We start from the raw sequence: 112194 nt of genomic DNA on the forward strand, positions 1-112194 counted from the left end.
ATCTCCGACGCTCATGCCGTCGCTCCGATCAGGGCCGCGGCCAGGCCGATCAGCAGCGCGCCGGCCAGCACCGCGGCGGCGGCCCGGGGCAACGCCGCCCGGTGCAGGGTGCCCAGCCCGCCGCCGAGGGCACCGGCGGCGCGTCCGGTGCCGGTGACCGCGCCGTCCACCACCCGCTCGTCGGCGGCACGGGCCAGCCGACCCAGCGCGGTCGTCGGGCGTACGACCAGGGTGTGCTGCACGTCGTCGAGGCGGAACGCGCGGGCGAAGACCGGCCGCAGCGGACCCAGCGCGGTGGCCGGATCGGCGCTGCTGTCCCGCCGCCACCGGGACCAGGCCAGCCCGACCCCGACCAGCAGCAACGCCAGCGGCAGCAGCATCAGCGGCCCGACGTGCAGCAACCGGGGTACTCCCGACTCGCCGGGAGCACTGGACAGCAGCCGGTCGACGAACCAGGGCGCGAACCCGGCCAGCCCGAGCAGGGCCGCCGGCACGGCGAGCAGCAGCACCGGCCAGCGCAACGTGGCGGGTGGGTCGTGCGGGCGGGACGCCGGAAGGCGGTTGGCGCCGAAGAAGGTCCGCAACAGCAGCCGGGTGGCGTACCACGCGGTGATGGCCACCCCGATCAGCCCCGAGACCAACACCAGCCATCCCACCCAGGCCGGTGCCGGACCGTGTCCGAGGAGGGCGTCCTCGGCGGCGGCCAGCACGCCCTCCTTGCTCCAGAAGCCGGACAGCGGTGGTACGCCGGCCAGCGCACCGAGCCCGATCACGGTGCACCAGAAGGTCACCGGCATGTGGTGCCGCAACCCACCCATCCGGGACATCAGCGAGGTGCCGACGGCGTGGATCACCGCACCGGCGGCGAGGAACAGCAGCGCCTTGAACGCCGCGTGGGTGAGCAGGTGAAACAACGCGGCCGGTGGAGAACCGACGGCGAGTGCCCCGGTCATGTACCCGATCTGCGAAACCGTCGACCAGGCGAGCACCCGCTTGATGTCGTCCTGGGCGGTGGCGGCCAGCGCACCGAGCAGCAGGGTCACCGAGGCCATCACGCCGAGCACGACCAACGCGGTCGGAGTGGCCTCGAAGAGGGGCCACAGCCGGGTGACCGCGTACACACCGGCGGCGACCATGGTCGCGGCATGGATCAACGCGGAGATCGGGGTCGGGCCGGCCATCGCGTCGGGCAGCCAGGTGTGCAGCGGGAACTGTGCGCTCTTGCCGGCCACCCCGGCGAGCAGCAGCAGGCAGGCCGCGGTGAGCGTGGTGGTGCCGTGGTCGTGGGCGAGCACGTCGGCGATCCGGAAGCTGCCCGCCGAGACACCGAGCAACGCGATGCCGAGCAGGAAACCGACATCACCGACCCGGGTCACCAGGAACGCTTTCATCGCGGCGGCCGGTGCCTCCGGCAGCCGCCGGTCGTGGGCGATGAGCAGGTACGAACAGATGCCCATCACCTCCCAGCCGACCAGCAGCAGAATCAGGTCCCCGGAGACCACCACCAGCAGCATCGCGGCGGTGAAGAGACTGATCTGCGCGGCGTACGGCGGGTAGCGGTGGTCGGGTTCGTCGGGCGGTCCCTGCCGGAGGTAGCCGATCGAGTAGACCTGCACGGCCAGGGCGACCGCGGTGACCGCGACAGCGACCAGGGCGGCGGCACCGTCGAGACGTACCCCGAGGGTGACGGTGAGCCCGCCCAGCTCGATCCAGGTGGTCGATGCCTCGGCCGGGTCGTCGATGATGAACAGCAGGGCCACCGCCAGGGCGAGGGCACCGGTCGCGCCGGCCACACCGAGGGCTGCGGCGGCGCGGCGGGCGGTGGCCTGGCCGAGGGTCGCGCCGCGCGGCGACGGTGGCAGCAGCAGCCCGGTCAGGCCGGCGAGCAGCGGTACGGCCGGCAGCAACGCACCCAACGTCGTGGCGCTCACCGTGGTCCCTCCGGTGCGCTTGCGGTGGCCGGGCCACTCGTCGAGGCGGGCACCGGCTCCCCGGCATGTCGTTCAGCCAGCGGAATCTCGTCCACGGCGACGCTGGCCCGCATCCGGTAGAGCTGGAGGACGATCGCCAGGCCCACCCCGATCTCGGCGGCGGCCAGCACGATCACGAAGAGCGCGAAGACCTGCCCGCTGTGCGGCAGCACCGCCCGCGCCGTGGTGTCAGCCGTGATCAGGATCAGGTTCACCGCGTTGAGCATCAGCTCGACGGCCATCAGCACCAGCACCGCGTTGCGTCGCCGCAGCACGCCGTAGACGCCGAGGCCGAACAGGAGCGCGGCGGTGACGTACGGGATGACCGGCCTCACCGCGACCTCCCCGCGTCGCCGGCACCTGGGTGGTCGGTGCGGGTGGCACCGATGTCGGGGCGGGACAGCACGATGGCGCCCACCAGTGCCGACAGCAGCAGCACCGACAGCACCTCGAAGGGCAGCACCCAACTGCTGAAGACCTGCTCACCGATGCGTTCGGCGCTGCCCGCCTCGGGCAGGTCCACGGTCGTCCAGCGGTACGCGTCGACCAGCAACGCCGCCAGCCCGAGCCCTGCCCCTCCGCCGATCAACGCGGCCGGCCAGCCGGGACGGTCCAGATCGTCGGAGGCGCCGATCGGTGCGCGGGTCAGCATCACGGCGAACAGCAGCAGCACCACCACCGCGCCTACGTAGATCAGCACCTGCACCCAGGCGACCAGCTCGGCGGCGAGGACGAGGTACATGCCGGCCACCGCGCCGAGGCAGACCACCAGGTAGAGCCCCGCACGCACCAGGTGCCGGGTCGACACCACCAGCACCGCCGAGCCGACCGCCACCGCGCCGAGAGCGAGCAGCAGCGCGTCCACCCCGGTCACGCGGAGCTGCCTTCGTCGTCGGTGGCGCGCGGTGGCGCGGGTCGGCGTTCGGGGCGTACCGCCGGGGTGGTCGGGCGGACGGCGGGCGTGCCCGAGGCGGCGGCCTTGCGCGCGGCGGCGGTCTCCTCCTTGGCCGGCTCGCCGTTCGGGTCGTGGGCCGGGGGTGGCGGCACCGTGGCCATCCACTCGCCGAGGTGGTCCTTGTCGTGCAGCAGGTCCTTGATGTCGTACTCGGCGTACTCGAACTCCGGCGACCAGTAGAGCGCGTCGAAGGGGCAGACCTCGATGCAGATGCCGCAGTACATGCAGAGGGAGAAGTCGATGTCGAACCGGTCGAGCACGTTGCGCTGCCGGGCGCGGGCGGCACCCGGTACCGCCACCTCCTCCTTGTGGGAGTCGATGTAGATGCACCAGTCCGGACACTCGCGGGCGCAGAGCATGCAGACGGTGCAGTTCTCCTCCAGCAGCGCGATCACCCCGCGCGAGCGGGGCGGCAGCTCAGGGGCGACGTCCGGGTACTGCGCGGTGGTGGAGCGTTTCGTCATCGTCTTCAGCGTGACGGCGAGCCCCTTGACCAGGCCGCTGCCGGGCAGTCCGGTCGCCTCGCTTCGCTCGCGCTCGCTCATGCCGAACATCCTGCCCTGTGGCCCCGGCGCGCGCGACCACCACCCGGGGGAAGCCGGTAGTACGGTGGCTGCGGGGAGAAGCGACGCACCGGAAAGGACCCGTCAATGACCGCCGCGCTGCACGACGACTACCCGGCGCCGGGCGAGTGGACGACGGACGACCTCGACCGGCTGCCCGCCGACGGCCGCCGCCGTGAACTCCTGGACGGACAACTGATCGTGTCGCCCTCCCCCACGCGACTGCACCAATCCATTGCGCTGCTGCTCGGCGCAGCCTTGCTGGAGACCTGCCCCGCCGAATTCGACGTCACGCAGGGGGTGGCGGTGCGGATGTCCCGCACCCGGGCCTTCATCCCCGACCTGCTGGTCACCGAGTTGGACGTCGCCGCCCGCAACCCCTCGTCCTACCTGCCGCAGGAGGTCCTGCTGGTGGTGGAGATCGTCTCGGAGCGGACGCGCAGCATCGACCGGGTGCTCAAACCCGCGCTCTACGCCGAGGCGGACATTCCCTTCTTCTGGCGGATCGAGACCGAGGCGGGGATCGTGGTGCACGCCCACCGGCTCGACCCGGTGAAGCGCGTCTACGTCGAGCACGCCCGGATGAGCGACGGCATCCTGCTGGCCGACCCGTGGGAGATGGACATCCCGCTGGACCGGATCACCCCCCGGTCACGCTGACCTGTCCCGACTGTCTCGCCGAGCCGGCGGACCGGGCATCGGCAATGATGGGACGGGACGTGAGCTGGCACGGCAGAGGGCGGGACCATGACGGAAAGCAACGACGCGGACCGGACGCAGACCTCCGGAAAGTACGTCGAGCCGGGTGAGTTCAAGCGGGACCAGAACTACATCACCACCCGGATCACCGCCGACGGACGGGACGGCTATCCGGTCGAGCCGGGACGCTACCGGCTGGTGGTCAGCCGGGCATGCCCGTGGGCGAACCGACTGATCATCGTGCGCCGACTACTCGGCCTGGAGGATGCCATCTCGATGGGGGTCGCCGGCCCGACCCACGATGCGCGGAGTTGGACCTTCGATCTCGACCCGGACGGGCGGGACCCGGTGCTCGGCATCGAGCGCATCCAGGAGGCCTACTTCGCGCGCTACCCGGACTATCCCCGGGGGATCACCGTGCCGGCCATCGTCGACGTGCCCACCGGGCAGGTGGTGACCAACGACTACGCCCAGATGAGCCTGGACCTGTCCACCGAGTGGACCGCGTACCACCGCCCCGGTGCTCCGCAGTTGTATCCGGAACACCTGCGTGCCGAGATCGACGAGGTCAACGCGGTGGTCTTCGCCGACGTCAACAACGGCGTCTACCGGTGCGGCTTCGCCGGCAGTCAGGACGCGTACGAGCGGGCGTACCGGCGGCTGTTCGACCGGCTCGACTGGCTCAGTGAGCGGCTGGCCGGGCAGCGCTACCTGGTCGGCGACACGATCACCGAGGCGGACGTGCGGCTGTTCACCACGCTGGTCCGTTTCGACCCGGTGTACCACGGCCACTTCAAGTGCAACCGGCAGAAGCTGAGCGAGATGCCGGTGCTGTGGGCGTACGCCCGGGACCTGTTCACCACTCCCGGCTTCGGTGACACGGTCGACTTCGACCACATCAAGCGGCACTACTACGAGGTGCACCGGGACATCAACCCGACCGGCGTGGTGCCACTCGGCCCCGACCTGTCGAACTGGCTCACCCCCCACAACCGCGAAACCCTCCGCGGCACCCCCTTCGCCCACGGCACCCCACCCCTCCCCCTCCCCCCACTCGGTTGATCATGAGGTTGTTGTCGCGCCACGCCAGGGCCGGGCACAACAACCTCATGATCAACGCGGAGGGGTGGGGTGGGGTTAGAGGGTTAGGCGGATGGCGGCGGTTAGGACTAGTTGGGCCAGGGCGGCGGGGACCAGGACCAGCCAGCAGAGGCGTTGGAGCTGGTCGGCGCGGAGCCGGGGGTAGGACACCCGGAGCCAGATGATCACGAAGCTGACCGCGGCAACCTTCAGCAGGGTCCAGAGCCAGCCGAGCTGCTCGTCGGCGAACGGGCCCTGCCAGCCGCCGAGGAACAGCACGGTGGTGAGCGCGGCGATCACCACGATACCGACGTACTCGGCCAGCAGCAGGAACGCGAAGCGCAGACCGGTGTACTCGGTCAGGTAACCGAAGACCAGCTCCGAATCGGCGACCGGCATGTCGAAGGGCGGCCGACGGATCTCCGCCAGTCCGGCCACGAAGAAGATCACCATCGCCGGTGCCTGCCAGAGCAGCCACCACGGCTGCCACGCCTCGACGATGCCGGAGAGGCTGAGCGTCCCGGCGGCCATCGCCACCGAGGCGGCAGCCAGCACCAGCGGCAGCTCGTAGCCGAGCAGTTGTGCCGCACCGCGCAGCCCACCGAGCAGGCTGTACTTGTTGGCCGACGCCCAGGCCGACATGAGCACCGCCAACACGCCCACGCCGACCACCGCGAGCACGAAGAAGAGCCCGATGTCCAGCGGCTGCCCGACCAGGTCGTTCGGACCGAGCGGGATCACCAGCAGGACCAGCAGGTACGGCACCAGCGCCACCGCCGGCGCCAACCGGAACACCGGCCGGTCGGCCGCGCGCGGAGTCACGTCCTCCTTCTGGACGAACTTCACCCCGTCGGCGATCAACTGCGCCCAGCCGTGGAACCCGCCCGCGTACATCGGGCCGAGCCGGCCCTGCATGTGCGCCATCACCTTGTGCTCCGCCTGCCCGACCAGCAACGGCAGGACGAGGAAGGCGGCCAACACGCCACCGATCCGGATGACCAACTCCAGCCAGAGCGGCATCAGGCCGTACCTCCGTCATCCGACGCCGGACGGGCCGGACGTTCCCGGGCGGCTCGGGTCGGACGGGCCGGGGTGCCCCCGCGCGGCCCCTCCCCCACCCCACCGGCGCCGGCGGGGGTCGGCACGACCCCCCACTCGCCCGGCGCGGGTACGCCCGGCGGTCGGATCGGACGGCGTCCACCGCCGGCCTCCGACTCACCCGGTTCCTTCGCGCCCGGCCAGGGTTTCGCCACCCGTGAGGCCAGCACGAACTCCTTGCGCAGCGGATGCCCCTCGAACTCCGGTGGCAGCAGCAGCGGGCGCAGGTCGGCGTGCCCGGCGAAGTCGATGCCGAACATCTCGTAGGTTTCCCGCTCGTGCCAGGCGGCACCCGGATAGACCGCCACGACGGAGTCGACCGTCGGTGTCTCGCGGGGCACCCGGGCGCGTACCAGCACGCCGTGCCGGCGCGCGGTGGACCAGAGGTGGGCCACCATGTCGAAGCCGTCGCTCAACTCGTCGACCGCCGACAGCCAGTCGAAGTAGTCGCAGGCCAGATCGGCGTCGTCGCGGGCGGCCAGCAACGCGGCCCGCCAGGCGTGCGGGGGTACGTCGACGGTGGCCCGGGAGTGGGCCTGACCGCCGGAGACCGTCGCGGTGGCCTCGACGGGCGCGAGCAGCGCGACGAGCCGCTGGCCAACCTCTTCCGGTGTCATGCCGCTGATCCTAGGACGTGTCTCCCGGATCTCGCTGAGCCGAGACGAGGCTCCGGCGGTGAGCCGGCGTGCTGCGCACCCGGCCGCCCCACCCGGGCCGGCGTTCAGCGGTCACGCGGCCCGGTGCACGCGGGCGGGTGACTCTCCCGGGCTTCGCCCTGCCGGTCGGGCGCGGGCACCAGGATGGAGGTGTGCGCGCTGTCACCGTCATCCCGGGGGTACCCGGCTCTCTGCGGCTGCTCGACGACTACCCGGAACCGGCCCCCGAGGAGGGACCGATCCTGGTGGAGGCCCTCGCGGTGGGCGTCTGCGGCACCGACATCGAGATCATCGAGGGGCAGTACGGCGAGGCACCGCCCGACACCGACCGCCTGGTGCTCGGCCACGAGTCCCTGGGCCGGGTGCTGGAGGACCCGACCGGCACCCGGCAGCCCGGCGATCTGGTTGCCGGCATCGTCCGGCACCCCGATCCGGTGCCCTGCTCGAACTGCGCGGTCGGCGAATGGGACATGTGCCGCAACGGCCAGTTCACCGAGCACGGCATCAAGGCGCTGCCGGGCTTCGCCCGCGAGCGGTGGCGGTTGCAGCCCCGCTTCGCCGTGGGGCTCGACCCGTCGCTGATCAAGGTTGGCACGCTGCTCGAACCGACAAGTGTGATGGTCAAGGCGTGGGACCACGTCGACCGGATCGGCCTGCGGGCCGAGTGGCAGCCGCGTACGGCGTTGATCACCGGTGCCGGGCCGATCGGCCTGCTCGCCGCGCTGCTGGCCAGCCAGCGGGGCCTCTCCGTGCACGTGCTCGACCTGGCCACCGAAGGCCCGAAACCCGCGCTCGCCAGTGCGCTCGGGGCGACCTACCACTCCGGCCCGCTCGATCGTCTGGACCTGCAACCGGACGTCATCGTCGAGTGCACCGGCGCGCCGGCGGTCGTCCTGGAGGCGATGTGCAGGGCCGGTCCCAACGGGATCGTCTGCCTGGCCGGCGTCTCCACCGGCGGACGGACGATCGACTTCGACGCGGGGGCGCTGAACCGGACCCTGGTCCTGGAGAACAACGTCGTCTTCGGCTCGGTGAACGCCAACCGGCGGCACTGGGAAGGTGCCGCCGAGGCACTGTCCAAGGCCGATCCGGCCTGGCTCGCTTCGCTGATCACCCGCCGGGTGCCGCTGGCCGAGTACGGCATCGCCTATTCACCCGGCCCGCAGGACATCAAGGTGGTGCTCGAATTCGACACCTGAGCCGACTGGCCCGGGCGACCCGCCGGTACCGGTACAGGCCGACGGCCGGGCCTGTACCGGAACGGCTCGGGGAGGTCAGATGCCGGGGAGGCGGCCGTTGCGGAACAGGTCGACGAAGAGCTGGTGATCCTGCCGGGCCCGTACGCCGTAGGTGTGGGCGAAGTCGACCAGGTGCCCGACGAAGCCGGCGGGGTCCGTGTCGACGGCGGCGACGATGGCCTCCTCGGTCGAGTAGTCGACCAGGTCGTGGCTGGACTCGTCGTCGGCCACCGAGTGCATCCGGGCGACCGCCCGACCGAGGTCGGCCAGCACCCCGGCCAGTTCCTCCGGCTCGTTGACGTCCGCCCAGTCGAGGTCGGCCGCGTACGGGGAGACCTCGGCGACGAGTTGGCCGACGCCGTCGAGTTCGGTGAAGCCCACCCACGGGTCGGCGTGCGCCTGGAGGGCCCGTTGGGACTCGGCGGTGCGGTGCCCCTGGTGCCGGAAGTAGCCGCGGACCCGCTCGTCGTCGATGTACCGTGCCACCGCCGGCACCTGGGCCTGCTTCATGTAGATCAGGACGTCGTTCTCCAGCGCCTGCGTGTGCCCCTCCAACAGGAGGTTGTACGACGGCAGCCCGGCCGAGCCGATGCCCACGCCCTTGCGCAGCACCACGTCCTTGATCTGCGTGGCGAGCGGCCTGGCCTGCGCCGTCGAGACCGGCAGTGTCTCCAGGTACGCCTCGAACGCCGCGCACACCCGCGCCCGCACCTCACCGTCGACCTCGTACACCCCGTCACCGAGGGAGAACCGGCGCTCGTAGTTGTCGATGGTGGTCTGCCCGCGCAGCAGGTCGACCCGGGTGTTCAGCCGGGCCTGCTGGAGCACCCGGCGCAGCACCCCGTCGGCGTTGTCCAGGGTGATCGAGCCGATGGCGTCGTCCCCGCCGGCGGCAATGGCCCGCAGCTCGACCAGGTACGCGTCCGCGAAGCAGGTGACCAGATCGCTGATCACCCGGTCGGAGAGCGCCTTGGTGTAGCCGATCAGCGCCACGCTCGCGACGAACCGCCGCAGGTCCCAGGTGAACGGCCCGACGTAGGCCTCGTCGAAGTCGTTGACGTTGAAGACGAGCTGGCCGGAGCCGTTCATGTAGGTGCCGAAGTTCTCCGCGTGCAGGTCGCCGTGGATCCACACCCGGCTGGTCTGCGCGTCAAGGAAACGGTCGTCGGCGAAGTCGCCGCGCTGGTCGGCGTAGAAGAGGCTGGCACTGCCCCGGTAGAAGGCGAAGGGTGAGGCGGCCATCTTGCGGAACTTGCGCCGGAAGGCGGCCGGGTCGAGCGCCATCAGGGTGCCGAACTCCTCGGTCAGCACCTTGACGATGAAAGCGGAACGCTGTTCCATGACGTCGGTCATGATCCGACGTTAATCCCCGACCGCCAGTCGGCTCGCCAGGCTGGCGTCGACCGGCGCGTGGGAGCTTCAGGCGCTCGGCGGGCGTACCGGTGGGGCGGTCAGCGAGGCGGTGGAGCGAGGTACCACACCGTCGGCGGGTGGGGCGTCGACCGGCGCGGCGAGCGGGTCCGGGCGGGACACGCCGCCGATGCCGGACTGCTCGGCGGCGATCTTCTCCTGCAGGCGGAGGATGCCGTGCAGCAACGCCTCGGGCCGGGGCGGGCAGCCGGGCACGTAGACGTCGACCGGGATGAGCTGGTCAACCCCCTTGGTCACCGAGTACGAATCCCAGTAGGGACCGCCGCAGTTGGAGCAGGCACCGAACGAGATCACGTACTTCGGCTCGGGCATCTGGTCGTAGAGCCGCTTGATCGCCGGGGCCATCTTGTCGGTGACGGTGCCGGAGACCACCATCAGGTCGGCCTGCCGAGGTCCGTGCGCGAACGGGATCACGCCGAGTCGCATGAAATCGTGACGGGACATGCTGGTCGCGATGAACTCGATGGCGCAGCAGGCCAGGCCGAAGTTGAAGACCCAGAGCGAATAGCGTCGACCCCAGTTGAGCACGAACCGGATCGGCTCACCGAGCACCGCAGGCAGCTGCACGACCGCTCCCCCTCCCGTCCCCGACAGTCAACCACAGCCCCCACCGCACCTTGCTGAAAGGAAGGGCCCCCTGTTAACGCCTGGCGTTGTACAAGGGCCCCCTCCTAACATCGCGCGCCGACGGACCGCTACCAGGCCGGGCGCTGCAACAGGCTGACGAACTCGACCAGCAGCCGCTCGCGTAGCGCCGATGGCGCGGCGTCGAGCAGCGTGTTGACCGGGGCCATCCGTTCCGGCAACCCACCGCTGGGATTGAGCCCGAGGCCGGCGGCGAGGCCGGCGACCAGGTCGCCGGTGAGCGCCTCCGGCGCCAGCGTGCCGGCCAGGGCACGCAGTTCTGGCGGCAACTCCACTGGCCCCGCCGCCCGGGCGGCGGTGACCGCGTCGGCCAGGTCGGGACCGAACTCCGCTGTCCGGGGCGCCACGGCGGCGGTCACCGTGAGGTGCACGCTGGGCGGCAACCCGGCGTACGACAGCTGTGGCTGGGTGTGCCAACCCCGCGCCGCCAACTCGTCGACCAGCACGAACAGGTCCGGGCCGGCGTCGGTGGCGGTCAGGCAGACCACTGTCGACTCCGGCTCGGCTACCAGCCGCAGCCCGTCGGTGCCGCGTACCGCGTCGGCCAGCGCGCGCACCGCCTCCCAGGTCCGGCGGGTCAGCTCCAGGTAACCGTCGTCGCCGAGGTGGCGCAGGGTGGCGTACGCGGCGGCGATCGGCCCACCGGAGCGGGTCGACGAGATCACCGGGTTGATCATCGTGTACCCGGGCCAGTCGGCGTACGCGAAGTACTGCGAGGCACGCAACTGCGGATCGCGGTGCAGCAGCACCGACACGCCCTTCGGCGCGTACGCGTACTTGTGCAGGTCCACCGAGATCGAGGTGACCCCCGGCACGGCGAGATCGAACGGGGGCACCGGAGCACCGAGACGCCGCAGGTACGGCAGCGTCCAGCCACCGAAGCAGGCGTCCACGTGGCAGCGGACCCCTGCCGCGGCGGCCACCTCGGCGATCTGCTCGACCGGATCCACTACGCCGTGCGCGTACGAGGGTGCCGAGCAGGCCACCAGCACCGTCTCCGGCCGGATTGCAGCAGCCACGTCGGCGACCGCCGGCCGCAGGGTGGTCGGGTCGACCGGCACCGTGTCGAGTTCCACCCGCAGGTAGTGGGCCGCCTTGGCGAACGCGGCATGGGCGGTGGCCGGCGCCACGATCCGGGGTGCCGCGATGTCCGGCCGGGCGTCCCGAGCGGTCTTCACGGCCAGGATGAGTGACTCGGTGCCGCCGCTGGTGACGCTGCCGACGACGTCCGGAGCGCTGGTGCCCGGTCCGCCGCCGAGCAGCCGTGCCGCTGCCGCGACCAGCGCGTTCTCCATGGCCAGCAGAGACGGGAAGGCCGTCGGGTCGAGCCCGTTGACGTGGGCGCTCTCGGCGTACGCGGCGGCGGCGAGCGCGTCCAACCCGGGCACCGCCGGGTCGTAGACGTACGCGAACAGCCGCCCCCCATGGGTCGGCCGGTCCATCGCCCGCAGCTCGCGGATCTCCGCCAGCACCAGCTCCGCCGCCACGCCCTGGTTCGGCAGGTTCTCGTCGATCATGGAGTTGTGGCGCCCTTTCCGTGGGTTTCAGCGGCTTTTGTTCCTGCCACAACTGCATGATCGGCGGTGGCTGGGGGTGGGGTGGGGGTAGGGGTGGGGTGGGGGGTGGGGGTGGGTGGGGTTAGGTGGGTGGGGGTTAGGTCGTAGGGGCGGAGGAGGAGGGTGGCCAGGCCGATGAGGAGGGCGGGGAGGACCGTGAAGCCGAGCAGCACTCCGAGGCGGGCGGTGTCGGACTGGGTGGCTGCGGTACCGGTGGTGGAGGAGACGTAGCCGGTGAGGGCCAACACCAGGCCGTAGATGCCGGGGCCGAGAGCCAGTCCGAAGGTCTCGCCGGCCGTCCACACCCCGGTGAAGACGCCGGCCTGCCGACGCCCGGTACGCATGGTGTCGTACGCGATGCAGTCCGGGAGCATGGCCAGCGCGAACACCTGCTGCCCGGCGTACCCGACGCCGAGCAACGCGACCAGCAGGTAGATCACGGGGCTTGGCAGCACCGGCGCGGCGACCAGCGCCAGCCCACCGGCCGACAGGATCAACGACGCCGCCACCAGGGCGGCGAGCTTGCCCACCCGGGCACCCACCCGGGACCAGAGCGGCATCACCACCAGCGCCGGGCCGACGAAACAGACGAACAGCACGGTCGGGCCGGTCGCCGAGTCCCGCAGTACGTGGTCGGCGAAGTACTGGACTCCGGCGAGGATGGTGGCCACCCCGGCGGACTGCACCACGAAGCAGAGCAGCAGCGCCCGGAAGGGCCGGTTACGGGCCACGACGGTGAGCTGGGCGCGCAGGCTGGGCTCGCTCTCGGCGACCGCATCCTGCGGGGCGGACCGGGTGCCGAGGAAGGCACCGACGGCACCGAGCGCGATCAGAGCGGCCACGAAGACACCCATCCAACGGTGCCCGGCGACACCTCCGCCGGCCGCATCGCGTACCAGCGGCGCCACCGCACCGGCGACCAGGATGGCCAGCGCCAGCACCGCGATCCGCCAGGTCATCATCCGGGTACGTTCGGCGTAGTCGCTGGTCAGCTCGGCTGGCATCGCCACGTACGGCACCTGGAAGAAGGCGAACGCGGTCGCGGTGGCCAGGAAGGCGACGGCGACGTACGCCCCGGAGGCGGGACCGGCACCGAACGGCGCGGCGAAGATCGACCCGAACAGCACGGCCAGCGCCAGCCCACCGAAGAGCAGATACGGACGGCGAGCGCCCCACCGCGACCGGGTCCGGTCGGAGATCCGCCCGGCCACCGGGTTGGCCAGCACGTCCCAGGCCTTCGGCAGCAGCACCAGCAGGGCGGCCAGCCCGGCGGCCACTCCGAGCGTGTCGGTGAGATAGGGCAACAGCAGCAACCCCGGCACGGTGCCGAAGGCTCCCGTCGCCAGTGAGCCGAGCGCGTAGCCGGCATGCACACCGCGCGGCAGCGCGCCGGCCGCTGCCGCTGCGGCGTCCGGGCTCGTACGGGAAACGGTGGCCGGGGCCGCCGTACCGGCGCCGGGCGCGGACGGGCCGGGCGCGGACGGGCCGGGCGCGGACGGGCCGGGCGCGGACGGTGGGCCGGAGCCACCCGGCGGCGCGGTCATGGGGCCGAATGTTACTCATGTTATGGCCAGGGTCACATCCCCTGCTCGGGCCACCACGCCGCCGCCCGCATGTCCACCCCGGTGCCACGCAACGGTGTCCCCTCGGCGAGCCAACGTGCCCGCGCCTGAGCGATCAGCCTCGGCGGCAGCGCACCGGCCGCGTTCACCACCCGGTGCCACGGCGCCCCACCACCGTGGCGTGCCATGATCGCCCCGACCAGCCGCGCCGACGCCCGCCCGGAGCGCTCGGTCAACGCGTCGGCCACCGCCCCGTACGACATCACGCGGCCGGGTGGGATCCGGTCGACCAGTTCCAGCACCGCCTCGACGTACTCGTCAGGTGTCACAAGCGGCCAGACTATGGGAACGGCGGCTGGTCACGCCGCGCCGACAGCGCAGAATGGGCGGGTGCGCGACGCAGTCACGGCGGCCCGGCGGGTCGTTGTCAAGATCGGATCTTCCTCGTTGACCACCGCCAGCGGCGGTTTGGACGACGGGCAGGTCGACGCGTTGGTCGACGCCCTCAGCCTGCGGGGCACCGACGGCCGCGAGGTGGTGCTGGTCTCCTCCGGTGCCATCGCCGCCGGCCTCGCCCCGCTCGGCCTACCCCGGCGACCGCGCGACCTGGCCACCCAGCAGGCCGCCGCCAGCGTCGGCCAGGGCCTGCTGATCGGGCGGTACGCAGCCGCCTTCGCCCGGCACGGTCGCACCGTGGGCCAGGTGCTGCTCACCGTCGACGATGTGACCCGGCGGGCCCACTACCGCAACGCGTACCGCACCCTGCGCAAACTGCTCGACCTGCGGGCTGTGCCGATCGTCAACGAGAACGACACGGTCGCCACCGAGGAGATCCGCTTCGGCGACAACGACCGGTTGGCCGCGCTGGTGGCCGCGCTCGTCGACGCCGACCTGCTGGTGCTCCTCTCCGACGTCGACGCGCTCTGGACCGGCGACCCGGCCCGACCCGACTCCCGCCGCATCGCCGAAGTGCACGACGAGGCGGACCTGGTCGGTGTCGAGATCGGCGGCCGCGGCCGCGCGGGGGTCGGTACCGGCGGCATGGTGACCAAGGTCGAGGCGGCCCGGATCGCCACCGGCTTCGGCATCCCGGTGGTGCTCACCTCCGCTGCCCAAGCCGTCGCCGCGCTGGCCGGTGAGCCGGTCGGCACCTATTTCCACCCCAGCCCTCGCCGCCCTGCCGCCCGGCTGTTCTGGCTCGCCCACGCCACCGCGCCCCGGGGACGGCTGCACCTCGACCCGGGCGCGGTGGCCGCGGTGGTGGGGCGGCGCAAGTCGCTGCTGCCGGCGGGCATCACCGCCGTGGACGGCGCCTTCACCGCAGGTGACCCGGTCGACCTCGTCGACACCTCCGGCGCGCCGGTGGCCCGAGGGCTGGTCAACTATGACGCGATCGAACTGCCCGGCCTGCTCGGACGGTCGACCGCAGACCTCGCCGCGGCGCTCGGTCCGGCGTATGAACGAGAGGTCGTCCATCGCGACGACCTGGTACTGCTGTGAACCGGTTGAAGTGATTGCAAGGGGCCCTTCCTATACACGAGGCGTTAACAGGGGGCCCTTCCTTACCCGAAGGAGCATGGGATGAGCGTGAGCGAGCAGGCCCGCCGGGCGCGGGTGGCCGCCGAGGCGCTGGCTGTGGCGACGCGTACCGCCAAGGACGCCACGCTGCACGCGATGGCCGACGCGCTCGTGGCGCGTACGCCGGAGATCCTCACCGCCAACGCCGCGGACCTGGCGGCCGGGCGCGACGCCGGGCTGAGCGCGGCGGTGCTGGACCGGCTCGCCCTCGACGAGGCGCGGGTGGCCGGCATCGCCGATGCGCTGCGCCAGATGGCCGCGCTGCCCGACCCGGTGGGCGAGGTGGTCCGCGGCTCGACCCTGCCCAACGGGCTGGAACTGCGGCAGATCCGGGTGCCCTTCGGCGTGGTCGGCGTCATCTACGAGGGTCGACCCAACGTGACCGTGGACGCCGCCGGCATCTGCCTGAAGGCCGGCAACGCGGCGCTGCTGCGCGGCTCCTCGTCGGCCGCGCACTCCAACGCCGCCCTGGTCGCGGTGCTGCGCGACGCGATCGGCGAAGCCGGCCTGCCGATGGACGCGGTACAGCTGGTCGACGCCAGCACCCGCGACTCGGTCAAGGAGCTGATGCGGGCTCGGGGTCTGGTCGACGTGCTGATCCCGCGAGGTGGCGCATCGCTGATCCGCACCGTGGTCGAGGAGTCGACCGTGCCGGTCATCGAGACCGGAGTGGGCAACTGCCACGTCTACGTGGACGCCGCCGCCGACGTGTCGATGGCGGTCGCGATCACCCTGAACGCGAAGACGCAGCGGCTGTCCACCTGTAACACCGCCGAGTCGCTGCTGGTGCACGCCGACGTGGCCGATGCCTTCCTGCCGGCGGTGCTGGCCGCGTTCGCCGAGGCCGGGGTGACCGTGCACGGCGACGCGCGGGTGGCCGCGTACTCCGACGCCGTGCTCGCCGCCACCGACGAGGACTTCGGCACCGAGTACCTCGCCGCGCACATCTCGGTCGCCGTCGTCGACTCGCTCGACGCGGCGGTCGCGCACATCCGGCGGTACGGGAGCGGCCACACCGAGGCGATCGTCACCGACTCGCAGTCGGCCGCCCGGGAGTTCGTGGCTCGGGTCGACTCGGCGGCCGTGATGGTCAACGCCTCCACCCGGTTCACCGACGGTGGCGAGTTCGGCTTCGGCGCCGAGATCGGCATCTCCACCCAGAAGCTGCACGCCCGAGGCCCCATGGGTCTACCCGAGCTGACCAGCACCAAGTACGTGGTCACCGGCACCGGCCACCTCCGCTAAACCGTGCGGAAGGGCCTATGTCAGCGGCAGGCCCGGATCACCCTCAGCGTGGTGTGCACGTCGAACTGGTGCCCGTCGTCACTGTCCCACCCGCCGTCGCTGCGCTGTGTCTCGGCGAGCCTGCGCCAGGCCGCCACCAGCGTCCACTCCTGCTCGTCGACGCCCACCCGACGCAACGTCGAGGCCAGCCAGGCGGCGTCAGCCGGCGACACCTGGGGGATCCGCTCGGCGAGCACCGCCTTGATCTGTGCCGACTCGTAGAACATCTGCTGCCGGTGCAGGACCGCCGCGCTCAGCCAACCGGCGGCCAGGAAGGAGGGCCAGCTGCCGTCGGGGCGCAGGTGGGCGGCGATCGCCTGGCCGGCGGCCTGCACCACACCGGCGTACGCTCCGCCGACCCGATGGTCGAGCGGCCCGGCAGCCCGGGCGTCGAGACCGGCCACGGTGAGCCAGAACGCCGCGTTGGCGGTCAGGAAGAGCCGTGCCTCCGGATCACCCGGACGGGCCCACTCCGGGGCGCTGCCCGCCAGCGCTTCGTCCTCCTCCCAGCAGCCGTCGCGTTGTTGGCCGGCGGCGAGCCAGTCCAACGCGCGACGGGCGCTGGGCCGGGCGAGCGCACCGAGGTCGTCCAGTTCGGCGAGGCGGAAACAGGTCGCGTCGACGGAGGCGATCTCGTCACCCCACGACGCCGGCCAGCCGCCGCCCAGGGTCTGGCCGACCTCGACGCTGTCGAGCACCTCCGGCGACGGCTGCGCGGCGGTACGCAGCCAGGACAAGCGGGCCCGCTCCACCGCGTCCCCGTGAGCCACCACGAATCCGATCGCGGCGTCGATGTCGACCACGGCGGCCACGCTACCGGCGCGAACCTGATCCCGCCTCAGTAGGACGGACAGGTGCGAGCGACCGACAGCAGGGTGTTAAGAAGGGGCCCCTCCTCTACCGGAGGCGTTAAGAAGGGGCCCCTCCTTACATGTCAGTACTCGGGGAGGGACGGGTCGATCTGCTTGATCCAGGAGAGCACCCCGCCCTGGACGTGCACCGCATCGCGGAAGCCGGCCGCCTTCAGCGCGGCAAGTGCTTCGGCGGAGCGGACGCCGGACTTGCAGTGCAGCACGATCTGGCGGTCCTGCGGGAGCTTGGACAGCGCCTCACCGGAGAGGATCTCGCCCTTGGGGATCAGGGTGGCGCCGGGAATGCGGACGATCTCGTACTCGGCCGGCTCCCGGACGTCGACGAGGAAGATGTCCTTGCCGGCGTCCTGCCACTCCTTCAGTTCGGACGCGGTGATGGTCGCGTCGACCACCGCCTCCTGGGCCTCCACCGACACCGCGCCGCAGAAGTCCTCGTAGTCCTCCATCAGGTCGGTGAGCGTCGGGTTCTCGCCGCAGAGCACGCAGTTCGGGTCCTTGCGAACCTTGATCTTGCGGTAGCTCATCTCCAGGGCGTCGTAGACCATCAGCCGGCCGACCAGCGGCTCACCGATACCGGCGAGCAGCTTGATCGCCTCGTTGACCTGGATTGAGCCGATCGAGGCGCAGAGCACACCGAGCACCCCACCCTCGGCGCAGGAGGGGACCATGCCGGGCGGCGGCGGCTCCGGGTAGAGGCAGCGGTAGCAGGGGCCGTGCTCGGCCCAGAACACCGAGGCCTGACCGTCGAACCGGTAGATCGACCCCCAGACGTACGGCTTGCCGAGCAGCACGGCCGCGTCGTTGACCATGTACCGGGTGGCGAAGTTGTCCGTACCGTCGACGATCAGGTCGTACTGGGCGAAGATCTCGCGGACGTTCTCCCGGTCCAGCACGGTGTTGTGGATCTCGACGTTCACCAACGGGTTGATCTCGCGGATGCTCGCCGCGGCCGATTCGGCCTTCGACCGGCCGATGTCGGAGACGCCGTGGATGACCTGGCGCTGGAGGTTGGATTCGTCGACGGTATCGAAGTCGATGATGCCGAGCGTGCCGACCCCGGCGGCGGCCAGGTACAGCAGGGCGGGAGAACCCAGCCCACCGGCGCCGACACAGAGCACCCGGGCGTTCTTCAGCCGCTTCTGACCTTCGACCCCGACGTCGGGGATGATCAGGTGGCGCGAGTAGCGGCGGATCTCGTCAACGGACAGCTCGGCGGCGGGTTCGACGAGCGGGGGCAACGACACGGTGGACTCCCCGGAATCGATGTGGCGGGCAACCCGGCCATTGTCTCTCGCTGACGCGTCCATCGACCATGAGCAGAGACACGTCGCCCGTTATGCGGGAGCGGGAATAGCCCCGGCGGGTCCGGGTCAGCCGATCAGCTCGCCGGCGTGCCGACGCCCGTCGAGGATCGGCCAGGCGTTCGCCAGGCAGCCGTCCAGACCGTACGTCTGCTGCTGCATCACCGGTGCCGGCGCCCCCGGTGCCGGACACGCCTCATGCCCCTCCCCGAATTCGTGCCCGACCTCATGGTTGATCACGTATGCCCGGTAGACCTCCAGCGGTGCACCGTAATCCGGCACCGCCTCCAGCCAGCGTGCCAGGTTGATGATCACCTGGCCGGGAAGCCGGCACGAGGTGTAGCCCTCGGTGCTGAGTCCCCCCTCTGCGCACATCGCCTCCGAGGTGAGTGGGGTGGCCAGGTAGATGGTGAAGTCGGCCGGTTCCGCCTCGTCCACCCGCTGGACACGCAGTTCCCCCGTGCCGATCCAGCTACGGGGATCGGCGAGCACCCCGTCGACCTCGGCGGCGAAGGCGTCCGGATCCTGGCCAGCGTCTTGTTCGACGGCAACCCGGTAGCGGGCCACCGGGCCGTCCTGGCCGTGCACCGGCGAGTGGTTACCGGCCACCGTGAAGCTGCCGGCACCCACCCACGGGTACCTGCTCGGCCTGGTCCGCTCGTCACCACCTGTTCCGGAGGCGACCCGGTCACCGAAGCCCTGCCCCGGTTCGGCCTCCCGCTCAGCGGCCCGGACCAGCAGCACAGCTGTGGTGGCGGCCAGCGCCAGCACCACGACCAGGGCCACGATCACCCGGCGCGGTGGCACCGGTCCGGGGGGAGGATCTCCGCGTTCCGGTGGATGCTCCGAGCGACCGAAGTCACGCCAAAGGGGTGTGGAGGGCATGACCGTATCGTTGCACCCAATTCTGGCGCATCACCGCATTTTGCTCCGGTCGGGTGCCGCTCAGAGCGGCGGACCCGCGTACCGCCTGCCGTCCAGGTACGGCCACGGGTTCGCGACGCACCCCTTGAGGAAGAGGGTCTGCTGCATCATCACCGGAGCCGGCTCGCCACGCCCCGGGCAGCGCTCGTGCCGGTTACCCAACTCGTGGCCGACCTCGTGATTGATCACATACGTCCGGTAGAGCGCGAGCGGCACCTCGGCCTCGACGAAATGTGGCACCGACAGCCGCCACCGGTCCAGGTTGATGATCACTTTTCCTGCCGCCCGGCAGGAGGTGTACGGCCGGCCACCGACGCGGATGTCGACACCCCCGGCGGCGCACATCCGGCCCGCCGTCCCGGCCGTCGCGAGGTAGACGGTGAAGTCGTGACGCGCCGCGCCGTCGACCTGCCGCAACCGCAACCGACCGCTCTCCACCCAACTGCCCGGACCGGCCAGCGCGGTCCGCACCGCCAGGGCGAACTCGCCCGCGTCCGCGCCGGAGCCGGACTCCACGGCCACCCGGTAGCGCCGGATGCCACCAGCCGCGCCCAGCACCGGACCGGTCCGGTCGTCGTACCTGAACCGACCCGGGCCGGTCGACGGGATCGAGCCCGGCTCCTGCAGGACGGGCGCCTCGGGCGACGGGGACACGTCCACCCGCGACGGCGACGCCGCAGGGGAGGACGGGGTCACGGTCGGCGTGGGAGCCACCGGGGCGACCTCTCCGGCCGCGTCCGAGTCCATGCCGGTGCCACCGGCCACCATCGCCAGCGCGGCACCGCCGGCGGCCACCAGCACCGCCACCCGGACCAGCGACCCGGGCCCGAACCGCCAGCGTCGCCCCTTCTTCCTGGCGGACACGGTCAGGTCCACTGCTGAATCTTGGTGGGGGGAATCTGACCGGACGGCATGACGGCCAGCGGAACGAGCCGATCGACGACGGCTGCCAGGGCTGTGCACCCGGTCATCCTGCCAGGTCGGCCCGGCGGGCGGGTTCCCCCGTCTCAGCCAGCAACCCCAGCACGGCCCGGGCCACCAGGCGCGGCACCTCCAACTGGGCCACATGACCAACGTCGTCGATCATCAGAAGCCGGCTGTCCGGGATCACCCGCGCGGCCTGCGGTGCCACCCGTACGTCGACCAGCCGGTCCCGGCGTCCGCCGATGACGAGCGACGGCGCACGCACCGCTTCGGCCATCCGCCACAGCGAACCCGCCCCGGGCAGGTACGACCGCAGGAAACTGGACACCAGACCCCGGAAGGTACGCACGTACGCCGCCGCGTAGTGCTCCGCCTCGTAGCGGACGCGGATCTCCTCCAACGCCTCGCGCCGACGCTGGTCGCAGATCCGGCTGAGGTCGGCCACACACGCCTCCATCACCTGCTGCGCCATCACCTCCGGTGCCAGTTGGGCCAGCCGCCAGGCGGCCAACCGTTCGCCCCGGGGGATCGCCAGCAGTGGCAGCATCCGCCCCTGCAACGAACGGCGGAAGTCGAGGAACGGCAGGGCGGGCGACACCAGGGTCAGCGTCCGGACCAGATCCGGCCGCAGCGCCGCCACCCGTACCGAGATCGCACCGCCCAGCGAGTTGCCGAACAGGTGCACCGGTCCGCGAGCGGAGTACTCGATCCAGCGGATCACCCGCTCCGCGAAGACCGGCACCGTGTAGCGCCGGCCCGGCTCGCTCCGACCGAAGCCAGGCAGGTCGATCGCCTGGCCGTCCAGTCGGCCGGCGAGCAACCCCGCCAGATCCGTCCAGTTCTGCGACGAGCCGCCCAGACCGTGCACGTACAGCGCCGGTTCGGCGTCCGGGCTGGTGGCCGGCGTCTCCCGGACGTAGGTGACCGCCCCGTCGAGTTGCACCTCACGCCCCGGCCAGGGCGGCGGGACCGAGTGAGCGGGCAGCAGTCGTTCGGGCCAGAGGATCGCAGGCTTCACCGTTCCAGTCTGCCTGGCACGGCTCACGCCAGCAGTGCCTCCAGTCGACGATTGACCGCGGCCAGGGTCGCCCGCACCACCGCCTGCCGTGGATCGCCGGCAACCAGGGCGGAACCGGCCAACTGCTCGACCCACCCGTCGCAGACCAGCAGCACCACGACCGTGGCCACCTCGCAGTTGCCGAAGGGCACCACCGCGGCGTGCTCCACGAAGCACCGTCCACGTTCCGCCGTGGGGCCGGCGACGTGGAGCAGCTCGTCGATCGCCGCCGCCGCCGCGACGCCGCACAACCGCAGCACGAACCCGTCCACCGCGGGCCCGGTGGCGTGCCCCGCGGCGTTGTGGTCGCCCGCGACCAGCCGGACCTCGACGTTGGCGTCCAGCCCGAACGTGCTCACCTGGACGTGGTCGAGCACCACCCGGGGGCCCGGCACTCCACCGGTGTCCAGCGGTCGCGACGGCGCGGACTCGGTCGTGGTGAGTTGCCCGCCGGAGTAGGAGGCGCCGAGGGTCGCCGGGCTCCCTGCCGCACCTGGCTCGTCCACGACCGCCCGGCCCCGGTTGGCAGCCGGTGACGGCCGACGCCGTCGGGTGGTTTCCGGCACGGTCTCCGGCCGGCTCGGTGAGGCCTCCGTCCGGGTGCCGCCGGGGCGGGCGGACGGACGACGCGGCTCGGCGACCGGGCGGGTCTCACCCGCCTCGCTCCGGCTCTCCGCGGGGCGCCGGCGAACCGGCACGCCGGGAACGCTGGGCAGCCCGCGCGGCGCTGCGGCCAACCCCATCCGCTCCTGCAGAAGGCGGGCGACCTGTCGGCTCACGTCGGCCGGATCGGCCCCGTCAGCGAGGTCGAGGCGCAGGCTGTGGGCCCCAGCGGGGGTACGCCGCAGGGCGGCGTCGCGTACGCCGTCGACTCCTCGGACGGCGGCGAGGATCGCGTTGACGTCGAAGCCCTCCGGCCGGTCCCGCAGCGGGGCCGGCTCGTCGTCACGGCGGAGATGGGTGGCGATCCGGGCGAGTTCCGGGGTTTCGGCGGGCGGCTCCACAGCTGGCGGCTCCGGCACGACGGGCACGTCCGGTTCGGCGGGTACGCGCTGCGGCAACACCGCCGTGGTGCTGTCCCGCGAACGATCGCCGGCCGGCTCGGTCGGCGGGACCGGATCGGGCGCGGACCGACGCGCCGTGTAGGAGGCTGCCCCCGTCGGGACGGGCACAGCGGGGGTGCGCTCGCGGCGGCCGGGCTCACCTGCGACCTGGTCACCGGCGGTGCCCCCGGCGGGTGGCTCCACCGGGGCGGGAGCCACGGCGGGCGCGGGTGCCGGCCCGTCCGGAACCGGTCGCAGCCGGAACGGTCGGTACCCGGGAGGGTCGGAGGCCGGCCGGGCCTCCGTGACCGGTGACGTCGAGCCGGGCTCGGGCGTCTCCCGCCGGCTCGACGCACCCGGCGGTGATGCGCTGGCGCTGGGGGTGGTTGGTCGGGTGCTGGCCGGCGGGCCGCTGGTCGGGTCGACGGCACCGGACCGCGCATCGGACGGCGGGGAACTGGCCGGACGCAGCGCCCACGGCAGGCGTTCGTCGGCCGGTTGGCCGCCGGAGCGGCTACCCCATGGCGGGGAGTCCTCGTTCCGCGTACCCCAGGGCGCTCCCTCGTTGGCCGGTGCACCGCTGACCGGGGGCAACGCCCAGGACGGACGATCCTCGGCCGGAGGCACCTCGGGCGACCGTGCCCAGGACGGACGCTGGGCCGCAGCGGCGCCGGTCGGGCCATCGCTGACCGGGGGCAACGCCCAGGACGGACGCTGCTCGGTCGGGGGCAGGTCGGCCGAGCGCGCCCAGGAGGGCTGCGGGGCGGCCGGGGGTGCGCTGGCCGGTTCGACGGCGGCCGGCGGGTCTGCCGGGTCGGGCGCGGTGGGTGACTGAGCTTCCGGCCCGGGCTCGCCGTCCCTGCGAGGTTCGTACGGGCGAGGCCGCTCCGCCCGCATCGGCTCGTACGGCCGGGTCGGCTCGGCGCGTACCGGCTCGTAGGGGCGGCTGGGCTCACTGGCCCAGGGCCGGGCCGGCACGTCACGGGACCGTCGGTCGGTGGCTTCGCTCTCGTCGCGCGCCCACGGCGGCGCCCAGTCGCTGGCCGGGCCGGGCTGTGCCCAGTGGGGGCGGTCCGCCTCACCGGTGGGCTGCTCGACGGGAGACCAGCCGGCCGGCTGGTCGGCGCTTGCCGCCGCAGTGCCGTCGGCCACCGCGGGTGCCTGCTCGACGGCAGGCTCTGGTGGGAACCCGTCGTCCCACCCGTGCTGCCGGCCGCCCGTCGGGCCCTCACCGGACCGTTCGGCCGTCGGCGCGTGCAGGCCGGGTGGCATCTCGAAACCGGAGGCGGCGGTGCCGACGGGCGGCACCTGCACGGCCGGGGGTGACGAGGTCGGCAGACCCGGGCCGGGGGTGACCGGTTGCTCGCCGGACGGAACCGGGCGGGGCGCCGGTACGACGAGTCGGTCCTTGCCGGGATCCTGGCCCTGCCCACGCAGACCAGGTGGCGCGCTGACCGGAGCGTGTCGGTCGACCGGCGGCTGGTCCGCGACGGGCGTGCCGTTCACCTGGTGGCCGTTGACGTTGTTGCCGTTGACCCGGGTGGACCGGTCGGGCTCCACCTGGTCACCGACGGGCGCCGGCAGGTCGGCATGGCGTGACGAGGCCATGGCCCATCCGGACGCGGACTCGGGCCGGGGCCTGGTCGCGCCGGAGCTCGGCAGCACCTCCGGGCCCCATGACCAGTCGGCCGGTGGTGGGGCCCACCCGTTGCCGGAACGGGCCAGGTCATCGCGCTGACCCGTCCCGTCGCCGTGCTCTCCCGGGGTGGCGGCACCGGGTTGCCCTGTTTCACTCACCGCGCGCTCCTTGGTCGCCCCCGCTGAGGCTACCGTGTGGCGACAGTGGCGATAAGTTACAGCGGCGGGCCAATTCCGCGAGGGGCCGAGGGGCCCCGACCGGTTCGGGTGAAATGCCGGTCCGTACGACGACCTCGGAGGTTCCCATGACCGCTGTGGGGAACGGCGCCCAGACCGCCGGCCGACCCACGCGCCTGCCCCGTTCGGCGCGCCGCAAGCAGCTACTCGCGGCTGCTCAGGAGGTGTTCGTCGCGCAGGGCTATCACGCTGCGGCCATGGACGACATCGCCGAGCGGGCCGGAGTCTCCAAGCCGGTGCTGTACCAGCACTTCCCCGGCAAGATGGAGCTCTATCTCGCACTGCTCGACACGCACTGTGACGCGATCGTCGCCAAGGTGCACGACGCCATGGCGAGCACCACCGACAACAAGGAACGGGTCAGCGCCTCGGTGCGCGCGTACTTCGACTTCGTCGACCACGAGAGTGAAGCCTTCCGCCTGGTCTTCGAGTCGGATCTGCGCAACGAGCCGGCGGTACGGCAGCGGGTGGAGCGGGTCGCGCAGGGCTGCATCGCGGCGATCACCGACACGATCATCTCCGACACCGGGATCAGCCGGGCGCACGCCGAACTGCTCGCCTCGGGCCTGGTGGGTGCGGCCGAAACCGCCGCCCAGTTCTGGTTGGCCGGTGGCCGCCAGGTGCCAAAGGCCGAGGCCGAGGCGTTGGTCGCGGCGCTGTCCTGGCGGGGCATCGCCAGCTTCCCGCTGCAAGGTGAGTCAGCCTGAACTTCGACCTTGTGATCGGATAGCCTTCGCAGGGCGGCCATTCGCCCGATGGAGGAGGCACAGTGGAGGTCAAGATCGGGGTGCAGTACGCACCACGCGAGCTGGTCCTGGAGAGCGCACAGTCGCCGGCCGAGATCGAGCGGATCGTGACCGACGCCGTCGCCAGGGGTGAGGGCACTCTCTCCCTGACCGACGAGAAGGGGCGGCGGGTGATCGTGCCGGTCGGCAAGGTCGCCTACGTCGAGATCGCCGAGGCGTCTCCGCGGGCGGTCGGTTTCACCGTCCGCTGAGGCAGGGAAGAGACCCCGGCAGGACCGGGTGTCCGCTCAGTTGTTGAGGCCGGCGGCGGCCATCCGCGCGGTGTGCGCGGCGGTCAGCCGCCGGAACAATTCCGCGACCTCCACCTGACCACTTGCGGCAATCAGCGCGGTGAGCGCGCCGTGGTCGGCGGCGGCCACCCGTCCCGCCTGAGACAACGCCTCACCGACCAGGCGTCGGGCCCACATCGACAGCCGGTCGGCCACCCTCGGATCGGCCTCGATGGCCAGCCTGATCTCGGCGGCGGCGAACTCCGCGTACCGCGACTCGTGCAGCACGTCGAGAACCAGTTGCCGGTCCGGCTCCTCCAGCGCGACGGCGATCTCCCGGAGGAAGTCGTCGGTGATCGCGTCACCGACGTACGCCTTGGTCACCGCCTCCGCCCAGTCACGGGGCTCCGTCGAGTCGTGGTACGCCTGCAACGGGATGACATACGCCGCCATCGCGTCGTCCGGCAGCACACCGAGCGCGGTGAGCCGGTCGGCCACCCGCCGGTAGTTGACGATCTCGGCGGCGGCCATCTCGCTCAGGGCGGCCCGGCGGCGCAGGTCGGGAGCGAGCCGGGCATCGGCCGCGATCCGGTCGAAAGCGAGCAGCTCACCCAGGGCCACCAGACCCAGCAGGTCGGTGACGGCGTGGCCGGGCGGAGTGGGGTCGGACACCAGCGCAGGCTACCGCCCGGCAGCAACACCGACAGGCCTGAGCTGTGATACAGATCACATGCAAACCTTTGCGCCGACGCTCATCCCCGTGGAATCGGGACGCTGTTCAGCCCGTTCAGGTAACATGGAACAGTTGCCGTAGGTGCCAATCCCGGCCGGAGACACGCTCCGATCCGGTTGACGTCCACCCACGGCGCGCGTGCGGCCCGGTCCGCTCGGCTTTCTGCCGCCGACCGTGTGGCCCGCGTCATACCGAAAGCGCCCTGAGGACATGACGGGGCGCACCCACGAGAGGGCACCCCCAAATCCACATGAGTGAGCCGATTCAAGACCTCACCGAGGGCCAGGAACTGGCCCCGACCGCCCCGGTCCGACCGGAGGCACCGACCTTCGCCGATCTCGGCGCGCGTGCCGAGACCGTCGACGCGCTGGCCGCGGCCGGCATCACCCGCGCCTTCGCCATTCAGGAGTACGCGCTACCGATCGCGCTGCGCGGGGCCGACCTGATCGGGCAGGCCCCGACCGGCACCGGCAAGACCCTGGGCTTCGGCGTACCGCTGCTGGAGCGGGTCTTCGCACCGGACGAGGGCGGCGACGGCCTGCCACAGGCCCTGGTCGTCGTACCAACCCGAGAACTGGGCATCCAGGTCGCCAAGGACATCGCCGCGGCCAGCCGCACCCGGGGCGTACGCGTGCTGCCGATCTACGGCGGCGTCGCCTACGAGCCGCAGATCGAGGCGTTGCGCAAGGGCGTGGAGATCCTCGTCGGCACGCCGGGTCGCCTGCTGGATCTCGCCAAGCAGAAGCACCTGCGCCTGCACGGGGTACGCGCGCTGGTGCTGGACGAGGCCGACCGGATGCTCGACCTCGGCTTCCTCGACGACGTCGAGCGGATCCTGGCGATGCTGCCGGAGGACCGGCAGACCATGCTCTTCTCCGCGACCATGCCGGACCCGATCGTGACGCTGTCCCGGCGCTTCCTGCGCCACCCGATCACGATCCACGCCGGGCACACCGCCGAGACCGGCCCCTCGCCGCAGACGGAGCAGCTCGTCTACCGCACCCACTCGATGAACAAGATCGAGATCGTGGCCCGGATCCTTCAGGCCGAGAGCCGTGGCCTGACCATCATCTTCACCCGGACCAAGCGAGCCGCCGACCGGGTCGCCGAGGACCTGGACTTCCGTGGCTTCGCCGTCGCGGCGGTGCACGGCGATCTCGGTCAGGGTGCCCGTGAGCGGGCCCTGCGGGCCTTCCGGGCCGGAAAGATCGACACCCTGGTCGCCACCGACGTGGCAGCCCGAGGCATCGACGTCAGCGGCGTCACTCATGTGATCAACTACGACTGCCCGGAAGACCAGGACACCTACACCCACCGGATCGGGCGGACCGGTCGGGCCGGCGCGAGCGGTGTCGCGGTGACCTTCGTCGACTGGGACGACATGCCCCGCTGGCGGATCATCGACAAGACGCTCGGGCTGGACATGCCCGAGCCGCCGGAGACGTACCACACCTCGCCGCACCTCTACACCGACCTGCACATCGCCAAGGAGATGACCGGCACGCTGCCGACCGCCGAGCGCACCCGCGCCGGGTTGGCCGCCGAGGTCGAGGAGGACCTGGGTGGCGGCCGGCCCCGGCGGGGCGAGCCACGCGGCACCCGCCGTCGCGGCCGTGGTGAGGGTGGCCGTGGTGAGGGTGGCCGTGGTGAGGGTGGCCGTGGTGAGGGTGGCCGCGACGCCAGCCGTCGCCGGCAGGACGCTGCCGGCACCTCGTCGGACGAGGCCACCGGAAGCGACACCGAGGAAGGCACCCGTACCCCCCGACGTCGCCGGCGTCGCCGCGGCGGCGAGGCGGTGGCGGGCACCGAGGCTGGCTCGGCCGTCGACGGCACTCCCACCGAAGCGAGCACCGGTCGCAGCGAGGACACCTCGGGTGAGGCCGCCGCTCCGCGCCCGCGTCGCCGCCGACGCCGCCGTGGTGCCGGTTCCGACACCGGTACGCCGGCTGAAGCGACCACCGACTGATCTCGAACCGCCCGGGTAGTGGCGGGTTCGGTCCAGTGCCCTGGACCGATTCGCCACCACCCGGGCGGTTCGTGCTGTCCGACTCCTTTGCTCTGCTTCACCGCACGCACCGGTTCCGAGCCGGAATCCGTGCGTCGGTTGAAGCAGAGCTGCGGTGCGAGAGCGGGCATGGTGGTCGCTGCCCGCCGAACGACATACCGTCCGACCGTCCCTGGAAGATGGAGCGATGCCCGAACCACTGGATGCCGCCCTGGCCGAGGTCCGCTCGATGTTGCTCGGGCCATCGCTCACCCGGGCCGTGGCGGCCGGACGGCGACGCGGCCAGCGTCCCTCGATGGTCCGGGCCGAGCTGCGGCCCGTCGCGCTCAAGGCCGGTCAGCGGCTACAGATCTCCACCTCTGACGGGGCGCGCCCGCACACCCGGAACCTCAGCCCCGGGCCAGAGGCGGACGCGGCAGTGGCAGCGCTGCTGGCCGAGCCGTTCGGCAACTGGCACGTGGAGACCGTCGACGCCACCCTGCAACTGCGGGTCACCAAGTCGGGCGAGGCCCAGGTGCACCGCAGCGCGGCGACCCGGCCGGCCGCCCCGACGGCAGCCTCCGGGCACGACCGGGCCAAGGAGTATCTGCTCGATCCGGGCGACCCGCTCTTCACCGCGATCGGTGCTTCGGCGGCCAAGCGGCGACAGGTGGACGCGTTCCTACGGGCGTTGGCCGCCACCCTCCCCGACGGGCTGGCCGGGCAGTTGGACCGTCCGCTACGAGTGGTGGATCTGGGCTGCGGCAACGCGTACCTGACCTTTGCCGCGTACCGCTATCTGTCCCGGTCGGGCCTCGATGTCGAGCTGGTGGGCGTGGACGTACGCGATGATCAGCGCCGGCGCAACACCGAGCTGGCCGAGCGGCTCGGCTGGGCCGACCGGGTGCGTTTCGTCGCCGGCACGATCGCCGACGCGGTCGTCGAACCGGCACCCGACCTGGTGCTCGCGCTGCACGCCTGCGACACCGCCACCGACGAGGCGCTGGCCCGCGCGCTGGGCTGGCACGCCCGATGGGTGCTCGCCGCACCGTGCTGCCACCACGACGTCGCCGCGCAGCTACGTAACCGGCCCGCTCCGGCACCGTACGACCTGCTCACCCGGCAGGGCATCCTGCGGGAGCGCTACGCGGACGTCCTCACCGACGCCCTGCGGGCCGGGCTGCTGCGGTTGCACGGCTACCGGGCCGAGGTGGTCGAGTTCGTCGACTCCGCGCACACCCCGCGGAACCTGCTCATCCGGGCCCGACGAACCGGCGCCGACCCGACCGCCGCCCACCGCGCGGAGTACCGGGACCTGGTCGCCCAATGGCAGCTCACACCCCGGTTGGAGACTCTGCTCACGCAGCTGCCGCCGGCCGTGTGACGGATTCGCGTCACGCCACCAGGATCGTCTGGTCGATCAGTCAGTTGCCCAGCGCCAATCGCGTACTACTCTCGAAGAGCGCACCGTCGGGTGCCGGTCGGGAGGGAAGACCCACCGATGGGTTCGGCAGAGGTTTCGCCGCAGATGGCCTTCGCGCGTTTCGTGCGCCGTGCCATCGACGATGCCCGCGAGGAGCGTGGCTGGACCGTCACCGAGCTGGCCGCGCACACCGGCGTCGGTCGCTCGACCGTTTTCCGTTGGCTGGCCGGTGACTGGCAGGACTACCCCGAGCTGGCCAAGGTCCGGGGCTTCTGCGCAGCGCTCGATCTGCCGGTCGCGGCAGCCTTCCGTGCGCTCGGTCTGCCCGACGCGGGCTCCGGTTCGTGGCGACGCGGCGACGACGGCCCGGTGGAGGCCGACGTGCGGGTGATCCTGCAACGGTTGGCGGATCCGGCGGTACCGGCGGAGGAGAAACACCACATCCGCGACCTGCTGCGCTACCTGGCCCGACGGCCGATCCGCCGGCCTGCGGATCCTGCCGCCACACCGATGCGCCGGACGGCGGGCTGACCCGCTACGGCACGGCCACCGTGAACTCTGCCGTGCGTACCTCTCCCCCGGTCGCGAAGTCCAGGTAGAAGCGGTACCGCCCGGGCCCCGGAGTGGTGAGCCAGAACCGGATCGCCCCGTCGACCAGCTCTGCCTCCGGGTGTACGTGCAGGTAGCCCAGGTCACCCTCGCGCAGCGCGACGAGGTGACCGTACGCGCCGAGGTAGCGCTCCAGTTGCGGGCTCGCGCCGTCCGCTCCGGTGACCCGGAAGCTGACCGGCACGGTGAGGCGGGGCTGGGGAACGCCCTGGTATTCGACGGTGAATCCGTCGACCTTGCTCGTGGTCGCCGGGGTGGGCAGGTCACGGGGCGTGTAGCTGCCGGGGGCGATCAGGTCCACCCCGAGCGTCGTCGCGGTCTGCAGGCCGTTGTCGGCCAGGGCGGTGAAGTCGGCGTACGCCCGCCAGACGCCGGGCGACGGCAGTGTCAGCGGCACCGACCAGGTGCCGTCGGCCGCCATGGTCGGATGCAGATGCTGGTAACCCGAGAGGTCCCGGCGCACCACGATCACGTGCATCGGCTTGTCGTGCACGACCGCGAAGCGGGTGACCGTCCGGCGCTGCCCGTCCCGGATCTGGAATCGCAGCTCACCGGCCTTGCCGGCGGTGAACTCGGCGGTCAGCGGGGTCAGGGTGTAACCGTCGCGGCTGACCGCCAGACCGCCGGCCTCGGCCGCCGCGTCCTGGTCGGCGCCGTGCGAGTGCGCGCCGAGGCCCGGGGCATGGGTGTGGTCGGCCAGCGCGCTGTCGGCCCGGCCCGTCGCCATGGCATCACCGCCACCGTTGATCCGCCCGAGCCCGAACCCGAGCAGCACCGCCAGGACCAGCCCGCCGACCACCAGGGCCAACCGCAGCGTGGCGCGATCCGGTACGGCTGAGGCAACGCCAGGGTCCTGGCCAGCCGGAGCCGCACCGGGGCTCAGCCCCGCCGCTGGTCGCTCGGCGGTGCGCACCGACCCGAGCGCGGGCGCGTCGGATGCCTGGTCAGCCATGCGCCCACCGTACCGTCGTCAACCAGGCCATCCGTCCGACCCCACCCTCGGTGTGACCCTGGCGCGGGCCGCCACTGTGACGGTCAGTCGTTGATCGGGTGCTACGCCGCGAGAGCCAGGGCCAGCGGCAGAACGGCCGGCGCGCCGGCACGGCGGAGTTCCCGGGCTGCCATCGTCATGGTCCACCCCGAGTCGACCAGGTCGTCCACCAGCAGCACCGGACCGTCCAGATCGGCGACGGCGGTGGCGAGGTGATCGGGGACGGTGAGGGTGCCGTGCAGGGCGCGTACCCGCTGGGCGCTGTTGCCGCGTGGACCGTCGGCAGCCACCGACCCGGCAGAGATTACCTGGCCCAGCAACGGCAGTCGCCCGATGCCGGCGATCCGGTCGGCCAGCGAACCGACAAGCGACGGGCGGCTCCGGGAACTGACCGAGACCACCCCGACCGGGCGGCTCGGCCAGGGGTCGTCGCCGTGTGCCCACGCCTTGAGCACCTCGACGACGGCGGCGGTCACGTCGTCGGGCACCGGACCATCCGGCGCGCCCGGCCCGACCAGGCCGCGCAGCCGACCGCCCCAGCCGAGGTCCGACAGCCGGCCGACGGCGCGGCCCGACAGCGCCTGCTCCGCCGGGGCGATACGTCCTTTCAGGGGTACGCCGACCGACTCCAGCCCGGTGGGCCAGAGCTTCTTCGGCGCGAGCAGGACCCCGGGGCGGCCGAGGAAGGTCTGCGCGGCGGTCAGCGAGACCGTCGACACCTCGGCCGGGAACAGCGCTCCGGCGCACCTGTCACACCGACCGCAGTCGACCGCCTCCGCATCGTCGAGGCATTCCCGCAGGTAGCGCAGGCGGCAGCCGGTCGTCGACGCGTACTCGATCATGGCTTGTTGTTCGGCGGCGCGGGCGGCGGCGACGCGACGCAGCCGGGCCTCGTCGTAGCTCCAGGGTTCGCCGGTGGCGAGCCAGCCGCCCCGTACCCGGCGCACCGCGCCATCCACGTCGAGCACCTTGAGCATCATCTCCAGCCTTGCCCGGCGCAGATCCACGAGGGGTTCCAGGGCCTGCGTGGAGATCGGCCGGTCGGTGTGCAGCGCGGCCAGCACCGCGCGGACCTGTTCCTCGGGTGGAAACGCCAGCGAGGCGAAGTACCGCCAGATCGCCGCGTCCTCGACGCCGGGCAGCAGCAGCACCTCCGCGTGTTCCACGGCCCGCCCGGCCCGCCCCACCTGCTGGTAGTACGCGATCGGCGACGGTGGCGCGCCGAGGTGCACGACGAAGCCGAGATCCGGCTTGTCGAAGCCCATGCCGAGCGCACTGGTCGCCACCAAGGCTTTGATCTTGTTGTCGAGCAGGTCCTGCTCGGCGGCGCGGCGGTCGGCGTCCTCGGCCTGCCCGGTGTACGCGGCCACCGCCCAGCCGCGCGAGCGGAGGAACTCGGCGGTCTCGATCGCCGAGGCCACGGTCAGCGTGTAGACGATGCCGGAGCCGGGGAGCTGATCCAGGTGGTCGGCGAGCCACCCGAGCCGGTGCGCCGGGCTCGGCAGGTCGAGCACGCCCAGCCGCAGTGATTCCCGGTCCAGGCTGCCGCGCAGCACCAGGACGTCCGGTCGCGGGCCGGTCGCGGCGGTCGGTTCGGTACCCAGCTGCTCGGCCACGTCCCGGGTCACCCGGGCGTTGGCGGTGGCGGTCGTCGCGAGCACCGGGGTGCGGTCCGGCAGGTTACCGAGGAAGGTACGCAGCCGGCGGTAGTCCGGCCGGAAGTCGTGCCCCCAGTCCGACACGCAGTGCGCCTCGTCGACCACCAGCAGACCGGTGGTGGCGGCCAGCTTCGGCAGCACGCCGTCCCGGAAGTCCGGGTTGTTGAGCCGTTCCGGACTGATCAGCAGCACGTCCACCGCGCCGGCGTGGATCTCGGCGGTGATGTCGTCCCACTCGTCCAGGTTCGCCGAGTTGACGGTGCGGGCCCGGATTCCGGCCCGGGCCGCCGCGTCGACCTGGTTCCGCATCAGGGCCAGCAACGGCGACACGATGACCGTCGGTCCGACGGGCGCGGTCCGGTCGAGGAGCTGCGTCTCCTCACCGTCGCGCTCGCGTAGCAGCGCGGTCGCCACGAAGTACACCGCCGACTTGCCCCACCCGGTGCGCTGTACGCAGAGCACCCGCCTCCGGTCCACCACCAGCGCCTCAATGGCCCGCCACTGGTCCTCGCGGAGCCGAGCCTGCGCGCCGGCCAGCCGCCGCAGCACCGCCTCGGCCCGCTGCCGTACCGCCGTCCGTTCCTGGCTCATCCGACGTTTCTACCAGCGGCGCGGCGGCAGAGCCGACCACGGTCGGGGGTTTGCTCTACCATTCCCGTTCGATCCCGGAGAAAGAGACGAGATGACTCAGCGAACCGGCACCACTGCCACGACCCGGCATCTCGCGGTCGTGGCCGCCGCCCTTCTGGCCGCGACCCTGGTGGCCGGCTGCGACGACAAGGCCACCCCGGAGGCGGCGGCGCCACCGCCGGACCCCAAGCAGGAGCTGCTGGCGGCCGTACCGGATGAACAGGACCCGGCCTTCCGCTTCACCACCAGCGACGCCTCCGGTGACGTGTCGGGGGTGGTGGATCCGGCGAACCGCGGCATGGACATCGACACCGTGACGAAGGACAAGGACTTCACCCTGGAGATGTCCTTCCGGATGGTCGAGTCACGCACCTGGATGAAGGTGAACTTCAAGGGCGCCAAGGACATCCAGAAGCTGATGAAGCTGCCCACCAAGTGGATGGAGATGGACCCGGCGAAGATCGAGGGCCCGGACTCGCTGCCCACCTACGAGGGCACCGACCCGGGCAACGCCGACGCGATCATCCGCGCGGCCACCGACGTCCAGGCCGGTGAGCCCGGGACGTACACCGGTGTGGTGGACCTGTCCGCCACACCGGAGCTGGTCGACGTGCTGGAGGGCCTGACCGCGCTCGGCGACACCACCGGGCAGCTTCCGTTCAGCGCGGTGGTCGGCGCGGACGGCAATCTCGCCGAGCTGACGCTGGAGATCCCGGCGACCGGCAAGAAGAAGAAGGCGTCCGAGTACGTGGTCGAGTACTTCGACTTCGGCGCTGCCCCCGAGGTCGTCGCGTTCACCGGCGACCAGGCCCAGCAGGCCCCGGCCCCCGCGTACGACCTGTTCAACGGGTGACCTCGGCGGGACGACACGCCGTTGTGTCGTCCCGCCGACCTCGTGCTCAACCCTGGCGTCGGGTGCCGAGGCGCAGTGTGTCGCGGAGCAGGGACAGGCGAGGGGCGAGGCTCGCCAGGCCGCCGGGGAAGAAGTAGACGGCCAGGATGAAGATCGTGCCGAGCACGAACAGCGGTTCGGACAGTGGCCGGCTGAGGAACGCCGGCAACGCGTCCACCGCGTCGGAGGTGCCGAACGACACCAGGCGGTGATCGAGGTACATGTACAGGATGCCGCCCAGCACCGGCCCCCACCGGGTGCCCGGACCGCCGAGGACCACCATCACCAGCAGTGACAGGGTCAGTTCACTGCCGGTGATGTGCGGCGAGGCGCCGCCGACGATCAGGCAGTAGACCACCCCGCCCGCCGCCGCGAGACCACCGGCCAGGGTGAAGGCGACCAGCTTGAACCGGTACGGATCCAGCCCGAGCACGCCGATGCGACGCTCGTCGTCGCGCAGCCCGGCCAGCACCCGACCGGTCGGTGAGCCACTGACCCGGTGCACCACCAGCACCACCACCACGAGATACGCCAGCGCCAGCCAGTACAGGTTGACCGTGTTGGCGACGCCGACCAGCCCGTCCGGCAGCCCGGCGACATCCAGCGGCAGTCCTTCCTCGCCACCGGTGAGCCCACCGAAGTCCCGGGCCACCAGGATCGCCCCTACCTGCGCGAACGCCAGCGTCACCATGGCGAAGGCGATACCCACCGTACGCAGCGCCACCGCGCCGAGCAGGCCGGCCAGGATCGTGCCACCGACGATGGCCAGCGGGGCGGCCTGCCACAGCGGCAACCCGACCCGGGTGATCAGGATGTCGGTGCCGTAGACACCGGCGGCGAAGTACAGGGCGTGGCCGAAGGAGAGCATCCCGGTACGCCCGAACAGCAGGTCGTAACCGGCCGCCAGGCCGCCGAAGATCAGACACACGGCGAGCAACTGCAGGGTGCCCGGCGAGTTCAGCGCGCCCTCGAAGATGCCGGGCAGGTGCAGCGTCGAGTACGGCAGGATCAGCGCCACCGCCAGTGCGACCAGCGGCAGGAACCGGCGGAGTCGACCCCAGCGGCCCGACTCCTCGATCAACTCGCTGGGCACCGCCGCCGGGGGTGCCGGAACCTCGGGACTCTTGACCTCGGTCATGCCGTAACCGCCTTTCCGGCGATGCCCTGCGGACGCAGCAGCAGCACCACGGCCAGCAGCGCCACCACGCAGATGTCACCCAGCCCGGAGGTGCCGTAGTAGTTGACGAACTGTTGCAGCAGCCCGACCGCGACCGCCGCGTACGCGGACCCGACCACCGAGCCCATGCCGCCGATGACCACCACGATGAACGCGAAGATCAGCAGTGAGCCGCCCTGTTGGGGCGAGACCGTGCCGAAGTAGACGCTGCCCAGCGCCCCGGCCAATGCCGCTGCCGCCCCGCCGATGGCGAAGACCAGGGTGAACGCCTTGCGTACGTCGATGCCGAGCGCGGTCACCATCTCCCGGTTCTCCACCCCGGCCCGGATGATCAGGCCGTAGCGGGTCCAGCGGAGAAAGGCGAGAATCCCGCCGAGGACCAGTGTCGCGGCGACGATCAGCAGCAGCCCTCCGTTGGGCACCTGCGCGCCGAATATCGAGGTCACCTCTCGGGTCCACGCCGGGCGCGGGAACGGTCGGGCGTCCGCACCCCAGGTGGCCTGCAACAACGCCACGCCGGCGAGGGAGAGACCGACGGTGACCAGCACCTGCTCGATGGTGCGCGAGTAGAGCGGCCGGATCAGCACCAGTTCGACCAGTACCGCCATCAGCGTGCCGGCGGCCACCCCGAAGGCGACCGCGACCACGAAGCCGAGCCCGTCGGGGCCGGCACCGGGCAGGTTCCCTGCCGCCCACCAGGTGGCGTACGCGCCGACGCCGAGGAAGAGCCCGTGGGCGAAGTTGAGCACGTCGGCCAGACCGAAGACCAGGGACAGTCCGGAGGCGACCAGGAAGTAGAGGGCTGCCAGGCCGAGGCCGGTCAGTGTCAACAGAATGATCGCGTCCATCAGCTACCGTCCTCCGGGGCCGATGCGGCGGTGGCCGGGTGATCGGCGACCCGGTCGACGGCCGTCCCGGTGGGCTGGCGGTCGGCGGCCGGTCCGGCAGGCTGGTGACCCTCGGCCGAGCCGACGCCGAGCAGGGACCGGGTCAGGGCCGTCTCCAACAGCAACTCCTGAGCGTCACCGGTCCAGGCGACCCGGCCGGCGGCGAGCACCACCGCGTCGCGGGCCAACCGCCGGACCACCGCCAGGTTCTGCTCGACCAGGAGCACCGGCACGGACTCCGCGACCCGTTCCAGCACCTCGGCCACCTCGGTCACCACCTTCGGCGCCAACCCCTTGGTCGGCTCGTCGACCAGCAGCAGCCGGTTGTCGTTGAGCAGCACCCGGCCGATCGCGAGCATCTGCTGCTGCCCGCCGGAGAGCGAGCCGGCCCGCTGCCGGGAACGCCGGTCCAACTCGGGAAAGAGTGCGAACACCCGGTCGTACGCCGGGGTGCTGCCGCGCCGCTCGGCGAGCCGAAGGTTCTCCGCGACGGTGAGGCCGGCGAAGACGCACCGGTCCTCCGGCACGTAGCCGAGCCCGCCACGGACCAGGCGGTGGGTCCGCTGGGACAGCAGGCTCTGGGCGCCCATCCGGACCGTGCCGCGTACCTCGCCGTTGCGCGGGGTCAGCCCCACGGCGGCGCGCAGCGTGGTGGTCTTGCCGACCCCGTTCCGGCCGAGCAGCACGGTGACCCCGGTCGGGGCGACAGTGAACGACACGCCCTGGAGGATGTGCAGCCCGGCGATCCGGACCGACAGATCCTCCACAGTGAGTACGGGTTCGCTCACAGCGACTCCCCGAGGTATGCCTCTTGTACGGTCGGGTTGGCCATCACCGTCTCCGGTGTGTCGCACGCCAGCAGCGCGCCATGGTGCATCACGGCGATCCGGTCGGCCAGTTCGAGGATCACGTCCATGTGGTGCTCGACCATCAGCACCGCCCGGCCGCTGTCGCCGGTCAGCGAACGGATCACCTGGACCAGTTCCGGCACGTCCTCGGCGCTGACCCCGGCCATCGGCTCGTCGAGCAGCATCACCCGTGGCTCTCCGGCCAGCAGCAGCGCGATCTCCAGCTTCCGCTTCTCGCCGTGGGCGAGGGTGCCGGCCAGGGCCGTACCCCGATGGGCCAGGCCGACCCGGTCGAGCGCCGTGTCGGCGGCGGCGGCGACCTCCCGGTCTGCCGCCGCGCGCCGCCACAACTTCAGCGAACCCCCGCGGTGCGCCTGCACGGCGAGCCGGACGTTCTCCCGCACGCTCAGCGAGCCGAAAACCGAGGACGCCTGGAAGGTACGGCCGAGACCCAGCCGGGCCCGCCGGTACGGCGGCAGGTCGGAGATGTCCTGCCCGTCCAGGGTGACGTGACCTTCGGTGGCTCGGCGCAGACCGGTGATCAGGTTGAACAGTGAGGTCTTGCCGGCACCGTTGGGGCCGATCACGCCGAGGAACTCCCCGGGTGCCAGGTCCAGGTAAACGGAGTCGACGATGGCGACCTCACCGATCCGCCAGGTCAGACCGCGGGTGGCGAGCATCTCCGGTCAGCCCTTCATCGCCTGGACCGGCGGTGCGCTCTCGTCACCGGTGAGCGCCTTCTGCGGAGCCGCGGTGAAGGCGTCGCCGCTGCCGGTCAGGTTCGCCTGGTACATCGGCTGGAGCAGCGCGTGGTCCTCGGCGCGGATGGTCATGGTGCCCTTCACGCTCTCGAAGCTCCAGCCCTCCAGGGCGGTGACCATCTTCTCGACGTCGTCGCCGCCTTCGGCCGCGGCGCGGACCACCATCTGTGCGGCGGCGAACCCGTCCGGGTGGAACAGGTCGAGCGTGCCGCCGGGCACCTTCGCCTTCGCGGCCTTGGCCGCCTCGGTGTCGCTGGCGCCGTCGAAGTAGTGCGACAGGAAGGAAATCTTGGTGCCGGCAGCGCCGAAGGTGGGCCACGAGGCGCGGATGTCCAGGCCGGTGACGACCGTGGTGGAGGTGAGCACGCCCTGCTGGTCCAGGGTCTGCCACATTGCCGGGGCGGTGGTGCCGGCCCAGGCGACGAAGAGCAGGTCCGGCTTGGCGGACTTGATCTGGCTGGCGAACGGGGTGAACTCGGTCGCGCTGGCCGGCGCCCGGACGGCGCTGACGCTCGCGCCGGCTCCGCCGATGACCTCCTTGACCGCTGCCTCGTTGGCGTCGCCGAAAGCGCCGTCCTGGGCGAACACCACGACCTTCTTGCCGGTCGGGTCGCCGATGAACGACTTCGCGGTGACCACGTCCTGGTACGACTGCCGGCCCGAGCGGAACGTGTACTTGTTCGCCCCGGTCACCGCGTCGGTGGCGGCCGGTCCGGAGATGAACAGCACCTTGTTCTGCGCGGCGATCGGGGCGACCTGGAGTGCCACACCCGAGGCGGTCGAGCCAGCAATGATCTTGTTGCCCTTGCCGATCAGGTCCTTGGCCGCGGAGACCGCCTTCGCCGGATCACCCGCGTCGTCGACCTCGGTGATCTCGATCGCGCGATCGCCCACCTTGTTGGTGCCGTTGGTGGCGAAGTCCAGGCCCGCCCTGAACCCCTCGATGTACTGCTTTCCGTAACTGGCCAGCGCTCCCGACTGGGAGTAGACCAGACCAACCTTCACCGGCGCGGCGCTGTCGCCGCCGCCGTTGGCGGTGTCCTGGGGGCTGCCACAGGCCGTGGCGGCGATCGCCGCGGCCATCATCGTGGCGGCGGAGAGAACCGCCCGCCGTGTCGTCCGGACCGTCATTGCGACTCCACGTGAGGACTCAGAGGAAGGGAAACCCTATGTGTCGGCTCACGCTAGAAGTGACGTCACCCACGGGCCATGTGGCGGAAACACACAAGTAACCGGGTTGGGGTGGCCCGCTGCTACAACCTCGCCGAGCAGGCTCAGCCGAGGCAGACGTGAATCGTCGACAACTTCTCGGATGGTGCTGGGTCCGTCCGCAGCGAAGGCAGCAACACCCGAGAAGGTGCTGGGGCGAGGCCGGGAGCGGGCGGGCGTGGGGATGGCGGTTCCGGCCCGGAGCACTGGACGAAATCGGAGGATTGTCTGGTGCGTCGGTTCCTTCGTCACCCGGTGCGGCTGGTGCCGCTGGTGTTTCTGGTGGCGATCCTGATCAGCACCGGTCTGCTGATGTTGCGACCAATGACCGTCGACAACCAGCAGACCCCGTTCATGACCGCGCTCTTCACCGCCACCTCGGCCATCTCAGTAACCGGCCTGACCGTCACCGACACGCCGAACTACTGGTCCGGCCTCGGCCTGGTGCTCATCACCGTGCTCACCCAGCTGGGTGGGCTCGGCATCCTGACCGGCGCCGCGCTGGTGATCCTCACCGTGTCCCGGCGGCTCGGCCTGCACAACCGGATGCTGGTGCAGGCCGAGACCGCGGAGTACGGGCTCGGTGACGTACGCCGACTGCTGCTGCACATCGCCACCACCGTCTTCGCCTGCGAACTGGCGATGACCGTCATCGTCGCCGGGCGGCTCTGGCTGGCCTACGACGAACCGTTCTGGCAGGCCCTCTGGGAGGCGGCGTTCCACTCCATCCAGGCGTTCAACAACTCCGGATTCTCGCTCTATCGCGAAGGGCTGCTGGCCTTCGCCCGCGATGCCTGGATCGGCCTGCCACTGGCCGTCGGCGGCATCATCGGCGGTCTCGGCTTTCCGGCCCTGTTCGAGGCGGTCCGCGAATGGCGGCGGCCGACCCGGTGGGCGGTCGCCACCAAGTTGACCATCTGGGGCAGTGCCTTCCTGGTGACTTTCGGTGCGGTCGCGTTCCTGGTTGCCGAGTGGGCCAACCCGCGCACGGTCGGCGCTTACGGCGTGCCCGACAAGGTGGTCGCCACGTTCACGCAGATCGCCCTGGCCCGCACCGGCGGCTTCGAGGTGGTGCCGACCGACCTGCTCCGGGAGGAGAGCTACATCCTGCTGATGTGGCTGATGTTCATCGGCGGCGGCAGCGCCAGCACCGCCGGTGGGATCAAGGTCTCCACCTTCTTCCTGCTCGCCTTCGTCATCTGGGCGGAGGTTCGCGGCGAGCCGGACGTCACCGTCGGGAAACGGCGGATCGCCACCGCCAGCCAACGGCATGCCCTCGCCGTCGCACTGCTCAGCGTCGCGATCGTGGCCATCGGGACCACCGCGCTGATCGTGATGACCGACAAACTTCCGTTCCAAGCCGCACTCTTCGAAGTCACCTCGGCGTTCAGCACCACCGGGCTCTCGGTGGGCGTCCTGTCGTCACTGTCGGACGGCGGCCAGTTCCTGCTGACCGTGCTCATGTACGTCGGCCGGGTCGGGCCGCTCACCTTCGGCTCGGCGATCGCCCTGAACACCCGACGGCGGCTCTACCGCTACCCAGAGGAGCAACCCATTGTTGGATAGGAATCCGGACGAGGGCGGCATCGCCGTGATCGGTCTCGGCCGGTTCGGCAGCCACCTGGCCGAATCGCTCACCGCCCTCGGCCGCGAGGTGGTGGCCATCGACCGCGACCCCCGACTGGTGCAGAAGTGGTCACCCATGCTCGATCAGGTGGCACAGGCCGACTCCACCGACGAGGAGGCGCTGCGTCAGCTCGGACTGACCGACCTGCGCCGGGCGGTCGTCGCCATCGGGGCCTCCGTCGAAGCCAGCGTGCTCACCGTGCTCAGCCTGGTGGAGTTGGGCGTGGCGCAGATCTGGGCCCGGGCGACGTCGGGGCAGCACGCGAAGATCCTCTCCTCGGTCGGCGCACACCACGTGATCTTTCCGGAGGCGGAGACCGGTGTAGGGCTCGCCCACCTGATCGTCAGCCGGATGCTGGACTTCGTGGGGTTCGGTGAGGCCTTCGCGGTGGCGAGGATCCGCGTACCGCCGCCGCTGCGGGGTCGTCCGACCAGCGAGACCCAGCTGCTGGCCCGCTACGGGGTACGGGTGATCGGGGTCAAACGCCCGGGCGAGAACCGGTACCGGTACATCTCGGATGATCTCGAACTTTCCGAGGACACGATTCTCATCGTGGAGGGCACCATCGAACAGCTCCAGCGCTTCTCCACGCTGTCCTGACCGGTCAGCTCACCTTCCCGGGCCCCCGCCGGGCTTACCGGGCTGCGGCTTCCCCCCGCCCTTGCCCTTTCCCTTTCCCTTGCCGTTGTCCGGCTTCGATTTTCCGGGCTTCGCCTTCTCGGGCTTGGGCTTGTCCGGCTTGGCCCCCGTCGATTTGGCGTCACCGGAACCGGCCTTACCGGCAGTTGCCTTCACCGTCTTGGTCGGGGCCGACTTGGTGGGTGCCGGCTTGGTGGTGGGCGCGGTGCCGGCCACCCCGGACACCTGTACCCCGCACACCGCCGTGCCGACCCGGAACTCCACCGGCAGCGGGTTCGTCCCGGTGTACCGCCCGGTCAGATTCAGCTTCTCGGTGTCACCGGGTGCCAGTGCGGGTCGCTGCGGAGCGGGTTGCACCGCCACGGCCCGACCCTGTTGCCGCACCGGCACCGGCGTCGCGGCGGTCACCTTCTGCTCGCCGGGAAAGGCGAAGCTCATGGTCCAGTCGCGCAGCTCACGGTCACCGGTGTTGGTCAGGCTCAGCTCCGCGGTGAAGTCCTTGCCGGAGTCCTTGCGCAGCGCGTACGTCACCTGGCAGGGCATCTCCTGTTCACCGCCGATGCGCGCCTGGGTCGGCTGGTCGATCCCGCCGCTGGCGGGGCTGTGCGAGGTGACACCCCAGACCGCCGCCGTGATGACCATCAGCCCGGCCGCGGCCGCCACCGCTTCGAACCGGCGGCGACGGTTCAGCCTGCGACGGGTACGCGGGCCGGCCAGGGGCAGCGCGTCCGTCGCCGCGGACCAGGGCAGGATCGTGGTACCGACGTCGGCCAACGACAACGGGCCGGTGTCACCGGCGCCGACGCCCGCCGGCACGGTCGGCACCTTCCCGGCCGCCTCGGCGAGGGTCCGGGCCAGCTCGGCGGTGGTCGGCCGGTCCGCCGGCAGCTTCGCCAGACACCGGCCGACGAGGTCGGCGACGCCATCAGGCAGCCCCGGCACATCGGGCATCGGGTCCGGCTCGCGGTACATGTGCGCGCGCAGCATCTGGGTGGTGGTGTCGGCCTGCCAGGGCAGCCGGCCGGTGAGCATCCGGTACAGCAGCAGCCCGACCGCGTACACGTCGGTGGCCGGGCTGACCTGGCCGTTGTCGAGCCGTTCCGGAGCGAGGTACGCCGGGGTGCCGAGCAGGGTGCCGTCGGGCCCCTTCTCACTCTCACCGACCAGGGCGGAGATGCCGAAGTCGACCACCTTCACCCCGGTCGCGGTGAGCATCACGTTGCCGGGTGTGACGTCTCGGTGCACCACACCACGGGCGTGCGCGGTGGCCAGTGCGGAGGAGACCTCGGCCGCCACCGTCACAGCCTCCCGCCACGGCAGGCGCGCGTCGCGGGTCAACCGCGCGGTCAGCGGACCACCGTCGATCAGCTCCATCACCACGTACGGCACGGTCACGCCGACCTGCACGGACTCGCCGTAGTCGTACACATTGGTGATGTTGGGATGGCACAGCCGGGCGGCGGCCTGGGCCTCGATCCGGATCCGGTGCCGGAACGCCCGGTCGCTGGCCAGCCGGGACGCGAGGACCTTGACCGCCACCTGCCGGCCGAGCACCTCGTCGTAGCCTCGCCAGACCACCGACATGCCGCCCGCGCCGAGCTGCTCGATCAGCCGGTACCGCTCACCGAGCAGTTCCGCTCCGTTGCCAACCCCTCCACCCATGGTCGGCGTTGTTGCCCGACGTGAGGCCGCCTACACCTTTCTGGTCTGATTCGGTCACGGATGTCACCCGATCAGGCGGTCGCGAGCAGTTGGTCCACCGGGGCGTAGTCGTCGGTCAACACCAGCGCGTCGCCGACGAAGTCCGTCAGGTCACCGCCGCTGAGCAGGCTGACCGGTTCGTTGGCGTCGTCGAGGCGGGCGCGTACCGCAGCCAGCGGCAGCGGCGCGTCGGAGGCCACGATGAGGAAGTTGGCGCCCCGCTCGCCGGCCAACGCCTCAGGTGGGGCGATCAGCGCGACATGACCGAACTCGGCGGCGACGGTGGCCACCTCACTGCGGATGAAGCGCAGCGGGGGGTAGTCGATGACGTTCTGCACGTAGACCCCACCCGGCCGGGTCACCCGACGGATCTCGGCGGCCATCTCCCGGGTGGCGAGGTGCCAGGGCACCACCAGGTGCCCGAAGGCGTCGCCCACCACGAAGTCCCGGCTGTCGGTCGCCTCCGCGGCGACGAGCAGCCGAGCGTCACCCACCACCGCCCGCAGATCCGGCCCCTGGCGGATGCCGAGTCGTCGCTCCCCCAACTCGACCAACCCACCGTCGATCTCGAAGACCAGGTTGTCGGTGCCGGGTCGGGTGGCGGTGAGGTACCGCGGCACGGTGAACCCGCCGCCGCCCAGGTGCAGCGCGTCGAGCCGCTGTTGCGGCGGGGCGAGCACGTCGGCCACCGCCCCGATCCACCGGGTGTACGCGAACTCCAGGTGGGTCGGGTCAGCCAGGTCCACGTACGAGTGCTGGGCCGAGTTGAGCAGCAGGGTTCGTCCGCTGGCTCGACCCGGATCGGCCTCGACGCGAGCGCAGTGGTACGCCGTCTCGACGTCGCAGGGGTTCGGGGCGACCATGGTCAGCCCGGCCCCGGCCAGGCCGAGCACCGCCAGCGCGGCCTTGACCCGGGCCGGCCCGGGGAGGACGGCCCGGTCCTGCCGGTGCAGGTACACGCCCAACGCGATACCGACGATGCCGAGGGAGGCGGCCAGCCCGAACAGGATGACGGTGCTGGGCAGCGCGGCCACCAGCACGAAGCCGGTGACCAGGGTGGCCGTGACGGCGCCGAGCGTGCCGATGCTGGAGAGACGGCCGACGACCTGGCCGGTGCGGCGCAGGTCGGCGAGCTGAAGCTTGATCACCAGTGGGCTGACCGAGGAGAGCAGCATCGCGGGCGCGAACACGGCGACCGCGACCAGCAGCAGTACGGCGCTGGCCGCACCGCCGCGCAGCACCTCACCGGCGTACCGCACTGCCGGCAGCGTGATCGCGGTGGCGATGCCGGAGAGCACCAGCGCCGGGGCCAGCAGAGTACGCGGATTGCGCCGATCGGCCAGCCACCCGCCCGCCCACGCCCCGTACGCGATCGCCGCCAGCGCGATGCCGATGACCGAACTGGTCACCTGGAGGGTCACCCCGACGTACGGCCCGACCAGGCGCAACGCAGCGGTCTCCAGCACCAGGACGGCACCGCTGGAGTAGAAGACCAGAAACGCGGCGAGCCCGTTCGGCAGGGCCCGGGGCACCTGCGGCAGGGACGACGCGGACGTGGCCACCACGTCAGGCGATGGAGAGTTCATCGTGGCGATGGTACGCAGCGATCCGCCGCGCGTACGTCAATGCATCGAAAGATGAACGTGGTTCGTGTGATCAGCGGCCGGACTGCCGCTCCCGCCGTACGCCCGCCAGCCGGTGCCCGGGTGCCAGATCTGGCGGTACCAGATCACGTACAGCACGCCGAGCCGGTCTGCGTTGCGGACGTGCCAGGCGGCCAGGCTGTCCCCGTACGACTTGTCGCCGCCGGTGGCCGTACGGTCCTCGAAGCCGTTCGGGGCGGCGGAGAAGTCGCAGGCCCGCCCCTTGGGGTGCTCGCCCGAGCCACCGCTGCGGTAACAGGAGACGTGCCGTTTGTAGCCGGCGGCCTGGGTCTGCTTCAGCGCGTGCAGGGTGCGTGGCGTGATACAGCCCGAGGTGGTCGGGTCGTTCACCGAGCATGACTCGCCGGGCCAGGATCCGTCGGAGTTGCGGGGGGCCGGCTTCGCCGAGGTGGAACTGCCTCCGCTGAACCCGCCGCTGCTGCCCGAACTGACCGCCGCCAGCGCCGACTCGGCCTCCCGCTTCTTCTTCGCCATCACCGCCAACTGCTTGGTCTGCTCGCGCACCTCAGCGTTGATCGCGAGCTTGGCCTGCCGGGCCTGCTCCCGCGCCTCGGTCATCTCCCGGATCCGACGGCCGTCACGCTGGGCCATCATGTCGAGGTTGGCGGCCCGCTGCACGAACGCCTCCGGGGTCGCGCTGTCCAGCAGCACGGCTGCCGGGCTGAGCCGACCGACCCGGTAGGACTGCGCAGCCACCTCACCGACCAGGGCGTTCAGCTCCTCCAGCCGGCCCTCCATCTCAGACAGCTCCTTGGCCATCTGCTTCTGCCGCTTCTTGGAGCCGTCCAGCTTCCGCTTCGCCTCGATGTGCGCCTTGGCGGTGGCTTCCAGGGCGTCTCGCAGCTTCTTGCTGCCACCCTCGTTGGGCTCGGCGTACGCCGGCACGACCCCCACGCCGAGGAGCAGCGCCACCGCGGCGAGCAGGGTGATCAGCGGCCGGTGGGCGCGCCACCGGACGGGCATGGACCTGCGCACGAAAGCATCCTTTCGTCGGCCGCCGGCCCCCGAGAGTTCACTGCACGGCGACGGCCCTCGCCGGCGCCGGTCGGCGGCCTGCTGGCGGAAGGCCGCCGGTCAGGATACCGGAATCAGCCACGCCGGCCACTCTCCCGACCACCAGCCCCGCCCCTCATCGACCCCCCGCAACCCCCACGTCACCCTCCGCGTCCATTCCCCATGTCGATCATGAAGTGGCGGCCGGAAAGCGACCCCAGGCTGTCAGGTGGACAGGAGGGCGCCGTGCACCTCGGTCCAGACCTCGTCGTTGACGGCGACCAGAAGACCGTGCTCCGTGTCGGCCGGGTGGTAATCCGTACCGTCGAGCCGGCGCGCCACGCCACCCGCGGCCCGCACCAGCAGCGTGCCCGGCCCGTGATCCCAGGGCAGGGTCCGCCAGAACAAGACGAACTGCTGCCGGCCGGTGAGCACGTCGAGATACTCGCGACCGGCGCAGTGCTGCCCGGGCAGCAGCTCGCCGAGCCGCGCGCCACCCGCCTCCACCGTGCGCTGGGAGGGACCCGGCAGGAACCTCGTCATCGCGGCACCCCGCAACTCACTCATCGGCGGCGCCCCGTCGGGCAGCTTCAACGGCTGACCGTCCAGGTACGTGCCCTCGCCGATCCGGGCGGTCGCCAACGCGTCGGCCAACGGGTCGAACACCCACGCGGCCACCGGCTCACCATCCGTGAGCAAGGAGACCATCAGCGCGAACGGGCGACGGCCGGCCGCGAAGTTCGCGGTGCCGTCGACCGGATCGACCAGCCACACGTCCCCGGAGGCACGCAGGTGACGCAGCAGGTCCGGGTCGTCGGACACCGCCTCCTCGCCGACCACCACCGAACCGGGGCGCAGCCGGAGCAACCCGGCGCTGATCATCTCCTCGGCCCGGCGATCGGCGACCGTGACCAGCTCACCGGGGGCCTTCTCGCTCACGTCGGCGGCGTCGAGATGGCGGAACAACGGCAGTACGACGCGGTCGGCGGTCTCCCGCAGCAGCCCGGCGACGTCGTCGAGCAGGGTGTCAACCACGTGGCGGCAGCTTCACCACGCTGACGAAGAACTCGTCGATCTGCCGGACCACCGAGATGAACTGCTCGAAGTCGACCGGCTTGGTCACGTAGGCGTTGGCGTGCAGTTGGTAGCTGCGCAGGATGTCCTCGTCGGTCTGGGACGTGGTCAGCACCACCACCGGGATCCGGCACAGCTCCGGGTCCCGCTTTATCTCCTCCAGCACCTCCCGGCCGTCCCGCCGGGGCAGGTTCAGGTCCAGCAGGATCAGGTCCGGCAACTCCGCGTCCGCGTACCGGCCCTCCCGACGCAGGTAGGCCAGCGCCTCGGCGCCGTCGGAGACGACGTTGAGCCGGTTACGCAGCTTGTGCTCCTCGAACGCCTCCTGAGTCATCAACACGTCGCCCGGGTCGTCCTCGACCAGAAGCACCTCGATCGGACTGTTGCCGTCCGCCGGCGCGGTCATCCCACCGCCTCCTTCATGCCGCCTGTCCCACCGCCGGTCTGGGACAGGCCAGCGACGGCCGAGGGGCGCTCCGATCCGCCGCCGGCCTCGGCGCCGACGGTACCGTCACCCGCCGGGGCCTCGTCATCGGCCCGGTCCGACGCCGCGTCCGTCCTGACTTCCGCCGAATTGGCCTCGTCCGCGCCCGTATCGGATCCGTCCGCACCGGTCGCGCTCTTCGCGGCCTCGACGTCGGAGGGCAGCGCGGGCAGGGTGAAACGGATCGCCGTCCCCTCGGGCACGTCCGTGTCCACCCAGACCCGACCACCGTGGTACTCCACGATCTTCTTGACGATCGCCAACCCGATCCCGGTACCCGGATATGCGTCCTTGGCGTGCAGCCGCTGGAAGATGACGAAAATCTTGTCGGCGAACTCCGGCTCGATCCCGATGCCGTTGTCCTGGCAGGTGATCTCCCAATCTTCGCCGATCAAACGGGCCGAGACATGCACCTTCGGCGGAACATCCGCCCGACGGAACTTCACCGAGTTGCTGATCAGGTTGACCATCAGGTTGGTCAGCAGCGGTTCCTCGCCGCGGATCACCGGCATCTCATCCCAGGTCAGCTCGGCGTCGGCGTACTGCCGGGCCGGCTCGGTCTGCGCCGCCACCTCGACCATCAGGCTGTTCATGTCGACGTCGGTGAAGCCCGCGGTGATCCGCCCGATCCGGGAGAACGCCAACAGATCGTTGATCAGCCGCTGCATCCGCTGCGCGCCGTCCACCGCGAAGGCGATGTACTGGTCGGCCCGCTCGTCGAGCCGCCCGGCGTAGCGCCGCTGGAGCAGCTGGCAGAAGCTGGCCACCTTACGTAGCGGCTCCTGCAGGTCGTGCGAGGCGACGTAGGCGAACTGCTCCAGGTCACGGTTGGACCGGGTCAGCTCCTCGGCCTGCTTCTGCAACTGGGTGTTGACCCACTCGATCCGCTCCCGCGCCTCACGCACCTCGGCCAGGTCCGCGGCGATCTTCTGACGCATGGCGTCCACGTCCCCGCCGAGGCGCTGGAACTCCTGGGGGCCGGTGCCGGTGATGCGGTGCCCGTAGTCGCCGGTGGCGACCTGCCGGACCTGCCCGGCCAGACCGGTCAACGGACGGATCACCATCCGTTCCAGCGAGCTGAGCAGCACCACCCCGGCGACGAGCACCACGAGCGCCGCAATGACCAGCAGCAGCACCAGCAGGTTGCTGGTCTCGCGGACATCCGTGGCGGTTTCCTCGCGAACGTCGAGGATCCCGTTCTGGAGCACCTCCACGGCGACCCGGATCTGATCGAACTGCTGTCGGGACTGATCGGTGAGCAGTTGCCGCCCGGCGGTGGTGCCGCTGACCTCGATCGCCTGGATGACCGGCAGGGCGATCGACTGCCGCCACTGCTCGGCCCGCTCCCGCACCGCTTCGAGCTCGTCGTACAGCTGCGGGTAGGTGCCCAGCAGCCGGTTCATCGACGCAAGCAGTTCCTGCTCCCGCTGCCGGCCGGTGTCGAACTGAGTCAGGTCTTCCCGATCACCGGTCAACGCGTAGCCCCGGATCGCGGTCTCCTGGTCGACCAGGACGGCGAGCAGCTCCTGGGACTGGGCGCGCAGCGGCCCGGTCGTGTTGAGCACCGCGTCGATGTGCGCCCGGTTGCGGGTGGCGACCACCGCCTCCGCGACAGCCACCCCGATCAGCAGCAACCCGACGACCGCGACCAGCACCGCCAGCCGACCGCGCAAACTCCAGCCGGCACCCGTGGCCGTCACCGGCCACCACCCCGCGTGACCAGCAGCATCGCCACGTCGTCGGCGAACGGACCGTCGTTGAGCTGCTCGGCCCGGCCGACCAGCCAGGCCGGCAGGTCCGGCAGCGGAACCGCCCGGCTGGCCGGCTCGGCCAGCAGGCGGGTCAGGCCGGGCACGTCGAGACGTTCGTCGCCGGCACCCACCCGGCCCTCGATCAGACCATCGGTGTACATCAGCAGGGACCAGTCCTCGGTTTCGAACTTCAGGTCGAAGGCGACCGGCCGACGTGGCCGGACGCCGAGCAGCAGACCACCCGGCGCCGGCACCGGAGTCACCCGTCCACCGGCCAGCAGCACCGGTGGCGGATGGCCGGCCAGCCGCACCGTCGCCCGGTCGGCGTTGAGGTCCAGCCGGGCCGTCGCCACGGTCGCGAAGATCTCCTGAAGCCGGCGCTCGCTCATCAGCACCTGCTCCAACGCGGGGAGCACCTCGTCGTCGGGCACCCCGGCAAGGATCAGCGCCCGCCAGGCCACCCGCAGTTCGACACCGAGCGCCGCCTCGTCCACGCCGTGCCCGCAGACATCACCGATGATCAGATCCACCCGGTCGGGCCGGGTCTGCACCACGTCGTAGAAGTCCCCGCCGATCAGGGCGGCATGCCGGCCAGGCCGGTAGAAGGTGTGCACCGCGATCTGGTCGGTCGACATCAGCGGCTGGGGCAGCAGACCGCGCTCCAGCCGAGCCGACTCCGCCTGGCGCAACTCCACCTCGCGTAGCCGCCGGGCGTTCTCGTCGGCCCGCTTGCGCTCCACCGCGTAGCGCAGCGCCCGGGTCAGCAGCACCCCGTCGACCTGACCCTTGACCAGGTAGTCCTGTGCCCCCTCGGCGACCGCCACGATGCCCAGGTGCTCGTCGGTACGACCGGTGAGCACACAGACGGCCGCACTACCGGACATCTCCAGCACCTGCCGCAGGCCGTCCAGCCCCTGCGCGTCGGGCAGACCCAGGTCCAGCAGTACGCAGTCGACGTTCGCTATCCGGCGGCGGGCCTCGCTCAGGCTGGTCGCCACCAGCAGGTCGATCCCGGAGTTCGTCTCGGCCAGCAGCTCGCCGACCAGGAAGGCGTCACCCTCGTCGTCCTCGACCAGCAGGACGCGCAGCCGCTCCCCGGGGGGCAGGTTCGGATTGCCGCCCAGCCCGCCCCGCGGGTACGGCCACGACACGACTGAGGGGCCGGTCATGCCGGTCCCCCGGGTCGGCCGGGTCGCCGCCGCGATTGGCGGAAGATCGCTGGTGATGTCGGGCTCCTTCCGAGTGCCCTGCTGATCCTGTATTAGACAACGTTCGCACACAACACGACGGAGCGCCCTCGGGCGGCATGGAGGATGATGAGCCCCCCAGAACCACCCCTCGCGAGGAGTCACCCGTGGGCGCACCCCCCAGCCCCGCCGCCGACCGCGCCTTCACCCGGCCCCGGCGACGTACCCTCGCCGCTCTGGCGGCACTGGTCGCGCTCGCCGCCGTCGGTGCGAGCGCCCTGCTCGACCTGCGTCCTCCGGCCCCCCGGCCGGCCGCCGCGCCGACCGACGAGTTCAGCGCGGGACGCGCGTACCCGCATGTCACGCAGGTTGCCGGGCGGCCGCACGTCGCGGGCAGCCCGGCCAACGACGAGGTCCGCGCCTACCTGGAAAGCGTGTTGCGGGAGCTCGGCCTGGAGACCCAGGTGCAGGACACCGTCGCGGAGGAGGCCGGGCAGCTCAGCGGCGCGGCCGGTGGCGCCACCCTGGCCCGGGTTCGCAACGTGGTGGCCCGGCTGCCCGGCACCGATCCCACCGGCACGGTGTTCCTGGTCGCGCACTACGACGCGGTGCAGACCGGGCCGGGCGGCAACGACGACGCCGCCGGAGTCGCGACCATCCTGGAAGTGGCCCGCGCGCTGACGGACGGCCCGGCACCCCGCAACGACGTCGTCTTCGTCCTCACCGACGCCGAAGAGGCGTGCCTGTGCGGAGCCTCGGCGTTCGCCTCCGAACACCCGCTGGCCGCTGGCCAGGGAGTGGTGCTCAACCTGGAGGCACGGGGCCGTACCGGACCGGTGATCATGTTCGAGACGTCACCGGAGAACGCCGGCCTGATCGAGGTCTTCGGCCGGGCCGCACCGCACCCGGTGGGCACCTCGTTCGCGGTGGAGGTGTACCGCGCCCTGCCCAACGACACCGACTTCACCGCCTTTCTGGACGAAGGCTTCCTCGGGCTCAACTCGGCGTACCTCGACGGCGGCGCGACCTACCACACGCCGCTGGACACCCCCGCCTCGATGGACCGGGCCAGCCTCCAGCACCACGGTGACAACTCCCTCGGTCTCGCCCGGGAGTTCGGTCGGATCGACCTTGGTGACCTGCGTGCCGGTCACGACGCCACCTACTTTCCCGTCCCCGGCGGCCTCGCCCGGTACCCCGGCTGGTTGGTGCTGCCGTTGGCGCTGCTGGCGCTGAGCGGCGTGGTCGTGCTCGGCTGGCTGGCCCGGCGCCGGAATCGGGTCACCAATGGCCGGCTGGCCGCCGGCTTCGGTCTGGCTCTGGTGCCGCTCGTGGTGGCGCCGGTCGGTGCGCAACTGCTCTGGGCGGCGATCCTCGCCCTCCGGCCGGGCAATGCCGAACTGCTCGACCCGTATCGGCCGACCTGGTACCGGCTGGCCGTCCTGGCGCTCGCCGCCGCCGTGCTGTTCGCCTGGTACGCGTTGACCCGACGTCGGGTCGGTCCAGCCGCCCTGGCCATCGGTGGGCTCGGCTGGCTGGCGCTGCTCGGCCTGCTGCTCGCGATCCTGGCGCCCGGCGGGGCCTACCTGGCGACCCTGCCCGCCCTGGCCGGGGCGCTCGGCGGGCTGGTGGCGCTGACCACCCGCCGCGACGGCCCGATAGCGGTGATCGCGGTGACCGGCGCGGCCGCAGTCGCGGTGATTCTGCTGCTCCCCACCGTGGTGCTGCTCTTCCCGGCGTTGGGCATGGCGATGGGCGGCGTCGCGGCACTCTTCGCGGTGCTGCTCGGTCTGGCCGCGCTACCCGTGATCGACCTCCTGCACCCGGAGGCCGGCGGCCAACGGGGCATGGTGGCGCTGCGGGCCCGCCGACTCGGTGCCCTGCCGGCCGGGGCCGCCGCGCTGGCCACGATGGTCCTCGCCGGGGTCGGCGTCGCCGTCGACCGCTTCGACGCCGCGCACCCCGCACCCACCCACCTGATGTACGCCCTGGACGCCGGTACCGGCCAGGCCCGCTGGCTCAGCCGCGAGACCGAGCCGCAGCCCTGGACCGACGACTACGTGGACGGACCGACCCAGGTCGCCGACGAGTTCCCGGGCATCGGCGGCAACGAGTTGCTCGGCGGTCCAGCGCAGTCCGCCGGCCTGCCCGCGCCCCGGCTCGACATGTTGACCGACACCACCGCCGCCGGTCTGCGCACCGTGTCGCTGCGACTCACCCCGCAACGCCCCGTACGCCTGGTCACCCTGCACGTCGACACGTCCACCGCGACGGTGCGCAGTGCCCAGGTGGCGGGCCGGACGGTCCCGGTCGAGGAGCGCGACGGCCGGTGGGGCTTCGGCATCGTCTTCCACGCCCCACCGCCCGAAGGAATCGAGATCACGCTGACCGTCGAGCCGACGGCCCCGCAGCTGGCGCTGCGCGCGATGGACGCCAGCGACGGCCTCGACGCGGTCCCCGGGTTCCGTCCCCGTCCACCCGGCGTCGGCGTCGCGGGCTCACACAGCTCCGAGATGCTCGCCGTGGCCCGCACCTACCCGCTCTGAGGCGGCTACTTCCAGCGGAAGTGGACGAAGAGGCGACCGAAGTTCTTGGAGTCCTTCTCGACCCGGTGGTAGAGCTGTTTGACGTCCTTCTGGTCGAGGAAGCGCAGCACGCGCTTCTTGAGCTGACCGGAGCCCTTGCCGGGGATGATCTCGACGAGGGTGGCCTTCTTGGCCACCGCCTCGTCGATGATGCCGCGCAGGGCACGGTCGATGTCGTGGCCCTTGTTGAAGATGTCGTGCAGGTCCAGCTTCAGCTTCATGCCACGTCCACCGTCCGGTCGGCTGTCATCCGGCCCATGGTAGGCAGGCCGCCAGCCGGCCCAGGCCATCGATGAGGGCAGCCCGGCCGGGCTGCCCTCATCGGCGCGTCTCCGTGTTCAGCGGCCACCGCCGACCCGGGTTTCGACCCGGCGCAGGGCCGTCGTGTAGTCATCGTTGGACGAGTGCATGGCCGCCGCGATGCGTAGGTGACGCAACGCGTCGGCGTACCGGTTGAGCCGCTCCAGCGTCCGGCCCAGCACGTGGTGGGCGTAGTGGTCGCTGGGGTTGCGGTCGACCAACTCTCGTAGTTGCTGCTCGGCCCGGTTGAGCTGAGCCGACTGGAAGTAGGCCCGGGCCAGCAACTGCCGTACGGAGGCGTTGTCCGGCTCGGCCTCGATGATCGGTTCGAGCAGCCGGGCCGCGCTACTCGGGTCGCCCGCCTCGAAGAACAGGGTCGCCCGTCGGTACTCGGCCAGAAGATCCATGCCGCCACCCCCTCCGTGTCGCACCACTGCTCCGACGCTGGCACAACACCTGCGGTATCGCGACTGTTCCCGGCGGCTTTTCCGGCCCGACCGGTAACAAGGGCCCCTTCCTGTACACCACGCGTTGACAGGTGCCCTTCCTTACACCGTGGCGAGGTTCCAGGCGCGGACGCCGCCGACGATGCCGGCGCTGTTGGGCACCACCACGACGTCGTCACCCATCCGGACGAGCTGCTCGGGACGGATCCGCCGCGAGTTGCCCCCGCCCAGGTAGAGCCGGTCCCAGCGGAACACCGGTCGCAGGCCCTCCACCACCTGCCGGATCCGCCGGGACCAGAAGGCGTCACCCAGCCGGCGTCGCTCCGGTTCACCCACGTACGTGTCGTAGGTGGTGCCCCAGCGCACCGGTGCGTGGGACAGTTCGAGGTGCGGGGCGAGCACGCCGCCGTCGAAGAGGGCGCTGCCCAGCCCGGTGCCGAGGGTCAGCACCAGTTCGCAGCCGGTGCCGGCGACCACCCCGGCACCGTGCACCTCGGCGTCGTTGAGAACCAGCGTCGGCAGGCCGAACGCGGCGCAGAGCGCGCTGCGGGCGTCGAATCCGGACCACTCGGCGAACAACGCCGGGTCGATCCGGCTGCGGGGGCCCGCACGGGTCACGTAGTGCGGGGTGGCCACCACCACGCCGTGCCGAATCATGCCGGGCATCCCCACCGTCACCCGGTCGGCCGCCGGCAGCCGACCGCCGAGCTCCACCAGGGTGCGGACGAACAGACTCGGCGGCAGGGGATACGGCGTCGGCACCCGTATCGGCTGGGCCCGCATCGTGCCCGCGCCGTCGAGGACCGACGCCTTGATCCCGCCGCCCCCGCAGTCGATCGCCAGTGTGGTCAACACGCACGTGAGTCTGCCTCGTCCCGGGGGTCGGCCGCTCGGCGACGGGTAGGCTCCGCTGCTTGTGAGCGCCACGCTGATCGCCCGGGACCTCGCCGCCGGGCACGGGGAACGAACCCTCTTCACCGGCCTGGACCTCGTGGTCGCGCCCGGCGACGTGGTCGGCCTGGTCGGTGCCAACGGGGCCGGCAAGTCGACGCTGCTGCGTACGCTCGCCGGTCTGTTGCCGGTCGAGGCTGGCAGCGTGACGGTGAGTCCACCCGGTGCGAGCGTCGGTCACCTGCCGCAGGAGCCGGAGCGCCGGCCCGGGGAGACCGTGCGGGCGTTCCTGGCCCGCCGCACCGGGGTGACCGGAGCGCAGGCCGCCCTCGACGCGGCGACGGACGCACTGACCGCCGGCACGCCGGGCGCGGACGACGCGTACGCCGTCGCGTTGGAGAGCTGGCTCGGGCTCGGCGGCGCGGATCTGGACGAGCGGGCCGAGGAGGTGGCCGCCGAGCTGGGACTCGCCGTTGATCTCGATCAGGAGATGACCAGCCTCTCCGGTGGGCAGGCCGCCCGTGCCGGGTTGGCGTCGCTGCTGCTCAGCCGGTACGACATCTTCCTGCTCGACGAGCCGACGAACGATCTCGACCTCGCCGGCCTGGACCGGCTGGAGGACTTCGTCACCGGGCTGCGGGCCGGCACGCTGCTGGTCAGCCACGACCGGGAGTTTCTGGCCCGCACGGTGACCTCGGTGCTGGAACTGGACCTGCACCAGCAGCAGGTGAACCACTTCGGTGGCGGATACGCGGCGTACCTGGAGGAACGGGAGGTGGCCCGCCGCCAGGCGCGCGCCGACTACGAGGAGTACGCCGACACCCGGGCTGCGCTTCAGGCACGGGCGCGTACCCAGCGCTCCTGGATGGAGAAGGGGGTCCGCAACGCCCGGCGCAAGGCCACCGACAACGACAAGGTCGGCCGGAAGTTCCGGTCCGAGGCGTCCGAGAAGCAGGCGGCGAAGGCCCGGCAGACCGAACGGCTGATCGAGCGCCTGGAGGTGGTGGAGGAGCCACGCAAGGAGTGGGAGCTGCGGATGGAGATCGCCGCCGCGCCCCGCGCCGGCGCCGTCGTGGCCACTCTTCGCGAGGCCGTGGTACGCCGGGGCGACTTCATCCTCGGTCCGGTGAGTCTTCAGATCGACTGGGCGGACCGGGTGGCGGTGACGGGGGCGAACGGTTCCGGCAAGTCGACCCTGCTGGCGGCCCTGCTCGGCCGGTTGCCGCTGGACGCCGGCCAGGCCGCCCTCGGCCCGGGTGTGGTGGTCGGCGAGGTGGACCAGGCCCGGGGCCTGTTCCTCAGCGACGTACCGCTGCTGGACGCCTTCCAGGCCGCGGTGCCGGACCTGTCCCCGGCGGACGCGCGCACCCTGCTGGCCAAGTTCGGCCTGCGCGCCCAGCACGTGCTGCGACCGGCCGCGACGCTCTCCCCCGGGGAACGGACCCGGGCCGCATTGGCCCTGTTGCAGGGGCGCGGTGTCAACCTGCTGGTGTTGGACGAGCCGACGAACCACCTCGACCTGCCGGCGATCGAGCAGCTGGAGTCCGCCCTGGCCAGCTTTGCGGGCACGCTGCTGCTGGTGACCCACGACCGGCGGATGCTGGAGGCGGTACGCCTCGACCGGCGGTTCCGGGTGGACGCCGGGCGGGTCACCGAGCATTGATCTCCGGCGGGCCGGGCCGGACGACCCCGGGTCCGGTCGGGAGTACACCCGGCTGGTGCGTCGACGCGAATTCTGTGGACGTACCAACGCATATCGGTCAACTATCCGGGTAACGGGCGGGCCGGAGGTGGCCGGCATGGTCGCATTGGCACACACTCCGCCCTCCGCGGAGCGGCTGCGGGCGGTGGACGGGTTCCTCACCGAGGCGTGGACGGACCAGGTCCGCCACGACGAGCGACTGCGCCCGCTCGATGTCGAGGTCCGCTTCGACCGGGGCGTCGCCCACCTGACCGGAGAGGTCGACGAGCCGGCCCAACTACGACTGGTACGCGAGCAGGTCGGCCGGTTGGCCGGCGTCTTCGGCGTCTGGTGCCGGGTCCGGGTAGCTGGACGCGACCCGGTGGTGGTCGACCTGGGCTGCGGTGCCACCAAGCAGTGGCCGGGCAATCTCGGGCTCGACATCTTTCCCGCGCCCGGGGTGGACGCGGTCGCCGATTTGTCCGGCTCGCTGCCGCTGGCCGACGACTCGGTCGACGTGCTGTTCGCGGTACACATCCTGGAGCATCTGATCGACTTCCTGCCCCTGCTGGACGAGTGTCACCGGGTGCTCCGGCCCGGGGGCGTGCTGCACGTGATGAGCCCCTGGTGGGGTCATGTGAACGCGGTGGCCGATCCGACTCACGTGCGGCTGTTGGACGTGCAGACCGTCAAGGGTGTCTGCGTGATGCGACCACCAGGCACCCCCCGCTGGTACCCACTGCACGCGGGGAGCGATGGTGCCTCCATCTTCGCCGACCTGACTCCGTTGGGGCCGGACGACGACGGCCCCTCCGCCACCCACCTGGCCCGCTTCTTCGACTAGCAAGACGGCCAATGCCCTGGACACCGCTGGTGTCCAGGGCATTCGTCTGTTTCAGCACAGGTCACCAATATTTCTCGCCGGTAACACCGGCAGGCCGCGTCATTGATCGACACTGATCGAACCCCGGTAACTCACCGGTAACCAGTGCTCCACCGCACACCCCCAGCGGAGGTTCGACCGTGCACAGACGTCTCGCCACCATCCTCGCCTCGGGCATACTCGCGCTGCTCACCGCCCTCGCCGTGGCCTCCCCCGCCGCGGCGGCCGTGACTCCAGCACAGAAGCTGTCGGTACTGTCCAGTTGGACCCAGACCAGCGCCAGCAGCTACAACGCCTGGAACTCGGCCCGGCTGAACCGGGCCCCCTGGGCGGAGTACAACTTCAACTGGTCTACCGACTACTGCTCGTCCAGCCCGGACAACCCACTCGGGTTCACCTTCAACCTCTCCTGCTTCCGCCACGACTTCGGCTACCGCAACTACAAGGCGGTGGGCCAGTTCAGCGCCAACAAGTCCCGCCTGGACAGCGCCTTCTACGAGGATCTGAAGCGGGTCTGTGCCACCTACAACTCCGTCGTCCGGCCGGCCTGCCTGAGTCTGGCCTGGACCTACTACCAGGCGGTCAACATCTTCGGATCGGTCGCCGCCGTCCAGCAGTCCGACATCGATCGGGCCGCTCGGATGAAGGCCGACGCCGAGGCCCGCGCTCGCCGCTGACGAACCCCGAGGGACGCCCGCCGCAGTGCCGGTTGGGCGTCCCTCGCGGGTCAGGCGTGCTCGGTACGGCGGTCGATGGTGCTGGGTTGGCGCGGAGCGGAGCGATCCGCCCCTGTCGCGAACCGTCCGGAATCGGCCGCCAGATCGGGATGCTCGACACCGAGCGCCAACGCGACCGCCTCGTCCAGCCCCAGTTCGGTGCCCTCGCCGTACGCCTCGTCGAAAGCGGCGTCGCCCAGCACCCGCCGCAGCTCCGCCTGCCGTTCCGCCCAGTACGCCTCGTAGATGCCCGGTGTCGATCGCAGGCCCGCCCGGGTCGCCTGGGCGGCACCGAAGAGCCGGGCCGCGGTCAACGGGTGGTCACCAACGGCGCAGCGCACCGCGACGGCGTTCAGCGTGTCGCAGGCCCGCCCGTGGAAGCCGTGATTCATCCGCGAGCGGAGCGCCACCAGCAGATGCTCGTGCGCGGCCACCAGGTCGCCCCGAGCCAGCGCGACCATGCCGAGCAGCATGTCCACCGAACGTCGCCCCCGGTCGACCGGCCGGGACGCCTCCACCGGCCGGGCCGCACCGAGCAGTTCCGCCGCCTCGTGCAGCGCGCCCCGGCGCCACAGCAACTCGGCCAGCCGGAACACGGCGAACAGGGCCTCCGACTCGACCCCCTGTTCCTGCGCCCAGTCGATGACCTCCCGGCAGACCCGCTCCGCCTCGGCGAACTGTCCCATGTCGACCAGCGGGGCGGCCCGACCGGCGAGCACCCGGGCCAGCAGACCGGCGTCCCCGGCCTGACGGGCGGCCGCCTCGGCCCGCTGGGAGAAGCGCAGTTCCTCGCCGAACTCGCCGTCGCCCCCGGCGTGCAGCGAATGCATGTGGTACGCCGCCGCCAGCTCGTCCTCCGGGATCACCTCGCCGGTCTCGGCCAGCCTTCCGTACAACCGGAACAGCCAGAGCCGTCCCTCCCGGGCCAGTCCGCGCTCACGCCACCACTGGTCCAGCCCTGCGGCCAGCCGGAGGCCAGCCCGGGCACTACCACCCGTGGCGCACCAGCGCAGCGCGGCGCGCAGTTCCCCGGCGAGGGGATCCAGCGCGTACAGCGAGAGCGTCACCGGCTGTCCGCCAGGGCCGAGGCGCGCCCGCTCCAGCGCATGCGCCGACCAGGCCACGTGCCGGTCACGGGCCGCCTGCTCCTCGCCGGCCTCGGCCAGCCGACGCGCCGCGTAGGCCCGGATCGGGTCGAGCATCCGGTACGTGCAGCCGGCCGCGTGTGGCTCCGCCAGCACCATGGACTTGTCGACCAACACCGACAGCGGGTCGAGCGGGTCCTCGTCGAGCAGCCACTCCACCGTCGGCAAGTCGACCGGGCCGGCGAAGACCGCCAGCCAGCGCAGCAGTCGCGCGGCCCGCGGCCCGAGCGTCCGGTAGGACCACGTCACCGTCGCCTGCATGGTCAGGTGCCGTTCGACCGCCGAGCGGGCCACCGCCCGGGTGGCCGGAGGCGACGGGCTGACACCGGCTGACGCCGCGACCAGATCGACGGTGTCCCGCTGACTGCCGGCGTGTCTCCGCTCAGCCGGTGGCGGCAGCGGATCCACGCGGCCGGCGTCGAGCGTGCCGAGCACGTCGTCAAGGCGCTCGGCGAGCTGCCCCACCGAGAGCACCCGCAGCCGGGCCGCGGCCAACTCGATCGCGAGCGGCAACCCGTCCAGTCGTCGCACCACCCGCCGTACGTCGGCCGACTCGGACGGGTCGGGCAGTCGGCCGCCCCGGGCCGCCGCCGTGCGGTCCAACAGCAGGGCCACCGCATCGCTCTCGGTGCCGTCAGGTGCCGGATCGACGGACAACGGCGGGATCCGCCACACCACCTCACCCGGCAGCGCCAGCGGTTCCCGGGTCGTCGCCAGCACCCGCACCCCACCACCACCGGCCAACAGCCGGGACACCGCCTCGGCGCAGGACGCCGGTTGGGCGTCGCAGGTGTCGAGCACGATCAGCATCCGGCGGGGCGCCGCGTACTCCACCAGCGTGTCGACCATTGGGCGCCCCGGCTCCGGACGCAACCCGAGCACGGCGGCGACCGCGAACGCGACCAGCCCGGGGTCGGTGACCGCGGCGATGTCGACGAACCAGACCCCGTCCGGGTACTCGTCGACCAGATCGGTGGCGAACTCCACGGCCAGCCGGGTCTTGCCGCTGCCGCCCGCGCCCAGCACGGTGACCAGTCGATGCCGGGCAACGAGTCGCTTCAACTCGGCGCGTTCGGTCTGCCGACCGACGAATGTGGTGACCTGGATCGGCAGGTTGTGCGCCACCGCGTCGGCGGTACGCGGTCGCGGAAACTGCAGCTCCAGGCCGGGCGCGACGAGTTGGAAGAGCCGCTCCCGGTCGTCGAAGCCACGCAGCCGGTGCAGCCCGAGGTCCAGCAGGGAGGCACCGGCCGGCAGCGGGTCGGCTCGCCGCGCCGTGGCGGCCGAGCAGAGGATCTGCCCGCCGTGCGCGGCGGCGGCGACCCGGGCCGCCCGGTGCACCTCTGGACTGGCGTACTCGCCGTCGCGCGGCTCCGCCCAGCCGGTGTGCAGTCCCATCCGGACCCGGGGGGCTGCCTCGGGGGTCGGCCAGTCGTGCTCACCGAGCGCCCGTTGCGCCGTCAGGCAGGCGGTCAACGCCGCGCCGGCATCGTCGAAGGCGAGAAAGAACGAGTCTCCCTCGGTCAGCAGCTCCGCGCCCTCGGTCGCCGCGATCGTCCGTCGCAGCAGCCGCCGGTGCTCGGCCAGCACCGGTCGGTAGCCGGGCCCGAGCAACTGCGCCAACCGGGTGGAGCCCTCGATGTCGGTGAAGACGAAAGTCACCCAGCCGGTCGGGAGGTGGATCCGTGGCGGCATGCGTGGAACCTCCCCCCTGGTCTCGGAACCATACTTCCCGAAACCAGATCATCACGCATCGTAAGAACGGCCGGCCGAGACTCCGACCCAAGGTGCCATCGGACCCTGCGTCCGGGCAAGGCCGGCATCACCCGTACCACCATCGACGAACGGTGTCGACGTGGTCAGCAGCCGCAACCACCACCGCAGCAGCCGCCACCGGCTGGTGCCGGCGAGGCACCGGACCCGCCACCGCCGCGACCGGTGACCGCGACTGTGGAGAGCAGCTTCACGGTGTCGGCGTGCCCCTGTGGGCAGGGCGCCGGCTCGCCGGCCTGCGCCATCGGACGGTTGACCTCGAAGGTGTCGCCGCAGGCGCGACAACGGAACTCGTACCGGGGCATGGCATCAGCCTACGACCGCACCTGACGTCAGCGCAGACATGGGTAATACTCGACGGGTGGCAGACGGCGAAGAGCGCACGATCCTTCGGCCCCTCCGACCGGCCACGCCGCGCGCCGGTTCCGCCGGTGGCCCGGACGGGCCGGCGACCGGGCTGCCCCGGCCCCGCCGACCCACGTTGGAGTCCGAGACGACCGGGCCGGATGACGTTTCCGCCGCCGGGTCGGCGCCGAAGACCGCGGTCGAGGAGTCCACTCCGGAAACCGCTGCACCGACAGCCCGACGCCGCCGGACGCGCTTCGCGCACGCCGTACGCCTGCCAGGGCCGCGCGCCGCGGCCCGGGCGACCCGCGACTGGTCCCGTCGGCCCAGTGGACGGCTGACCCTACCCGGCGTGTTCCTGCTCGCCCTGGTCGCCGCGACCGCCACGGTCGGCGCGCTGCTGGTGCCCGCGACCCTCGGCAGCCCGCGTCCGGTGGCGGCGGACGCCACCGCCGATCTGCCCGACGCGCTGCCCAGCGACCTGCCACCAACCGGTGCGGTACCGCCACCGGGGCAGTTCCCGCCACCCACCGCGACCCTCCCGCCGGGCGCGACCCCGCCCGGTGCCGCGCCGGCCGGTGGCCGCCCGTCCGATGCCCTGGCCGGTTGGGCCCGTGACACGGGCGCCAAGGTCGGCATCGACCCGATCGCCATGCAGGCGTACGGCTACGCCGAACTGGTGCTCGCCGAAACCGATCGCAGCTGCGGCCTGAGCTGGACCACGTTGGCCGCGATCGGTCTGGTCGAGTCCCGCCACGGCCAGGCCAACAACGCCCAGCTCGGTGCGGACGGTCGAGCGGTCCCGGAGATCATCGGCCTGCCGCTGGACGGCCAGGGCGGCCGGATGCGGATCGCCGACACCGATCGGGGTGAGCTGGACCGCGACACCACCTACGACCGGGCGATCGGGCCGATGCAGTTCATCCCGACCACCTGGCAGGAAATCGGCGCCGACGCGGACAACGACGGACGCAAGGACCCGCACAACATCCACGACGCCGCGCTGGCCGCCGGCATGTACCTGTGCAAGGGCGGCAGGAACCTCACCATTCCGGGTGACTGGTGGAACGCGATCCTGTCGTACAACGACGTCCGCAGGTACGCCCAGGACGTCTTCGACGCCGCCAACCGGTACGGACAGGCCAGTCGCACGTGAAGTGATCGTCCGCATACATTGGAGAACTGGACACTTCCCCCCGGCAGCGGTTAGCGGCAAGCTAGACAGGTGATGGTGCGCGAGTGGGACCCCAGGACCGCGTCGTCCGCCGAGATCGCGTCGCTGCTGGACACGCTGAACGCGGTCCTGGCGGCTGATCTCCCGCAGGATCCGCCGTGGCGGGAGAGTTGCCTGCGGGAGTACCTCGCCGAGGTGATGCCCGGCGAACGACGGATCTCCTGGGTCGCCCAGGATGATCCGGACGCCGACGGCCGGCCGGGAGCCATCCTCGGCCAGGTGCACGTGTTGCTGCTCGGCAACATCGGTGTGCTGGAGGTCCTGGTCCACCCGTCCGTGCGGCGCAGCGGCCTGGGCCGTGACCTCGTTCTGCGCGCGGCCCGACGGGTCTACCAGGAGGGCTTCGAGTCGATCGGGGTGGAGGTGGTCGGCGACACTCCCGCCGTCGCCTTCTACGAGTCGCTCGGCTTCAGCCGGGAGTACGTCGAGACCCGCAGCGTCCTGGACCTCGCCGGTGTCGACTGGGCAGAGTTGGCGGAGATGTCCACCGGGGTCGGCGAGGGCTACCGCGTCCAGTTCCACCCCGGTGGCCCACCGGACGAGCTGATCGAGACGTACGCACGGGCCAAGGCCGAGGCCCGGGACATCGAGGACGGCGAGCTACGACCCAGTTCGTACGATCCGCAGCGGCTCCGGGACAGCCTCGACTGCCTGCACCGGCGGGGCATGAAGCCGTACATCGTGCTCGCCCTGCACGAGCGGACCGGCGAGGTGGCCGGCCTGACCGAGGTGGTCGTGCCGGCTCAGCACCCGACCCGCGCCGACCAGTACGACACGATCGTGGTGCAGGACCACCGTGGCCACGGCATCGATCGGGCGATCAAAGCGCGGATGCTGCTGGAGTTGCGCTCGGCCGAGCCGCAACTGACCGAGGTGCAGACCTGGAACGCCCAGGCAAACGAGGCCATGCTCAAGGTCAACGCCGAGCTTGGCTACCGCACCGACCGGGACTGGTGCGAATACAGCGTCGATGTCGCCGAACTGGTTCACCGCCTCGACGCGACGCGTTGACCGGTCGATGTCCGGCTGTCAGTCCCGGTACCAGCTGCGCGGGTCCGGCGGGGGCGACACGTTCCGGTATTTCGCCACCCGCACCTCCCACTGACTGCGCCGACGTCGCGCCTCCCGGTCGGCCCGCGAACGGTGGTAGGTCTCCGGCGGTCGGGCCAGACCGTAGATGTCCGCCCACCATTCGCCGGGTTCCGGGTCGAGAATGGTGTTCAGGTGCGCCGGATAGCGGCGATTCGCGCCGTCCCGGGTGTCGTCCCAGACCTCCATCGGCAGCACGACCCGCCCGTCCTGATCGACTGCCACGAGGTAAAGCCCGGCCGCGCCCAGCAGCCGCTCCAGCACAGCCAGGCTCGGTGTCAGGCTGCCTGCCTCAACCCGCGCGACGGTCGACGGGGCGACCTTGGCGAACCGGGCCATCCGCATCTGGCTGAGCCCGACGATCCGCCGAGCACGTCGCACCAGACCGGCGATGGGAAAGGGACCGACGGTGGGACCGAGATCCGGCGGCTCGAACACGGAAGGCATTCACCGACCTTGCCGCTGCCGCAACCAACACGGCAACCCCTGTGGAAAAGCCTGTGGATATCTTGTCTATCTCGCTCGCCGACTACCGTGAGCAACAATCACCGTGGGTGATACCACTGGCTCCTCCATCGCCACCTACAACCACACCTTCGCGCGTCCTTTGCTCTGCTTCAATCCACGCAATAGGCCGTGACCAGCGGTGGAGCCGGGACACATTCGCGGCATACGGCACCGGATGACCACTTTCCGTTAGCGGTGCGTGGGTTGAAGCAGAGCAAAGGATGCGAAGGGGTGGGAGGCGGGCGGGCAGGAGATCGCTCAGCGTGACGGCTTTGGCGCGGCTGCCAGGTTGGGGCGCTGCAGGACTCGACCAGGGGTCAGTAACGCTGGCGAAGCAACTGGGCAGCTTCGACGGCCCAGTAGGTGAGGATGATCTGGGCACCAGCCCGGCGGATGGAGGTGAGCGTCTCCAACATCACCCGCTCCCGGTCGATCCAGCCGTTCGCGGCGGCTGCCTCGACCATCGCGTACTCGCCGGAGACCTGGTAGGCCGCCACGGGGACGTCCACTGCGGCGCGGACCGCCGCCACCACGTCGAGGTACGGCAGCCCCGGCTTGACCATCACCATGTCGGCACCCTCGGCGACGTCCAGCGCGACCTCGCGTAGCGACTCACGCAAATTCGCCGGATCCTGCTGGTAGGCCCGTCGATCCCCGTCCAGCGCCGACTCCACCGCGTCCCGGAAGGGGCCGAAGAAGGCCGAGGCGTACTTCACGGCGTACGCGAGCACGGCCACGTCGGGGTGACCGGCCGCGTCGAGCGCCTGCCGTACCACCCCGACCTGGCCGTCCATCATCCCGGACGGACCGACCACCCCGACCCCGGCGGCGGCCTGGGCCACCGCCATCTCGGCGTACGCGGCGAGAGTGGCGTCGTTGTCCACCTCACCGGTCGGGGTGAGCAGCCCGCAGTGCCCGTGTGAGGTGAACTCGTCCAGGCAGAGGTCGCTCATCACCACCGTGGCGTCGCCCACCTCAGCGACCACGTCACGGATCGCGACGTTGAGGATGCCGTCCGGGTCGATGCCACCGGAGCCGTACTCGTCGCGCGACGACGGCACGCCGAACAACATGATCCCGCCCACGCCGGCCTGCACCGCCTCCACCGCCGCCTTGCGCAGCGAATCGCGCGAATGCTGGAGTACGCCCGGCAGCGAGGAGATGGCGCGCGGCTCGGTCAGCCCCTCCCTGACGAACATCGGCACGACCAACTCCGCCGGGTCGACGCGGGTTTCGGAGACCAGCCGACGCATCGCCGCGGTGCGGCGCAGCCGACGGGGCCGCATCTCTGGGTACGGCATGAACCCTCCTGACGACCAGCCGGAGCCGGAACGACTACCGGAACCTCAGCGCGGTCGGCCCCTGGACCTTCGAACCGCGGCGCTGCTTCGCCGGCATCGCGGCGAGCTTCTCCCGCAGCTCGACGGCGTAGCCGGCGAGCGCCTCCACCAGATCGGGCACCGACGCGTGCGGAGGCTGGACGTCGACCCGCAGGCCGAACTCCGTCGCGGTCTCCGCCGTCTTGGGTCCGATGACAGCGACAACGGTACGCGTGTGCGGCTTGCCGGCGATGCCGACCAGGTTCCGCACGGTGGAGGACGAGGTGAACAACACCGCGTCGAAGCCGCCCGACTTGATCGCGTCCCGGATCTCGGCGGGCGGCGGGGCGGCCCGGACCGTCCGGTAGGCGGTCACGTCGTCGACCTCCCAGCCACGCTCGGTGAGCCCGGCGGCGAGCGTCTCGGTGGCGATGTCGGCGCGCGGCAGCAGCACCCGGCCGACCGGGTCGAGCACCTCGTCGTGCGGCGAGAACTCGGCCAGCAGGCCCTCGGAGGACTGCTCTCCGGAGGGGATCAGCTCCGGCTGGATACCGAAGGCGCGGACCGCGTCGGCGGTGGCATCTCCTATACAGGCGATCTTGACGCCACCGAAGTGCCGGGCGTCCAGACCGTGCTCGGCGAACTTCTCCCAGACCGCCCGCACCGCGTTCACCGAGGTGAAGATCACCCAGGCGTACCTGCCGTCGACCAGGCCCTTGACCGCCCGCTCCATCTGAGCCGGGGTACGCGGCGGCTCCACCGCGATGGTCGGCACCTCGCAGGGAATCGCCCCGTACGCGCGCAGTCGGGCACTCATCACGCCGGCCTGCTCCTTGGTGCGGGGCACCAGCACCTTCCAGCCGTACAGCGGGCGGTTCTCCCACCAGCTGAGCTTGTCCCGCTGGCCGACACCCTCGCCGAGGGTCAGCACGACCCGGCCGGTGAAGCCGAGTGCCGCCGCGACGAAGGAGTCCACGGTCGACGTGGTGGTGTACTGCGTCTCGCCGGTGCCGTCGCCGGTCACCCCGACGTCGGTGGTGCCGTCCACGCCGGCCGCGAGCAGCCCGTCACGGATCGCGGCCAGATCGCCGGCGTCGACCGCCAGCGCCAGTGAACCGCGCTGCACGGCTGCCGCCAGCGCGTCGAAGTCAAGCGTGCTGACGTCCTCGACGTCGGCAGCGGTGCGTACGCCCGGCAGCGGCACGCCCGCGTAGGTGGCCACTCCCTCGGCCTGGCCGACTCCGGGAACCACCTCGAAGTGCGCGGCGGTTCGCGCCACCGCCTGCACCTCCTTGACCACCGAGTCGTGGCCGAACGGATCGCCGGCCACCAGGTGCACCGCGTTCTGCCCGGAACGGGCCGCCGAGATCAGGATCTTGGCCACGTCGCCCGGCGCTCCCTCGGCCGGGGTGAACTGGGCGTCGGACCTGGCCTCCGCTCGGACGACGTCGAGCAGCGACTCGGGGACTCCCCGGTCGTACACCACCTGGTCGGCGTCGACCAGGGCGTCGTGCGCCCGGCGGGTCAGCAGGCCCGGGTCGCCGGGTCCTGCCCCGACGAACGCGATACGGCCTACGGGCTTACGGGTGCGGGTCATTCTGTGCTCCCAAATTGCTGAGTCCCCGGGCCGTCGTGTCCTTGCGGGCCGAGGATCGAGTCGGCGCCGAGGTCGAGGAGTTCGGTGGCGAGTGCCTTACCGATCTCCGCCGCATCGGCGGGCGTTCCGGTGCGGGACAGCCGGATATCGCGGGTGCCGTCCGGACTGATCACCGCCCCGCGCAGGTAGATCTCCTGGACATCGTCGCCATCGACGCCCGAGCCGGTTGGCTCGCCTTCGGCGACGACGGCGTAGGCGGCGACCGGAGCGGAGCATCCGGCCTCCAGGGTGGCCAGCATCGCCCGCTCCGCGATGACCGCGGCGCGTGACGGTGCGTGGTCGAGCATGGCAAGCAGCTCGACCAGGTCGGTGTCGTCGAGCCGGCACTCCACCGCCAGGGCCCCCTGGGCGGGAGCCGGCAGCATCAGCATCGGGTCGAGCGTCTCGGTGACCACGTCGGCACGGTCGATGCGGGCCAGGCCCGCCCGGGCCAGGACGATGGCGTCCAGGTCGGCGTCCGGGCCGAGCACCCGGGCCAGCCGGGTGTCGATGTTGCCCCGGATCGGAGTGACCGACAGTGGCATGCCCAGCGCGTGCAGCTGGGCGATCCGGCGCAACGCTCCGGTACCGACGACCGCACCCGGCTCGAGTTCGGCCAACGTCTTCCCGTCGCGGGCGACGAGCGCGTCGCGTGGGTCCTGTCGCGGCGGCACCGCAGCGATGTGCAGCCCCGGCGTGGTCGCGGTGGGCAGGTCCTTGTACGAGTGGACCGCGAAGTCGATCGTGCCGGCGACCAGGGCGTCGCGCAGCGCGGAGACGAACACGCCGACCCCGAGCCGGTGCACCGGCGCGTTGGACCGGTCGCCGGCGGTGACCACCTCGACCAGTTCCACGGGCCGTCCGGTACGCGCGGTGAGCGCTTCGGCGACGTGCCCGGCCTGGGCCATCGCCAGCTTGCTGCCTCGGGTTCCGAGGCGCAGTGGGGCCTCGTTCATCGATCGCCTCCAGCGGATGGGGTGATGTCCGGCACGGTGTCCACCGGCGAGGTCTGCGGGACCTGGAGATCGAACAGCTCGCGCAGCAGGGCCGCGTACTGGTCACCGCCGGGTTCGGCGGCGAGCTGGCGGACCCGGACGGTCGGCTGGTGCAGCAGTCGCTGGACCACCCGGTGCACCGTGCGGGCCACCTCGGCACGCTGGTCGTCGCTGAGGTCGGGACGACGTTGCGCGAGCCGACGTAGCTCGGCGGTGACCACGTCGTCGGCCCGTCCGCGCAGGGCGGCGACCGTCGGGGCCACGTCGGCACCGCGCAGCCAGCTGAGGAAGGACTCGACCTCGCCGGCCACGATCCGCTCGACGGCGGCGGCGTCCGAGGCGACCGGACCGTCGGCGAGCAGCCCCGCCATCCGGTCGATGTCGATCACCTCGACGCCGGGCAGTTCGGCGACGTCGGGCCCGACGTCTCGCGGTACCGCGAGGTCGAGCAGAACCAGCGGGCCACGCCCGGAGTCGCGGCTGGCGGCCGCCGTGGCGACCACCTCCCGGGTGAGAACGGGCTCCGGAGAGGCGGTGGCGGCCACCACGATGTCCACCGCGGAGAGCGTGTCCGCCAGCTCGGCCATCGGTCGCGCGGTGGCACCGTACGACTCGGCCAGCCGGACCGCCCGGTCCGTGCTCCGGTTCGTCACGGTCACCGGCCCGGCACCGAGCCGGGAGAGCGTCGCCACGCCCAGCGAGCCCATCGCCCCGGCGCCGACGATCAGCGCGGGACGACCGGTGAGGCCGTCGTCGAGGTGGTCGGCGGCGAGCCCCAGCGCGGCGGTGACCACGCTCTGGCCGGCGCGATCGATGCCGGTCTCCGAGTGAGCCCGCTTACCCACCCGCAGGGCCTGCTGCATCAGCTCGTGCAGCAACCGTCCGGCGGTGTCCGCCGCACTGGCCCAGTGGTACGCGTCGCGCAGTTGCCCGAGGATCTGCGCCTCGCCGATCACCATCGAGTCCAAGCCGGCGGCCACCCGGAAAACGTGTTCCACCGCTGCCGAGTCGAAGTGCACGTAGAGGTGGTTGGCCAGCGCTGCCGGCTGGCAGCCGGCCTGCTCAGCGAGGACGGCGCAGATGTCACCGAGGCCCCCGTGGAAGCCGGACACCGCCGCGTAGACCTCGACCCGGTTGCAGGTGGAGACGAGGACGGCCTCGCTCACGTACGGCTGAGCGACCAGGTGCCCCAGGGTGCGGTCGAGCCCACTGGGTGACACCGCGAGCCGTTCCAGGGTGGCGACCGGTGCGGTGCGGTAGGACGCGCCAACGACGAGGAGTTTCACGTGCCGATCGCCTCCTGGCTCTCGGTGACCGCGAGACCACCTGGCAGGGCGGTGAGGGCGGACCCACCGGCGGCGGGGAGCGCGGTCAGGGATGCCTTGCGGTGCTCGTGGAACGACAGGATCTGCAACTCGATGGCGAGGTCGACCTTGCGCACGTCGACCCCCTCGGGAACCGAGAGTACGCACGGTGCGAAGTTGAGGATGCTCGTCACGCCGACGGCGACCAACTGGTCCGCCACCCGTTGCGCGGCGGCGGCCGGGGTGGCGATGACACCTATCGCGATGGATTCCTCGGCGGCCACCTGGGGCAGGTCGTCGATGTGCTGTACGACCAGGCCGTTGATCTCCTCGCCGACCAGTTCCTGGTCGGCGTCGAGGAGCGCGGCGATCCGGAAGCCACGGCTGGCGAAGCCGTCGTAGCCGGCCAGGGCGTGACCGAGGTTACCCACCCCTACCAGCACGACCGCCCGACGCTGGGTGAGCCCGAGCACGTACTCGATCTGATCGATCAGCAGCCCGACGTCGTAGCCGACGCCCCGGGTGCCGTACGAGCCGAGTTGGGACAGGTCCTTACGGAGCTTCGCCGAGTTGACCCCGGCGGCATTGGCCAGCCCCTCACTGGAAACTGTCTCGTGACCTGTTTCGGCGAGATTGTGCAGGGCACGGAGGTATTCGGGGAGTCGGGCCACCGTCGCCTCGGGGAGGTCCGGGAGCGCCGGTACGGCACCTGCGCGACCGGGCGCGCCAGGGTGACGGTGCTGACTCATGAGACTCCGTGCGGTGCGATCCTCGGCCAACTCCACCGGTCGGCCGTTTCGGGACTCCCGCTGGCGACCGATGTTGCCGGCTGTGCTAGCAGGGCGCGTCGGAACTACAGAGTAGGCGCTTGTGAAGACGTGCACAAATCGCGATCTTGCTGGCACGGCCCACGCCCTCACCGACTCCTCCATCCCACAAGATCGATCACCACCTTGCCGTGCGCACCTGCGCGATTATGACTCAATCCCGACTTCTCTGACCAATCACACGCAGCTGCCGGCCCCATTTCTCATCGGCCGATCACGAAGTTGTCGCCCTGACACGCGGCTTTCGAGCGCGACACCTTCATGGTCGACGGGGCGAATCGGTCACGGTGGTGGCGAGGGTCACGGCCTCGGTGAGGGTGTCGGCGACGGGGTGCCCGGAGGCGAGCAGGCGGTAACGGTCGGTGAATCCACCGGTGTAGAGGACAGCGTGGGCACCGACGGCAAGGGCGGCGTCGGCATCGTCCAGCGAGTCGCCGATCAGCACCACCGACCGACCGTCGACGCCCAACGCGTCAAGATGCCGCGCCAGCGACTCCGCCTTACGGTCACCGCCGACCTGCGCCCGTAGCCCGTCGATGCGGGCGAACCGACCGCTCAGGCCGTACGTGTCGACGGTGGGCACCAACTCGTCGTGGAACCACATCGACAACAGGGACTGACTGCCCGACCAGGCCGCTATCGCGTCCACGGCGTCGTGCGCCAGCTCACAGGTGGTCAGACCGACCCGGTACGCCTCGTGGAAGATCTTGTCCAGCCGACCGAAGGCGTCGTCGTCCACCGTTCGGCCGAGCACCTCCGCGTAGTAGTCGGCGATCGGCCGGCGGAACCGGACCCGGTGCTCGTCGGGGCTGACGCTCGGCCCGCCCTCGCTGGCGAACACCGCGTTGGTGCAGGCCACCACGAGACTGAGATCGTTGAGCAGGGTGCCGTTCCAGTCCCACACCAGATGAGGGGTCGCAGGGGTCATCGCCGCACCTTATCCGGCGGCAACGGGCGGCGGCGGCCTCAGAGCTGCGGGGTGGTCAGGTCCCGCAGCAGGCGCTCCTCCTCGACCCGCCAGTAGCCGTGTTCCCTGCCGTCGAGCAACACCACCGGCAGCCGGTCGCCGTACTCACGTTCCATCTCCACGTCACCGCTGACGTCCCGCTCGATCCACCGGTCGCCGGTGACCGCGACCACCCGGTCGAGCGCCGCCTTGGCGTCCTCGCAGAGGTGGCAGCCGGGGCGAGTGATCAGGGTCAGGCGGGGCTCACGCATCGGTCTCCTCCGTCGTGCCGAGCACGGTCTTGCGTACCTTCCCGATCACCGAGCGCGGCAGCACGTCGACGAACTCGACCTCGGTCGGGCACTTGAATCTGGCCAGATTACGCGTGCAGTGGGCGATCAGCTCGGAACCAGCGACCTCGGCCCGCGGCGCCGGCACCACGTACGCCCGGACAGTCTCCCCGGTCCTCGGGTTCGGCACGCCCACTACCGCCGACTCCGCCACCGCCGGGTGGGTGGACAACACCAGTTCCACCTCGCGCGGGTACACGTTGAAGCCGTTGACCAGAATCAGCTCGCCGATCCGGTCGACCAGGAAGAGATCGCCCTCGGCATCGGCGTACGCGACGTCGCCGGTGGCCCACCAGCCGTCGGCGTCCGGTCCGCCTGCGCCGTCCGGCCAGTACCCGGAGAAGAGGTTCGGGCCGCGGACCACGAGTTGGCCCGGGTCGGTGCCCGCAGCGGGGTCGGTGAGGTCCATCTCGTCCGGGTCGTCCTCCGGCGCGGCGACTCCATCGCGCCACAGTTCCGTACCGTCCGCCCCGACCAGCCGCGCCTGGACCCCGGGCAGCGGGCGGCCGATCGATCCAGGCTTGGGTTCGCCCCTGACCAGGGTCGAGGTGAGCACCGGAGCGGTCTCGGTCAGGCCGTACCCGACGTGCACCGGGCGACGCGCGGCCTCGGTGAAGCGCGCCGCGTCGGCCGGCTCCAGCGGCGCCGCGCCGCAGACCACGTGCCGCACCGCGACCATCGCCGCGGCGATGCTGTCGGCGTCCGCCCGGGACCAGGTCTGCACCATCGACGGTACGCCCACCAGCACGCTCGCCCGGTGCCGGGCGATCTCGGCGAGCGCCCCGTCAGGTCCCGGATCGTCGACGAGCACCCCGGTCGCAGCATGGTGGATCACCGCACCCAGCCCGGTGTTCAGTCCGTAGGCGTGGAACAGCGGCAGGGCCAGCAGCACCGTGTCGTCGGGGCCGACGACCGGGGGTTCGATCCGGCCGATCTGTTCGTGGTTGGCCGCCAGGGCCCGGTGCGAGAGCATGGCCCCCTTCGGCCAGCCCGAGGTGCCCGAGGTGTAGAGCAGCATCGCCAGCTCGTCGGCGCCCCGGGTCGGAAACGTCCGGTCGCCACCGGTCGTCGGCGCACTGGTGTGCACCGCGACCAGCCCGGGCAGGTCCAGCTCCGCCAACAGGTCCCGGATCCGTTCGGTACCGATCAGCACCGACGCACCGGAGTCCGTCAGGACGTGTCGCAGCTCGCGTGCGGTCAGACCGGGGTTGACCGGTACCGCCGTCAGGCCGGCCCGCAGCACGCCGAGCAGGCTGATCACGAACTCCGGCACGTTGGGCAGCGCCACGACGACCCGCGCACCCGGCCGGGTCGCGTCGGCCCCCGGCACCGCGTCGGCCAGAGCCCGGGCCGCCCCGCTCACCGCCTCGTCCAGTTCGGACCAGGTGATCGTCTGATCCTGCCAGTGCAGAGCGGGCTTGTCGGCGTGCAGCTCCGCCGCCCGGCGGACGCGATCGGCGAGACTGTGACCGGTGACTGAGTCAGGATCCTGCACGGTGGCTGAGTCTGGCACAGCCCGATCGGCGCGGCCATGCCCGCGAGCCACCGGCCACCCCGCCTCAGGTGAAGGCGTCAACCGTCCAGGACGGTGCGGCGAGTCCCGTCGACGGAACCTGACGACATCACCGACGGTGCGGAACGGGTGCGGCGACAAGCGCACCGCAGGTGTCCGCTCCCGGGGGTGACGTCAACCTCGACCGAGCCGGAGCGCCAGCCGCGATACCGCCCCCTACCAGCAGGAACAGCGACTCCACTGGGGATCACGCGGACCGTCGGTTGTCAACCACACCCGACGGACAACCGGTCCGCCAGTCCTGCGACACGTCGGTGAATACTTCGGCCCTGTGTAACGGACTTGCCACGCGCGGGTGACGTTGGCCCTATCATCACTCGGGTCGGCTCACCCCATTTGCCGTGAGTCGACACCCCTCAGCCCGAGGAGGCCCCCGTGCCGTTGAGCGCATTGGACCAGCACCTCAAGGGGATTTGCCGCCCGTCGGCACACCCCGGAGCCACCCTGCCCGACAGGGCAACGACCGAACGAACGGTTGTTGCCGGCTCGGCGGCCACCGGCGGAACGGAGGCGGCACGATGACCACCTTCGGCTTCGCCGAGCGGCCGGTCGGTCTGACCGGTCCCGCCGCCCGCACTCCGATCAACGAACGCGGCGGCGCCCACGGCGCGCCGGACGCGTCGGCCAACCTCGCTGTCCGGGGCGACGGCGCCGCCCGCCGGGTAGGCAGCCGGCCTCATCAGAACGAGCCGCCGCATCGACCATCCGTGCCCGGGGGAAACGCGAAACCCCCAGGTGGGCGGGTCGCCTCCCCGAGCCGACCGACGATGCCGGCCCAGGCTCGACGCAGCGGGGACGCGCCGGTCGCCGAGGTATCCACCACCGAGACCGCGGTACTTCCGGCGGTCACCGAGGCGACCGGCAGCTCGACCGGGTTCCCGAGCCGCCCCGATCCGTCCGATCCGGCCACCGAGGTCTGGGCCCTGGTCGAACGTGCCCAGGCGGGTGAGGCCGAGGCGTTCGGGCTGATCTATGACCGCTATGTGGACACTGTGTTCCGCTTCGTCTACTTCCGGGTCGGTAATCGACAGCTCGCCGAGGATCTCACCTCGGACACCTTCCTGCGCGCCCTCAAGCGAATCGGTAGCTTCACCTGGCAGGGCCGGGATCTCGGTGCCTGGCTGGTGACCATCGCGCGCAACCTGGTCGCCGACCATTTCAAATCCGGCCGGTACCGGCTGGAGGTGACCACCGGCGATGTCCTCGACGCCGATCGGGAGGACCGTGGCCCGGAGGGCAGCCCGGAGGCGGCGGTGGTGGAGCACATCACCAATGTCGCGCTGCTGAGCGCCGTGAAGCGTCTCAATCCCGAGCAGCAGGAGTGCATCGTGCTCCGCTTTCTCCAGGGCTTCTCGGTGGCCGAGACGGCCCGGGCGATGGGCAAGAACGAGGGCGCGATCAAAGCACTCCAGTACCGAGCGGTCCGGGCCCTGGCACGACTGCTCCCGGACGGCTTCCAGCCGTGACCTTCGCACGCCGACACGATGGCGGCCGGTTCCGACCGGTTGCTGGGCTCCGCCGACCTGGACACGATCACTTTGCGTAATTTCGGCGCGGGCCGGGCCGTAACCCGCCCCCGGCGCGGCGCGTTTCTCCGGGTGCGACCGATGACAGTCCGGGAGCCCTCGGGGTGACCTGCGACGGTGCCGACGACGGCCATCCGCCGTGGTGTCACGAGGTCATCGGTCGCTGGTGGTGAACGCGGCCGACCGGCCGTGACCAGCGAGAGGAGGTGCCACGGTGGACAACGCCCTCTTCTCCCGTCGGCGCGCCGAGCGCTTCGCGCAGCTTCTCGACGAAGCCAACGGCGGCCGACGTCATCACGTGCGATCCAGGGACGACGACGGGCTTGTGCCGCTCGTCACGCTCGGCCGAAAACTCGGGACCAACCCGCCGACCGTTGAGGTCGACCCGGAGTTCCGCACCGGCCTGCGGGCGATGTTGCTGGCCACCGCCGCTCGTGAGGGTGTCGGCGCGCCTGTCGCCGGACCGGTCGACAAGGCCGCTTCCGGTCGTGGGTCACTACTGCCTGCGGTCACCGCCCGACGGGCCCGCGCCCGCGGAGCGATCCTGATCGGTATCGCCGCCGGAGCGGTGGCCGTCTCCGGCATCTCCGCGGCCAGTGAGAACGCCGTACCCGGTGACGCGCTGTACGGGATGAAGCGCAGCACCGAACGGGCCCAGCTCGCGCTCACCAGTTCCGACATCAGCAAGGGACAGCTCTTCCTCGACTTCGCCCGCACCCGGTTGGCCGAGGCGGCCACCTTGCGGGACGGCCAGAGCGGCTACCGTGCCGTACTGGACGACATGGACGCGGACACCCGACAGGGCGTACGCCTGCTCACCGGCGCTGCCGCGCAGCGCTCGGATCCAGCGGCGCTGGCCGCGGTCGACGCGTTCCTCAACCAACAACGGCGCTCCCTGGGCGCGCTGGAGGGCCGGGGCTCCCGGGCCGATCGCTTGCGCACAGGCGAATCACTGGCGCTGCTCGACGCTGTCGTCGAGCGGGTCAACGCCACACGCGCCGCTATCGCCTGCGGCCAGCAGGTCACCGCCAGCAGCGACCCGCTCGGTCCGATCCCCGCCACCTGTTCCTGACCGGTCGCGCGCTTCGGGTCGGCCGGAATCGGACCTCCACCCTTTGTGGGATGCGCCTGGGCACCCGGCTGGAGCCCGGCCGCCGGTTACTCTCGCGATGGTGACGGCGACGTGAGGGGGGCGGATGGCGCGCAGCCGCAAGGTGACCGTCAGCACCGACGCACACGGCCACATCGCTGGTTGGGCACAGGCCGAGCCGGCTCCCCCGGCCGCACCCGACCCGAGCGCAGCGGCCTTCTTCGACGTGGACAACACGATGATGCAGGGCGCCTCCATCTACTGGTTCGCCCGTGGGCTCGCCGCGCGCAAGTACTTCACCGCCAGCGACCTGGCCCGGTTCGCCTGGCAGCAGCTGCGCTTCCGGCTGCTCGCCCGGGAACACGCCGGCGACATGTCGCAGGCCAAGGAGGCCGCCCTGGCCTTCGTCGAGGGCTGGCGGGTGGAGGATGTCGAACGGCTCACCGAGGAGATCTTCGACGAGATCATGGCCCCCCGGATCTGGGCTGGCACCCGCCGGCTGGCACAGCGCCACCTCGACAGCGGCGAACGGGTCTGGTTGGTCAGTGCCGCCCCGGTGGAGATCGGCCGCGTGATCGCCGCCCGGCTTGGGTTGACCGGTGCGATCGGTACGGTCGCCGAGATGATCGACGGCGTCTACACCGGACGGCTGGTCGGCGACCTGATGCACGGACCGGCCAAGGCCGAGGCGATCAGCGCGCTGGCCGCGGTGGAAGGGCTGGACCTGAGCCGCTGCGCCGCGTACAGCGACTCCGCCAACGACCTGCCCATGCTCTCCCTGGTGGGCCGGGCGGTGGCCGTCAACCCGGACACCGCGCTGCTGCGTCAGGCCCGCCGGTCCCGTTGGGAGGTACGCGACTTCCGCACCGGTCGACGGGCCGTCAAGATCGCCGTCCCGTCGTCCGCGGCGGCCGGGCTCGTGGTCGGTGCGGTCACCGCCGGCGTGGCGTTGCAACGACGCCGCCGCAGCGACTGAGCGCGCCCCGCCTCGGCACCGTGCTGGTGCCGAGGCGGGGCGGACGGCGGGGCCGGTGCGCCCGGACCCGTCAGTAGCCGTCGCCGCAGGAGTGACCCGGGTTGCTGCCGATCGGCACGAACGCCATGGCGTCGAAGGCGACCGCGTCGAAGTTCCGGGTGAGGACCGTCCCGACGTTGTTGAGCTGCACCTGCGCCCCCCGACCCAACTCGTACGAGCCCAGGTACACCCACTTGTCCTCGCCGAGGTTGGCGGGATTCGGGTTCGGGATGCCGCCGGGCAGCGCCCAACCCGCCTCTTGGGCGAGGTCGAGCACACAGGTCCGCTGTTCCCCGATCGTACCGGTGGTGATCAGATACTCCGCGTGATGGTAGTCGGCACCGTGGCTGGGTACGTGCGCGACGATGTCGTAGCGGGCACGCTCGCCGGGGACGAGGTCGAGATTCGGTGTCCACGACCCGACGATCCGGCGGTTCGCATTGCTGCTGTTGACGTACGTGAACCAGATATGACCCTTGTAGCCGGCACCGATCTGGTGCAGGTCGATGTCGGCGTACGGCGCCGTGGGACCGCCGGCCGGTGAACCACGCCGGATGGTGAACTTGCCATCGGTGGCGCCGATGTCGCACCCGAGGTTGTACTGCCCGGTGTCGTTGAGCGAGTAGACCATCGACATCCGCTTGTTCCGGTTGCGGTTGCCGTTCTTGTCGCCGGTGAACGTCTCGCAGTTACGCGGGTAGATGCGTTTGACCCCGGGTTCGGCGGTGCCGGCTCCGTAGCTGAGCTTCTCCCGAGCGCACTCCCCCAGCAGACAGTTGCCCGAATTCGCCACGCCGTGCCACCAGCAGGCTTCGGAATCCGCTGGGCAGCCATTGGTGGCTGGTGAGCAGCTGTTGACCTCGGAGCAGAACGCGTACCGGTCCGGGATCGAGAGCACCTTCGTGAACCGGGGCGGGTAGTCGGGCGAGTTAGCGCCGTACTCCGGGTGGGAGTATGCCTCCGACATCAACGGGAAGCCCTTGAGCTGCGGCGTCTCCACCCAACCCATGATTCGCTCCGGGTACGCCCATTCGTTCGGCCGCTCGGCGTCGGCCATCGTCTCGCGCAGGAAGGGCGCCCGGTTGGCCGGGTACCTCGGGTTGGCGGGGTTGTTGAACCAGCCGATCCCGAACCGGCCCTTCTGCAGGTCCGTGTTGCGGCGATCGTACGGGTAGTAGCCGCTGTTGTAGGCCCAGACGGCGAGGAACCAGTTCTCGACCCAGGTCGGGTCATTGTTGTTCATGTAGCTCTGGTTCGCGTTGAGCTCGCTGTTCATCTGGTTCCACTTTTCGATCAGGATGTTGAGCCCGGCGGCGATGTTGGCCGCGTAGTCAACCGCGATCGCTCGGCGCTGCGTGTCGGTGAACAGGTTGCTGTCCACCCGCATCCCGTCGGTGACCTGACCGATGCCGTACCCGCAGTCGGTCTTGCTGAAATCGATGACGTCGAGGTTGTCCCCGTTGCCGTAGTAGCTGGCGATCAAGGGGTTTCCGGTGTCACCAGGAACGACCCGCCACGACGCCTGGGAAAGGTTCGTCTCCTGGGCCAGGACGGCGAGCATGACCTGGGCCGGGACCCGCCCGCCGCCGGCGAGCTGGCGCAGCGGGAACAGGCCCTGCGGTTGGTACGCCGGCAGGCCCGCCTTCAGGTAGTTCGCCGGACGAGTGACGTTGAGCCGCCCGTGCACCGCCTGGTTGACCGCCCACTCGACCATGTCCGGGCTGGGTTGCAGGGGCTGCACCCGGGGGTCGTTGCGCGGGATCGCGCAGGTCGGGGTGCCGATGTCGGCCGCAGCCGTGGCGGTGCGAAGCGGCACCGCACCGGTACCCAGTTCGACGTCGAGCTTCGGCGCCAGCGTGGTGTCCAGCGTGTGGACGGCCTGCCGCCCGCTGACCGTGGCCCGCACCGCCACCCGGAGATCACCGGCGTCGGCCGGGTCCGCCGGACGCAGCGGCTGGCCGACCGAACGCATGCTCTGCTGGGTGAGTACCTCCTCGGCGACGAGGTGGCCCTCGGCGGAGAGCGCGCGTACCTGGCGGGTGGCCGGCAGGACGCTCAGCTCCGGCATGCTGCCACGCATGCTGGCCTGCCCGACCAGCACGTTGCGTCCGCCCCGCTGGCCGAACAGTTGGAGCCGCTCCCGGGGGCCGGTCGCGGTGACGGTCAGCCGCCCGTCGCGGAACCGCTGGGCGACCGCCTGCTCACCGTCCACGCTCACCAGGTCGATGCCGCTTCCGGCGGTGGCCTGCACGGCGAACGGTTGGCCCTGCGGCTGGGCCAGTCGGGTGGTCCGGCCGGTCCGCTCGACGCGTACCAGCTGGCCGCCGAGAATGCCGTAGTCACCGTCCGGTGCCGGCGCGGGTGTGGTGAGTTGGCCGTCGACGCGGCGAGTTCGGGTCACCCGGCCCTCGGCGGCGTCGACGGTGAGCAATTCGGTGGCGACGGCGAAGTCATCGCCCACGGATCGGGTCAGCAGCGCCCGATCGCCCGGACCGCAGGCAGGGTTGAAGTAGGCTAACTCGACGCCGGTGGCCACATGAGTGGCCTTGCCGGTGGCGATCTCCACCACCGCCGCCAGGGCGCCGGCCCGGGAAAGTTCCGGCTTGTTGGCAGCCTTCTTGGGTGCGAAGACGGCGACCGCGTACCGACCGGAGCCGGTGACGCAGACGGCGCCGGTCCACGGACCGACCGCGATCGAGCTGGAGGTCAGGGTGGCCAGCGTCGACCACCCGAAGGCGTCGGACTCCCGGGCCACGTAGAGGTGGTAACCGTCGGTGTCGCCGGCCCCGGTCACCAGCACGTCGGTGGACTTCCGCCACGCCTTGCCCAGCGCCTCGTCCGGCGCGGTGAAGGCCGCCGGTGCCGCCGGGCGTTCCGGCTCGGCCGCGCCGGCCGGCGCCGATGCCGGCAGGCCCGCGGCCGGTATCACGACCACGGCGGTCGCGGCGGCGGCCCAACGCCGCCATGTCCTTTTCAGTGAACGCATGATTCCCCCGTCAATGCCACTGTGGATTGTCATCGGTCGCGCTAGCAGATCAGCGCCACGAAGTGCACGCGTTGAAGCCGCCGGAGGCGAAGTCCATGTCTGGATCGACGCCCTTGTGGCTGCCGCAGAACTTGACCGACTGCTGCCAGTCGACCATCGGAGTGGTGTAGTTTCCGGCGTTGCTCATCTGGAAGAAGTTCGCGAGGACGTTGACGCCGCCGTACTCGGGCTGCGTCCAGAGCTGCGCATAGAGGAAACCGAATATCTCGGGAGCGTTCAGCTCGCCCCACATTGCCTTGCAGGCCGGGCTGTACCAGAGATCTCCCCGTGGCGGTTGGGTCACGTCGGGATCGACAAGGGTGAAACCCCTGATGGCGAAGGCGCCGTCCCGACAGCCCTGCGCCGCTGCCATCTTGCCGTGGCACGCGGCTCCGACGCACCCGGGCGCCGCCGCAGCTGGAGCGGTCGGAGCCAGGAGCAGAAGCCCGACCAGAAAGGTGAACAAAAAGGACATGCGCGCATAGAAGTCGCTCACGTTTCCCCCGTGTGGTGACCGCTTACCTGATATCAAGACCCTTACAGGTTTCGATTGCTCACGCAACGTTGACCGCACCTCCACCCGGTGCTAGCTTGGCCCGGTCGACGAGGTCCTTTGTGGCCTTGGTGCACGACGACGGGGGACACGCATGACCGGCCAGATGGAGGCCGACGCACACCGGCGGCCGCGCTTCGGGCGGGGCGGGAAGGCGCTGCTGGCGGGGCTGATTCTGCTGATCATTGCCGCCCTCGCGCTCGGCGCAACGTGGTGGCGCGGCGACCGGGAGCCGGCGGGCAGCGCCGGGTCCGTGGCGTCCGACCCGGTTCCCCACCAGACCGGAGCCCCACCGCAGCAGGAGCCCGCACCCACCGGCGAGGCGACCGACCAGCCATCCGCCGCGCCGCTACCGCCCATTCCCGGGACCACGGTGGAGGCCGTCGCGGCCGGCTGGCGGGGCCACTGGGGCACTCCGCCGAAGGCCTTCGCACGCGGCTACGACACCACCGCCACCATGCCCGGCACCGGCGTGCGCACCCGGTACGGCCTGCTCAAGAGCCCCGCCGGTGACGGCACCTCGGTGGCCACCCTGTTCTGCCTGATCCCTGAGACTAAGGGCGACATCGACGACCGGTTCCTCAAGGCCGTGGTCGACGCGTGCCTCACCCCCGCGCTGCGGGCGAGTGAGCGGGCAACTCTGCTGACCTGGCTGGCCGAGCAGGACTACACCGTCGACGTCTCCGAGCAACTGCCGCTGGCGCGGTTCGACGCCACGGTGACGGCCGTCCGTGGCGACTTCTCGGTGCACCTGCGGTCTAAGGGCCGAACGGGTCAGGCCGGCGCTCCAGCAACTGGTGCAGGGTCTGCTGGATAGTCTCCCGCACCTGGTCGGCGAGGTTGAACACGACAAGCGGATCGTCCGCCGAGTCCATCAGGTGAGCGGTCGGAATCGGCGGGCAGAACTCGATGAGCCACTTGCTCGGCAACGGCACCATGCCCAGCGGCCCGAGCCAGGGAAAGGTCGGTGTCACCGGGAAATACGGCAGCTTGAGCAGTCGGGCCAGTGGCTTGATGTCGGCGAGCATCGGATAGATCTCCTCGCCGCCGACGATCGCCACCGGGACGATCGGCGTGCCGGTGCGTAGCGCCGCTGAGACGAAGCCACCCCGCCCGAAGCGTTGCAGCTTGTACCGGTCCGCGTACAGCTTGCCGACGCCCTTGAAGCCCTCCGGGAAGACACCCACCAGTTCACCGTTGCGCATGAGCCGCTCGGCGTCCGGATTGCAGGCCACCGTGCCGCCGGTCTTGCGGGCGATCTCGGAGACCACCGGCATCCGGAAGACCAGGTCCGCGCCGAGCAGCCGCAGGTAGCGATGGTCGGGGTGCTCGTGGTGCAGCGCGGTGGAGAGGATCAGCGCGTCCAGGGCCACGGTGCCGGAGTGATTGCCGACGAGCAGTCCCGCCCCGTCCGCGGGTACGTGCTCCAAACCGGTGACCTCGGTGCGGAACCAGTCACGGTAGAGCCGGCGCAGCAGCGGATGGAAGACCGCCTCGGTCAGCTCCGGGTCGAAGCCGAACTCGTCCACCTCGTAGTCGCCGGCCAACCGTCGCCGCAGGAAGGCCAGGCCGGTGGCGACCCGGCGGTCCCAGACGTCGCCGGCCCGATCCGGTGTGGTGGGGCGGTGCCCGTTGCGCCGCGCCGGGTCCGCGTCGGGCGACACCGGCGCCGGTACGGCGTACCGGCCGTCGAGGTGCGCCTCGTCATGCCGCTCGTCGGGCCCGCTCATGACCGCTCCCGGACAGCGGTGCGAACCTGCCTGATGTGGTTCAGCACCGCCTGCTCGGCGGCGGCCAACTGTTCCCGGGTGACCACGGCACGCCCGTGGTGCGCCCGGATGAAGTCGTCGAAGGCGGCGGCGGTGGAGCGGGGCGTGAAAGCGTACTCCCGCTCCAGCCGGGAGATGTCCACCACCCGGCCGTGCACGAACAGGTCGACCTGGTCGAGGCCGTAGCGGCCGAAGCCCATCACCCGGGCGAGCGCGGCGGCCCCGGACAGGCCCGGCTCCAGCACCGGCACGGCGACCCGCCCGGCTCGGCGGATCGCCTGCGACAGCGCGAGCACCCCGGGCCCGGCCACGTTGAAGGTACCGGGGTGGTCCTCGACGACCGACCGGTGCAGCACCTCCAGCGCGTCGTCGAAGTGCAGAAACTGCAACCGGGCGTCCCGACCGAAGATGGTGGGCACCACCGGCTGCGCGAAGTAACGGGTGAGCGTGGTGTCGGCCGTCGAGCCGATGAACGGCGCGAAGCGCAGCACGGTGGCGGTGACGTCAGCGCGCCGTCGACGGAAGCCGCGGACGTACCCCTCGATGTCGAGAATGTCGCGGCCGAAGCCGCCACGCGGCACCTCGCGCGGCTCGGTCTCCTCGGTGAAGACGGCCGGATCGCGGAACGAGGCACCGTACGCCGCGGTGGAGGACCGAACCACGATCTTGCGCAACCGTGGTGCCCGCTGGCACGCGGCGAGCAACTGCATGGTGCCGATGACGTTCTGCTCCTTCATCGCCGCCCGACCACCGTGCTGTGGGTCCGGGGAGCTGACGAGGGCCAGGTGCACCACGGTGTCCACGTCGAGGTCGGCGAGGAGACCACCCACCGATCCGGGGTCGACCCGGATCAGGTCGACCCGGTCGAGCAGCGCGTCGATCTCGGAGCCCGGCTCGGGCAGGTCGATGCCGATGACCCGGTCGATCCGCGGGTCGGCGGCGAGCCGAGCAGCGACGTGCGCGCCGAGGTAGCGACTAACTCCGGTCACGACGACGACCCCCGGAGGGCTCTGGGAGCCACCGGGGGTCATGTCTCGCACCTACCCCGGCAGGTGGGACCAAGCCGGGGTAGCCACGGCGTGATCACCTGAGCCTCCGAGGGTCGACAAGATGGCAAATGACGGACGCCGGGGCCAGCCCGGCGTCGGTCACTTGCCGAGACGGCGACGCTGGACGCGGGTCTTGCGCAGCAGCTTGCGGTGCTTCTTCTTAGCCATGCGCTTGCGGCGCTTCTTGACCACCGAGCCCATACGACAGCCTTTCGATGCAACGTGCGGCGCGACCGGGAGGACACCACCAACTCGTGGCGTCAGCGACCGCTTGCGGACAGGGATCGGACCGGCGGGATGGGCGGCGGAGCGCACCAGCGGTCACGATCGGAGTCCAGCGTAGCGGGGAAGCGTCGGCACAACCAACGCACCCCCGCTCGATGCCCGTTCCACCCGGCCTTTGTGACCCGGTTCGCGCCAGGATCAGGCGGTCTCCTGGAAAGCGCCACGCAGGTACTCGTGCACCGCGTGCTCGGGCACCCGGAACGACCTGCCCACCCGCACCGCGGTCAACTCACCGCTGTGCACCAGGCGGTAGACCGTCATCTTCGACACCCGCATGACCGTCGCCACCTCGGCGACGGTCAGGAACTTGACCTCCGACAGCCGACCGTCGGACTGCGACCCGGCCATGGCTCACCCGACCCATCCCATGCCCGGCGCGTGCCGCCACACGGGTCCTCCCGCGCGGCCGGCGACGCGCGTGTTACCAGTACGGTAGCGGGACGGCTGTGACCGGCGCGATCCCTTCCTGCAACTGATCATGATCCGTTGCGGCCTGGCGACGAAAAACCCCTGGTCGGGTGCTGTGTCCCGGATTCCGGCAACGATCAACCTCGGCCGCGGGTATCGGAGAGGTCACTCAGCGCGCAGGGCCACCACCGGATCGAGCCGACCGGCACGCTGGGCGGGCACCACCCCGAAGACGATGCCGACCGCCGCCGAGACACCGAACGCCAGTGCCAACGACCACCACGTCACCGCCGCCGGGATGGGTGAGAGAGCGGCCACCAGCAGTGCGCCGCCCACCCCGAGCGCCATCCCGGTGAGTCCGCCGACGGAGGTCAGCAGCACCGCCTCCAGCAGAAACTGCACGCCGATGTCCCGGGGGCGAGCACCGACCGCCTTGCGCAGACCGATCTCCCGGGTCCGCTCCCGAACCGAGACGAGCATGATGTTGGAGACGCCAACCCCACCGACCAGCAGCGAGATGCCCGCGATGGCGGCCAGCACACCGGTCAGGATGCCGAGGATGTCACCCAGCACACCGAGGATCTGCTCCTGGGTGACGGCGCTGAACTCGGTACCCGGGTGCCGGCCGTTCAGCTCGGCCACGATCCGCTCGCCCAGTTCGTCGATCCGCTCCCGGTCCGGAGCCTTCACCGCGATGGCGTCGACCCGCTGGGTGCCGTAGAGCCGCTGCGCCGCCGTCACCGGTATGTGCACCTCGTCGTCCCGGTCGACCCCGAGGCTCTGCCCGAGCGGGGTGAAGACGCCGATCACCCGGAAACGCACGCCTGCCACGTTGATCTGCTGACCGACCGCCTCCCGGTCCGGAAAGAGGACCCGGGCGACCGAGTTGCCGAGCACCGCGACCCGCCGGCCGGTGTCCACGTCGGAGCCGGTCAGGTAACGCCCCCGGGCGACTTCCCGGGCGAAGACCGTGGGGGTCGTCTCCAGCACCCCCTGGACGGTGGTGAAGTCCTCCCGGTTACCGGCCCGCACGGTCGCTCCGGAGGCGACCGTCACGGCCACCCGGTTCGGATCACCGACCACCCGGCCGACGGCGTCCACGTCCTGAAGGGTGAGCGGAGAGAGCGCCGGCGCGCTACCCACGTCCAGGCGCCCGGGCACGACCAGCAGCAGGTTGGAGCCGAGGCCCTCCACCTGCTGCTCCACCCGCTGCTTGGTGCCGGTGCCGATGGCCACCAGCAACACCACGGAGGCCACCCCGATGATCACCCCGAGCATGGTCAACGCGCTGCGCATCCGGTTCGCGCGCAGCGCGTCCCACGCCACCCGCCACGCCTCGGCCAACCTCACGCGTCGGCCCCGCCGTCCGCGCTGTCGGCGACCACCACGCCGTCGCGCATCGCGATGCGCCGCCGGGCCCGGGCCGCCACCTCCGCGTCGTGGGTGACCATCACCAGCGCCACCCCGGATTCGACGTTGAGCCGTTCCAGCAGTTCCAGCACGGCGGCGCCGGTGGTGCTGTCCAGGTTGCCCGTCGGCTCGTCGGCCAGCAGCACAGTCGGATCCGTGACCAGCGCCCGGGCGATCGCCACCCGCTGTTGCTCGCCGCCGGAGAGCTGGTTGGGCCGGTGGTGCAGCCGGTGTCCCAGACCGACCCGCCCGAGCATCGCGGCGGCGCGCTCACGCCGCTGGCGCGCGCCCACGCCCCGGTACACCAGCGGCAACGCCACGTTGTCCACCGCCGAGGTACGCGGCAGCAGGTGAAACGCCTGGAACACGAAGCCGATCGTCTCGTTGCGCAGCCGGGCCAGCTCCGGGGCGGAGAGGGTGCCCACCTCCCGGCCACCGATCACCAGCCGGCCGCCGCTGGGGCGGTCCAGGCCACCGAGCAGATGCATCAGCGTGGACTTGCCGGACCCGGAGGGCCCGATCAGCGCGACGTAGTCCCCGGCCCCGATGGTCAGCGACACACCCCGCAGGGCGGGCACGGAGACCCCGTCCAACTCGTACGTCCGGGACACCTCGACCGCCTCGATCGCCGGATCCCGGCTCACCCGATCTCCTGGCCCTCGCGGACCTGGTCGGTGCCCCGGATCACGATCCGGTCGCCGGCCTGCACCCCGTCGACGATCTGCACCAGGTCCTGGCCCTGGACGCCGACGGTGACCACGGCCCGGTCGGCCCGACCGTCGCGGACCAACCAGACGGTGTCCCGGCCGTCGACCGAGAAGAGCGCCGACGCGGGCACGGTCACCGCGTCCGCCTCCTCCCGGACCCGAAGCCGCAGGACCGCGTTCATCCCGGGGCGCGGGGTGGGCGCCGGCTCGGCCTCACCGAAGCTGCCGGGGCCGAGGGCGAGTCGCACCCGGTAGCTCACCCCACCCCGAGCCGACGTGCTGGGCAGGACGTCGATCGAACGGACCGTCGCCTGGTAGCTGGCACCGGTGACGGCGTCCAGCTCGACGGTGCCGGTCAGCCCCGGCCGGACCAGCAGCACGTCCGTCTCGTCGACCTCGGCGAGCAGACCCAGCTCGCGGGTGTCCACCACGGTCAGCACCGGGGTGCCGGCGGTGACCCGACCACCGACCGGGACTGCGGTGTCCACGCCCGGCGGCGGTCCGGCCGGCGCGCCGAGGGCCTCCGCACCCATCCCCGACGGCATCCCACCCGATTCGAGCAGCCCGGCGAGCGCCCCTGCCGAGCCACCGCCGGTGCCGACGCCGCCCGGTTGCACGACCCCGGCGATCGGAGCGCGCAGGGTCAACGCGTCGACGGTCGCCTTGGCCAGGTCGTACGCCTGCTGTGCCTGGAGCCGCTGGGCGGTGGCGAGCGCGCTGACCGCGCTGTTCAGGTTGCGGACGCCGCGCTGCACCTCCCGTACCGCCCGGTCGGCGGCCTGGGCTGCCGATTTGTACTGCCGTTGGGCGGCCTTGACCTGGGTCAGCAGCGCCTTGCGTAGTTCCGGGTCACTGATCTTCGCCGCCGCGGCGCGGGCGGCGGCGTGTGCCTCGTCGGCGGCGCGGTCGGTGCCGCGCAGCGACCCGGTGAGGTCGCCGCCGCCACCGCCACCACCGGCGCGCTTCGCGGCGTTCAACGCGGTGCGGGCCTGGCGGAGTCGTTCCCGGGCCGACGGCGAGTGGATCACGGCAAGCACCTGACCCCGCTTGACCCGCTGGCCCGGTTCCACCCGGAGGCGGGCCAGCGTGCCGTCGGCCGGGGCGGTGAGGGTCGCCGCCGCCCGGGCGACGACCGTGGCGGGAGCGTCGATCTCCTCCGCCACGGCGGCCCGCGCTGCCGCGGCGAGCGTGATCGACGGTTCGTCACCGTCGCAGGAGGCAGCGGTGGTCAGGGTCAGTACGGTGACGGCGAGCAGGACGGTGAGCAGGCGGAGCCGCGTGGCTGGCAGCCGCGGCGGGTCGGAGCGGCGCACGCGACACATGCTACGAGCCCCTGTCGATGTCGACCCTGGCAGGCCACCCGGTCAACGCACCGCGCCGCGAATGTACGCGACGCACTCCTTGTGCAGGCTGGCCCAGCTCTCGTCGAAGATCTCCTCGGAGGTCTGGCGCGGAATCCGGCGGTCGTGCAGCACCACCTTCGCGAAGGCCAGCAGGCGTTCCTCACCGAACCGCTCGAGGAAGTAGCGCGCGGCGAGGTACGCGATCCCGTAACTGCCGGTCACCGCCGCGTCGGAGGTGTCCTCGTCAGGGGCGAGCGTGTCGAGCTTGCCGTCCCAGTCTCCCTTGACCAGCCGCCGGGTGTCGCTCAGCCCGGAGTACCGGGCGACGGACTGGCCGTCGGCCGCCGCGAGTTCCGCCAGGCCTTCGACCAGCCACCAGGACGACTCGTCCGAGTAGTCCCGCTTCTCGGGCAACGTGGCGGCATGTGCCAGCTCGTGCCGCAGCACCGTGTCCAGGCCGGGGCCGTAGTCGAAACTGTCGGGCGCGAGGACCAGTTCGTAGTGCCCCCCACCGACGTTGACCGCATACCCGGCGCTCCATTTCGGATGGTCACCGCCGTACCAGCGTTTCCACTCCTTCGGTCCGGCGTAGAAGATCCGGTACCGGTCGGGCTTCGTGCCGGCCACCACGTACTCGTCGGCGACCTTCGCCGCCGCCTCGGCCCGCTTCGACAGACCCGCCAGGCGGTGGCGGTACGCCGGCGGAACGGCCACGATCGTCCGTTTACCCGTCTTGGTGACCAGCGCGCTGACCTCCCAGGGAAGGCTGCCCGGCTGCCCGTTGGCCCGGTCACCGACGGTCGGTGCCGGCTTCGATTTCCCGAGCGCGAGCAGGCGCGGCTCGGCACCGTCGCGCCACCGGGTCTCGACGATCAGCGGGCTGGGACGGCAGTCCGGCACCACGAAGCAGTACTGGAACTCGACCGCCAGCCGCCACTCGCCGGCCTTACCGGCCGTCGTGGGCAGGCCACTCGGCCTGGCCTCCCAGCGGGTCACCCGCAGCGCCCGCAGCGCGGCGTACCGTTGCCGCAGGTCGCTCCGGGCGGCGTTGGCGGCGATACCCAGGAAACCCGACCGGTCGCCGCTGAGCAGGGCGGCGGCCTGTTTGTCGAGCTGCGCGGCGATCCGTTCGGCGACCTGCCGGGCGGCGATCGTGGTGGGGTTCTCCGTCGGAGAGGCAGCGGTGGCCGGCTCGCCGACCTCGACATCGGAGAGCACGCCGGTCAGCAGCACCGCCGGAATGCCGCCGCTGAGCACCAGCAGCACGGCACCCAGTGCCGCCCACAGCCGCCACCGTCGACGCGGCCGACGCGGGGGCACCGGGCCGACATCGGGCAGCACCACCGCCGGAGGATGCGTCGCCTCGATGGTCAAGGGTTGGTCGTCGCCCGCGGGGCCCCCGTGGTTCACCGGCGAAGGGTACGGCCTGCGGTGGTGCCGGCGGAAGTGTGGCCGCGACCGGCCACTGCTGCCGTCCGGAGGTTCAGGCAGCGTCGGGCTCCCCCGGCGTGGGCCAGGAACGAAACGCGACGTCCAGCGCGGCGATCATCCGGTCGAAGGAACTGTCGACGGCGCGGGGTAGTCCGAAATCGCCGGTCGCCTCCAGCGAGACGAAGCCGTGCACCGCCGCGCGGAACATCCGGACCCCGTCCACTGCGGCGTCGCCTTCGATGCCGTACCCCCGCAGGATGGCGTAGACGACGCCGACCGCGCGCTCCCCGGCGGCCAAGTGCGCCGGGTCGGCCGGATCCGGTACCCGCTGGGTGGCCGGATAGCGGCCGGGGTGCCGACGGGCGTACGAGCGGTAGGCGGCGGCGACGGCCCGCAGTGCCGCCGCGCCGCTACGGCCGGCGGCGACTGTGGTCATCTCGTCGGCGATCTCGGCGGTAGCCAGCGCGGACAGTTGCTGCGCGAGCGCCTCGGCGCCTTTGACGTGCTTGTAGAGGCTGGGCAGCGCCACGCCGAGCCGGTTCGCCAGCGCGGCGAGGGTGAGCCGGTCATGACCGACCTCATCGACGAGTCGGGCCGCCTCGCGCACCACGATCTGCGCGTTGAGCCCCGCCCTAGGCACGCTCCACCGCCGCCAGGAAGCCGACCAGCTCGTGGGCCATCGCCTCCGGACGGTCGGCGTGCGGGTAGTGCCCCGCGTCGGTGAGCATCCGCGCCTCGGCGACCGGAAAGAGCCGTCGGGCGGCCCGGGCCTCGGCACCGGGGTCGGAGAAGTCGGGGTCCTTCGTGCCCATCAGCACCAATGCCGGCTGGCGCACCTGCGGGGCGCGGGTGGTCCAGTGCGGCTCCACCGGGTGAATCACCCCCCGCAGGGGCACCATCCGGCCCGGGCGGCGCAGCGCGACCACGAGCTGCCGGCGGTAATCGGCGTCGTCGGCGGGACGGTGCACCGGGAAGAGCGTGCGGTGGAACATCCCGAACAGCCGCGGACTGCGCAGCACCACGGTCTGTGCCAGCCGCATGAAGGGATTGAGTTTCGGCTGGCTGACGAAGGCGCCGACCAGCACGATGCCGTCGACCAGGTCCGGCGCATCGGTGGCGGCGAAGACCACGGCCGCGGCGCTGGAGGAGTTGCCCACCAGGACCGCCGGACCGCCGCCGAGGTCACGCACCACCGCGAGCAGGTCGCCGCCCACCTCCGCCGGGGCGTACGACGGCCAGCCGGTGGTGGAATCGCCGTGCCCCCGTACGTCGACCGAGGCCACCCGGTAGCCCGCCGCCACCAGCAGCGGAATCAGGTGCCGGTAGGAGTGGCGGTTCTCCCCCATGCCGTGCGACAGCACCACCAGCGGCCCCTGCCCGTGCACCTCGTACGCGATCCGGCCGCCGTCGCGCACCACGAAGCTAGTTGTCATAGCCAATAGGCTAATGGGCTTAGCTTTCTCGGTCAAGCAACCACCGCGCACCGCCGACCGGATCGATCGGCGGCACGGCCGCTGGCGGAGCTACCTGCGGGAGGTGAGCGCGCGGGCGAAGAAGGCCACGTTGGCGGGACGCTCGGCGAGACGACGCATCAGATAGCCGTACCAGTCGTCGCCGTAGGGCACGTAGGTGCGCACCGTGTAGCCCTCACCGACCAGGCGGGCCTGCTCCTCCGGCCGGATGCCGTAGAGCATCTGGAACTCGAAGTGGGCGGGGTCACGGTCGAACCAGCGCGCCCGGTCCTCACCGATGGCGATCAGCCGCGGATCGTGGGTGGCGAGCATCGGATAGCCGTCGCCGGACATCAGGATGTTGAGGCACCGGACGTACGACTTGTCGACCTCGCGGGCCGACTGGTACGCCACCGACTCCGGCTCCCGGTACGCCCCCTTGCACAGTCGCACCCGTGACCCGGCCGACGCCAGATCACGGCAGTCGGCCTCGGTACGCCGCAGGTAAGCCTGCAGCACCGCCCCGGTCGACGGATGGTCCTTGCGAAGCTTGGTCAGGATGTCCAGGGTCGAGTCGGTGGTGGTGTGGTCCTCCATGTCCAGGGTGACCGTGGTGCCCGCCGCCTCGGCGGCGGCGCAGATCGCCCGGGCGTTGTCGTAGGCGAGTTGCTCGTCGAACGCCTGACCGAGCGCGGAGAGCTTCACACTCACCTCGGCGGCCGGCGTCAACTTCGCCTCGGCCAGCATCCGCAGCAGCGTGAGGTACTCGTCCCTGGTGGCGTTGGCCTGCTCACCGGTGACGGTGTCCTCGCCGAGATTGTCGAGAGTGACCGAGAGACCGTCGTCGACGAGTTCGCGGGTCGCGCGCAACGCGTCGTCGGTCTTGGCGCCGGCGACGAACCGGCGGACGACGTCCCGGGTGAACGGGGCCGTCGCGACGAGCCGCTCGACCCGGGATGACCGGGAGGCGGCGAGGATGACGGAACGGAGCATGAGCCGAGCGTAACTCCCGCCCGACCGCCAGACAGGTTCCCCGTCCGCCCCGGCCCGGGGCGGACGCGATGGCGTTCATCGGTTACAACCATGTCGTGGAACAACACCCCCGCCGCCGACTTCGATCGGCCTCCGTGCAACTTGGCGCGCTCACCGTCCTGGCGCTCGCCCTCTCCGGTTGCAACATGACCTCCGACGACGACGATGACGACTGCGCCCTCGGCCCCACCGGCGGTGGTGGGACGGTCGCCCTGGCCACGCGGGTCCCGACACCGGCTGCCGAGGCCAGCGGCCGTGCCGCCGCCGAACCGGTCAACGCGGCGGTGCCCGAACGCAGCGGTTTCGGTACCCACCTCGCCTCCTGCGGCGGCTGAGCGTGCGTCGCGAGCCGGCCACACCGCGCCCCGACTGGGACACCACGATCCGCGAACAGGGCCTGGTCTACGTGGACACGGAGCTGCCCGACGGCGGGGTGATGTCGTACTGGGACGAGACCGCGGCGTACGCCTTCGAACTCGACGAGGTGCTGCGCCTGGAGGAGGCCACCGAGGAGCTGCACCGGATGTCCCTGACCGCCGCCGAGCACGTGGTGGCGCGCAACCGGTACGCCGAGTTCGGCATCCCGGAGTGGGCCGCCGAGGCGGTCGCCCGGTCGTTGCGGGAGACGCCGCCCAGCCTCTACGGCCGCTTCGACCTCTGGTACGACGGCAGTTGGCCGCCCAAGCTGCTGGAGTACAACGCCGACACCCCGACCGCGCTGGTCGAGGCGAGCATCACCCAGTGGTACTGGCTGGAGCACACCCGGTCGGAGCTGGACCAGTGGAACAGCCTGCACGAGCGCCTCGTCGGCGCCTGGGCGAAGATCGGCACCGGACTGCACGACCGGAGGGTGCACGTGGTCTGGTCGAACGAGGAGGAGACCGGCGAGGACCACATGACCGCCGGTTACCTGGCCGAGACCGCCCGCCAGGCGGGACTGGACGTCGAACTGCTCCCGATCCAGCACCTCGGCTGGGACGGCCGGCGCTTCGTCGACGCCGCCGACCGCCCGGTCACCACCTGCTTCAAGCTCTACCCCTGGGAGTGGATGCTCGCCGAGCCGTACGGTCCGCTGGCGGTGCAGCCGGGCACCCCGACCACCTGGATCGAGCCGGCCTGGAAGCTGCTGCTGTCCAACAAGGCGCTGCTGGCCGTGCTGTGGGAGCTGTATCCGGGGCACGAGCTGCTGCTGCCGGCGTACCTGGACACCCCGCGCGGGATGTCCGAGTACGTTGCCAAGCCGCTGCTCGGTCGGGAGGGTGCCGCGGTGCGGATCGTCACCCCCGGCAGGGAGATCAGCAATCCGGGTGACTACGGCGACGAGGGCTTCTGCTACCAGGAGTTTCGGGCACTGCCCACGTTCGCCGGGAACCACCTGGTGCTGGGCAGTTGGATCGTCGACGGCGAATCGGCGGGGGCCGGGCTGCGGGAGAGCGCCAGCCTGATCACCGACGGCTACGCACGGTTCCTCCCGCACTACATCGACGCGCCACGCCCGGGATGAGTCGTCTACGGTTGAGACGTGGACTTCGACGCGTACGCCCGGACCGGGGTTGACCTCGTCAACGCACGACTGGACGGCCTCGACGACCTGCGCGCCCTCTTCTGCGACGACCAGGAGTGGATGCGGGACGAGGTCGCGGAACGGGATCTGCCGACTTTCCGGCGCGCACAGAAGCGGCTCCGTCACGTCTTCGCGTACGGCACCTCCGGGCGGGACGCCCAGGCGGTGAGCGAACTGAACTCCCTGCTGGAGATGTTCCCGGTGCAGCCGCGCATCTCCGGACACGACTCCCGGGACTGGCACATGCACGTGACCAGTCGGGGTGCCTCGGTCAGTTCGGAGTACCTCGCCGGCGCGGTGTGGGGCCTGTCGGTGTGGCTGTGCGAATACGGCAGCGCCCGGTTCGGTGTCTGCGCCGACGACCGCTGCGGCAACGTCTACCTGGACACCTCGTCCAACTGCTGCCGGCGGTTCTGCTCGGAGCGCTGCGCCACCCGCTCGCACGTGGCCGCCCACCGGGCCCGCAAGCGGGCCGCCGTGCCCAGTCAGTCGGACCCGCTGACGCCGGTTCCCTGATCGGGCGCGGTCAGGCGTCGACCGGGGACGGCGTGTTCAGGTGCTGACGGGCGAAGGCCAGCGCCTCGGCCAGATCCGCCTCACGGACCTGCCGGCTCTTCGCGCCCCGGGTGGTCACCTCCACCGCCACCGAGCCGGTGAAGCCCCGCCCGGCCAGCGAGCGCAGCAGCTCGGCACAGGGCTGGTTGCCGCGCCCCGGCACCAGGTGCTCGTCGCGCCCCTCGCCGGTGCCGTCACCGAGGTGCACGTGCGCCAAGCCGTCACCCATCCGGTCGGCCATCGCCAGCGCGTCGGTGTGCGAGGCCGCGCAGTGCGACAGGTCGAGCGTGTACGAGGCGTAACCGGCCTGGGTGGGATCCCAACCGGGCACGTACGGGACGAACTGACGGCCGGCCATCCGTACCGGAAACATGTTCTCCACGGCGAACCGCAGGCCGCCGAACTCGCTGGCCACCCGGGCGAGCCCGTCCGCGAAGCCTCGCGCGTAGTCCCGCTGCCAGGTGAAGGGCGGGTGCACCACGACGGTCGGCGCTTCCAGGGTCTCGGCCAGCACCGCCGCCCGGCGGAGCCGCTCCCACGGGTCGGAGCTCCACACCCGCTGCGTGACCAGCAGACAGGGGGCGTGGACGGAAAGCACCGGCACCCCGTAATGCTCGGACAGTCCCCGCAGCGCGCCCGCGTCCTGGCTGACCTGATCGGTCCAGACCATCACCTCAAGGCCGTCATAGCCGTGCGCCGCGGCCAGCTGAAACGCCGCCGCGGTCCGCTCAGGGAAGACCGAGGAACTGGACAGGAGCACCGGGACGTGGGAAGTCACACCACCGAGGGTAGCCGCCCCGCGTTGAGACATCATGACGAGAATACGTAAACCGGACAGCGTGGACGACGGGGATCACACCGAAGCCAGGCGATCCATCCGGCTGAGGATCACACCCTCGCGCAAGGCCCACGGACAGACGTCCACGGAGTCCACCCCGAGTCGACGCATCACCGCCTCGGCGACCACGGCACCGGCCAGCAGTTGATGGGACCGCCCCACGCTGACCCCCTCCAACTCGACCAACTGCGCGGGCGGGATGTGCCGGATGAAGCCGAGCACCTGTCGTAGCCCGGACCGGGTGAGCCGACGTCGGGCCCAGAGCCCGGCTCCGCTGGGTGCCGCACCGGCGAGCCGGGCCAGCGTACGGAACGTCTTGGAGGTCGCCACCGGCCGTTCCCAGCCCACCTCGGTCATCCGCTCGACGACTGGATCAAGCTGAGCGTCGACGTACTGCCGCAACAGTTCCACCGTCTCCGGCGCGGGCGGGACGGTGCTCTCCGGATCCACGCCGAGCCGGTCCCGGGTCAACCGACCGGCCCCGAGGGGCAGGGACACCGCGACGTCCGGATCCTCGTCGATACCGGCCGCGATCTCCAGCGAGCCGCCGCCGATGTCCAGCACCAGCAGCCGCCCCGCCGACCACCCGAACCACCGCCGGACCGCGAGGAACGTCATCCGCGCCTCGTCGGCACCGGAGAGCACCTCCAGCCGTACGCCGGTGGAGTCCCGTACCCGGGCCAGTACGTCGGCCGCGTTGGTGGCGTCGCGCACCGCGGAGGTGGCGAAGGCGATCAGTTCGTCCACCTTCAGTCCGGTGGCCGCCGTACGCGCTGCGTCCACCGCCTGGACCAGGGCGTCCGCGCCGACCTCGCCGAGCGCGCCGTCCGGACCGATCTGCTCGGCCAGGCGCAGCACCGCCTTCTCCGAGTGCGCCGGCCAGGGGTGCGCCCCGCGATGTGCGTCGACAACCAGCAGGTGCACCGTGTTCGAACCGACGTCGAGGACACCCAGTCGCATGGAAGAACCCTAGGCCCACCCGGTTCGCGCCACTCGGCGGCCTACCTGCCCCACCACGCGTACGCTGGCCAGGTGACAGGGCAGATCGAACTGCGTGTGCTGGTGGACGACCCGGCCGATCCGCGCAGCCGGGAAGTGCCGCTGGACTTCCCCCGAGAGTGGATCGAGTTCGTCGACCCGGCGGACGAGCGGCACCTGATCCGGGCCGACCTCACCTGGTTGCTGTCCCGGTGGACCTGCATCTTCGGCCGGGGTTGTCACGGCATCGTTGCCGGTCGGTCGGCCGACGGCTGCTGCTCGCACGGTGCGTTCTTCACCGATTCCGACGACGAGTCGCGAGTTCGTGCCGCGGTGAAGCGACTGACGCCACAGACCTGGCAGCACTATCGGCGCGGTTTCAAGAACTGGACCGAGAACGACACCGTCGACGGCAAGACTCCGGCGCGTCGTACCGCCACCCAGGGGGCGGACGGACCGTGCGTCTTTCTCAACGACGCGGGCTTCCCGGGCGGGGGCGGTTGCGCGTTGCACGCCCAGGCACTACGCGACGGGGCGCATCCGCTGGAGTACAAACCGGACGTGTGCTGGCAGTTGCCGATCCGTCGGGACCAGGAATGGGTCAAGCGGCCGGACAACACGAAGGTGCTGGTGTCCACGCTGGCCGAGTTCGACCGGCGCGGCTGGGGTGCCGGTGGGCACGATCTCGACTGGTGGTGCACCTCCTCCACCGACGCGCACGTGGGCACCGACCCGATGTACCTGTCGTACGCCCCGGAACTGACCGCACTCATCGGCGAGGCCGGGTACGCCAAACTGGCCGAGCTGTGCGTGGCCCGGGCCCGGCAGGGTCTCGTCGCTCCCCACCCCGCCGACGGCGGCGTCTGACGTTCGCGTCACGCGGAACCCTCTCCCGGTCGACCCGGCGGCGGTCGGGAGGCGATGCGGTGGGCTCGGATCAGGGCTCGAACTTGTAGCCGAGACCACGCACCGTGACGATGTGGCGGGGGGCGGAGGGCTCCGGCTCGATCTTGGAGCGCAGCCGTTTGACGTGTACGTCCAGCGTCTTCGTGTCGCCGACGTAGTCGGCACCCCAGACACGGTCGATCAACTGGCCCCGGGTGAGCACCCGACCCGCGTTGCGAAGCAGCAGCTCAAGTAGCTCGAACTCCTTGAGCGGCAGCTGCACCGTGGCCCCGTTCACGGTCACCACGTGCCGTTCGACGTCCATCCGGACCGGTCCGGCGGCGAGGGTCGGCACCACCGACTCGGGAGTCTCCGAGCTGTGCCGGCGCAGCACCGCCCGGATCCGGGCGACCAGTTCCCGGGGAGAGTACGGCTTGGTCACGTAGTCGTCGGCGCCGATCTCCAGGCCGACCACCTTGTCGATCTCGCTGTCCCGCGCGGTGACCATGATGATCGGCACCTGCGAGCGCTGGCGCAGTTGACGGCAGACCTCGGTACCGGACATCTCCGGCAGCATCAGGTCGAGCAGGACGATATCGGCGCCGGTCCGATCGAACTCGGTGAGCGCCGACGTCCCCGTGGCAGCCACGGAAACCTCGAACCCCTCCTTGCGGAGCATGTACGACAGGGCGTCTGAGAACGACTCCTCGTCCTCAACCACCAGTACGCGACTCAACGGCTTTTCCTTTCCATCGGTCGAACCGGACCGAGCCCGGTTTGATCCCACACGCGGTCAGCCCTGCCGCGACCTGTCCGGATCGGCCTCGATCCCGATGGACGGCAGCGTCGCCAGCAGGTCGTCCGGCGGGCGGGCCGGCAGCCGGAGGGTGAACGTCGACCCACCACCAAGAGTGCTCGTCACATCCACCCGGCCGCCATGGTTGCTCGCGATGTGTTTGACGATCGCCAGCCCCAGGCCGGTGCCGCCGGTCGCCCGCGAGCGGGCCTGATCGGCCCGGTAGAACCGCTCGAAGATGCGGTCGACGTCGGTGGGGGCGATGCCGATGCCCTGGTCGGTGACCGCGATCTCCACCTGATCCCCGGTCGCCCGAGCGGCGATGCGTACCGTCCTGTCCTCGCCGGAGTAGTTGAGGGCGTTCTCCACCAGATTCGCCACCGCGGTGGCGAGCTGGTTGTCACTGCCGTACAGCATCAGTCCCCGCTCGGCTTCGACCGTCACCTCGATCCGACGAGCGGCGGCGGCGGTCCGGGTGCGATCGATCACCTCGGAGATCACCCAGTCCACCGCGACCGCCTCCGGTGCCGGCTGCGGTTCGGCGCCCTGGAGCCGGGTCAGTTCCAGCAGTTCCTGCACCAGCCGCCCCAGCCGCGTCGACTCGTGCTGGATGCGTTCGGCGAAGCGCCGGGCCGCGACCAGGTCCTCGGAGAGTTCCGGCCGCTCCGCCTCGGCCGGCTCGGTGGCGTCCAGCAGGGCCTCGGCGAGCAGTTGCAACGCACCGATCGGGGTCTTCAGTTCGTGGCTGACGTTGGCCACGAAGTCCCGACGGACCCGGGCCAACCGGTGCGACTCGGTCACGTCGACCGCTTCCACCGCGATGTAGCCGCTGCCCAGTCCCATCGCCCGCAGGTGCACGCCGAGCGGGTTCTCCTCGGCGTTGCCGCGACCTCGGGGCAGGTCGAGCTCGATCTCGCGCCGCACGCCGGTGCGCCGTACCTGCCCCGCCAGGGTACGGACCAGCGGATGCGCCATGATCGAACCCGGCCGGGCGCCGGTCCGCAGCAGCCCCATCGCCCGCGCCGCCGGATTGGTCAGCACGGGCACGTCATCCTCGTCCAGGACCACGACTCCCGCGCGCAGCGAGTCGATCGCACGACGGCCCAGCCCGACCTGCACCTCGTCGACGATCGCGTGCCTCCCCTTACCGAACTGGAAACCAACCCACCGGCTCTGCCTGGACCGGGTCGGCCGGCGCGTCGTGGGGACCACGCGGGACAACCACGCGCCGGCGATCACCCCGATCACCAGGGCCGCAGCCACCGTCAACGCCCACGTCACCCGGCGATCGTAGGGTCATTGTCGACCTGGCTATCGCCCAGAACAGGACGAAGCACTCTCACTTCCGGGAAAGTTCACCCACGCGTCCGCCCTCGTTCATCAGCGTTCACCTCCGGTCCGCCCGGGGGCCCTAGCTTGGCGGCGTACCTGGCACAACCCCGCCGGCGGGTCGCCGGCACCGATGGACAGGACGTGAGGATGCGCGACGAGTTCCAGGCCGACCTTCAGGCCGTCAGCCACCAGCTGGTCGAGATGGCCGAGGGAGTTCGGGCGGCGCTGCGGCAGGCGACCCGGGCCCTGCTCACCGCCGACCGTCGAGCGGCCGAGTCCGTGATCGAGCGGGACGCGGAGATCGACGGACTCTACCGTCAGATCGAGGAGCGGGTCTGCGACGTCCTGGCCCGGCAGGCCCCGGTCGCTTCCGACCTGCGCGCCATGATCACCGCGCTGCACGTGGCGGCCGACCTGGAACGCATGGGTGACCTGGCCGAACACGTCGCCAAGACGGCACTGCGCCGGCACCCGTCGCCGGCCGTGCCAGCCGAGCTGCGCCCGGTCTTCACGGACATGGCGAACATCGCCGACCGGATGGCGGGGAAGATCGCCTCGGTGCTCGCCCGCCCCGACGCCGACCTCGCGGCCGAGTTGGACGGCGACGACGACGCGATGGACGATCTGCACAGAGGGCTGTTCGGGGTGCTGCTCGGCGCGGACTGGCCGTACGGCGTGGAGACCGCCATCGACGCCACTCTGCTCGGTCGCTTCTACGAGCGCTTCGCCGACCACGCGGTCAACAGCGCCGAGCACGTGGTCTACCTGATCACGGGCGAGACCGTCACTCCCGCCTGAACACCCCGACCTGAACACCACGAGGGGCCCCGGTCAGCGTCGGGGCCCCTCGTCGCGATCTCACGGTCGGTCAGTCAGCGACCCTGGTTGGCCACCGCCGCAGCGGCCGCCTTCGCCGCCTCCGGGTCGAGGTAGGTGCCGCCCAGCGTCTGGGGACGCAGCAGCGGGTCCAGGTCGTAGCGCAGCGGGATTCCGGTGGGGATGTTGAGTTTCGCGATCGCCTCATCGCTGATCTGGTCCAGGTGCTTGACCAGCGCCCGCAGCGAATTGCCGTGCGCGGCCACCAGCACCGTGCGGCCGGCCAGGATGTCCGGCACGATCGAGTCGTACCAGTACGGCAGCATCCGCTCGACGACATCCTTGAGGCACTCGGTACGCGGCATCAGCTCGGTCGGCAGCAGCGCGTACCGAGGATCGCCCACCTGCGACCACTCGTCGTCGTCCGCGATCGGCGGCGGCGGGGTGTCGTACGACCGGCGCCAGAGCATGAACTGCTCCTCGCCGTACTCCTCCAGGGTCTGCTTCTTGTTCTTGCCCTGCAGCGCGCCGTAGTGGCGCTCGTTGAGCCGCCACGACCGGCGCACCGCGATCCAGTGCCGGTCGGCGGCGTTCAACGCCAACTCGGCGGTCCGGATGGCGCGGCGCATCACGCTGGTGTGCACCACGTCCGGCAGCAGGCCGTGCTCGCGCAGCAGCTCGCCGCCGCGGCGCGCCTCATTTTCCCCCTTCGCGGTCAGGTCGACGTCGACCCAGCCGGTGAAGAGGTTCTTGGCGTTCCAGTCGCTTTCGCCGTGCCGAAGCAGGACCAGCGTCCCGACGGTGGGCCCCTCGCTAGCTGTCATGCCGATCATCCTGCCGCAACCCGGAGCGGCACGCGCGGGAAGGGTGGTGACGACCACCACGTGGAAATGCAGGTGACCTTGATTCGGGCACGCCACTAGGTTGGTAAGGATCCAATAGATCTTCAGGCATTACGGGGAACGGGGGCGCCGGCGTGCGCGCGATGCGGGGTTGGTTCCGGGACACCACAGGTGGGCTACCGAGAACCTTCTGGTACCTCTGGACGGGCACGCTGATCAACCGGCTTGGCTCGTTCGTCCTGGTCTTCCTCGCCATCTACCTGACCCAGGAGCGCGGCTTCTCCGCCTCGCAGGCCGGCCTGGTCATCGGCGCCTGGGGCGTCGGCGGCGCGGTCGGCACCACCGCCGGCGGCACCCTGACCGACCGGTGGGGCCGCCGGCCGACCCTGCTCACCGCTCACCTGGGCGCCGCGACCATGATGCTCGCCCTGGGCTTCGCCCGTGACCTGTGGACGGTCGCGGCGGGTGCGTTGCTGCTCGGCCTCTTCGCCGAGGCGGCCCGCCCCGCATTCGGCGCCATGATGATCGACGTGGTCCCGGAGCGGGATCGGTTGCGCGCCTTCTCGCTCAACTACTGGGCGATCAATCTCGGCTTCGCCTGCGCCGCGGTGCTCGCCGGCTTCGCCGCCCAGGCCGGGTACCTGCTGCTCTTCGTGGTCAACGCGGCGACCACGGTGGTCACCGCGCTGATCATCTTTGTGAAGGTGCGGGAGACCCGGACGGTCACCGTCGACATGCCCCGCGGCAGTGCCCCGGCCGGAGCCCTCCGGACCATCCTGAGCGACCGGGTGTACCTCGGTTTCGTCACCCTGAACCTCCTCGGGGCACTGGTCTTCCTGCAACACATCTCGATGCTGCCGATCGCGATGGCCGACTCCGGCCTGAGCCCCGCCACGTATGGATCAGTGATCGCGCTCAACGGCGTCCTGATCGTGGCCGGTCAACTCTTCGTGCCCCGACTGATCAAGGGGCGTAGCCGCTCGCATGTGCTCGCCCTGGCCGCGATCGTGATGGGCGTCGGCTTCGGGCTGACCGCGTTCGCCGAGGTCGCGTGGTTCTACGGACTGACGGTGCTGATCTGGACCCTCGGCGAGATGCTCAACTCGCCGTCCAACGCCACCCTCATCGCCGAACTCTCCCCGGCCGAGTTGCGCGGTCGCTACCAGGGAGTCTTCTCGCTCTCCTGGCAACTGGCCGGGGCGGCGGCGCCGATCCTCGGCGGGCTGGTGCGGGAACAGGCCGGCAACGCCACGCTCTGGTTCGGCTGCGCGGTCATCGGCCTGGTGATGGCGGTGGGTCACCTGCTCTCCGGGCCGGCGCGGGAGCGGCGGGCCGTTGCGCTACGAACCGCCGGTGCCGCCCCGGTCGTCACGGCGCAGTCGACCGCACCGCAGCCTGCCGCCCCGCAGGCGGCCGAACCGGTGGCCACGTCCCAGGGGTGAACGCGCCCCCGGCGGCTGTCCCGCCCGGCGACCCGGGCAAGATCTGTTAGGTGTCCGAACAGATTGGTGAGGTCGGGGTACCGGCCGCGCAGCAGCACGAACGGCCACCTGGTGGCCCGCTTCGTCGCTGGCTCACCGACACGGCAGGGGGCCTGCCGGCAACCTTCTGGTACCTCTGGGCCGGCCTGCTGATCAACCGGGCCGGCGCGTTCGCGATGCTCTTCCTGTCGCTCTACCTGACCGCGGCCCGGGACGCCAGCGAGGCGCTGGCCGGTGTGGTGGTCGGCGCGTACGGCGCGGGCGGTGCGGCCGGCGTGCTGCTCGGTGGAGTCCTGGCCGACCGCTGGGGTCGACGGTCGACTCTGGTCGCGGCGCATCTGGTCACCGCCGCCCTGATGGTCGCACTCGCCCTCAGCCAGCACCTCGGCGTCATCGCGGCACTCGCCCTGCTGGTCGGGGTGACGCATTCCATGCCGAGCCCGGCCTTCGTCGCGGCGATCGTCGACGTGGTGCCGGAGCACCGTCGGTCCCGCGCCTTCAACCTGCAGTTCTGGGCGTTCAACCTCGGCATGGCCGTCGCCTCCGTGCTGGCCGGTCTACTGGCCGAGGCGAGCTACGTGGCCCTGTTCCTGGTCGACGCCTTCGCCACGATGGCCACTGCCGCGCTCATCGCCTGGAAGGTTCCGGAGACCCTGACCCGACGGCGGATCTCGGCGAGTCCGGCCGTCGGCGCCCGGCCGTCGCGGCGTCCAGGACTGCACACCGCGCTGACCGATCGACACTTCATGGTCTTCGTCGGGCTGACCTTCGTGCTGGCCGTGCTGACCATGCAGGCGTCGACGATCATGCCGCTGGCAATGCGTGCCGACGGTCTGGGGCCGTCGTCGTACGGCATGGTGGTGGCCCTCGGCGGCGTCCTGATCGTGCTCGGCCAGTTGTTCGTACCCCGGCTCATCGACAATCACCGGAAGGCGCACGTGCTGGGCCTGTCGACGGCGTTGCTCGCCGTCGGCTTCGGTGCGCTCGCCGTCGCCGACGACCTCCCGTTCTACCTGGGCGCCTGCGTGATCTGGACGATCGGCTCGATGCTGGCCGCGCCACCCAACGCACAGATCAACGCGGACCTGGCGCCACCGGCGCTGCGAGCCCGCTACCAGTCGGTGTTCTACCTGACCTTCCCCGCGGCGTCGTTCCTCGCGCCGACACTCGGCGGCTTCAGCCTGCAACGGTGGGGCGACAGGCACTGGTTGCTGATCGCTGCGCTGGGTCTGCTGGCCGCCGGCGCGCACCTGCTCGCCGGGCCGTCGCGAGAACGACGCGTGGCCAGCCTGCGCCGCCAGGAGGAACCGGTCGACCCGTCGCTGGCCAACGCTGTCGGTCGCCATCCGGCACAGCCGGACACGGTCCACTGAACGCAGTGATGCCCGGTACGCGGACGTACCGGGCATTCGACGTCGTACGACCGGCGGCGGCGGGCGTCACTCACCCCCGTAAGCGGCGCCCGCTCGCGCCGCCGGTCAAACAGGTGGGCCACCGTCCCCCAACGGTGTCGGTCCACCCGTCCCCCGCGCCTCGCCCGGCTGCACAGATCTGATCGATCCGCCGCTCCCCCGAACGGTTCCGAGCGTAACGCGGTGCAATAAAGTTAGTGCGGCCAGACCTTGCGATTCAACCTGAGCGGCTGTCTCGCCCGTCACAGCTACCGAACCCCTGTGGGGACGGTTGCCTAGGCCCTCGGTCCAGGCCAACAGCGGGTACCCGAGGACTATTCCCGTAAACCTTTCATCCGTCCTCCCGATCTGGCGATTCGGTCCGGAAGAAGTTGCTCGGGCGGCCGTCCCGCATCTGCTCCTGGTAGATCAGGTTCAGCCGCCGCAGGTCGAAGGTGTGGAACCACTCGTCCCAGCTGATCTCACGGATCCGGCTGCTCTCCCGGTAACCCGGAAAGTTGAACGTCAACACCCCGGCCCGGCCCTCGCGCTCGGTACCGCTGATCGTCGCCGGTTTGGCACCGCGCTCCCGGGCCCACCGTCGGATGACGTCGTGGTTGGTGGTGACCAGGCTGCGGCCGGCACGCTCCGGCCGGTCCTGGAGCGAGGAGATCAGCTGCGACGATCGGATCGACCGCGAACTCGATCGTCCGGTCCGCGCGGCACCACCGCTGGCGGACCGCCGGGTGGGTGCCGCCTTACCCGCGCGGGTGGCCTCGGTGCGGGATCCACCGGCGGCGGTGCCACTCGTGGTCGCCTTGCGCGGGGCCGACTTCCTCGCTCCGGCCGTGCTCCTACCCGCCGCACCGGTGCGTGCCGCGCTGGTCGCCTTGCGGGCGGTGCCGGTGGTCGACCTACCCGCCGCGCTGGTGGCCTTGCGGGCCGGAGCGGCGCGTTTCGCCGGCGCCGCCTTGGCCCGCCCCGGCGCGTTCCGGCCGGACGCCGCCTTGCGCGTGCCGGATGCCTTCGTGGCGTTGGCCCGGCCGGCCGGACCGCTGCTCCGGCGCCCGGCGCCGCCGGACCGGAGCGTCTTCGCCAGCGTCTTCACCAGCTCCGGCTTACGCAGGGCCGAGATGCCGGAGACCCCGTACCGCCGCAGCTCTCCCCGAATGTCGTCCACCCGCATCCGGGAGATCTCCGACTCGGAGATCCGTGGCGTGTTCGGGGTCTGGTTACCGCCCTGCCGTTTGGTCCTGGTCGCGGTCCCGCCGCGACCCGAGCTGCTTCGCTGAGCCATGGACGCTCACGCTCCTCGACACTCGCCGTCTCGGCGCGGCGGGTCCCATCGCCGCACCGCGCGCTGCGGCTTACCCGTCAGGAGCGGTCCGAACCTTCAGCGCCAGGCGGAGCCGACCGAACAGCTTCGGAAGGCTCGAACAGGTGCGCGAAGGCGGCCAGGTTGGCGGTCGACTCGCCCCGCTTCACCCGCCACTCCCACTCGCGGCGGATCGAGCTGCCGAACCCGATCTCCAACATGGTGTCGAAGGACTCGTCGGCGTAGGACAGCACCGCACCGAGCAGCCGGTCCAGTTCGTCGGCGTCGACACCGTTCGGGTTGACCCGGCCGGTGAGGTAGACGTCGCCGACCGCGTCGATGGAGAACGAGACGGCGTACATCTTGGCGTTGCGCTGCAGCAACCAGGCCCACAGCTCCTCACGCCGCTCGTCCGGCTGGCGCATCACGAACGCCTCGATCCGCAGCGCGTGCTCACCGACGATCAGATTGCAGACCGTCTTGAGCTTGTGCGTACCGGGCAGGGTCACCGCGTACGACCCCGGGCCAGTGGACTCGCAGGCGAGTTCCCGCTCCGCGCAGACGGACTCGATCAGGGCACCGAGGTCGCTCATCCGACCAACTCTACGGCGATCACCACCGCACCGCCCGGCTGCCGGTCGGTCATCGCCGCCCTGGTGGGGCGAGCCGGGACCGTCCGGCGCTCAGCAGCAGGAGCTGGTGAGCGCGGCGGTCAGACCGGCCCGATGGTCGGCGATCGCCTCACCGTAGACGGCGAGCAGGCCGGCCGCGGTGCGATGCCAGGAGAAGTTCCGGGCGTGCCGGGCGGCGCCGACGGACAACTGTTCCCGTCGGACCCGGTCGGGCAGCAGGCGGGCCAGCGTACCCGCCCAGTCCGCCGGGTCGTGTCCGCGCACCAGCACCCCGCTGACCTGGTCGCGCACTGCGGTGACCAGGCCGCCGACGGCGGCGGCCACCACGGGCGTACCGCAGGCCTGGGCCTCCAGGGCGACCAGACCGAAGGATTCGTTGTACGACGGCACGGCGACCAGGTCGGCCGCCTGGTAGAGCAGGGGCAGTTCCGCTCCGGTGCGCGGCGGCAGGAAGTGCACCCGGTCGGCGACGCCGAGCGAGGCGGCCAGCTCCATCAGCGCGGTGGGCCGGTCCAGCCCGGTGCCGCTGGGGCCACCGCAGATCACCACCGCGACCTCGCCGGCCAGCTCGGCATCCCGCGCACGCAGGGCGGCGATCGCACGGATGAGCACGTCGGGTGCCTTCAGCGGCTGGATCCGCCCGACGAAGGCCACCAGGTGGCCACGGGTCGGCAGGCCCAGCCGGACCCTGGCCGCGATGGTGGCGGCATCCCGGTCGCCCGCGACGGGACGGAACCGTTCCAGGTCGACGCCGGGCTCGACCACCGCGACCCGGGTGGGCTCGGCGTCGTACCGGTCGATCAGGTCCCGTGCCTCGACCCGGGTGTTCGCGACCAGCCGATCCGCCTCCGCGACCACCTGCTCCTCACCGATCACCCGGGCCTTGGGCTCCGGTCGGTCGCCGACGGCCAACTGCGCGTTCTTCACCTTGGCCAGCGTGTGCGCGGTGTGTACCAGCGGCACCCCCCAGCGGTCCTTGGCAAGCCAGCCGACCTGCCCGGAGAGCCAGTAGTGGGAGTGGATGAGGTCGTAGTGGCCGGGCGGGCGGGCCGCCTCGGCACGCAGCACGCCAGCGGTGAACGCGCAGAGCTGACCGGGCAGTTCCTCCTTGGTCAGACCCTCCAGCGGGCCGGCCATCACGTGCCGGACGTGCACCCCCGGAGCCACCTCCACCACCGGCGGCAGGTCACCCGAGGTGGTCCGAGTGAAGATCTCGACCTCGACGTTCGCCTCGGCCAGCCGCCGGGAAACCTCGAGGATGTAGACGTTCATGCCGCCAGCGTCCCCGGTGCCCGGCTGGTGCAGCGGTGAGGTGTGCACCGACAGGGTCGCGATCCGCCGGGGTCGCGGCCAGGGCAGGGAACCTCGCTGACGACCGACACCGGTGTGCTCTTCCGCCACGTCCGCTCCCTTTGCCACGGTTGATGCCGTCCTGCACGACCGGCGCTACTGCGTCAACACTTCACGCCGGATGTCATCTTCCCGATCGGCGGCGGGAAATACGTCGGGCAGGCCCCCGGGCGTGACCGACCTCATGGCGACCGTGCCGTCTCCCGCCGGCCACCCGCGAGCGAGAATGGCCAGATGAGTCGTGTCGTGATCGTCACCGGAGCGTCCAGCGGGATCGGCGCCGCCACCGCCCGGCGGCTCGCCGTTGAGGGCTTCCACGTGCTTGCCGCAGCACGGCGTACCGACCGCCTGGTCGAGCTGGTCGCCGAGATCAGCGCCGCCGGCGGCTCCGCCACCGCGGTGGGCTGCGACGTCACCTCCGACGAGTCGGTGGCCGACCTGGCCCGGGCCGCGCAGCAGGCCGGCGGGCCGGTGACCCTCCTGGTGAACAACGCGGGCGGGGCACGTGGTCTGGACCCGGTGGAGTCCGGCGCGATCGGTGACTGGCAGTGGATGTACGACGTCAACGTGCTCGGCACGCTGCGGGTCACCCAGGCGCTGCTGCCGATGCTGGAGGCATCCGGGGCGGGCACGATCGTCGTCGTCTCCTCGACCGCCGGCTTCACCGTGTACGAAGGTGGCGGTGGCTACACCGCGGCGAAGCACGCGCAGACCGCGGTCGCCGGCACGCTACGGCTGGAGCTGTGCGGGCGCCCGGTGCGGGTGATCGAGATCGACCCGGGCATGGTGAAGACCGACGAGTTCTCGTTGACCCGCTTCGGCGGGGACGTCGCGCAGGCGGAAGCGGTCTACGCCGGTGTTGCCGAGCCGCTGCTCGCCGAGGACGTCGCCGACTGTATCGCCTGGTGCGCCACCCGCCCGCAGCACGTCAACGTGGACCGTCTCGTGGTCCGGCCGCTGGCCCAGGCCGCCCAGCACAAGGTGCACCGGGCCACCTGATCCGGTCTCGACGATGGCATCGCGGGCATCCCGACCGCTCGGTGCGGTGACCCGGGGGACCACCCACCCCAACCGGCTCCGCCGGGTGGACAACTGGATCGTGGAGGCCTGCGCCGACCCGCTGCGCGCCGCAGCGGACCCGCTGGTCGTGGACCTCGGCTACGGTGCGACCCCGGTGACCACTGTGGAGTTGCGCGCCCGGCTCGCCGCCCGCGTCAGGGCCGACGTACGGATGGTCGGGTTGGAGATCGATCCGATACGCGTGGCCGACGCGCAGCCCGCCGCCGACCCACCGGGGCTCACCTTCGCCCGAGGCGGCTTCGAACTGGCCGGTCTACGGCCCGCGCTGGTCCGCGCGTTCAACGTGCTGCGCCAGTACGACGAGAGCGAGGTGGCCGACGCCTGGAGCACGCTGTGCGCCGGGCTGGCCCCCGGCGGGCTGCTGGTGGAGGGGACCTGTGACGAGTTGGGGCGGCTCGGCGGGTGGGTGCTGCTCGACGCCGACGGGCCACGCTCGCTGACCCTGGCCGCCCGGCTGACGACCCTCGGCAGTCCGGCCGAACTGGCCGAGCGGCTGCCGAAGGCGCTGATCCACCGCAACGTACCGGGTGAACGGATCCACGACCTGATCCGGGCGCTGGACGACGCCTGGCACGCCGCCGCAGGTTACGTCCCCTTCGGCCCCCGCCAGCGCTGGTTGCACACCGTGGCCGCCGTCCGCGCCCAGGGCTGGCCGGTCCTCGACCGCCCCCGCCACTGGCGCCGAGGCCAACTGACCCTCCCCTGGTCCGCCGTCTCCCCCACCCCTCCCGTTGATCATGAGGTTGTTACCCGGGGTGAGCGCTCTCCGAGGCGTTAACCTCATGATCAACGGGGAAAGGGGCGGAGGGGTCAGAGGGTGCAGTTGATGAGGACGGGTTCGGGGTGGAGGGAAACGCCAAAGCGGGCGTGGACACCGTCGCGGATTTCCCGGGCCAGGGTGAGCAGGGCGTCGGTGCTGGCGGCGCCGGTGGGGTTGGTCAGGGCGAGGGTGTGCTTGGTGGAGATGGCGGTGCCCCCGGGACCGGAATACCCCTTGCCGAAGCCGGCCTTGTCGATCAACCAGGCGGCGCTGACTTTGACCGTGTCGCCGGCACCGGGCCAGGACGGCGGCTCACCCAGGTCGACGGCCCGCTGCCGCAGGTGCTCGTACGCGGCGGCGTCGAGGATCGGGTTGGTGAAGAACGAACCGACGGAACGGGTATCCGGGTCGCCCGCGTCGAGCACCATGCCCTTACCGGCGCGCAGCCGCAGCACCGTGGACCGGGCCTGTGCCAACGGCACCCGGTCACCGACCTCGACGCCGAGCGCCCGGGCGAGCTCCGCGTAGCGCACCGGGCCGGACAGCGGCGAGCGGGCCAGCCGGAAGTCCACTGAGAGCACCACCCAGCGCTCGTTGCACTTGAAGATGCTGGACCGGTAGGCAAAGCCGCAGGCCGTGGTCTCGACCTGACCGACGGTTCCGGCGATCCGGTCGTAGACCTGCACGGCGATGATCGTCTCGGCGACCTCCTGCCCGTACGCCCCGACGTTCTGGATCGGGGTGGCACCGGTCGAGCCGGGGATGCCGGACAGGCACTCCAGCCCCGACCAGCCGTTGCGTACCGTCGCGGCGACCAGGTCGTCCCACGGCTCACCGGCCTCGACCCGTATCGTCACGGTCTGCTCGTCCTCGGCCAGCACCCGCAGTCCCCGGGAGCGGACGAGAACCACCGTGCCGGGGAAGCCGGCATCACCGATCACCACGTTGCTGCCGCCGGCGATCAGGAGGATCTCGGAGCCCGCCTCGCGTACCTGGCTGACCAACTCGTCGGCGTTGGTGGCGGTGACGACCCTGCCAGCCGGTCCGCCCAGGCACAATGTCGTGTATTGCGCCAGTTCGCCCGTGCTGGCGGGTTGAGCGGCGGCTGTCGGCTGGGCGTAGACGTCAGACACGCCTCTCACCCTAGGCTGAGAGGTAGCCGTGGCACCCACTGGTAGCCCGGTCACCCCCGGGAGGATGGCGATGAGCAGATTGCACGGCACCAAGGACTTCTGGATCGGGGCGCTCCGGGCCGAGGGCCCGGCCTTCGCCGCCGCAGTGGCCGAGGCGCCACCCGAGACTCCTGTGTTGTCCTGCCCCGGTTGGAGCGTGAACGACCTGACCCGCCACCTCGCCGGAATCTATCGGTGGGTGCACGACGTGGCCGGCTCGGGTGATCCGACGGCGCCGCAGCAGAGCCGGTCACAGCCGGTCGAGCCCGTTGCGGGCGTCACCGCCGTGCAGCAGTGGCAGCAGGCGTACGACGAACTGATGGCGCTCTTCGACGCTCTCGACCCGGAGGCACCGGCGTGGAACTGGGCCCCCCAGCCGAAGAAGGCGGGCTTCTGGCCGCGCCGGATGGCCCACGAGACGGCGGTGCACCGCTGGGACGCCCAGCTCGCCATCGCCTCGGGTGAGCCGATCGAGGCCAAGCTCGCGGCCGACGGGGTGAGCGAGGTGCTGGACACCTGGCTGCCCGCGGGTCGACGCAGGTCGGGCGGCCCGTGGCAAGGGGTTGTCCGGCTGACCGCCACCGACGCCGCCCAGGAGTGGTACCTGCGGCTGCGTGGTACCGGTGTCGCCCTGCTCGACACCGGCACCATCCTCGACCACGACGACCATCATGCGCGGGTGCAGGTCAGTGGCACGGCCAGCGACTTGTTGCTGGCGCTCTGGGGACGGGTCAGCTTCGACACGCTCACCGTCGCCGGTGACCGCGAGCTGCTCGACGGCGTCCGCACCGGCTGATCTCCCCGCACCGCCATGCTCCGGCCGGGGCCGTGCGGTAGGTGCGACGACGGCCACGAGCCGGCCCGGTGATGCCCGAGGCCGGCTCGTGGCCATTCTGTGACCCTCCTGAGAGAGCGCTCTCTTGACACGTCCGGTGCCGGCCCGCAGGCTACGAGAGAGCGCTCTCAGACAGCCTGCGCCACCACCACCCGACCTGAGAGGGGTCATCACACCATGGGCACATTCCCGCGTCACCGCCTCGCGGCGGTCGCTCTGGCCGCCACCGGCGTCCTGCTCGTCGCCAGCGGCTGCGGCGGCGGCGACGAGGCCGCCGGAGACGGCAAGATAACGCTCACCGTCGACGTCTTCGGGCAGTTCGGCTACGAGCAGCTCTACCAGCAGTACATGGACGCCAACCCGAACATCAAGATCGTCGAGCGGGGCACCGGCGGCAACCTCGACGAGTACTCGCCGAAGCTGACCCAGTGGCTCGCCGCCGGCAAGGGCGCCGGCGACGTGGTCGCCATCGAAGAGGGCCTGATGGTCGAGTACAAGGCCAACCCGGACAACTTCGTCAACCTGCTCGACCACGGCGCCGCCGACCTCAAGGGAAACTTCCTGGAGTGGAAGTGGAACCAGGGGCTCACCGCCGACGGTCAGAAGCTGATCGGGCTCGGCACCGACGTCGGTGGCATGGCGATGTGCTACCGCACGGACCTCTTCGAGAAGGCGGGCCTGCCCACCGACCGCGAGAAGGTTTCCGAACTCTGGCCGACCTGGGAGGACTACGTCGCCACCGGGCAGAAGTTCAAGGCCGCCAACACCGGGGCCTCATTCCTGGACGCCGCCACCAACACCTTCAACACGATCGTGCTCCAGACAGCCGGCAACGCGCAGGGCTACCACTACTACGACACCAGCGACAACCTGGTGGTGGAGAGCAACCCGGCGGTGAAGCAGGCCTGGGACACCACCATGAACATCATCAACGCCGGTCTGTCCGGCAAGTACGGCTCCTGGTCGGAGGAGTGGGTTTCGGCCTTCAAGCAGACCAAGTTCGCCACCATCGCCTGCCCCGCCTGGATGACCGGTGTGATCGAGGGCAATGCCGGGCCGGAGGCCAGCGGAAAGTGGGACATCGCCCGGGTGCCGGGCAACGGCGGCAACTGGGGCGGCTCGCACCTGGCCGTGCCACAGCAGAGCAAGCACCAGGAGGAGGCCGTCAAGCTGGCCAAGTTCCTGACCAGCACCGAGGGCCACATCGGCGCCTTCAAGGCCAAGGGCCCGCTGCCCTCCTCGCCGGAGGCGCTGAACGACCCAGCCATCACCGAGGCCACCAATGCGTACTTCTCCAACGCACCGGTTGGCAAGATCTTCGGTGAGGGCGCGAAGACGCTGAAGCCGGTCTACATGGGCCCGAAGAACCAGGCCGTCCGCACCGAGGTGGAGAACGCGGTCCGCACCGTCGAGCTGGGGCAGCGCAACCCCGAGCAGGCCTGGCAGGACGCGATCAACAACGCCAAGAAGGCCGCCGCCAAGTAACCGGCCCGACGGCCCCACCCCCGCCGCCGGTCCAGGGTCAGCCGCGTCCACCCGACGTGTACGGCGGACCGCCCTGGACCGGCGCGGGGCGGGGGCGTGGAAAGGAGTCAACGGGTCATGGCGTTGCAGCTCGACGCGCGACCACCGGCCACACCCGCGCCGCGTGGCACCCGCCCGTCCCGGGCCGGCCGGCTGAGCCGGATCGACGCGAAGTACTCGCCCTACCTCTACATCGCACCGTTCTTCGTGGTCTTCGCGATTTTCGGGGCCTGGCCGCTGGCGTACACCTTCTGGGTCTCCCTGCACGACTGGGACCTGTTGGGCAGCGATCCCACCTTCGTCGGCGCGGACAACTACACGCGGCTGCTGGTCGACAGCGACTTCTGGCACTCGGTGGTCAACACCCTCGGCATCTTCGTCATCAGCACCGTCCCGCAGCTACTCGCCGCGCTCTGGTTGGCGAACCTGCTCAACCGGCAACTTCGCATGCGTACCGGCTGGCGGATGGCGGTGCTGGTGCCCAACGTCACCTCCACGGCCGCCGTGGCGATCGTGTTCGGGGTGCTCTTCGGCCGCGAGTTCGGCATGATCAACTGGCTGCTCGAACTGGTTGGCGTCGACGGCATCGAATGGAAGTCCAACCGCTTCGCCTCGTGGATCGCCATCTCGACCATGGTCGACTGGCGCTGGACCGGCTACAACGCCCTGATCTTCCTCGCTGCCATGCAGGCCATCCCCCGCGACCTCTACGAGGCAGCGGCGATCGACGGTGCGAACCGGGCCCGACAGTTCTGGACCATCACCGTGCCGCTGCTCAAGCCGACGATCATCTTCTGCGTCATCATCTCCACGATCGGCGGACTTCAGCTGTTCACCGAACCGCGGCTGTTCCATTCCGGCACCAACGCGATCCGCGGCGGGCCGATGCGCGAGTCGCAGACGATGACCATGTACATGTTCGAGAACGCCTTCGCGCCCTACTACAACTTCGGCTACGGATCCGCGGTCGCCTGGCTGCTCTTCGCCCTGATCGCCATCGTCGCGGCGATCAACGTTCTGATCATCCGCCGGCTCGGCGCGGGTGCCCGACCGGACACCGGCAAGCGGAAGGGAAGCTCCCGATGAGCGAGCGCAGCGAGCGAATCATTCGGCTCAGTGCGGTGGTGGCTCATCGCGGCGCCGAGCGAAGCGAGGTGGCGC

102 protein-coding genes and 2 pseudogenes (1 of these 104 running past the window's edge) are annotated in these 112194 nt (G+C 71.3%); 35 read left to right on the top strand and 69 right to left on the bottom strand.

Features of this window, described 5'->3' with window-relative positions; all coding sequences use genetic code 11:
• The 5 genes in view from Vlu01_RS10960 to Vlu01_RS10980 are tightly spaced (each overlapping or abutting the next) and all read right to left on the bottom strand, a layout consistent with a single transcriptional unit that may run on beyond the window.
• Positions 1 to 15 carry the 5' end (the start) of a complex I subunit 4 family protein gene (locus tag Vlu01_RS10960; protein WP_203997278.1) on the bottom strand. It extends 1518 nt beyond the left edge of the window, so 15 of the gene's 1533 nt are visible here — the first part of the coding sequence; its start codon is at positions 13 to 15; its stop codon lies beyond the left edge, outside the window.
• Entirely contained in the window at positions 12 to 1931 is a 1920-nt protein-coding gene (locus Vlu01_RS10965) for an NADH-quinone oxidoreductase subunit 5 family protein (protein WP_203997279.1), read from the bottom strand. Before Vlu01_RS10965 ends, Vlu01_RS10960 begins: the two co-directional genes overlap by 4 nt.
• Complete coding sequence (gene nuoK, locus Vlu01_RS10970; protein ID WP_203997281.1) at positions 1928 to 2305, bottom strand: NADH-quinone oxidoreductase subunit NuoK; 378 nt, start codon at positions 2303 to 2305, stop codon at positions 1928 to 1930. The genes Vlu01_RS10965 and nuoK overlap by 4 nt, the downstream gene beginning before the upstream one ends.
• A complete protein-coding gene (locus Vlu01_RS10975) occupies positions 2302 to 2844 on the bottom strand; it encodes an NADH-quinone oxidoreductase subunit J family protein (RefSeq protein ID WP_203997283.1) in 543 nt (180 codons plus the stop codon). Before Vlu01_RS10975 ends, nuoK begins: the two co-directional genes overlap by 4 nt.
• Positions 2841 to 3479, bottom strand: a complete 639-nt coding sequence (locus Vlu01_RS10980; protein WP_203997285.1) for a NuoI/complex I 23 kDa subunit family protein — start codon at positions 3477 to 3479, stop codon at positions 2841 to 2843. Before Vlu01_RS10980 ends, Vlu01_RS10975 begins: the two co-directional genes overlap by 4 nt.
• Positions 3480 to 3575: 96 nt before the next feature.
• Between Vlu01_RS10980 and Vlu01_RS10985 the strand changes: the two genes are divergently transcribed.
• Positions 3576 to 4148, top strand: a complete 573-nt coding sequence (locus Vlu01_RS10985) for a Uma2 family endonuclease (RefSeq protein ID WP_203997288.1) — start codon at positions 3576 to 3578, stop codon at positions 4146 to 4148.
• 87 nt (positions 4149 to 4235) lie between these two features.
• Complete coding sequence (locus Vlu01_RS10990) at positions 4236 to 5249, top strand: glutathione S-transferase family protein (RefSeq protein WP_203997290.1); 1014 nt, start codon at positions 4236 to 4238, stop codon at positions 5247 to 5249.
• A gap of 75 nt (positions 5250 to 5324) precedes the next feature.
• On the opposite strand, the gene Vlu01_RS10995 is transcribed toward Vlu01_RS10990, so the two are convergent.
• Together Vlu01_RS10995 and Vlu01_RS11000 are read right to left on the bottom strand one after the other, a co-directional pair.
• Positions 5325 to 6287, bottom strand: coding sequence for a complex I subunit 1/NuoH family protein (locus Vlu01_RS10995; protein ID WP_203997291.1), 963 nt, complete (start codon positions 6285 to 6287; stop codon positions 5325 to 5327).
• Entirely contained in the window at positions 6287 to 6982 is a 696-nt protein-coding gene (locus Vlu01_RS11000; RefSeq protein WP_203997292.1) for an NADH-quinone oxidoreductase subunit C, read from the bottom strand. Before Vlu01_RS11000 ends, Vlu01_RS10995 begins: the two co-directional genes overlap by 1 nt.
• Before the next feature lie 191 nt (positions 6983 to 7173).
• On the opposite strand from Vlu01_RS11000, the gene Vlu01_RS11005 reads away from it, so the two are divergent.
• A complete protein-coding gene (locus tag Vlu01_RS11005; RefSeq protein ID WP_203997293.1) occupies positions 7174 to 8220 on the top strand; it encodes a glucose 1-dehydrogenase in 1047 nt (348 codons plus the stop codon).
• 75 nt (positions 8221 to 8295) lie between these two features.
• Here the strand turns inward: Vlu01_RS11005 and Vlu01_RS11010 are convergent, their stop codons facing one another.
• From Vlu01_RS11010 to Vlu01_RS11030, 5 genes are all read right to left on the bottom strand, one after another.
• Positions 8296 to 9612, bottom strand: a complete 1317-nt coding sequence (locus Vlu01_RS11010) for a DUF2252 domain-containing protein (RefSeq protein ID WP_203997294.1) — start codon at positions 9610 to 9612, stop codon at positions 8296 to 8298.
• 66 nt (positions 9613 to 9678) lie between these two features.
• Entirely contained in the window at positions 9679 to 10257 is a 579-nt protein-coding gene (locus tag Vlu01_RS11015; protein ID WP_203997295.1) for an NADH-quinone oxidoreductase subunit B, read from the bottom strand.
• A gap of 128 nt (positions 10258 to 10385) precedes the next feature.
• Positions 10386 to 11852, bottom strand: coding sequence for a pyridoxal phosphate-dependent decarboxylase family protein (locus Vlu01_RS11020; protein WP_203997296.1), 1467 nt, complete (start codon positions 11850 to 11852; stop codon positions 10386 to 10388).
• Positions 11849 to 13435, bottom strand: a complete 1587-nt coding sequence (locus Vlu01_RS11025; RefSeq protein ID WP_203997298.1) for an MFS transporter — start codon at positions 13433 to 13435, stop codon at positions 11849 to 11851. Before Vlu01_RS11025 ends, Vlu01_RS11020 begins: the two co-directional genes overlap by 4 nt.
• Before the next feature lie 32 nt (positions 13436 to 13467).
• The gene (locus tag Vlu01_RS11030; protein ID WP_203997301.1) at positions 13468 to 13782 is read right to left on the bottom strand and encodes an MGMT family protein; all 315 of its coding nucleotides are present in this window, start codon (positions 13780 to 13782) and stop codon (positions 13468 to 13470) included.
• A 13-nt stretch (positions 13783 to 13795) separates the two neighbouring features.
• Between Vlu01_RS11030 and proB the strand changes: the two genes are divergently transcribed.
• Positions 13796 to 14953 (top strand): glutamate 5-kinase, encoded by a 1158-nt coding sequence (gene proB / locus Vlu01_RS11035; protein WP_373307349.1) that lies wholly within the window; start codon positions 13796 to 13798, stop codon positions 14951 to 14953.
• 81 nt (positions 14954 to 15034) lie between these two features.
• Entirely contained in the window at positions 15035 to 16276 is a 1242-nt protein-coding gene (locus tag Vlu01_RS11040) for a glutamate-5-semialdehyde dehydrogenase (RefSeq protein ID WP_203997305.1), read from the top strand.
• A gap of 20 nt (positions 16277 to 16296) precedes the next feature.
• Here the strand turns inward: Vlu01_RS11040 and Vlu01_RS11045 are convergent, their stop codons facing one another.
• The 6 genes and pseudogenes from Vlu01_RS11045 to Vlu01_RS11070 all read right to left on the bottom strand — a co-directional run.
• Positions 16297 to 17169: a prenyltransferase/squalene oxidase repeat-containing protein gene (locus Vlu01_RS11045; RefSeq protein WP_308440939.1), complete on the bottom strand. Its 873-nt coding sequence runs from the start codon at positions 17167 to 17169 to the stop codon at positions 16297 to 16299.
• Between the two features lie 80 nt (positions 17170 to 17249).
• Positions 17250 to 18501, bottom strand: a pseudogene (gene moeZ / locus Vlu01_RS11050) (adenylyltransferase/sulfurtransferase MoeZ).
• Positions 18502 to 18557: 56 nt separating this feature from the next.
• Positions 18558 to 19295: a DUF3152 domain-containing protein gene (locus Vlu01_RS11055; protein ID WP_239095829.1), complete on the bottom strand. Its 738-nt coding sequence runs from the start codon at positions 19293 to 19295 to the stop codon at positions 18558 to 18560.
• 138 nt (positions 19296 to 19433) lie between these two features.
• The gene (locus Vlu01_RS11060) at positions 19434 to 20288 is read right to left on the bottom strand and encodes a DUF3152 domain-containing protein (RefSeq protein WP_308440938.1); all 855 of its coding nucleotides are present in this window, start codon (positions 20286 to 20288) and stop codon (positions 19434 to 19436) included.
• 91 nt (positions 20289 to 20379) lie between these two features.
• Complete coding sequence (locus Vlu01_RS11065; RefSeq protein ID WP_203997313.1) at positions 20380 to 21354, bottom strand: alpha/beta fold hydrolase; 975 nt, start codon at positions 21352 to 21354, stop codon at positions 20380 to 20382.
• Between the two features lie 23 nt (positions 21355 to 21377).
• A pseudogene (locus tag Vlu01_RS11070) lies at positions 21378 to 22988 on the bottom strand (hypothetical protein); the annotation flags it as partial.
• A 1391-nt stretch (positions 22989 to 24379) separates the two neighbouring features.
• Between Vlu01_RS11070 and Vlu01_RS11075 the strand changes: the two are divergent.
• Both Vlu01_RS11075 and Vlu01_RS11080 read left to right on the top strand, forming a co-directional pair.
• Complete coding sequence (locus Vlu01_RS11075) at positions 24380 to 25018, top strand: TetR/AcrR family transcriptional regulator (RefSeq protein ID WP_203997317.1); 639 nt, start codon at positions 24380 to 24382, stop codon at positions 25016 to 25018.
• A 62-nt stretch (positions 25019 to 25080) separates the two neighbouring features.
• Positions 25081 to 25308, top strand: a complete 228-nt coding sequence (locus tag Vlu01_RS11080) for a DUF3107 domain-containing protein (RefSeq protein ID WP_093403539.1) — start codon at positions 25081 to 25083, stop codon at positions 25306 to 25308.
• A 36-nt stretch (positions 25309 to 25344) separates the two neighbouring features.
• On the opposite strand, the gene Vlu01_RS11085 is transcribed toward Vlu01_RS11080, so the two are convergent.
• Complete coding sequence (locus Vlu01_RS11085) at positions 25345 to 25998, bottom strand: ferritin-like fold-containing protein (protein WP_203997320.1); 654 nt, start codon at positions 25996 to 25998, stop codon at positions 25345 to 25347.
• A gap of 311 nt (positions 25999 to 26309) precedes the next feature.
• Between Vlu01_RS11085 and Vlu01_RS11090 the strand changes: the two genes are divergently transcribed.
• The 3 genes from Vlu01_RS11090 (at position 26310) to Vlu01_RS11100 (ending at position 29997) form a co-directional block, all read left to right on the top strand.
• Positions 26310 to 28025, top strand: coding sequence for a DEAD/DEAH box helicase (locus Vlu01_RS11090; RefSeq protein WP_203997322.1), 1716 nt, complete (start codon positions 26310 to 26312; stop codon positions 28023 to 28025).
• A 226-nt stretch (positions 28026 to 28251) separates the two neighbouring features.
• Complete coding sequence (locus Vlu01_RS11095) at positions 28252 to 29427, top strand: class I SAM-dependent methyltransferase (protein ID WP_203997324.1); 1176 nt, start codon at positions 28252 to 28254, stop codon at positions 29425 to 29427.
• A 117-nt stretch (positions 29428 to 29544) separates the two neighbouring features.
• A complete protein-coding gene (locus Vlu01_RS11100; RefSeq protein ID WP_203997326.1) occupies positions 29545 to 29997 on the top strand; it encodes a helix-turn-helix domain-containing protein in 453 nt (150 codons plus the stop codon).
• A 4-nt stretch (positions 29998 to 30001) separates the two neighbouring features.
• Here Vlu01_RS11100 and Vlu01_RS11105 read toward each other — a convergent pair whose 3' ends face one another.
• Both Vlu01_RS11105 and Vlu01_RS11110 read right to left on the bottom strand, forming a co-directional pair.
• The gene (locus Vlu01_RS11105; RefSeq protein ID WP_239095830.1) at positions 30002 to 31027 is read right to left on the bottom strand and encodes a DUF8832 domain-containing protein; all 1026 of its coding nucleotides are present in this window, start codon (positions 31025 to 31027) and stop codon (positions 30002 to 30004) included.
• A gap of 101 nt (positions 31028 to 31128) precedes the next feature.
• Complete coding sequence (locus tag Vlu01_RS11110) at positions 31129 to 33315, bottom strand: RecQ family ATP-dependent DNA helicase (protein WP_203997329.1); 2187 nt, start codon at positions 33313 to 33315, stop codon at positions 31129 to 31131.
• 91 nt (positions 33316 to 33406) lie between these two features.
• Here Vlu01_RS11110 and Vlu01_RS11115 point away from each other — a divergent pair, with 91 nt between their 5' ends.
• A complete protein-coding gene (locus tag Vlu01_RS11115; RefSeq protein ID WP_203997331.1) occupies positions 33407 to 34207 on the top strand; it encodes a hypothetical protein in 801 nt (266 codons plus the stop codon).
• Between the two features lie 46 nt (positions 34208 to 34253).
• Here the strand turns inward: Vlu01_RS11115 and Vlu01_RS11120 are convergent, their stop codons facing one another.
• Genes Vlu01_RS11120 through Vlu01_RS11140 form a run of 5 tightly spaced genes read right to left on the bottom strand, consistent with a single transcriptional unit; the run spans position 34254 to position 39050 of the window.
• Entirely contained in the window at positions 34254 to 35384 is a 1131-nt protein-coding gene (locus tag Vlu01_RS11120; RefSeq protein ID WP_203997333.1) for a branched-chain amino acid ABC transporter permease, read from the bottom strand.
• Complete coding sequence (locus Vlu01_RS11125) at positions 35381 to 36271, bottom strand: branched-chain amino acid ABC transporter permease (protein WP_203997335.1); 891 nt, start codon at positions 36269 to 36271, stop codon at positions 35381 to 35383. The genes Vlu01_RS11120 and Vlu01_RS11125 overlap by 4 nt, the downstream gene beginning before the upstream one ends.
• Positions 36271 to 37098, bottom strand: coding sequence for an ABC transporter ATP-binding protein (locus Vlu01_RS11130; RefSeq protein WP_239095831.1), 828 nt, complete (start codon positions 37096 to 37098; stop codon positions 36271 to 36273). The genes Vlu01_RS11125 and Vlu01_RS11130 overlap by 1 nt, the downstream gene beginning before the upstream one ends.
• A complete protein-coding gene (locus Vlu01_RS11135; RefSeq protein WP_203997337.1) occupies positions 37095 to 37838 on the bottom strand; it encodes an ABC transporter ATP-binding protein in 744 nt (247 codons plus the stop codon). The genes Vlu01_RS11130 and Vlu01_RS11135 overlap by 4 nt, the downstream gene beginning before the upstream one ends.
• Before the next feature lie 6 nt (positions 37839 to 37844).
• Positions 37845 to 39050 (bottom strand): substrate-binding domain-containing protein, encoded by a 1206-nt coding sequence (locus Vlu01_RS11140; RefSeq protein WP_203997339.1) that lies wholly within the window; start codon positions 39048 to 39050, stop codon positions 37845 to 37847.
• Positions 39051 to 39359: 309 nt separating this feature from the next.
• On the opposite strand from Vlu01_RS11140, the gene Vlu01_RS11145 reads away from it, so the two are divergent.
• Entirely contained in the window at positions 39360 to 40694 is a 1335-nt protein-coding gene (locus Vlu01_RS11145; protein ID WP_203997341.1) for a TrkH family potassium uptake protein, read from the top strand.
• Entirely contained in the window at positions 40684 to 41355 is a 672-nt protein-coding gene (locus Vlu01_RS11150) for a potassium channel family protein (RefSeq protein ID WP_239095832.1), read from the top strand. Before Vlu01_RS11145 ends, Vlu01_RS11150 begins: the two co-directional genes overlap by 11 nt.
• Before the next feature lie 9 nt (positions 41356 to 41364).
• On the opposite strand, the gene Vlu01_RS11155 is transcribed toward Vlu01_RS11150, so the two are convergent.
• From Vlu01_RS11155 to Vlu01_RS11185, 7 genes are all read right to left on the bottom strand, one after another.
• Positions 41365 to 43056 (bottom strand): serine/threonine-protein kinase, encoded by a 1692-nt coding sequence (locus Vlu01_RS11155; protein WP_203997343.1) that lies wholly within the window; start codon positions 43054 to 43056, stop codon positions 41365 to 41367.
• Between the two features lie 71 nt (positions 43057 to 43127).
• Complete coding sequence (locus tag Vlu01_RS11160) at positions 43128 to 44681, bottom strand: fused MFS/spermidine synthase (RefSeq protein ID WP_203997345.1); 1554 nt, start codon at positions 44679 to 44681, stop codon at positions 43128 to 43130.
• Between the two features lie 36 nt (positions 44682 to 44717).
• Positions 44718 to 45722, bottom strand: a complete 1005-nt coding sequence (locus tag Vlu01_RS11165) for a coiled-coil domain-containing protein (RefSeq protein WP_203997469.1) — start codon at positions 45720 to 45722, stop codon at positions 44718 to 44720.
• A 255-nt stretch (positions 45723 to 45977) separates the two neighbouring features.
• Entirely contained in the window at positions 45978 to 46787 is an 810-nt protein-coding gene (locus tag Vlu01_RS11170; RefSeq protein WP_203997347.1) for an inositol monophosphatase family protein, read from the bottom strand.
• Positions 46780 to 47232, bottom strand: a complete 453-nt coding sequence (locus Vlu01_RS11175) for a response regulator (protein ID WP_155214506.1) — start codon at positions 47230 to 47232, stop codon at positions 46780 to 46782. The genes Vlu01_RS11170 and Vlu01_RS11175 overlap by 8 nt, the downstream gene beginning before the upstream one ends.
• Positions 47229 to 49010 (bottom strand): sensor histidine kinase, encoded by a 1782-nt coding sequence (locus Vlu01_RS11180; RefSeq protein ID WP_203997349.1) that lies wholly within the window; start codon positions 49008 to 49010, stop codon positions 47229 to 47231. The genes Vlu01_RS11175 and Vlu01_RS11180 overlap by 4 nt, the downstream gene beginning before the upstream one ends.
• A complete protein-coding gene (locus Vlu01_RS11185) occupies positions 49007 to 50230 on the bottom strand; it encodes a PP2C family protein-serine/threonine phosphatase (RefSeq protein WP_239095833.1) in 1224 nt (407 codons plus the stop codon). The genes Vlu01_RS11180 and Vlu01_RS11185 overlap by 4 nt, the downstream gene beginning before the upstream one ends.
• Positions 50231 to 50415: 185 nt before the next feature.
• Here Vlu01_RS11185 and Vlu01_RS11190 point away from each other — a divergent pair, with 185 nt between their 5' ends.
• On the top strand, positions 50416 to 52794 hold the full coding sequence (locus Vlu01_RS11190; protein WP_203997351.1) for a M28 family peptidase: 2379 nt from the start codon (positions 50416 to 50418) through the stop codon (positions 52792 to 52794).
• Between the two features lie 5 nt (positions 52795 to 52799).
• Here the strand turns inward: Vlu01_RS11190 and Vlu01_RS11195 are convergent, their stop codons facing one another.
• The 3 genes from Vlu01_RS11195 to Vlu01_RS11205 all read right to left on the bottom strand — a co-directional run bounded on the left by Vlu01_RS11195 (position 52800) and on the right by Vlu01_RS11205 (position 54434).
• Positions 52800 to 53054, bottom strand: coding sequence for a Smr/MutS family protein (locus tag Vlu01_RS11195; RefSeq protein WP_203997353.1), 255 nt, complete (start codon positions 53052 to 53054; stop codon positions 52800 to 52802).
• 117 nt (positions 53055 to 53171) lie between these two features.
• Positions 53172 to 53540, bottom strand: a complete 369-nt coding sequence (locus tag Vlu01_RS11200) for a tetratricopeptide repeat protein (protein ID WP_203997355.1) — start codon at positions 53538 to 53540, stop codon at positions 53172 to 53174.
• Positions 53541 to 53681: 141 nt separating this feature from the next.
• Positions 53682 to 54434 (bottom strand): ROK family protein, encoded by a 753-nt coding sequence (locus tag Vlu01_RS11205; protein ID WP_203997357.1) that lies wholly within the window; start codon positions 54432 to 54434, stop codon positions 53682 to 53684.
• Positions 54435 to 54495: 61 nt separating this feature from the next.
• Between Vlu01_RS11205 and Vlu01_RS11210 the strand changes: the two genes are divergently transcribed.
• From Vlu01_RS11210 to Vlu01_RS11220, 3 genes are all read left to right on the top strand, one after another.
• Positions 54496 to 56133, top strand: coding sequence for an ABC-F family ATP-binding cassette domain-containing protein (locus Vlu01_RS11210; protein WP_203997359.1), 1638 nt, complete (start codon positions 54496 to 54498; stop codon positions 56131 to 56133).
• A 136-nt stretch (positions 56134 to 56269) separates the two neighbouring features.
• Positions 56270 to 56995 (top strand): methyltransferase domain-containing protein, encoded by a 726-nt coding sequence (locus tag Vlu01_RS11215; protein WP_203997361.1) that lies wholly within the window; start codon positions 56270 to 56272, stop codon positions 56993 to 56995.
• Positions 56996 to 57174: 179 nt separating this feature from the next.
• Positions 57175 to 57711 (top strand): phospholipase, encoded by a 537-nt coding sequence (locus Vlu01_RS11220; RefSeq protein WP_203997363.1) that lies wholly within the window; start codon positions 57175 to 57177, stop codon positions 57709 to 57711.
• 50 nt (positions 57712 to 57761) lie between these two features.
• Here Vlu01_RS11220 and Vlu01_RS11225 read toward each other — a convergent pair whose 3' ends face one another.
• Together Vlu01_RS11225 and Vlu01_RS11230 are read right to left on the bottom strand one after the other, a co-directional pair.
• Positions 57762 to 60590 carry an ATP-binding protein gene (locus Vlu01_RS11225; RefSeq protein WP_203997365.1) on the bottom strand — a complete coding sequence of 943 codons (2829 nt, stop codon included), beginning with the start codon at positions 60588 to 60590 and terminating at the stop codon, positions 57762 to 57764.
• Between the two features lie 164 nt (positions 60591 to 60754).
• Positions 60755 to 60973 (bottom strand): FmdB family zinc ribbon protein, encoded by a 219-nt coding sequence (locus Vlu01_RS11230; RefSeq protein ID WP_203997367.1) that lies wholly within the window; start codon positions 60971 to 60973, stop codon positions 60755 to 60757.
• 56 nt (positions 60974 to 61029) lie between these two features.
• Between Vlu01_RS11230 and Vlu01_RS11235 the strand changes: the two genes are divergently transcribed.
• Both Vlu01_RS11235 and Vlu01_RS11240 read left to right on the top strand, forming a co-directional pair.
• Positions 61030 to 62169, top strand: coding sequence for a lytic transglycosylase domain-containing protein (locus Vlu01_RS11235; RefSeq protein WP_373307351.1), 1140 nt, complete (start codon positions 61030 to 61032; stop codon positions 62167 to 62169).
• Positions 62170 to 62241: 72 nt separating this feature from the next.
• Entirely contained in the window at positions 62242 to 63258 is a 1017-nt protein-coding gene (locus tag Vlu01_RS11240; protein WP_203997475.1) for a GNAT family N-acetyltransferase, read from the top strand.
• 18 nt (positions 63259 to 63276) lie between these two features.
• On the opposite strand, the gene Vlu01_RS11245 is transcribed toward Vlu01_RS11240, so the two are convergent.
• The 9 genes from Vlu01_RS11245 to Vlu01_RS11285 form a co-directional block, all read right to left on the bottom strand.
• A complete protein-coding gene (locus Vlu01_RS11245) occupies positions 63277 to 63783 on the bottom strand; it encodes a helix-turn-helix domain-containing protein (RefSeq protein ID WP_203997371.1) in 507 nt (168 codons plus the stop codon).
• A 377-nt stretch (positions 63784 to 64160) separates the two neighbouring features.
• Positions 64161 to 65144 (bottom strand): porphobilinogen synthase, encoded by a 984-nt coding sequence (gene hemB / locus Vlu01_RS11250; protein ID WP_203997373.1) that lies wholly within the window; start codon positions 65142 to 65144, stop codon positions 64161 to 64163.
• Between the two features lie 34 nt (positions 65145 to 65178).
• Positions 65179 to 66759 carry a bifunctional uroporphyrinogen-III C-methyltransferase/uroporphyrinogen-III synthase gene (locus tag Vlu01_RS11255; RefSeq protein ID WP_203997374.1) on the bottom strand — a complete coding sequence of 527 codons (1581 nt, stop codon included), beginning with the start codon at positions 66757 to 66759 and terminating at the stop codon, positions 65179 to 65181.
• Positions 66756 to 67754 carry a hydroxymethylbilane synthase gene (gene hemC, locus Vlu01_RS11260; RefSeq protein ID WP_203997375.1) on the bottom strand — a complete coding sequence of 333 codons (999 nt, stop codon included), beginning with the start codon at positions 67752 to 67754 and terminating at the stop codon, positions 66756 to 66758. The genes Vlu01_RS11255 and hemC overlap by 4 nt, the downstream gene beginning before the upstream one ends.
• Positions 67751 to 69079: a glutamyl-tRNA reductase gene (locus Vlu01_RS11265; RefSeq protein ID WP_203997376.1), complete on the bottom strand. Its 1329-nt coding sequence runs from the start codon at positions 69077 to 69079 to the stop codon at positions 67751 to 67753. The genes hemC and Vlu01_RS11265 overlap by 4 nt, the downstream gene beginning before the upstream one ends.
• Complete coding sequence (locus tag Vlu01_RS11270; RefSeq protein ID WP_203997377.1) at positions 69076 to 69846, bottom strand: redox-sensing transcriptional repressor Rex; 771 nt, start codon at positions 69844 to 69846, stop codon at positions 69076 to 69078. The genes Vlu01_RS11265 and Vlu01_RS11270 overlap by 4 nt, the downstream gene beginning before the upstream one ends.
• Before the next feature lie 337 nt (positions 69847 to 70183).
• Complete coding sequence (locus Vlu01_RS11275) at positions 70184 to 70852, bottom strand: HAD family hydrolase (protein WP_203997378.1); 669 nt, start codon at positions 70850 to 70852, stop codon at positions 70184 to 70186.
• 38 nt (positions 70853 to 70890) lie between these two features.
• Positions 70891 to 71142: a glutaredoxin family protein gene (locus Vlu01_RS11280; RefSeq protein ID WP_203997379.1), complete on the bottom strand. Its 252-nt coding sequence runs from the start codon at positions 71140 to 71142 to the stop codon at positions 70891 to 70893.
• Complete coding sequence (locus tag Vlu01_RS11285; protein WP_239095834.1) at positions 71135 to 72715, bottom strand: AMP-binding protein; 1581 nt, start codon at positions 72713 to 72715, stop codon at positions 71135 to 71137. The genes Vlu01_RS11280 and Vlu01_RS11285 overlap by 8 nt, the downstream gene beginning before the upstream one ends.
• Positions 72716 to 73311: 596 nt before the next feature.
• Here Vlu01_RS11285 and Vlu01_RS11290 point away from each other — a divergent pair.
• The 3 genes from Vlu01_RS11290 (at position 73312) to Vlu01_RS11300 (ending at position 76385) form a co-directional block, all read left to right on the top strand.
• Positions 73312 to 74259 carry an ECF subfamily RNA polymerase sigma factor, BldN family gene (locus Vlu01_RS11290; RefSeq protein WP_203997383.1) on the top strand — a complete coding sequence of 316 codons (948 nt, stop codon included), beginning with the start codon at positions 73312 to 73314 and terminating at the stop codon, positions 74257 to 74259.
• Positions 74260 to 74533: 274 nt separating this feature from the next.
• Positions 74534 to 75391 (top strand): DUF5667 domain-containing protein, encoded by an 858-nt coding sequence (locus Vlu01_RS11295; RefSeq protein ID WP_203997384.1) that lies wholly within the window; start codon positions 74534 to 74536, stop codon positions 75389 to 75391.
• A gap of 124 nt (positions 75392 to 75515) precedes the next feature.
• Positions 75516 to 76385, top strand: a complete 870-nt coding sequence (locus tag Vlu01_RS11300) for an HAD family hydrolase (RefSeq protein WP_203997385.1) — start codon at positions 75516 to 75518, stop codon at positions 76383 to 76385.
• A gap of 70 nt (positions 76386 to 76455) precedes the next feature.
• On the opposite strand, the gene Vlu01_RS11305 is transcribed toward Vlu01_RS11300, so the two are convergent.
• Both Vlu01_RS11305 and Vlu01_RS11310 read right to left on the bottom strand, forming a co-directional pair.
• On the bottom strand, positions 76456 to 79410 hold the full coding sequence (locus Vlu01_RS11305) for a hypothetical protein (protein ID WP_239095835.1): 2955 nt from the start codon (positions 79408 to 79410) through the stop codon (positions 76456 to 76458).
• A 49-nt stretch (positions 79411 to 79459) separates the two neighbouring features.
• Entirely contained in the window at positions 79460 to 79945 is a 486-nt protein-coding gene (locus Vlu01_RS11310; RefSeq protein WP_203997386.1) for a hypothetical protein, read from the bottom strand.
• Positions 79946 to 80096: 151 nt separating this feature from the next.
• Here Vlu01_RS11310 and Vlu01_RS11315 point away from each other — a divergent pair, with 151 nt between their 5' ends.
• Complete coding sequence (locus Vlu01_RS11315) at positions 80097 to 80819, top strand: hypothetical protein (protein WP_203997387.1); 723 nt, start codon at positions 80097 to 80099, stop codon at positions 80817 to 80819.
• Here Vlu01_RS11315 and Vlu01_RS11320 read toward each other — a convergent pair.
• The 11 genes from Vlu01_RS11320 to Vlu01_RS11370 form a co-directional block, all read right to left on the bottom strand.
• Positions 80761 to 81732, bottom strand: coding sequence for a lysophospholipid acyltransferase family protein (locus Vlu01_RS11320; RefSeq protein WP_239095836.1), 972 nt, complete (start codon positions 81730 to 81732; stop codon positions 80761 to 80763). The two genes, Vlu01_RS11315 and Vlu01_RS11320, sit on opposite strands and share 59 nt — an antisense overlap.
• Positions 81729 to 82802, bottom strand: coding sequence for an NAD-dependent epimerase/dehydratase family protein (locus Vlu01_RS11325; protein ID WP_203997388.1), 1074 nt, complete (start codon positions 82800 to 82802; stop codon positions 81729 to 81731). Before Vlu01_RS11325 ends, Vlu01_RS11320 begins: the two co-directional genes overlap by 4 nt.
• A gap of 117 nt (positions 82803 to 82919) precedes the next feature.
• On the bottom strand, positions 82920 to 83021 hold the full coding sequence (locus Vlu01_RS11330; RefSeq protein WP_007465623.1) for a 30S ribosomal protein bS22: 102 nt from the start codon (positions 83019 to 83021) through the stop codon (positions 82920 to 82922).
• Between the two features lie 222 nt (positions 83022 to 83243).
• Positions 83244 to 83453 carry a helix-turn-helix domain-containing protein gene (locus tag Vlu01_RS11335; protein WP_007465625.1) on the bottom strand — a complete coding sequence of 70 codons (210 nt, stop codon included), beginning with the start codon at positions 83451 to 83453 and terminating at the stop codon, positions 83244 to 83246.
• Between the two features lie 225 nt (positions 83454 to 83678).
• Positions 83679 to 84863: an ABC transporter permease gene (locus Vlu01_RS11340; protein ID WP_203997390.1), complete on the bottom strand. Its 1185-nt coding sequence runs from the start codon at positions 84861 to 84863 to the stop codon at positions 83679 to 83681.
• A complete protein-coding gene (locus Vlu01_RS11345) occupies positions 84860 to 85567 on the bottom strand; it encodes an ABC transporter ATP-binding protein (RefSeq protein WP_203997392.1) in 708 nt (235 codons plus the stop codon). The genes Vlu01_RS11340 and Vlu01_RS11345 overlap by 4 nt, the downstream gene beginning before the upstream one ends.
• A complete protein-coding gene (locus tag Vlu01_RS11350) occupies positions 85564 to 86952 on the bottom strand; it encodes an efflux RND transporter periplasmic adaptor subunit (protein WP_203997393.1) in 1389 nt (462 codons plus the stop codon). Before Vlu01_RS11350 ends, Vlu01_RS11345 begins: the two co-directional genes overlap by 4 nt.
• Positions 86953 to 86994: 42 nt before the next feature.
• Positions 86995 to 88383: a hypothetical protein gene (locus Vlu01_RS11355; RefSeq protein ID WP_239095837.1), complete on the bottom strand. Its 1389-nt coding sequence runs from the start codon at positions 88381 to 88383 to the stop codon at positions 86995 to 86997.
• Positions 88384 to 88456: 73 nt separating this feature from the next.
• Complete coding sequence (locus Vlu01_RS11360; RefSeq protein WP_203997395.1) at positions 88457 to 89044, bottom strand: TetR/AcrR family transcriptional regulator; 588 nt, start codon at positions 89042 to 89044, stop codon at positions 88457 to 88459.
• Positions 89037 to 89837 carry an alpha/beta fold hydrolase gene (locus tag Vlu01_RS11365; protein WP_203997398.1) on the bottom strand — a complete coding sequence of 267 codons (801 nt, stop codon included), beginning with the start codon at positions 89835 to 89837 and terminating at the stop codon, positions 89037 to 89039. The genes Vlu01_RS11360 and Vlu01_RS11365 overlap by 8 nt, the downstream gene beginning before the upstream one ends.
• Before the next feature lie 90 nt (positions 89838 to 89927).
• Positions 89928 to 90848: a proline dehydrogenase family protein gene (locus Vlu01_RS11370; RefSeq protein WP_203997399.1), complete on the bottom strand. Its 921-nt coding sequence runs from the start codon at positions 90846 to 90848 to the stop codon at positions 89928 to 89930.
• Between the two features lie 68 nt (positions 90849 to 90916).
• Here Vlu01_RS11370 and Vlu01_RS11375 point away from each other — a divergent pair, with 68 nt between their 5' ends.
• The 3 genes from Vlu01_RS11375 to Vlu01_RS11385 are packed head-to-tail and all read left to right on the top strand — an operon-like array spanning position 90917 to position 92967.
• Positions 90917 to 91222, top strand: a complete 306-nt coding sequence (locus Vlu01_RS11375; protein WP_239095838.1) for a hypothetical protein — start codon at positions 90917 to 90919, stop codon at positions 91220 to 91222.
• Between the two features lie 2 nt (positions 91223 to 91224).
• Positions 91225 to 92391 (top strand): glutathionylspermidine synthase family protein, encoded by a 1167-nt coding sequence (locus tag Vlu01_RS11380; protein WP_203997400.1) that lies wholly within the window; start codon positions 91225 to 91227, stop codon positions 92389 to 92391.
• Between the two features lie 18 nt (positions 92392 to 92409).
• Positions 92410 to 92967, top strand: coding sequence for a CGNR zinc finger domain-containing protein (locus tag Vlu01_RS11385; RefSeq protein ID WP_203997401.1), 558 nt, complete (start codon positions 92410 to 92412; stop codon positions 92965 to 92967).
• 10 nt (positions 92968 to 92977) lie between these two features.
• Here the strand turns inward: Vlu01_RS11385 and Vlu01_RS11390 are convergent, their stop codons facing one another.
• Positions 92978 to 93784 carry a sugar phosphate isomerase/epimerase family protein gene (locus tag Vlu01_RS11390; protein WP_203997402.1) on the bottom strand — a complete coding sequence of 269 codons (807 nt, stop codon included), beginning with the start codon at positions 93782 to 93784 and terminating at the stop codon, positions 92978 to 92980.
• A gap of 75 nt (positions 93785 to 93859) precedes the next feature.
• On the bottom strand, positions 93860 to 94804 hold the full coding sequence (locus Vlu01_RS11395) for a Ppx/GppA phosphatase family protein (RefSeq protein WP_203997403.1): 945 nt from the start codon (positions 94802 to 94804) through the stop codon (positions 93860 to 93862).
• 72 nt (positions 94805 to 94876) lie between these two features.
• On the opposite strand from Vlu01_RS11395, the gene Vlu01_RS11400 reads away from it, so the two are divergent.
• A complete protein-coding gene (locus Vlu01_RS11400; RefSeq protein WP_203997404.1) occupies positions 94877 to 95689 on the top strand; it encodes a DUF3109 family protein in 813 nt (270 codons plus the stop codon).
• Positions 95690 to 95759: 70 nt separating this feature from the next.
• Here the strand turns inward: Vlu01_RS11400 and Vlu01_RS11405 are convergent, their stop codons facing one another.
• Together Vlu01_RS11405 and Vlu01_RS11410 are read right to left on the bottom strand one after the other, a co-directional pair.
• Positions 95760 to 96443 (bottom strand): response regulator, encoded by a 684-nt coding sequence (locus Vlu01_RS11405; RefSeq protein WP_203997406.1) that lies wholly within the window; start codon positions 96441 to 96443, stop codon positions 95760 to 95762.
• Between the two features lie 57 nt (positions 96444 to 96500).
• A complete protein-coding gene (locus tag Vlu01_RS11410) occupies positions 96501 to 97784 on the bottom strand; it encodes an ATP-binding protein (RefSeq protein WP_203997408.1) in 1284 nt (427 codons plus the stop codon).
• A 198-nt stretch (positions 97785 to 97982) separates the two neighbouring features.
• Between Vlu01_RS11410 and phoU the strand changes: the two genes are divergently transcribed.
• Entirely contained in the window at positions 97983 to 98633 is a 651-nt protein-coding gene (phoU, locus tag Vlu01_RS11415) for a phosphate signaling complex protein PhoU (protein ID WP_203997410.1), read from the top strand.
• Between the two features lie 74 nt (positions 98634 to 98707).
• On the opposite strand, the gene Vlu01_RS11420 is transcribed toward phoU, so the two are convergent.
• Complete coding sequence (locus Vlu01_RS11420) at positions 98708 to 99475, bottom strand: phosphoglyceromutase (protein ID WP_203997412.1); 768 nt, start codon at positions 99473 to 99475, stop codon at positions 98708 to 98710.
• 152 nt (positions 99476 to 99627) lie between these two features.
• Between Vlu01_RS11420 and Vlu01_RS11425 the strand changes: the two genes are divergently transcribed.
• Both Vlu01_RS11425 and Vlu01_RS11430 read left to right on the top strand, forming a co-directional pair.
• Positions 99628 to 100935 (top strand): MDR family MFS transporter, encoded by a 1308-nt coding sequence (locus tag Vlu01_RS11425; protein WP_203997416.1) that lies wholly within the window; start codon positions 99628 to 99630, stop codon positions 100933 to 100935.
• A 152-nt stretch (positions 100936 to 101087) separates the two neighbouring features.
• Complete coding sequence (locus Vlu01_RS11430; protein WP_239095843.1) at positions 101088 to 102347, top strand: MFS transporter; 1260 nt, start codon at positions 101088 to 101090, stop codon at positions 102345 to 102347.
• Positions 102348 to 102717: 370 nt separating this feature from the next.
• On the opposite strand, the gene Vlu01_RS11435 is transcribed toward Vlu01_RS11430, so the two are convergent.
• The 3 genes from Vlu01_RS11435 to mshA form a co-directional block, all read right to left on the bottom strand.
• Complete coding sequence (locus tag Vlu01_RS11435) at positions 102718 to 103662, bottom strand: hypothetical protein (protein ID WP_203997418.1); 945 nt, start codon at positions 103660 to 103662, stop codon at positions 102718 to 102720.
• Positions 103663 to 103739: 77 nt separating this feature from the next.
• Positions 103740 to 104273, bottom strand: a complete 534-nt coding sequence (locus Vlu01_RS11440; RefSeq protein ID WP_203997420.1) for a type III secretion system chaperone family protein — start codon at positions 104271 to 104273, stop codon at positions 103740 to 103742.
• Positions 104274 to 104363: 90 nt separating this feature from the next.
• Positions 104364 to 105713 carry a D-inositol-3-phosphate glycosyltransferase gene (mshA, locus tag Vlu01_RS11445; RefSeq protein ID WP_203997422.1) on the bottom strand — a complete coding sequence of 450 codons (1350 nt, stop codon included), beginning with the start codon at positions 105711 to 105713 and terminating at the stop codon, positions 104364 to 104366.
• Positions 105714 to 105896: 183 nt separating this feature from the next.
• Here mshA and Vlu01_RS11450 point away from each other — a divergent pair, with 183 nt between their 5' ends.
• Positions 105897 to 106661 carry an SDR family oxidoreductase gene (locus Vlu01_RS11450; protein ID WP_203997424.1) on the top strand — a complete coding sequence of 255 codons (765 nt, stop codon included), beginning with the start codon at positions 105897 to 105899 and terminating at the stop codon, positions 106659 to 106661.
• A 13-nt stretch (positions 106662 to 106674) separates the two neighbouring features.
• Complete coding sequence (locus Vlu01_RS11455; protein WP_203997427.1) at positions 106675 to 107520, top strand: class I SAM-dependent methyltransferase; 846 nt, start codon at positions 106675 to 106677, stop codon at positions 107518 to 107520.
• 32 nt (positions 107521 to 107552) lie between these two features.
• On the opposite strand, the gene Vlu01_RS11460 is transcribed toward Vlu01_RS11455, so the two are convergent.
• On the bottom strand, positions 107553 to 108635 hold the full coding sequence (locus Vlu01_RS11460) for a UDP-N-acetylmuramate dehydrogenase (protein ID WP_203997428.1): 1083 nt from the start codon (positions 108633 to 108635) through the stop codon (positions 107553 to 107555).
• A 70-nt stretch (positions 108636 to 108705) separates the two neighbouring features.
• On the opposite strand from Vlu01_RS11460, the gene Vlu01_RS11465 reads away from it, so the two are divergent.
• The 3 genes from Vlu01_RS11465 to Vlu01_RS11475 all read left to right on the top strand — a co-directional run bounded on the left by Vlu01_RS11465 (position 108706) and on the right by Vlu01_RS11475 (position 112119).
• Entirely contained in the window at positions 108706 to 109470 is a 765-nt protein-coding gene (locus tag Vlu01_RS11465; protein ID WP_203997429.1) for a maleylpyruvate isomerase family mycothiol-dependent enzyme, read from the top strand.
• Between the two features lie 216 nt (positions 109471 to 109686).
• Complete coding sequence (locus tag Vlu01_RS11470; RefSeq protein ID WP_203997431.1) at positions 109687 to 110994, top strand: ABC transporter substrate-binding protein; 1308 nt, start codon at positions 109687 to 109689, stop codon at positions 110992 to 110994.
• A gap of 117 nt (positions 110995 to 111111) precedes the next feature.
• Positions 111112 to 112119 (top strand): carbohydrate ABC transporter permease, encoded by a 1008-nt coding sequence (locus Vlu01_RS11475; protein WP_203997434.1) that lies wholly within the window; start codon positions 111112 to 111114, stop codon positions 112117 to 112119.
• The last annotated feature ends 75 nt before the right edge of the window (positions 112120 to 112194 follow it).

The sequence above is a fragment of the Micromonospora lutea genome, assembly GCF_016863535.1.
In the GTDB taxonomy this organism is placed as follows: Bacteria; Actinomycetota; Actinomycetes; order Mycobacteriales; family Micromonosporaceae; genus Micromonospora; species Micromonospora lutea.

Bases quoted from the DNA above. Each gene is read 5' to 3' on its own strand.
- Vlu01_RS11435 (WP_203997418.1), bottom strand. From the start codon at position 103,662: ATGGCTCAGCGAAGCAGCTCGGGTCGCGGCGGGACCGCGACCAGGACC.
- Vlu01_RS11440 (WP_203997420.1), bottom strand. From the start codon at position 104,273: ATGAGCGACCTCGGTGCCCTGATCGAGTCCGTCTGCGCGGAGCGGGAA.
- hemC (WP_203997375.1), bottom strand. From the start codon at position 67,754: ATGAACGAGGCCCCACTGCGCCTCGGAACCCGAGGCAGCAAGCTGGCG.
- Vlu01_RS11090 (WP_203997322.1), top strand. From the start codon at position 26,310: ATGAGTGAGCCGATTCAAGACCTCACCGAGGGCCAGGAACTGGCCCCG.
- Vlu01_RS11245 (WP_203997371.1), bottom strand. From the start codon at position 63,783: ATGCCTTCCGTGTTCGAGCCGCCGGATCTCGGTCCCACCGTCGGTCCC.
- Vlu01_RS10995 (WP_203997291.1), bottom strand. From the start codon at position 6,287: ATGCCGCTCTGGCTGGAGTTGGTCATCCGGATCGGTGGCGTGTTGGCC.
- phoU (WP_203997410.1), top strand. From the start codon at position 97,983: ATGCGCGACGAGTTCCAGGCCGACCTTCAGGCCGTCAGCCACCAGCTG.
- Vlu01_RS11300 (WP_203997385.1), top strand. From the start codon at position 75,516: ATGGCGCGCAGCCGCAAGGTGACCGTCAGCACCGACGCACACGGCCAC.
- Vlu01_RS11020 (WP_203997296.1), bottom strand. From the start codon at position 11,852: ATGATCGACGAGAACCTGCCGAACCAGGGCGTGGCGGCGGAGCTGGTG.
- Vlu01_RS11470 (WP_203997431.1), top strand. From the start codon at position 109,687: ATGGGCACATTCCCGCGTCACCGCCTCGCGGCGGTCGCTCTGGCCGCC.
- Vlu01_RS11195 (WP_203997353.1), bottom strand. From the start codon at position 53,054: ATGAAGCTGAAGCTGGACCTGCACGACATCTTCAACAAGGGCCACGAC.
- Vlu01_RS11350 (WP_203997393.1), bottom strand. From the start codon at position 86,952: ATGTGTCGCGTGCGCCGCTCCGACCCGCCGCGGCTGCCAGCCACGCGG.
- Vlu01_RS11365 (WP_203997398.1), bottom strand. From the start codon at position 89,837: ATGACAACTAGCTTCGTGGTGCGCGACGGCGGCCGGATCGCGTACGAG.
- Vlu01_RS11185 (WP_239095833.1), bottom strand. From the start codon at position 50,230: ATGACCGGCCCCTCAGTCGTGTCGTGGCCGTACCCGCGGGGCGGGCTG.
- Vlu01_RS11465 (WP_203997429.1), top strand. From the start codon at position 108,706: ATGAGCAGATTGCACGGCACCAAGGACTTCTGGATCGGGGCGCTCCGG.
- Vlu01_RS11165 (WP_203997469.1), bottom strand. From the start codon at position 45,722: ATGCCCGTCCGGTGGCGCGCCCACCGGCCGCTGATCACCCTGCTCGCC.
- Vlu01_RS11110 (WP_203997329.1), bottom strand. From the start codon at position 33,315: ATGAGCCAGGAACGGACGGCGGTACGGCAGCGGGCCGAGGCGGTGCTG.
- Vlu01_RS11160 (WP_203997345.1), bottom strand. From the start codon at position 44,681: ATGAACTCTCCATCGCCTGACGTGGTGGCCACGTCCGCGTCGTCCCTG.
- Vlu01_RS11240 (WP_203997475.1), top strand. From the start codon at position 62,242: ATGGTGCGCGAGTGGGACCCCAGGACCGCGTCGTCCGCCGAGATCGCG.
- Vlu01_RS11100 (WP_203997326.1), top strand. From the start codon at position 29,545: ATGGGTTCGGCAGAGGTTTCGCCGCAGATGGCCTTCGCGCGTTTCGTG.
- Vlu01_RS11010 (WP_203997294.1), bottom strand. From the start codon at position 9,612: ATGACCGACGTCATGGAACAGCGTTCCGCTTTCATCGTCAAGGTGCTG.
- Vlu01_RS11395 (WP_203997403.1), bottom strand. From the start codon at position 94,804: ATGCGACTGGGTGTCCTCGACGTCGGTTCGAACACGGTGCACCTGCTG.
- Vlu01_RS11475 (WP_203997434.1), top strand. From the start codon at position 111,112: ATGGCGTTGCAGCTCGACGCGCGACCACCGGCCACACCCGCGCCGCGT.
- proB (WP_373307349.1), top strand. From the start codon at position 13,796: ATGGGAACGGCGGCTGGTCACGCCGCGCCGACAGCGCAGAATGGGCGG.
- Vlu01_RS10980 (WP_203997285.1), bottom strand. From the start codon at position 3,479: ATGTTCGGCATGAGCGAGCGCGAGCGAAGCGAGGCGACCGGACTGCCC.
- Vlu01_RS11135 (WP_203997337.1), bottom strand. From the start codon at position 37,838: ATGCTCGCCACCCGCGGTCTGACCTGGCGGATCGGTGAGGTCGCCATC.
- Vlu01_RS11280 (WP_203997379.1), bottom strand. From the start codon at position 71,142: ATGCGTGAGCCCCGCCTGACCCTGATCACTCGCCCCGGCTGCCACCTC.
- Vlu01_RS11175 (WP_155214506.1), bottom strand. From the start codon at position 47,232: ATGACCGCGCCGGCGGACGGCAACAGTCCGATCGAGGTGCTTCTGGTC.
- Vlu01_RS11270 (WP_203997377.1), bottom strand. From the start codon at position 69,846: ATGAGTCAGCACCGTCACCCTGGCGCGCCCGGTCGCGCAGGTGCCGTA.
- Vlu01_RS11155 (WP_203997343.1), bottom strand. From the start codon at position 43,056: ATGGGTGGAGGGGTTGGCAACGGAGCGGAACTGCTCGGTGAGCGGTAC.
- Vlu01_RS11075 (WP_203997317.1), top strand. From the start codon at position 24,380: ATGACCGCTGTGGGGAACGGCGCCCAGACCGCCGGCCGACCCACGCGC.
- Vlu01_RS11320 (WP_239095836.1), bottom strand. From the start codon at position 81,732: ATGAGCGGGCCCGACGAGCGGCATGACGAGGCGCACCTCGACGGCCGG.
- Vlu01_RS11225 (WP_203997365.1), bottom strand. From the start codon at position 60,590: ATGCCGCCACGGATCCACCTCCCGACCGGCTGGGTGACTTTCGTCTTC.
- Vlu01_RS11115 (WP_203997331.1), top strand. From the start codon at position 33,407: ATGACTCAGCGAACCGGCACCACTGCCACGACCCGGCATCTCGCGGTC.
- Vlu01_RS11095 (WP_203997324.1), top strand. From the start codon at position 28,252: ATGCCCGAACCACTGGATGCCGCCCTGGCCGAGGTCCGCTCGATGTTG.
- Vlu01_RS11200 (WP_203997355.1), bottom strand. From the start codon at position 53,540: ATGGATCTTCTGGCCGAGTACCGACGGGCGACCCTGTTCTTCGAGGCG.
- Vlu01_RS11105 (WP_239095830.1), bottom strand. From the start codon at position 31,027: ATGGCTGACCAGGCATCCGACGCGCCCGCGCTCGGGTCGGTGCGCACC.
- Vlu01_RS11230 (WP_203997367.1), bottom strand. From the start codon at position 60,973: ATGCCCCGGTACGAGTTCCGTTGTCGCGCCTGCGGCGACACCTTCGAG.
- Vlu01_RS11140 (WP_203997339.1), bottom strand. From the start codon at position 39,050: ATGACGGTCCGGACGACACGGCGGGCGGTTCTCTCCGCCGCCACGATG.
- Vlu01_RS11375 (WP_239095838.1), top strand. From the start codon at position 90,917: ATGGCGTTCATCGGTTACAACCATGTCGTGGAACAACACCCCCGCCGC.
- Vlu01_RS11275 (WP_203997378.1), bottom strand. From the start codon at position 70,852: ATGACCCCTGCGACCCCTCATCTGGTGTGGGACTGGAACGGCACCCTG.
- Vlu01_RS11120 (WP_203997333.1), bottom strand. From the start codon at position 35,384: ATGACCGAGGTCAAGAGTCCCGAGGTTCCGGCACCCCCGGCGGCGGTG.
- Vlu01_RS11255 (WP_203997374.1), bottom strand. From the start codon at position 66,759: ATGACCCGCACCCGTAAGCCCGTAGGCCGTATCGCGTTCGTCGGGGCA.
- Vlu01_RS11420 (WP_203997412.1), bottom strand. From the start codon at position 99,475: ATGACAGCTAGCGAGGGGCCCACCGTCGGGACGCTGGTCCTGCTTCGG.
- Vlu01_RS11215 (WP_203997361.1), top strand. From the start codon at position 56,270: ATGGTCGCATTGGCACACACTCCGCCCTCCGCGGAGCGGCTGCGGGCG.
- Vlu01_RS10990 (WP_203997290.1), top strand. From the start codon at position 4,236: ATGACGGAAAGCAACGACGCGGACCGGACGCAGACCTCCGGAAAGTAC.
- Vlu01_RS11450 (WP_203997424.1), top strand. From the start codon at position 105,897: ATGAGTCGTGTCGTGATCGTCACCGGAGCGTCCAGCGGGATCGGCGCC.
- Vlu01_RS11315 (WP_203997387.1), top strand. From the start codon at position 80,097: ATGACCGGCCAGATGGAGGCCGACGCACACCGGCGGCCGCGCTTCGGG.
- Vlu01_RS11125 (WP_203997335.1), bottom strand. From the start codon at position 36,271: ATGGACGCGATCATTCTGTTGACACTGACCGGCCTCGGCCTGGCAGCC.
- Vlu01_RS11335 (WP_007465625.1), bottom strand. From the start codon at position 83,453: ATGGCCGGGTCGCAGTCCGACGGTCGGCTGTCGGAGGTCAAGTTCCTG.
- Vlu01_RS11455 (WP_203997427.1), top strand. From the start codon at position 106,675: ATGGCATCGCGGGCATCCCGACCGCTCGGTGCGGTGACCCGGGGGACC.
- Vlu01_RS11040 (WP_203997305.1), top strand. From the start codon at position 15,035: ATGAGCGTGAGCGAGCAGGCCCGCCGGGCGCGGGTGGCCGCCGAGGCG.
- Vlu01_RS11290 (WP_203997383.1), top strand. From the start codon at position 73,312: ATGACCACCTTCGGCTTCGCCGAGCGGCCGGTCGGTCTGACCGGTCCC.
- Vlu01_RS11025 (WP_203997298.1), bottom strand. From the start codon at position 13,435: ATGACCGCGCCGCCGGGTGGCTCCGGCCCACCGTCCGCGCCCGGCCCG.
- Vlu01_RS10985 (WP_203997288.1), top strand. From the start codon at position 3,576: ATGACCGCCGCGCTGCACGACGACTACCCGGCGCCGGGCGAGTGGACG.
- hemB (WP_203997373.1), bottom strand. From the start codon at position 65,144: ATGCCGTACCCAGAGATGCGGCCCCGTCGGCTGCGCCGCACCGCGGCG.
- Vlu01_RS11330 (WP_007465623.1), bottom strand. From the start codon at position 83,021: ATGGGCTCGGTGGTCAAGAAGCGCCGCAAGCGCATGGCTAAGAAGAAG.
- Vlu01_RS11305 (WP_239095835.1), bottom strand. From the start codon at position 79,410: ATGCGTTCACTGAAAAGGACATGGCGGCGTTGGGCCGCCGCCGCGACC.
- Vlu01_RS11000 (WP_203997292.1), bottom strand. From the start codon at position 6,982: ATGACACCGGAAGAGGTTGGCCAGCGGCTCGTCGCGCTGCTCGCGCCC.
- Vlu01_RS11370 (WP_203997399.1), bottom strand. From the start codon at position 90,848: ATGCTCCGTTCCGTCATCCTCGCCGCCTCCCGGTCATCCCGGGTCGAG.
- Vlu01_RS11325 (WP_203997388.1), bottom strand. From the start codon at position 82,802: ATGACCCCCGGTGGCTCCCAGAGCCCTCCGGGGGTCGTCGTCGTGACC.